88 protein-coding genes, 2 pseudogenes and 1 riboswitch are annotated in these 105,653 nt (G+C 73.2%); of the genes and pseudogenes, 53 read left to right on the top strand and 37 right to left on the bottom strand.

The genetic code is table 11. The features are described from left to right. Positions 1-345 precede the first annotated feature (345 nt). Positions 346-1,278 (top strand): methionyl-tRNA formyltransferase, encoded by a 933-nt coding sequence (fmt, locus tag AC07AZ_RS13570; protein WP_478847081.1) that lies wholly within the window; start codon positions 346-348, stop codon positions 1,276-1,278. 81 nt (positions 1,279-1,359) lie between these two features. Next, positions 1,360-2,778 carry an RsmB/NOP family class I SAM-dependent RNA methyltransferase gene (locus tag AC07AZ_RS13565; RefSeq protein ID WP_478847079.1) on the top strand — a complete coding sequence of 473 codons (1,419 nt, stop codon included), beginning with the start codon at positions 1,360-1,362 and terminating at the stop codon, positions 2,776-2,778. Here AC07AZ_RS13565 and AC07AZ_RS13560 read toward each other — a convergent pair. Beyond that, positions 2,759-4,930, bottom strand: a complete 2,172-nt coding sequence (locus AC07AZ_RS13560) for an MMPL family transporter (protein WP_478847077.1) — start codon at positions 4,928-4,930, stop codon at positions 2,759-2,761. The genes AC07AZ_RS13565 and AC07AZ_RS13560 overlap by 20 nt on opposite strands. Positions 4,931-5,064: 134 nt before the next feature. Between AC07AZ_RS13560 and rpe the strand changes: the two genes are divergently transcribed. The 13 genes from rpe (at position 5,065) to AC07AZ_RS13495 (ending at position 19,232) form a co-directional block, all read left to right on the top strand. After that, positions 5,065-5,751, top strand: a complete 687-nt coding sequence (gene rpe / locus AC07AZ_RS13555) for a ribulose-phosphate 3-epimerase (protein WP_478847075.1) — start codon at positions 5,065-5,067, stop codon at positions 5,749-5,751. Between the two features lie 78 nt (positions 5,752-5,829). After that, positions 5,830-6,873, top strand: coding sequence for a sugar-binding transcriptional regulator (locus tag AC07AZ_RS13550; RefSeq protein WP_478847073.1), 1,044 nt, complete (start codon positions 5,830-5,832; stop codon positions 6,871-6,873). Between the two features lie 39 nt (positions 6,874-6,912). Next, on the top strand, positions 6,913-7,344 hold the full coding sequence (locus tag AC07AZ_RS13545; RefSeq protein WP_478847071.1) for a guanyl-specific ribonuclease: 432 nt from the start codon (positions 6,913-6,915) through the stop codon (positions 7,342-7,344). After that, positions 7,341-7,679: a barstar family protein gene (locus AC07AZ_RS13540; RefSeq protein WP_478847069.1), complete on the top strand. Its 339-nt coding sequence runs from the start codon at positions 7,341-7,343 to the stop codon at positions 7,677-7,679. Before AC07AZ_RS13545 ends, AC07AZ_RS13540 begins: the two co-directional genes overlap by 4 nt. A gap of 107 nt (positions 7,680-7,786) precedes the next feature. After that, entirely contained in the window at positions 7,787-9,229 is a 1,443-nt protein-coding gene (locus tag AC07AZ_RS13535) for a GuaB1 family IMP dehydrogenase-related protein (protein ID WP_478847067.1), read from the top strand. A 293-nt stretch (positions 9,230-9,522) separates the two neighbouring features. Further along, on the top strand, positions 9,523-10,989 hold the full coding sequence (locus AC07AZ_RS13530; RefSeq protein ID WP_478847065.1) for an amino acid permease: 1,467 nt from the start codon (positions 9,523-9,525) through the stop codon (positions 10,987-10,989). Between the two features lie 10 nt (positions 10,990-10,999). Continuing rightward, positions 11,000-11,452: an Lrp/AsnC family transcriptional regulator gene (locus tag AC07AZ_RS13525; protein ID WP_356039959.1), complete on the top strand. Its 453-nt coding sequence runs from the start codon at positions 11,000-11,002 to the stop codon at positions 11,450-11,452. 279 nt (positions 11,453-11,731) lie between these two features. Continuing rightward, positions 11,732-12,934 (top strand): MFS transporter, encoded by a 1,203-nt coding sequence (locus tag AC07AZ_RS13520; protein ID WP_478847063.1) that lies wholly within the window; start codon positions 11,732-11,734, stop codon positions 12,932-12,934. Positions 12,935-13,053: 119 nt separating this feature from the next. After that, positions 13,054-15,675, top strand: a complete 2,622-nt coding sequence (locus AC07AZ_RS13515; protein ID WP_478847061.1) for a sensor histidine kinase — start codon at positions 13,054-13,056, stop codon at positions 15,673-15,675. Beyond that, positions 15,665-16,135 carry a roadblock/LC7 domain-containing protein gene (locus AC07AZ_RS13510; protein ID WP_478847059.1) on the top strand — a complete coding sequence of 157 codons (471 nt, stop codon included), beginning with the start codon at positions 15,665-15,667 and terminating at the stop codon, positions 16,133-16,135. Before AC07AZ_RS13515 ends, AC07AZ_RS13510 begins: the two co-directional genes overlap by 11 nt. Before the next feature lie 7 nt (positions 16,136-16,142). After that, complete coding sequence (locus tag AC07AZ_RS13505) at positions 16,143-16,523, top strand: DUF742 domain-containing protein (protein WP_478847057.1); 381 nt, start codon at positions 16,143-16,145, stop codon at positions 16,521-16,523. Positions 16,524-16,684: 161 nt separating this feature from the next. Continuing rightward, positions 16,685-17,473 (top strand): carbon-nitrogen hydrolase family protein, encoded by a 789-nt coding sequence (locus AC07AZ_RS13500; RefSeq protein ID WP_478847055.1) that lies wholly within the window; start codon positions 16,685-16,687, stop codon positions 17,471-17,473. A gap of 61 nt (positions 17,474-17,534) precedes the next feature. Further along, positions 17,535-19,232 carry a flavin monoamine oxidase family protein gene (locus AC07AZ_RS13495; RefSeq protein WP_478847053.1) on the top strand — a complete coding sequence of 566 codons (1,698 nt, stop codon included), beginning with the start codon at positions 17,535-17,537 and terminating at the stop codon, positions 19,230-19,232. A 107-nt stretch (positions 19,233-19,339) separates the two neighbouring features. Here the strand turns inward: AC07AZ_RS13495 and AC07AZ_RS13490 are convergent, their stop codons facing one another. Then, a complete protein-coding gene (locus AC07AZ_RS13490) occupies positions 19,340-20,026 on the bottom strand; it encodes a DUF5995 family protein (RefSeq protein WP_478847051.1) in 687 nt (228 codons plus the stop codon). 231 nt (positions 20,027-20,257) lie between these two features. Then, positions 20,258-20,438, bottom strand: a pseudogene (locus AC07AZ_RS13485) (nitrate reductase); the annotation flags it as partial. A 184-nt stretch (positions 20,439-20,622) separates the two neighbouring features. Here AC07AZ_RS13485 and AC07AZ_RS13480 point away from each other — a divergent pair. After that, a complete protein-coding gene (locus tag AC07AZ_RS13480) occupies positions 20,623-21,081 on the top strand; it encodes an acyl-CoA thioesterase (protein ID WP_478847049.1) in 459 nt (152 codons plus the stop codon). Here AC07AZ_RS13480 and AC07AZ_RS13475 read toward each other — a convergent pair. Then, a complete protein-coding gene (locus AC07AZ_RS13475) occupies positions 21,041-22,252 on the bottom strand; it encodes an MFS transporter (RefSeq protein WP_478847047.1) in 1,212 nt (403 codons plus the stop codon). The two genes, AC07AZ_RS13480 and AC07AZ_RS13475, sit on opposite strands and share 41 nt — an antisense overlap. A gap of 119 nt (positions 22,253-22,371) precedes the next feature. Here AC07AZ_RS13475 and AC07AZ_RS13470 point away from each other — a divergent pair, with 119 nt between their 5' ends. From AC07AZ_RS13470 to AC07AZ_RS13425, 10 genes are all read left to right on the top strand, one after another. Next, entirely contained in the window at positions 22,372-23,670 is a 1,299-nt protein-coding gene (locus AC07AZ_RS13470) for an ROK family transcriptional regulator (RefSeq protein ID WP_478847045.1), read from the top strand. Positions 23,671-23,964: 294 nt separating this feature from the next. Beyond that, a riboswitch (FMN riboswitch) is annotated at positions 23,965-24,095 on the top strand. 144 nt (positions 24,096-24,239) lie between these two features. After that, positions 24,240-24,845, top strand: a complete 606-nt coding sequence (locus AC07AZ_RS13465; RefSeq protein WP_478847043.1) for a riboflavin synthase — start codon at positions 24,240-24,242, stop codon at positions 24,843-24,845. After that, complete coding sequence (locus AC07AZ_RS13460) at positions 24,842-25,483, top strand: nicotinamide mononucleotide transporter family protein (RefSeq protein ID WP_478847041.1); 642 nt, start codon at positions 24,842-24,844, stop codon at positions 25,481-25,483. The genes AC07AZ_RS13465 and AC07AZ_RS13460 overlap by 4 nt, the downstream gene beginning before the upstream one ends. Beyond that, positions 25,480-26,769, top strand: coding sequence for a bifunctional 3,4-dihydroxy-2-butanone-4-phosphate synthase/GTP cyclohydrolase II (locus AC07AZ_RS13455; RefSeq protein WP_478847039.1), 1,290 nt, complete (start codon positions 25,480-25,482; stop codon positions 26,767-26,769). Before AC07AZ_RS13460 ends, AC07AZ_RS13455 begins: the two co-directional genes overlap by 4 nt. Before the next feature lie 20 nt (positions 26,770-26,789). Continuing rightward, the gene (gene ribH, locus AC07AZ_RS13450; RefSeq protein ID WP_478847037.1) at positions 26,790-27,275 is read left to right on the top strand and encodes a 6,7-dimethyl-8-ribityllumazine synthase; all 486 of its coding nucleotides are present in this window, start codon (positions 26,790-26,792) and stop codon (positions 27,273-27,275) included. 32 nt (positions 27,276-27,307) lie between these two features. Further along, positions 27,308-27,580, top strand: a complete 273-nt coding sequence (locus AC07AZ_RS13445) for a phosphoribosyl-ATP diphosphatase (protein WP_478847035.1) — start codon at positions 27,308-27,310, stop codon at positions 27,578-27,580. A gap of 50 nt (positions 27,581-27,630) precedes the next feature. Beyond that, a complete protein-coding gene (gene hisG, locus AC07AZ_RS13440) occupies positions 27,631-28,479 on the top strand; it encodes an ATP phosphoribosyltransferase (RefSeq protein WP_478847033.1) in 849 nt (282 codons plus the stop codon). 23 nt (positions 28,480-28,502) lie between these two features. After that, positions 28,503-28,958, top strand: coding sequence for a PH domain-containing protein (locus tag AC07AZ_RS13435; RefSeq protein ID WP_478847031.1), 456 nt, complete (start codon positions 28,503-28,505; stop codon positions 28,956-28,958). Between the two features lie 246 nt (positions 28,959-29,204). Further along, positions 29,205-30,530 (top strand): hemolysin family protein, encoded by a 1,326-nt coding sequence (locus AC07AZ_RS13430; protein WP_478847027.1) that lies wholly within the window; start codon positions 29,205-29,207, stop codon positions 30,528-30,530. Continuing rightward, complete coding sequence (locus tag AC07AZ_RS13425; protein ID WP_478847025.1) at positions 30,527-31,615, top strand: hemolysin family protein; 1,089 nt, start codon at positions 30,527-30,529, stop codon at positions 31,613-31,615. Before AC07AZ_RS13430 ends, AC07AZ_RS13425 begins: the two co-directional genes overlap by 4 nt. A gap of 28 nt (positions 31,616-31,643) precedes the next feature. Here the strand turns inward: AC07AZ_RS13425 and AC07AZ_RS13420 are convergent, their stop codons facing one another. Both AC07AZ_RS13420 and AC07AZ_RS13415 read right to left on the bottom strand, forming a co-directional pair. Next, positions 31,644-33,509 (bottom strand): AAA family ATPase, encoded by a 1,866-nt coding sequence (locus tag AC07AZ_RS13420; RefSeq protein WP_478847023.1) that lies wholly within the window; start codon positions 33,507-33,509, stop codon positions 31,644-31,646. Positions 33,510-33,940: 431 nt separating this feature from the next. Continuing rightward, the gene (locus AC07AZ_RS13415) at positions 33,941-34,561 is read right to left on the bottom strand and encodes a uridine kinase family protein (protein WP_478847373.1); all 621 of its coding nucleotides are present in this window, start codon (positions 34,559-34,561) and stop codon (positions 33,941-33,943) included. 408 nt (positions 34,562-34,969) lie between these two features. Here AC07AZ_RS13415 and AC07AZ_RS13410 point away from each other — a divergent pair, with 408 nt between their 5' ends. From AC07AZ_RS13410 to AC07AZ_RS13395, 4 genes are all read left to right on the top strand, one after another. After that, complete coding sequence (locus AC07AZ_RS13410; RefSeq protein WP_478847021.1) at positions 34,970-36,337, top strand: peptidase C39 family protein; 1,368 nt, start codon at positions 34,970-34,972, stop codon at positions 36,335-36,337. A 146-nt stretch (positions 36,338-36,483) separates the two neighbouring features. Beyond that, a complete protein-coding gene (locus AC07AZ_RS13405; RefSeq protein WP_478847019.1) occupies positions 36,484-36,624 on the top strand; it encodes an SCO1431 family membrane protein in 141 nt (46 codons plus the stop codon). Between the two features lie 65 nt (positions 36,625-36,689). After that, positions 36,690-37,349, top strand: coding sequence for a TetR/AcrR family transcriptional regulator (locus AC07AZ_RS13400; RefSeq protein WP_478847017.1), 660 nt, complete (start codon positions 36,690-36,692; stop codon positions 37,347-37,349). A gap of 384 nt (positions 37,350-37,733) precedes the next feature. After that, a complete protein-coding gene (locus AC07AZ_RS13395) occupies positions 37,734-38,906 on the top strand; it encodes an acyl-CoA dehydrogenase family protein (RefSeq protein ID WP_478847015.1) in 1,173 nt (390 codons plus the stop codon). Here the strand turns inward: AC07AZ_RS13395 and AC07AZ_RS13390 are convergent. Continuing rightward, complete coding sequence (locus AC07AZ_RS13390; protein WP_478847013.1) at positions 38,869-39,114, bottom strand: hypothetical protein; 246 nt, start codon at positions 39,112-39,114, stop codon at positions 38,869-38,871. The two genes, AC07AZ_RS13395 and AC07AZ_RS13390, sit on opposite strands and share 38 nt — an antisense overlap. Positions 39,115-39,418: 304 nt before the next feature. Then, positions 39,419-39,853, bottom strand: coding sequence for a hypothetical protein (locus tag AC07AZ_RS13385; RefSeq protein ID WP_478847011.1), 435 nt, complete (start codon positions 39,851-39,853; stop codon positions 39,419-39,421). 267 nt (positions 39,854-40,120) lie between these two features. Between AC07AZ_RS13385 and AC07AZ_RS13380 the strand changes: the two genes are divergently transcribed. The 4 genes from AC07AZ_RS13380 (at position 40,121) to fxsA (ending at position 44,295) form a co-directional block, all read left to right on the top strand. Beyond that, entirely contained in the window at positions 40,121-40,561 is a 441-nt protein-coding gene (locus tag AC07AZ_RS13380; protein WP_016434164.1) for an Lrp/AsnC family transcriptional regulator, read from the top strand. Positions 40,562-40,625: 64 nt separating this feature from the next. After that, a complete protein-coding gene (locus AC07AZ_RS13375; RefSeq protein WP_478847009.1) occupies positions 40,626-42,239 on the top strand; it encodes an amidohydrolase in 1,614 nt (537 codons plus the stop codon). Positions 42,240-42,768: 529 nt separating this feature from the next. Then, on the top strand, positions 42,769-43,569 hold the full coding sequence (locus AC07AZ_RS13370; protein WP_478847007.1) for a polyprenol monophosphomannose synthase: 801 nt from the start codon (positions 42,769-42,771) through the stop codon (positions 43,567-43,569). Positions 43,570-43,734: 165 nt separating this feature from the next. After that, positions 43,735-44,295: an FxsA family membrane protein gene (gene fxsA / locus AC07AZ_RS13365; RefSeq protein WP_478847005.1), complete on the top strand. Its 561-nt coding sequence runs from the start codon at positions 43,735-43,737 to the stop codon at positions 44,293-44,295. Positions 44,296-44,447: 152 nt separating this feature from the next. Here the strand turns inward: fxsA and AC07AZ_RS13360 are convergent, their stop codons facing one another. The 4 genes and pseudogenes from AC07AZ_RS13360 to yczE form a co-directional block, all read right to left on the bottom strand. Continuing rightward, positions 44,448-44,822, bottom strand: coding sequence for an RNA polymerase-binding protein RbpA (locus AC07AZ_RS13360; protein ID WP_371672818.1), 375 nt, complete (start codon positions 44,820-44,822; stop codon positions 44,448-44,450). Between the two features lie 313 nt (positions 44,823-45,135). Beyond that, positions 45,136-45,572 (bottom strand): annotated as a pseudogene (locus AC07AZ_RS13355) (MFS transporter); the annotation flags it as partial. 64 nt (positions 45,573-45,636) lie between these two features. Continuing rightward, positions 45,637-46,413 carry a glycerophosphodiester phosphodiesterase family protein gene (locus AC07AZ_RS13350; protein WP_478847003.1) on the bottom strand — a complete coding sequence of 259 codons (777 nt, stop codon included), beginning with the start codon at positions 46,411-46,413 and terminating at the stop codon, positions 45,637-45,639. Next, complete coding sequence (yczE, locus tag AC07AZ_RS13345) at positions 46,410-47,063, bottom strand: membrane protein YczE (RefSeq protein ID WP_478847001.1); 654 nt, start codon at positions 47,061-47,063, stop codon at positions 46,410-46,412. Before yczE ends, AC07AZ_RS13350 begins: the two co-directional genes overlap by 4 nt. A 98-nt stretch (positions 47,064-47,161) precedes the next feature. On the opposite strand from yczE, the gene AC07AZ_RS13340 reads away from it, so the two are divergent. Continuing rightward, positions 47,162-48,661, top strand: coding sequence for an SCO1417 family PLP biosynthesis transcription factor (locus tag AC07AZ_RS13340; protein WP_478846999.1), 1,500 nt, complete (start codon positions 47,162-47,164; stop codon positions 48,659-48,661). 275 nt (positions 48,662-48,936) lie between these two features. Here AC07AZ_RS13340 and AC07AZ_RS13335 read toward each other — a convergent pair whose 3' ends face one another. Then, positions 48,937-50,556 carry an ATP-binding cassette domain-containing protein gene (locus AC07AZ_RS13335; RefSeq protein WP_478846997.1) on the bottom strand — a complete coding sequence of 540 codons (1,620 nt, stop codon included), beginning with the start codon at positions 50,554-50,556 and terminating at the stop codon, positions 48,937-48,939. Positions 50,557-50,593: 37 nt separating this feature from the next. Beyond that, the gene (locus tag AC07AZ_RS13330) at positions 50,594-50,788 is read right to left on the bottom strand and encodes a hypothetical protein (protein WP_478846995.1); all 195 of its coding nucleotides are present in this window, start codon (positions 50,786-50,788) and stop codon (positions 50,594-50,596) included. A gap of 258 nt (positions 50,789-51,046) precedes the next feature. On the opposite strand from AC07AZ_RS13330, the gene AC07AZ_RS13325 reads away from it, so the two are divergent. The 5 genes from AC07AZ_RS13325 to AC07AZ_RS13305 all read left to right on the top strand — a co-directional run bounded on the left by AC07AZ_RS13325 (position 51,047) and on the right by AC07AZ_RS13305 (position 56,475). Further along, on the top strand, positions 51,047-51,439 hold the full coding sequence (locus tag AC07AZ_RS13325; protein ID WP_478846993.1) for an ankyrin repeat domain-containing protein: 393 nt from the start codon (positions 51,047-51,049) through the stop codon (positions 51,437-51,439). A 300-nt stretch (positions 51,440-51,739) separates the two neighbouring features. Beyond that, complete coding sequence (locus AC07AZ_RS13320; RefSeq protein ID WP_478846991.1) at positions 51,740-53,158, top strand: HEAT repeat domain-containing protein; 1,419 nt, start codon at positions 51,740-51,742, stop codon at positions 53,156-53,158. Positions 53,159-53,297: 139 nt separating this feature from the next. Continuing rightward, the gene (locus AC07AZ_RS13315) at positions 53,298-54,425 is read left to right on the top strand and encodes a glycosyltransferase family 4 protein (protein WP_478846989.1); all 1,128 of its coding nucleotides are present in this window, start codon (positions 53,298-53,300) and stop codon (positions 54,423-54,425) included. Next, positions 54,422-55,585: a glycosyltransferase gene (locus AC07AZ_RS13310; protein WP_478846987.1), complete on the top strand. Its 1,164-nt coding sequence runs from the start codon at positions 54,422-54,424 to the stop codon at positions 55,583-55,585. The genes AC07AZ_RS13315 and AC07AZ_RS13310 overlap by 4 nt, the downstream gene beginning before the upstream one ends. Next, positions 55,582-56,475 carry an SGNH/GDSL hydrolase family protein gene (locus tag AC07AZ_RS13305; protein WP_478846985.1) on the top strand — a complete coding sequence of 298 codons (894 nt, stop codon included), beginning with the start codon at positions 55,582-55,584 and terminating at the stop codon, positions 56,473-56,475. Before AC07AZ_RS13310 ends, AC07AZ_RS13305 begins: the two co-directional genes overlap by 4 nt. A 321-nt stretch (positions 56,476-56,796) precedes the next feature. Here the strand turns inward: AC07AZ_RS13305 and AC07AZ_RS13300 are convergent, their stop codons facing one another. The 5 genes from AC07AZ_RS13300 to AC07AZ_RS13280 are packed head-to-tail and all read right to left on the bottom strand — an operon-like array spanning position 56,797 to position 61,242. Then, a complete protein-coding gene (locus tag AC07AZ_RS13300) occupies positions 56,797-57,666 on the bottom strand; it encodes a 5-oxoprolinase subunit C family protein (RefSeq protein ID WP_478846983.1) in 870 nt (289 codons plus the stop codon). Then, a complete protein-coding gene (locus AC07AZ_RS13295; protein ID WP_478846981.1) occupies positions 57,666-58,280 on the bottom strand; it encodes a 5-oxoprolinase subunit B family protein in 615 nt (204 codons plus the stop codon). Before AC07AZ_RS13295 ends, AC07AZ_RS13300 begins: the two co-directional genes overlap by 1 nt. Beyond that, on the bottom strand, positions 58,277-59,035 hold the full coding sequence (locus AC07AZ_RS13290) for a LamB/YcsF family protein (RefSeq protein ID WP_478846979.1): 759 nt from the start codon (positions 59,033-59,035) through the stop codon (positions 58,277-58,279). Before AC07AZ_RS13290 ends, AC07AZ_RS13295 begins: the two co-directional genes overlap by 4 nt. 18 nt (positions 59,036-59,053) lie before the next feature. Continuing rightward, positions 59,054-59,899 carry a putative hydro-lyase gene (locus tag AC07AZ_RS13285; RefSeq protein WP_478847371.1) on the bottom strand — a complete coding sequence of 282 codons (846 nt, stop codon included), beginning with the start codon at positions 59,897-59,899 and terminating at the stop codon, positions 59,054-59,056. A gap of 20 nt (positions 59,900-59,919) precedes the next feature. Further along, positions 59,920-61,242, bottom strand: a complete 1,323-nt coding sequence (locus tag AC07AZ_RS13280; protein ID WP_478846977.1) for an MFS transporter — start codon at positions 61,240-61,242, stop codon at positions 59,920-59,922. 174 nt (positions 61,243-61,416) lie between these two features. Between AC07AZ_RS13280 and AC07AZ_RS13275 the strand changes: the two genes are divergently transcribed. From AC07AZ_RS13275 to AC07AZ_RS13260, 4 genes are all read left to right on the top strand, one after another. Next, positions 61,417-62,112, top strand: coding sequence for a GntR family transcriptional regulator (locus AC07AZ_RS13275; RefSeq protein ID WP_478846975.1), 696 nt, complete (start codon positions 61,417-61,419; stop codon positions 62,110-62,112). A 290-nt stretch (positions 62,113-62,402) separates the two neighbouring features. Then, positions 62,403-63,929 carry a hypothetical protein gene (locus tag AC07AZ_RS13270; RefSeq protein ID WP_478846973.1) on the top strand — a complete coding sequence of 509 codons (1,527 nt, stop codon included), beginning with the start codon at positions 62,403-62,405 and terminating at the stop codon, positions 63,927-63,929. 304 nt (positions 63,930-64,233) lie between these two features. After that, positions 64,234-65,115 carry a hypothetical protein gene (locus tag AC07AZ_RS13265; protein ID WP_478846971.1) on the top strand — a complete coding sequence of 294 codons (882 nt, stop codon included), beginning with the start codon at positions 64,234-64,236 and terminating at the stop codon, positions 65,113-65,115. Positions 65,116-65,168: 53 nt separating this feature from the next. Further along, on the top strand, positions 65,169-69,854 hold the full coding sequence (locus AC07AZ_RS13260) for a hypothetical protein (RefSeq protein WP_478846969.1): 4,686 nt from the start codon (positions 65,169-65,171) through the stop codon (positions 69,852-69,854). Here the strand turns inward: AC07AZ_RS13260 and AC07AZ_RS13255 are convergent, their stop codons facing one another. The 9 genes from AC07AZ_RS13255 to AC07AZ_RS13215 all read right to left on the bottom strand — a co-directional run bounded on the left by AC07AZ_RS13255 (position 69,855) and on the right by AC07AZ_RS13215 (position 82,229). Beyond that, positions 69,855-71,405: a GMC family oxidoreductase gene (locus AC07AZ_RS13255; RefSeq protein WP_478846967.1), complete on the bottom strand. Its 1,551-nt coding sequence runs from the start codon at positions 71,403-71,405 to the stop codon at positions 69,855-69,857. A 16-nt stretch (positions 71,406-71,421) separates the two neighbouring features. Beyond that, on the bottom strand, positions 71,422-72,981 hold the full coding sequence (locus tag AC07AZ_RS13250) for an APC family permease (protein WP_478846965.1): 1,560 nt from the start codon (positions 72,979-72,981) through the stop codon (positions 71,422-71,424). 127 nt (positions 72,982-73,108) lie between these two features. Then, a complete protein-coding gene (locus AC07AZ_RS13245; RefSeq protein ID WP_478846963.1) occupies positions 73,109-74,575 on the bottom strand; it encodes an aldehyde dehydrogenase family protein in 1,467 nt (488 codons plus the stop codon). Then, positions 74,556-75,698 (bottom strand): aromatic ring-hydroxylating oxygenase subunit alpha, encoded by a 1,143-nt coding sequence (locus AC07AZ_RS13240; protein WP_478846961.1) that lies wholly within the window; start codon positions 75,696-75,698, stop codon positions 74,556-74,558. Before AC07AZ_RS13240 ends, AC07AZ_RS13245 begins: the two co-directional genes overlap by 20 nt. A gap of 11 nt (positions 75,699-75,709) precedes the next feature. Continuing rightward, complete coding sequence (gene solA, locus AC07AZ_RS13235; RefSeq protein ID WP_478846959.1) at positions 75,710-76,864, bottom strand: N-methyl-L-tryptophan oxidase; 1,155 nt, start codon at positions 76,862-76,864, stop codon at positions 75,710-75,712. 19 nt (positions 76,865-76,883) lie between these two features. Then, positions 76,884-79,340, bottom strand: a complete 2,457-nt coding sequence (locus tag AC07AZ_RS13230; RefSeq protein ID WP_478846957.1) for a GcvT family protein — start codon at positions 79,338-79,340, stop codon at positions 76,884-76,886. 49 nt (positions 79,341-79,389) lie between these two features. Beyond that, positions 79,390-80,016: an MBL fold metallo-hydrolase gene (locus tag AC07AZ_RS13225; protein WP_478846955.1), complete on the bottom strand. Its 627-nt coding sequence runs from the start codon at positions 80,014-80,016 to the stop codon at positions 79,390-79,392. After that, a complete protein-coding gene (locus AC07AZ_RS13220) occupies positions 80,013-81,098 on the bottom strand; it encodes an S-(hydroxymethyl)mycothiol dehydrogenase (protein ID WP_478846953.1) in 1,086 nt (361 codons plus the stop codon). Before AC07AZ_RS13220 ends, AC07AZ_RS13225 begins: the two co-directional genes overlap by 4 nt. Before the next feature lie 387 nt (positions 81,099-81,485). Next, on the bottom strand, positions 81,486-82,229 hold the full coding sequence (locus AC07AZ_RS13215; protein ID WP_478847369.1) for an IclR family transcriptional regulator: 744 nt from the start codon (positions 82,227-82,229) through the stop codon (positions 81,486-81,488). A gap of 415 nt (positions 82,230-82,644) precedes the next feature. Between AC07AZ_RS13215 and AC07AZ_RS13210 the strand changes: the two genes are divergently transcribed. Both AC07AZ_RS13210 and AC07AZ_RS13205 read left to right on the top strand, forming a co-directional pair. Further along, a complete protein-coding gene (locus AC07AZ_RS13210; RefSeq protein WP_478846951.1) occupies positions 82,645-82,968 on the top strand; it encodes a bifunctional 3-phenylpropionate/cinnamic acid dioxygenase ferredoxin subunit in 324 nt (107 codons plus the stop codon). 394 nt (positions 82,969-83,362) lie between these two features. After that, complete coding sequence (locus tag AC07AZ_RS13205) at positions 83,363-84,565, top strand: NAD(P)/FAD-dependent oxidoreductase (RefSeq protein ID WP_478846949.1); 1,203 nt, start codon at positions 83,363-83,365, stop codon at positions 84,563-84,565. Between the two features lie 232 nt (positions 84,566-84,797). On the opposite strand, the gene AC07AZ_RS13200 is transcribed toward AC07AZ_RS13205, so the two are convergent. Then, on the bottom strand, positions 84,798-85,499 hold the full coding sequence (locus AC07AZ_RS13200; RefSeq protein WP_478846947.1) for a hypothetical protein: 702 nt from the start codon (positions 85,497-85,499) through the stop codon (positions 84,798-84,800). Positions 85,500-85,917: 418 nt separating this feature from the next. Between AC07AZ_RS13200 and AC07AZ_RS13195 the strand changes: the two genes are divergently transcribed. From AC07AZ_RS13195 to AC07AZ_RS13180, 4 genes are all read left to right on the top strand, one after another. Then, the gene (locus AC07AZ_RS13195; RefSeq protein WP_478846945.1) at positions 85,918-88,881 is read left to right on the top strand and encodes a sensor histidine kinase; all 2,964 of its coding nucleotides are present in this window, start codon (positions 85,918-85,920) and stop codon (positions 88,879-88,881) included. Then, positions 88,878-89,315, top strand: coding sequence for a roadblock/LC7 domain-containing protein (locus AC07AZ_RS13190; protein ID WP_478846943.1), 438 nt, complete (start codon positions 88,878-88,880; stop codon positions 89,313-89,315). The genes AC07AZ_RS13195 and AC07AZ_RS13190 overlap by 4 nt, the downstream gene beginning before the upstream one ends. Positions 89,316-89,324: 9 nt before the next feature. Next, positions 89,325-89,720, top strand: coding sequence for a DUF742 domain-containing protein (locus AC07AZ_RS13185; RefSeq protein WP_478846941.1), 396 nt, complete (start codon positions 89,325-89,327; stop codon positions 89,718-89,720). A gap of 121 nt (positions 89,721-89,841) precedes the next feature. Beyond that, positions 89,842-90,447, top strand: a complete 606-nt coding sequence (locus AC07AZ_RS13180; protein ID WP_478846939.1) for a GTP-binding protein — start codon at positions 89,842-89,844, stop codon at positions 90,445-90,447. 134 nt (positions 90,448-90,581) lie between these two features. Here AC07AZ_RS13180 and glpK read toward each other — a convergent pair whose 3' ends face one another. From glpK to AC07AZ_RS13155, 5 genes are all read right to left on the bottom strand, one after another. Beyond that, positions 90,582-92,093, bottom strand: a complete 1,512-nt coding sequence (gene glpK / locus AC07AZ_RS13175) for a glycerol kinase GlpK (RefSeq protein ID WP_478846937.1) — start codon at positions 92,091-92,093, stop codon at positions 90,582-90,584. A 21-nt stretch (positions 92,094-92,114) separates the two neighbouring features. Beyond that, the gene (locus tag AC07AZ_RS13170; protein WP_478846935.1) at positions 92,115-92,840 is read right to left on the bottom strand and encodes an MIP/aquaporin family protein; all 726 of its coding nucleotides are present in this window, start codon (positions 92,838-92,840) and stop codon (positions 92,115-92,117) included. 343 nt (positions 92,841-93,183) lie between these two features. After that, complete coding sequence (locus AC07AZ_RS13165) at positions 93,184-94,830, bottom strand: EAL domain-containing protein (RefSeq protein ID WP_478846933.1); 1,647 nt, start codon at positions 94,828-94,830, stop codon at positions 93,184-93,186. Positions 94,831-95,006: 176 nt separating this feature from the next. After that, positions 95,007-96,197: a lipid-transfer protein gene (locus AC07AZ_RS13160; RefSeq protein ID WP_478846931.1), complete on the bottom strand. Its 1,191-nt coding sequence runs from the start codon at positions 96,195-96,197 to the stop codon at positions 95,007-95,009. After that, the gene (locus tag AC07AZ_RS13155; protein ID WP_478846929.1) at positions 96,194-96,631 is read right to left on the bottom strand and encodes a Zn-ribbon domain-containing OB-fold protein; all 438 of its coding nucleotides are present in this window, start codon (positions 96,629-96,631) and stop codon (positions 96,194-96,196) included. Before AC07AZ_RS13155 ends, AC07AZ_RS13160 begins: the two co-directional genes overlap by 4 nt. A 271-nt stretch (positions 96,632-96,902) precedes the next feature. On the opposite strand from AC07AZ_RS13155, the gene AC07AZ_RS13150 reads away from it, so the two are divergent. Further along, positions 96,903-97,439: an NUDIX domain-containing protein gene (locus AC07AZ_RS13150; RefSeq protein ID WP_478846927.1), complete on the top strand. Its 537-nt coding sequence runs from the start codon at positions 96,903-96,905 to the stop codon at positions 97,437-97,439. 2 nt (positions 97,440-97,441) lie between these two features. On the opposite strand, the gene AC07AZ_RS13145 is transcribed toward AC07AZ_RS13150, so the two are convergent. Next, positions 97,442-99,808 (bottom strand): TIM-barrel domain-containing protein, encoded by a 2,367-nt coding sequence (locus AC07AZ_RS13145; RefSeq protein WP_478846925.1) that lies wholly within the window; start codon positions 99,806-99,808, stop codon positions 97,442-97,444. Between the two features lie 212 nt (positions 99,809-100,020). On the opposite strand from AC07AZ_RS13145, the gene AC07AZ_RS13140 reads away from it, so the two are divergent. Together AC07AZ_RS13140 and AC07AZ_RS13135 are read left to right on the top strand one after the other, a co-directional pair. Then, positions 100,021-101,988 (top strand): acetoacetate--CoA ligase, encoded by a 1,968-nt coding sequence (locus tag AC07AZ_RS13140; RefSeq protein WP_478846923.1) that lies wholly within the window; start codon positions 100,021-100,023, stop codon positions 101,986-101,988. A gap of 75 nt (positions 101,989-102,063) precedes the next feature. Next, positions 102,064-102,951: a hypothetical protein gene (locus AC07AZ_RS13135; protein ID WP_478846921.1), complete on the top strand. Its 888-nt coding sequence runs from the start codon at positions 102,064-102,066 to the stop codon at positions 102,949-102,951. A gap of 88 nt (positions 102,952-103,039) precedes the next feature. Here AC07AZ_RS13135 and ptsP read toward each other — a convergent pair whose 3' ends face one another. Both ptsP and AC07AZ_RS13125 read right to left on the bottom strand, forming a co-directional pair. Beyond that, a complete protein-coding gene (gene ptsP / locus AC07AZ_RS13130) occupies positions 103,040-104,710 on the bottom strand; it encodes a phosphoenolpyruvate--protein phosphotransferase (RefSeq protein WP_478846919.1) in 1,671 nt (556 codons plus the stop codon). 80 nt (positions 104,711-104,790) lie between these two features. Next, the gene (locus AC07AZ_RS13125; RefSeq protein WP_478846917.1) at positions 104,791-105,240 is read right to left on the bottom strand and encodes a PTS sugar transporter subunit IIA; all 450 of its coding nucleotides are present in this window, start codon (positions 105,238-105,240) and stop codon (positions 104,791-104,793) included. Positions 105,241-105,653 lie beyond the last annotated feature (413 nt).

Below are 105,653 nucleotides of genomic sequence, written 5' to 3'. Positions count from 1 at the left end.
GCCGCGCCCGCCGTCCGCACCCACGGTCCGCACCGGCCGCCCGCACCCACCGTCCGCACCCGCCGCCCGCAGCCGCGCCCGCCGTCCGCACCCACGGTCCGCACCGGCCGCCCGCACCCACCGTCCGCACCCGCCGCCCGCAGCCGCGCCCGCCGTCCGCACCCACCGCCCGCACCCACCGTCCGCCGCCCGCACTCCACCGTCCGCTGCTTGCTGTCCCTCGTCCCTCGTCCCTCATCCCGTCTCCGGGGGCCGTCCTTCCGTCGCCGCCCGTCTCCGAGGTCGCCGCCATAGACTTGTGCGTCGCCCGACGCCGAACTCCGTCCGAGAGGCCCTGACCCACCCATGAAGCTCGTCTTCGCCGGTACCCCCGAGGTCGCCGTTCCCGCACTGGACGCTCTGATCGCCTCCGGGCGGCACGAGGTGGCCGCCGTCGTCACGCGGCCCGACGCGCCGGCCGGGCGGGGCCGCAGGCTGGTCGCGTCCCCCGTCGCCGAGCGGGCCGCGGAGGCCGGTATCGAGGTGCTGAAGCCGGCCAGGCCGCGGGAGCCGGAGTTCCTGGAGCGGCTCGCGGAGATCGCCCCCGACTGCTGCCCCGTCGTCGCCTACGGGGCTCTGCTGCCGCGCGTCGCGCTGGACATCCCCGCTCACGGCTGGGTCAACCTGCACTTCTCGCTGCTGCCCGCCTGGCGCGGTGCCGCGCCCGTGCAGCACGCCGTCATGGCCGGGGACGAGATCACGGGCGCCTCCACCTTCCTGATCGAGGAAGGGCTCGACTCCGGGCCGGTGTACGGCACGGTGACCGAGGTGATCCGCCCCACCGACACCAGCGGCGACCTGCTGACCCGGCTGGCCTTCGCGGGGTCGGGACTGCTCGCCGCGACGATGGACGGGATCGAGGACGGCACGCTGAAGGCAGTACCGCAGCCGGCCGACGGCGTCACACTCGCCCCGAAGATCAGCGTGGAGGACGCCCGGGTCGACTGGGCCACCCCCGCGCTGCGCGTGGACCGGGTGGTGCGCGGCTGCACGCCCGCCCCCGGCGCCTGGACCACCTTCCGCGGGGAGCGGCTCAAGCTCATCCAGGTCGTGCCGGTGACCGGGCGCACGGATCTCGCCCCGGGGCAGCTGTCGGTCGGCAAGAACACCGTCCACGTGGGCACGGGTTCCTACGCCGTCGAGCTGCTCTGGGTGCAGGCGCAGGGCAAGAAGCCGATGAAGGCCGCCGACTGGGCCCGCGGGGCGCGGATCACCGACGAGGAGACCCTCGGCGGCTGACGGCCCCGGCGGGGACCGGCCGGTGACGGGGGCGTCGTACGCTTGGGGGGTATCCCTTCCTGACATCCGGAGCACCTTTCTGTGAGCGACCAGCACCGTCGTCCCCGCAAGCCCGGCAAGCCCTACCGCCGGCCCCAGAAGGACCCCGTCCGCATGCTCGCCTTCGAGGCCCTGCGGGCCGTGGACGAGCGGGACGCGTACGCCAACCTCGTCCTGCCGCCCCTGCTGCGCAAGGCACGCGAGAGCGGCGACTTCGACGGGCGGGACGCCGCGCTGGCCACCGAGCTGGTGTACGGCACACTGCGGCGGCAGGGGACCTACGACGCGGTCATCGCGGCCTGCGTCGACCGCCCGCTGCGGGAGGTCGACCCGCCCGTGCTCGACGTGCTGAGCCTCGGCGCGCACCAGTTGCTCGGCACCCGCATCCCCACGCACGCCGCGGTCTCCGCGTCCGTGGAGCTCGCGAGGGTGGTGCTCGGGGACGGACGCGCCAAGTTCGTCAACGCCGTCCTGCGCAAGGTCGCGCGGGACGATCTCGACGGCTGGCTGGAGAAGGTCGCCCCGCCCTACGAGGACGACCCCGAGGACCACCTCGCCGTCGTGCACTCGCACCCCCGCTGGATCGTCTCCGCGCTGTGGGACTCGCTCGGCGGCGGCCGGGCCGGCATCGAGGACCTGCTGGAGGCCGACAACGAGCGGCCCGAGGTCACCCTGGTGGCCCGGCCGGGCCGTTCCACCGCGGAGGAACTGCTCGGCGAGGAGGCCGCGGTGCCGGGGCGCTGGTCCCCGTACGCCGTGCGGCTCACCGAGGGCGGCGAACCGGGGGCGATCGAGGCCGTACGGGAAGGCCGTGCGGGCGTGCAGGACGAGGGCAGTCAGCTGGTGGCCCTCGCACTCGCCGCCGCGCCCCTCGAAGGACCCGACGCGAAGTGGCTCGACGGATGCGCCGGGCCGGGCGGCAAGGCCGCGCTGCTCGCCGCCCTCGCGGCCGAGCGGGGGGCGGTGCTGCTTGCCTCCGAGAAGCAGCCGCACCGCGCGGGACTGGTGGCCAGGGCCCTGGCCGGCAACCCCGGGCCGTACCAGGTGATCGCCGCCGACGGCACCCGGCCGCCGTGGCGCCCGGGGTCCTTCGACCGGGTGCTGGTGGACGTGCCGTGCACGGGTCTCGGCGCTCTGCGCAGGCGGCCCGAGGCACGTTGGCGGCGCCGCCCCGGCGACCTGGAGGGGTTCGCCCCGTTGCAGCGCGGTCTGCTGGCCACGGCCCTGGACTCGGTGCGGGTCGGCGGGATCGTCGGGTACGCGACCTGCTCGCCGCACCTCGCGGAGACCCGGGCGGTCGTCGACGACGTGCTCAAGCAGCACCCGGCGGCCGAACTCGTCGACGCCCGCCCCCTCATGCCGGACGTACCGGCCCTCGGCGACGGCCCCGACGTGCAGCTGTGGCCGCATCTGCACGGGACCGACGCCATGTACCTGGCGCTCATCCGGAGGACTGGCTGACGGGTTTCTCGGCCCGGGCCGCCGCGTCCGGGCCGCCGTCCTCGCGGGCCAGGCGGCCGGGCCACCACACCCGGCGGCCCACGTCCAGGAACAGTGACGTGACGAGCACCGACCGTACGACGAAGGTGTCCAGGAGGACGCCGAGAGCGACCGCGAAGCCGATCTCGGCGAAGGCGACCATCGGCAGGGTGGCCAGGGCGGCGAAGGTGCCGGCCAGGACCACGCCGGCCGAGGTGATGACCGCGCCGGTCGCCGCCAGGCCCGTCACCACGCCCCGGCGGGTGCCCTCGCGGGCCGCCTCCTCGCGGATCCGGGTGGTCAGGAAGATGTTGTAGTCGATCCCCAGGGCCACCAGGAACACGAAGACGAACAGCGGGAAGTCCGTCTGCTCACCCGCGTAGTCGAAGAGGTGCCGGAAGGCCAGCGCGCTCGCGCCCAGCGCGGCCGCGAAGGACAGCACGACCGTGCCGATCAGCAGCAGCGGTGCCACCACGGCGCGCAGCAGCGCGCCCAGGATCAGCAGGACGACGGCGAGGACCGCCGGGATGATCACGAGGTTGTCGTGCGTCGTCGCCGCGTCCATGTCGAGCAGGGCCGCGGTGCCGCCGCCCACCTGGGCGTCGGCCCCCGGCACGTCGTGCACCGCGTCACGGACGTGCTCCACCGTGTGCTTGGCGGCCTCGCTGTCGGAGCGCGCGGTCATCGTCGCCTCGAAGAGCACCTGGCCGTCGTGCGAGGGTTTCGTGCCCGGCGGGACCGTGAGGCTGCCGGGGACCACGCCCGGCGTCGACGCGACGACCCGGCGGACCTGGTCGCCCTGCGCCTGGTCGGACACGATCACCAGTGGATCGCCGCTACCCGCCGGGAAGTAGCGCGCGGAGACCTCCTGACCGGTGATGGAGTCGGGTTTGCCGGTGAACGCGTCCGCGTTGCCGATGCCCTCGGCGCGCAGTTGCAGCAGGCCCAGGGAGAGGACGGCCAGGGCCAGCGCGGTTCCGACCCAGACGACCCGCGGCCGGCCGGACATCCGGTGCCCCGCACGGGCCCACAGGCCGCGCTCGGTCGGGTCGGCCGACCCGGCGTGCGGGATCGCCGGCCAGAAGATCCAGCGGCCGCAGATCAGCAGCAGCGCCGGGAACAGCGTGAGCATGGCGAGCAGGGCGACGGCCACGCCGATCGCGGCGACCGGGCCGAGGCCACGCGTCGAGTTCATCTCGGCGGCCAGCAGTACCAGCATGCTCAGGACGACCGTCGCCCCGGAGGCCAGCACGGCCGGGCCGGCGCGGTGCAGCGCGAGGGCCATCGCCTCGTGCCGGTCCTCGTGCCGGCGCAGCTCCTCGCGGTAGCGGGCGACCAGGAGGAGGGCGTAGTCGGTGCCCGCGCCGAAGACCAGGACGGTGAGGATGCCGGCGCTCTGCCCGTTGACCGTCAGGCCCGCGTGCCGGGCGAGCAGGTAGATCAGTGCCTGCGCCGTGAACAGCGACGCGATCACCCCGAGCAGCGGCACGATGATCAGTGTCGGACTCCGGAAGGTGAGGAGCAGCATCACGATCACGACGCCCATGGCCGAAAGCAGCAGGGTCGAGTCGATGCCCTCGAACGCCTTGGAGAAGTCGGCGGAGGTGCCGCCGGGCCCGGTGACGTGGACGGCGAGCCCGTTCTCGCTCCCGCCGGTCCGGCCCCGGATGGAGTCGACGGCGGGCGCGATCTCCTGCCAGCCCTTCTTGTCCATGGTGATCGGCACGTAGATCTGGGCGGCCCGCGGCGCCGGCCGCCGGTCGTAGACGGGTCCGCGCGTCTCGGTGCCGCGGACGCCGTGCGCGGTCAGCTGCCTGATCTCCGCCGCGTCCCCGGCGATCCGCTGCCGGTCCTGGACGGTGAGCCCGCCCGCGCGGGCGTAGACGACGACTGCCGGGATCTGTTCCGGCCTGAACTCGTTCGCCGTCCGCAGGACCTGGGTGGACTCCGCGGAGCCCGGCAGCCAGGAGGCCGCGTCGTTGTCCTGGGCGTCGCTGAGTTTCTGCGCGAGAGGTGCCGCGACCACGAGCACGACCAGCCACAGGGCGACGATCAGCCACTTGCTGCGGTGCCCGGTCACGATTCCGATGAGTCCCTGGCGCACCTGGCGCCCGTGGTCCTTCCCGTCCGTCATGGCCACCCCCGTAGCCTCAGCCGCTCGTGATGGGCCGCCCAGCATGGCACGCACGACCCCTGCCGACCATCCGATGAACGGCCCGGGTACGGACCGGGGCGAACAAACGTGCTCGGACATGGGAGGCTTGGGTCATGGCCGCGCAGATCAACCCCAGCATTCTGTCCGCCGACTTCGCCCGCCTCGCGGACGAGGCGCAGGCGGTCGGTGGAGCCGACTGGCTCCACGTCGACGTCATGGACAATCATTTCGTCCCGAACCTCACGCTCGGGGTGCCGGTCGTAGAGTCACTGGCCCGTGCGACGGACACTCCGCTGGACTGCCATCTGATGATCGAGGCCCCTGATCGGTGGGCGCCCCAGTACGTCGAGGCGGGGGCCGGTTCCGTCACGTTCCACGTCGAGGCGGCCGCCGCTCCGGTCAGGCTCGCCAGGGAGATCCGGGCCAAGGGCGCCCGCGCCTCCATGGCGCTGAAGCCGGCCACGCCCATCGAGCCCTACGAGGATCTGCTCCCCGAACTCGACATGTTGCTGATCATGACGGTCGAGCCCGGCTTCGGCGGACAGGCGTTCCTCGACATCATGCTCCCGAAGATTCGCCGGACCCGCGAGTTGATCAGCAAGCACGGTCTGGAGTTGTGGCTCCAGGTCGACGGCGGGGTCTCGGCCTCCACCATCGAGCGATGCGCCGAGGCGGGAGCCGACGTCTTCGTCGCGGGCTCGGCGGTCTACGGGGCTTCCGACCCGGCCGAGGCGGTACGTGCACTGCGCACGCAGGCGGAGGCGGCCACGGTCAAGGCGTCCTGGGCGTGCGACCACTGACTGACAGGAATGTGAACGGCTCTCGTTGGGGCCGATCAAGTGCGCCGGATCTGCGAGGATGAACGGCGTATCCAGAGTGTGAACAGCAGTGAGGAGATGGCCGTGTCGGGTATGTCGGCGGGCCGGTCAGCCATGCGGATGGGACCCGCTGAGCTGGTCCAGGCGGCGGCCATGGCCCGCCGCTTCTATCTCGAGGGCAAGTCCAAGATCCAGATCGCCGAGGAGTTCGGCGTCAGCCGCTTCAAGGTGGCCAGGGTCCTGGAGACCGCCCTCGAACGCGATCTCGTGCGCATCGAGATCCGCGTGCCGGCCGAGCTGGACGCGGACCGCTCGGACGCGCTCCGGGCCCGCTACGGCCTGCGGCACGCCGTCGTGGTCGAGTCCCCGGCCGAGGCCGAGGAGACACCCGACCCCGAGAACCTGGGGGAGGTGGCCGCCGACCTGCTCGGCGAGCTGGTCAACGAGGGCGACATCCTGGGCCTTGCCTGGGGCCGTTCCACCATCCACATGGCGGCCGCCCTCGACCGGCTGCCGCCGTGCACGGTGGTGCAGCTGACCGGGGTCTACGACGCCGGGACCGCCGAGCGCGGCTCGGTCGAGGCCGTCCGCCGCGCGGCACAGGTGTCGGGCGGCGACGCGCACCCCATCTACGCGCCGATGCTGCTGCCGGACGCGGCCACCGCGGCGGCGCTGCGCAACCAGACCGGTATCGCCCGGGCTTTCGAGTACTTCGACAAGGTCACCGTCGCCTGCGTCTCCATCGGTTCCTGGGAGGCGGGCATCTCGACGGTGCACGACATGCTCAGCGACGAGGAGCGCGCGCACTACGCCTCGCTCGGGGTCGCCGCCGAGATGTCCGCGCACCTCTTCGACGTGGAGGGCCGCCGGGTCGGCCGGGACCTGGGCGAGCGGTGCATCACCGTGAAGACCGACCAGCTCCGCCGGGTCCCCGAGGTCGTGGCCATCGCGGGCGGTCAGCGCAAGGCGCCGGCGATCGACGCGGTGCTGCGCTCCGGGCTCGTCACCAGCCTGGTGACGGACACCTCGGCCGCGGACTACCTGCTGACCGCGGGGCCCACGCCCCGGCCGTCGCTCAACCGGGCGGACCCCGACGGGCCCTGACAGTGCGTCAGAAGGGGGCGGCCGTGACAGCATCGGCGCATGGTGCCGCGGTCCGTCCCCCGAGTGTTCGCCGGTCTGCTCGTCTGTCTCGCCGTCCTGCTGGCGGCCTGTTCGCCGGCCGGGAGCGGCGGCCCGGCCACGGGGAGCGGCACCCCGGCCGGCGCGAGTGCCGCCGCCCCCTCGTGGGCCGGCGGCCTGGCCGTCGTCGAGGCGTCCCAACTCCCCGCCGAGGCCCGGCGGACGCTCCGACTCATCGATGAGGGCGGCCCCTTCCCCTACGCCCGGGACGGCGTGGTCTTCGGCAACTTCGAGCGCCTGCTGCCCGCGCGGGAGCGGGGCTACTACCACGAGTACACCGTGCCGACCCCCGGGTCGAGGGACCGCGGGGCCCGCCGCCTGGTCACCGGCCGCGGCGGCGAGATCTACTACACCGACGATCACTACGACTCGTTCAGGGCGGTCCTGAGATGACGCCACGCGTGCTGCCGCTCGACCTCGACGGGGTCACCGACAAGGCGGGTCTGATGGACCGCTGCGCCCGCGCCCTGGGCCTGCCCGGCTGGTTCGGCCGCAACTGGGACGCGCTGGCCGACAGCCTCGGCGACCCCGCTCTCTGGCCCGAGGGCGCCGCCGAGGACGGGCTGCTGATCGTCGTACACAACTGGCCGCCCTACGCGCGGGTGCGCCCCGACGAATGGGAGACCGCACGGGAGGTGTTCGCCGAGGCGGCGGGCCGGACGCCGGCGCTGACGGTGGCCCTCGCCCTTGGAGGTTCCTCCCAGAGCCCCTCTGACCTGCCTGGATGAAGCTACCGGACAGCGCATTCAGGCCGCCGTGGGACAATGAAGCACGTGCTCTTCCCCCTGGCTGACCTGTCCGGGGGTCACCTCTGATCGACTGGGATGTGCGGCACGTGCGTTTCCTCAATGACATCCAGCCCCCGTACGACCTGACGTACGACGACGTGTTCATGGTCCCCAACCGCAGCGCCGTCGGCTCGCGCCAGGGTGTGGACCTCGGCTCCCCGGACGGCACCGGCACCACGATCCCGCTGGTCGTCGCCAACATGACCGCCATCGCCGGCCGCCGGATGGCCGAGACCGTGGCCCGGCGCGGCGGCCTCGTGGTCATCCCGCAGGACATCCCGATCGAGGTCGTCACCGACGTCGTCACCTGGGTGAAGAGCCGCCACCACGTCCTCGACACCCCGATCGTGCTGGCCCCGCACCGGACCGTCGCCGACGCACTGGCCCTGCTGCCCAAGCGCGCGCACAACGCGGGGGTCGTCGTCGACGAGGAGCACCGGCCCGTCGGTGTCGTCACCGACCGGGACCTCACCGGCGTCGACCGCTTCACCCAGCTCGCCGAGGTCATGTCCCGCGACCTGCTGCTGCTCGACGCGGACATCGACCCGCGCGAGGCCTTCAACCGGCTCGACGCGGCCAACCGCCGCTACGCCCCCGCCGTGGACGCCGACGGCCGCCTGGCCGGCATCCTCACGCGCAAGGGCGCCCTGCGCGCCACGCTGTACACGCCGGCCGTCGACGCGCAGGGCAGGCTGCGGGTCGCCGCCGCCGTCGGCATCAACGGCGACGTCGCCGGCAAGGCCAAGCAGCTGCTCGACGCGGGCGTGGACACGCTCGTCATCGACACCGCGCACGGGCACCAGGAGTCGATGATCAGCGCGATCCGGCTGGTGCGCGCGCTCGACCCGCAGGTGCCGATCGCGGCCGGCAACATCGTCGCCGCCGAGGGCGTACGCGACCTCGTCGAGGCCGGCGCGGACATCGTCAAGGTCGGTGTCGGCCCCGGCGCCATGTGCACCACGCGCATGATGACCGGCGTGGGCCGGCCGCAGTTCTCCGCCGTCCTGGAGTGCGCCGCCGAGGCGAAGAAGTACGGCAAGCACGTGTGGGCCGACGGCGGGGTCCGCCACCCGCGCGACGTCGCGATGGCGCTCGCGGCCGGCGCCTCCAACGTGATGGTCGGTTCCTGGTTCGCCGGCACCTTCGAGTCGCCCGGCGACCTCCAGCAGGACGCCGACGGACGGCTCTACAAGGAGTCGTTCGGCATGGCGTCCTCGCGTGCCGTGCGCAACCGCACCTCGGACGAGTCGGCGTACGACCGGGCCCGCAAGGCGCTGTTCGAGGAGGGCATCTCCACCTCCCGGATGTTCCTCGACCCGGCCCGCCCGGGCGTCGAGGACCTGATCGACTCGATCATCGCGGGCGTCCGCTCCTCCTGCACCTACGCCGGAGCGGGCTCCCTGGAGGAGTTCGCGGACAAGGCCGTCGTCGGCGTCCAGAGCGCGGCCGGTTACGCGGAGGGCAAGCCGCTGCACGCCAGCTGGACCTGACCCGCACGCCGTCGGACGGCCCCGGCGCCCTCGGGCACCGGGGCCGTCCGCAGGTCCCCGGCAGCCCCCGCGCAACGGTCGAAGACCCGTGCGCAACGAATTCCCCGCCCGCCGGGCAGGAACGCAAGGATCTTGCGGATACGCGCAAGGTTGCTGCATTACGACCGCGACGCCCCTGCTCATAGGGTCAGGCGCTGTACTGGTGTGGCGGGGACCCCGCTCGGTGGGTCCCCGTTCCCGGGGGTGCCGCCGGTCCCCGCCGCCCCGCGAGGCAGCGACGAAGGAGTCAACGCGTGCTCGACCAAGGCGCACCCCCGCACAACAGCAGCCGGACGGCCCCCGCGTCCCCGGGGCTCGGCGCGCGCCTCATGCGCCGCAAGCCCGTGGAACGCCTGGTCGCCGAGGGCGGCCAGGGCGAGGGCGGAAGCCTGCGCCGCTCCCTCGGACTGTGGCAGCTCACCATGATCAGCATCGGTGCCACCCTCGGCACCGGCATCTTCGTGGTCCTCGGCGAGGCCGTCCCCAAGGCCGGTCCGGCCGTGACCCTCTCGTTCGTGATCGCCGGTCTGACGGCCCTGTTCTCCGCCCTCTCCTACGCCGAGCTGGCCGGCACCATCCCGGTCGCCGGCTCCTCCTACTCGTACGCGTACGCAACGATGGGCGAACTGATCGCCTGGATCTGCGGCTGGTGTCTGGTCCTGGAGTACGGCGTCTCGGTCGCCGCCGTCGCGGTCGGCTGGGGCGAGTACCTGAACGAACTGCTCGACGGGACCCTCGGCGTCACCATCCCCGACGCGCTGTCGGCCCCGCCCGGCGACGGCGGCATATTCAACCTGCCCGCGCTGATCGTCGTCCTGCTCGCGATGGCCTTCCTGATCGGCGGCGCCCGTGAGTCCGCCCGCGCCAACACGATCATGGTCGGCGTGAAGATCGCCGCGCTCGTGCTGTTCTGCGCGATCGGCGTCCAGGGCTTCCGCTCCGGCAACTACGAGCACTTCATGCCGCTCGGCATGGCCGGCGTCAGCGCGGCCGGGGCGACCCTCTTCTTCTCCTACATCGGCTTCGACGCCGCCTCCACGGCCGGCGAGGAGGCCAAGAACGCGCAGCGCGACCTGCCCCGCGCCATCATGCTCTCGCTGGTCATCGTCACCGCCCTGTACGTCCTGGTCGCGGCCGTCGCCGTCGGCGCCAAGCCCTGGCAGCGGTTCAACGACTCCGAGGCGGCGCTCGCCCAGATCATGCGCGACGTCACCGGGCAGACCTTCTGGGGCACCCTGCTGGCCGCCTGCGCCGTCATCGCCATCGCCAGCGTCGTGCTGACCGTGCTGTACGGCCAGACCCGCATCCTGTTCGCCATGTCCCGGGACGGCCTGGTGCCCAAGGTCTTCGCGAAGGTCCACCCGAAGACCGGCACGCCCCGCGCCAACACCGTGATCGTCTCGCTGTTCTGCGGGGTCCTGGCCGCCGCGATCCCGCTCGGCCAGCTGGCCGACGCCACCAGCATCGGCACCCTGTTCGCCTTCGGGCTGGTCAACATCGCCGTCGTGGTGCTGCGCCGCACCCGCCCCGACATGCCCCGCACCTTCCGGGTGCCGCTCTCCCCGGTTCTGCCCGCGCTGGGCCTCGCGTTCTGCGTGTGGATGATGGGCAGCCTGTCCGCCGTCACCTGGGTGGTCTTCGGAATCTGGATGGCCGTCGGGCTCGTGTTCTACTTCGGTTACGGCCACCGCCGCTCCCGACTCGCCACTCCAGAGAAGTGAACCGCCCGCAGTGCTGAACCAACTCGACGAACGCATCGTGCACGCCCTCGCCGAGGACGCCCGCCGCTCCTACGCGGACATCGGGCAGATCGTCGGCCTGTCCGCGCCGGCCGTGAAGCGGCGCGTGGACCGGCTGCGCGCCACGGGGGCCATCACCGGCTTCACCGTACGGGTGGACCCCTCCGCCCTCGGCTGGGAGACCGAGGGGTTCGTCGAGATCTACTGCCGGCACAACACCTCGCCGGAGACCATCCGGCGGGGCCTGGAGCGCTACCAGGAGGTCGTGGCCGCGTCCACCGTCACCGGTGACGCGGACGCGGTCGTCCAGGTCTTCGCCTCCGACATGCGGCACTTCGAGCGGGTGCTGGAGCGGATCGCGGGCGAACCGTTCGTCGAACGCACCAAGTCCGTACTGGTCCTGTCCCCGCTGCTGCGCCGCTTCTCGTCGGGGTCGCCCACCTGAGAGCGGCGGGGGCGGGGGCCGACGGGTGTGCGGGGCCGGGGGCCGACGGGCCGGGGCCGCCCGGATCCGCGTCCGCCGGTCTGACGGTCCGCCGGTCCGCTTCCCTGCCGGCTCGCGGCGCCCCCGCCCCGGCCGCCCCCGTATTCGCTGGCCTGGAACCCCCGCCCGCGCCTAGCATCGTCGTATGACCTGGCGACATTGATTCACCAGCCGTGCCTCCCGAGGGCCGCCTCGGACGCCGTACCCCCGGCATCCGATCCGTCCCTGCGGGAAGGCCCCATGACACTCTCACCCACACGTGTGCCCACCACCGGTGTGCGGCGGCTCACGGCCACGCTGTACGGCTACGCGTTCCTCGACGACTTCGTGCTGCTCTACCCGGTGTACGCGCTGCTGTTCAGCGACACCGGACTGTCCCTGTGGCAGATCTCCTCCCTCTTCGCCCTGTGGTCCGTCACCGGCGTGCTGCTGGAGGTCCCCTCCGGCGTCTGGGCCGACGCGGTGTCCCGCCGGCTGCTGCTGTGGCTGGGCCCGCTGCTCACCGCCGTCGGCTTCACGCTGTGGGTGCTCGTCCCGTCCTACTGGGCCTTCGCGCTCGGCTTCGTGCTGTGGGGGGCGCGGGGAGCGCTCGGCTCCGGGGCCCTGGAGGCGCTGGTCTACGACGAACTGGAGCGGCTCGGCGCGGCCGGACGCTACGCGGGCGTCATGGGCCGTGCCCGGGCGGCGGGACTGGTCGCCGTGATGGCGGCGACCGGACTGGCCGGGCCGGTGTTCGGCTGGGGCGGCTATCCGGCCGTGGGCGCCGCGAGCGTGCTGGCCTGTCTGCTGACCGCCGCCGCCGCGACCCGGTTCACCGAGCAGCGGTCGAAGGCCGCCGCGAGCGACCGCTGGACGGCGACTCTGCGGGCCGGCGTCGCGGTGGCCCGCCGTGACCGCTCCGTGCGCGGGGCCCTCCTGCTCGTGCCGGCCGTCGCCGCGGTGTGGGGCGCGCTCGACGAGTACACCCCGCTGCTGGTGCGGGAGACCGGGGTGGCGGACGGAACGGTCCCGTATCTGCTCCTGTTGATCTGGGCCTGCGCCACGGCCGGGAGCCTGCTGGCCGCGCCGGCCGAGCGGCTGGGCCGGCGCGGGCTCGCCTGGCTGCTCGCGGCCGCCGCGTTCGCCCTGGCCGCCGGCGGCCTCGCGGACACGCCCGCCGGCATCGGCCTCGTGGCCGTCGCGTTCGGTGGCTTCCAGCTGGCGGAGGTGCTCGCCGACGTGCGCCTCCAGCGGCGGATCGAGGCCACCGGCCGGGCGACGCTCACCTCGGTGGCGGGCTTGGGCACCGAGGTGACCACGGTGCTGGTGTTCGGCGTCTACGCGGCGATCGGCAGCCGGGCGGGGCACGGCACCACCTTCGCGGTGCTCGCCGTCCCGTACCTGGCGACCGCGCTGCTGCTGGCGGTACGGCGGCCATTGCGGTCCCGGGGCGAGGTCCCGTAGGTTGTCCGGCATTCGCTACCAGCGGGTAACACCGGTGAGTAACCGGAGTTCCGTGCTGCCGCCCGAACGTCCTGTCGCGATCGTCCGCCACCCGATCGCCCTGTAGCCCTGGGGAGAGCATGCGCCGGCCCATCGGCCGTCCCACCACGGTCCGCGCTCGGATCGTGGCCCTGGCGCTCGCTCCGGCGATCGCCCTGATGGGCCTGTGGAGCTTCGCCATGGTGTCCGTCACGGGCGAACTGCGCGCCCTCATCAGGCTGCAGAGCGTCTACGACGACTTCGGCACCCCCGTCGACACGGCGGTCGGGCAGATCCAGATCGAACGGCGGCTCGCGGCCGCGTACCTGGGCGCCGGCGCCGGCAGCGACACGGCACCGGCCGCCGCGCTGCTCGCACAGCAGCGCCGTACCGACAAGGCCACCGGCGCCCTGCGCACCGCGGTCCGGGACGGGGACCGCGAGCGGCTCTCCGGCCGGCAGCGGCAGGCCCTCGACGCCATGCTCGATGGCGTCGACGCGCTGGCGGCGCTGCGCGGGCGGGTGTTGGCCCGGAGCATCTCGTGGGACCGGGCGGTGCAGGAGTACAGCGCCCTCGTGGAGCCGGGCTTCGACGTCCCGTCGGCGCTCACCGCACTGCAGGCCGGCCGGTTGGCCCGGGAGGCCCAGGTCGTCGTGGAGCTGGTCCGGGTAAGGGAGTTCGTCTCACGCGAGGACGCGCTGGTCACCGGCGCCCGGGCCGCCGGCACCCTGACCGACCGTCAGTACGACACGCTCACCGCCACGGTCGAGGACCGCCGGGTCTTCGAGCGGACGTACGTCCCCGACCTCCCCGCGGACTCCCGGGCGCTGTTCACCGAATTCCAACGGGGCTCGCTCCACCGGCAGTTGCAGAGCGGCGAGGACGCCCTGCTGCGGGCCGGCGCCGGCCGGGCGGGCGAGGCGGTCGCGGCCGACTCCTGGCGGACCACCACCGACCGGGCGGTCAGGCGCTACATGCTGCTGTGCACCCAGGCGGCGAAGAACTCCGCCGAGCGCGGCCGGGAGTTCGCCTACCGGGAGCTGACCGTGGCCGTCGTGGCGGGGGCGCTCGGGCTGGCTGCGGTGGCCGTGTCGCTCTGGTTCGCGGTAAGGGGCGCCCGCCGTGTCTCCCGCCGGCTGGAGAGTCTGCGGGACGCGGCCGACCTGCTGGCCACCCGGCAACTCCCCGATGTGATGAGGCGGTTGAGCGCGGGGGAGGAGGTGGACGCGGTGGCGGAGGCGCCGCCGCTGGCCGACGGCGAGGCGGGCTCCGACGAGATCGGGGACGTCGGCCGCTCCTTCAACACCGCCCGGCTCGCGGCCGTGGAGGCCGCGGTCAGACAGGCCACGCTGCGACGCGGACTGTTCGCGGTGCTCTTGAACATCGCCCGCCGCAACCAGGCGCTCGTGCACCGCCAGTTGAAGCTCGTGGACCGGCTGGAGCGGCGCACGGACGACCCCGACCTGCTGCGGCAGCTGTTCCACGTCGACCACCTCACCACCCGGATGCGGCGGCACGCGGAGAGCCTGATCATCCTGTCCGGCGCGGCGCCCGGCCGCAGATGGCGGCGCCCGGTGCCGGTCGGGGACGTCGTCTCCTCGGCGGTGGGCGAGATCGAGGACTACACACGCGTCGAAATCCCGCCGATGGAGCGGGTGGGCGTCGCCGCGGACGCGGTGGCGGACGTCGTCCACCTGGTCGCCGAACTCCTGGAGAACGCGACCACGTTCTCCCCGCCCCACACCCGGGTCACCCTGCGCACGGGCCGGGCCGGCGGCGGCTTCGTCCTGGAGATCGACGACCGGGGCCTCGGCCTGGACGCCGACCGTGCCGAGGAGGCCCGGCGCACCCTCACCGCCCCCGACGAGTTCGACCCCACCCGGCACGACCGGCTCGGGCTGTACGTGGTCGGCCGGCTCGCCGCCCGCCACGGCATCACTGTCACCCTGTGCCGATCGCCGTACGGCGGGACCACGGCGGTGGTGCTGTTGCCGGACCGGGTACTGGCGGAGGTGGACGGCGACCGCGGGCCGGCGCGGGGCGGGGTGCCGGCCTCGACCGCGGGTGACGCGGGGCACGCCAGGCCGCTGATGGACCTACCGGCGGAGGAGACGCCCCCGAGGGCCGAGCCACCGCGCACGCTGCCGACACGGGACGCGGCGAGGGGCGAGGCGGGGTGGGGCGCGGCGGGGCGCGAGACGTCCGACGGCCGCGTGTCCGGGGTCCCGGACGGGCCTGACCCGCACACTCCGGCCCCTTCGCGGCGCGAGACGTCCGGCGACCGCGTGTCCGGGGTCCCGGACGGGCCTGACCCGCACACTCCGGCCCCTTCGCGGCGCGAGACGTCCGGCGACCGCGTGTCCGGGGCCCTGGACGGGCCTGACCCGCACACTCCGGCCCCTTCGCGGCGCGAGACGTCCGGCGGCCGCGGGCCCGGTGCCGGCCCCGTCCCTCGCGTCCCGGTCCCCGCCCTACCCACCCGCGTACGTCGGTCCACGCTCTCCGCCGTCCGGCAGGACGAGGAACCGTCCGCGGGTGCGCCGCCCGCGCGCGACCTCACCCCCGAGGAGGTGCGTGCCGTGTTCGGCGCCTTCCAGCGGGGCATGGACCGCGGCCGCAGGGGCCTGCCCGCGGACCCCGGCACCCCAGCCGTGCAGCACGGCGCCCCAGCCGTACAGCAGACCGACACCGAGCGAAGGACGGACGCCGACGATGCCCAGTGACGACCGCGATCCGAAGGCGCCGGTACCGGCCTTTGCCGCCGACCCGGCGCATGCGCAGCCCGGAACGGGCCTCGGCTGGCTGCTCGACGACCTCGTGGCCAGGACCGGGCAGGTCCGTCAGGCCGTACTGCTGACCGGCGACGGTCTCCCGCTGAGCGCCTCGGACGGCATGCGGGCCCGGGACATCGAGCACCTCGCCGCCGTCTCCTCCGGCTTCCACGGGCTCGCCCGCTCCGCCGGGGAACGGTTCGGTGCCGGGCAGGTGCGCCAGACGATGGTCATGCTCGACGACGCCTACCTGTTCATCACCCCGGCGGGCGCCGGCAGCCGGCTGGCCGTGCTGAGCGAGGCCGGCACCGACGTGGGTCAGCTCGCCCACGAGATGGCCCTGCTGGTCCGCAGGCTCGGCCGGCACCTGGACGCCACCGCGCGGTCGGCCGCCGGCCCGTACGGTCCATGAACCGGCCGTGAGCGACGACCACTGGTACGAGGACGAGACCGGCCCGATGGTGCGCCCGTACACGGTGACGCGGGGCCGGACCCGGCCCGCCGCCGGGCACACCGTCGACCTGATGTCGCAGGTCACCGCCGTGGGTACCGAGGCGGAGCCGCCCGGTGTGGACCACGCCGGGGCGGCTCTGCTCGACCTGGTGCGTCGCGGCCCCCGCCCGGTCGTCGAACTCGCCGCGGACGCCGACCTGCCGCTGACCGCCGTACGGGTGCTGCTCGGCGACCTGGCCGAGGCCGGTCTGGTGCGGATCGGGGAGCCGCGGCGCACCCCGCCGGGCGGACCGGCGGCCGACCCGGAGCTGCTGCGGGAGATCGTCGAGCGCCTGCGCCGGATCTGAGTCCCGGCCTCGCGCGAGCCGCGCAACGAATCGCCGCCGGGGCCCCGGCGCACGCAACGTTCCGCGCACGGGCGCGCAACGGCTCCCGCTTGTCCGGCCGAGCACGCCGACCGTACCGTCTAGAGGGCCCCCCAACCCTTCCGTACCGGTGAGGAACACCCATGCGCACCGCCCTGCTCCAGAGCTCCGGCCGCCCCGGCTCCGTCGCCGCGAACCTCAAGGTTCTCGACGAGGCCGCGGGCCGGGCCGCCGCCGCGGGCGCCGGGCTGATCGCCGCGCCGGAGATGTTCCTGACCGGGTACGCGATCGGCGACGACATCGCCCGCCTGGCCGAGCCCGCCGACGGCGAGGCGGCGGACGCGATCGCCGAGCTCGCCGCCCGGCACCGGATCGCCGTCGCCTACGGCTACCCCGAGCGGGCCGGCGGACGCGTCCACAACTCCGCCCAGCTGATCTCCGCGGACGGTACCCGCCTCGCGAACTACCGCAAGACCCACCTCTTCGGCGGCTTCGAGCGCGACCACTTCACCCCGGGCGCGACGCCGGTCGTGCAGGCCGAGGTAGACGGCCTCCGCGTCGGCCTGATGATCTGCTACGACGTGGAGTTCCCGGAGAACGTCCGCGCCCACGCCCTCGCCGGCACCGACCTCCTGGTGGTACCGACCGCGCAGATGCACCCGTTCCAGTTCGTCGCCGAGTCGCTCGTACCGGTGCGGGCCTTCGAGAACCAGATGTACGTCGCCTACGTCAACCGCACCGGCCAGGAAGGGGAGTTCGAGTTCGTCGGCCTTTCCACGCTGGCCGGCCCCGACGGTGTCGCCCGCACCCGCGCCGGACGCGCCGAGGAACTCCTCCTCGCCGACGCCGACCCGGTCCTGCTCGCCGCCTCGCGCGAGGCGAACCCGTATCTGAAGGACCGCCGCCCCGGCCTCTACGGGTCCCTCGTCTGACCTCCGCGCCCCACATTCCCCGCTTCCCCCAGTCCTCGCCCGCGCAAGGAGTCCGTACCCCATGACGTCCACGGTGCCCACCGCCGTCCAGCACGCCGACGAGCAGCAGCCGCCGATCACCATGTTCGGACCGGACTTCCCGTACGCGTACGACGACTTCCTCGCCCACCCGGCGGGCCTCGGCCAGATACCGGCGACCGAGCACGGCGCCGAGGTCGCGGTCATCGGCGGCGGCCTGTCCGGCATCGTGGCCGCCTACGAGCTGATGAAGATGGGCCTCAAGCCCGTCGTCTACGAGGCCGACCGGATCGGCGGCCGGCTGCGGACCGTCGGCTTCGACGGCTGCGACCCCTCCCTCACCGCGGAGATGGGCGCGATGCGCTTCCCGCCGTCCTCCACGGCGCTCCAGCACTACATCGACCTCGTGGACCTGGAGACCAGGCCGTTCCCCAACCCCCTGGCGGAGACCACGCCGTCCACGGTCGTCGACCTCAAGGGCGAGTCCCACTACGCAGAGACGGTCGAGGACCTGCCGCAGGTGTACCGGGACGTGGCGGCCGCGTGGAACCGCTGCCTGGAGGAGGGCGCCGACTTCACCGACATGAACCGCGCGCTGCGCGAACGGGACGTGCCGCGCATCCGGGAGATCTGGACGAAGCTCGTCGAGAAGCTCGACAACCAGACCTTCTACGGCTTCCTCTGCGACTCCGAGGCGTTCCGGTCCTTCCGGCACCGGGAGATCTTCGGCCAGGTCGGCTTCGGCACCGGCGGCTGGGACACCGACTTCCCCAACTCCATCCTGGAGATCCTCCGCGTCGTCTACACCGAGGCCGACGACCACCACCGCGGGATCGTCGGCGGCTCCCAGCAACTCCCGCTGAGGCTGTGGGAGCGCGCGCCGGAGAAGATCGTCCACTGGGCGTACGGCACCTCGCTGGCGAGCCTGCACGAGGGCGGAGAGCCCCGGCCGGCCGTGACCCGGCTGCACCGCACCGCCGGCAACCGGATCACGGTGACGGACGCGAACGGCGACATCCGCACCTTCCGGGCGGCCGTCTTCACCGCCCAGTCCTGGATGCTGCTGTCGAAGATCGCCTGCGACGACTCGCTCTTCCCGATCGACCACTGGACGGCGATCGAGCGGACCCACTACATGGAGAGCTCCAAGCTCTTCGTGCCGGTCGACCGGCCGTTCTGGCTGGACAAGGACGAGCGGACGGGCCGGGACGTGATGTCGATGACGCTGACCGACCGTATGACGCGCGGGACCTACCTGCTGGACGACGGCCCGGACAAGCCGGCCGTCATCTGCCTCTCGTACACCTGGTGCGACGACAGCCTGAAGTGGCTGCCGCTGTCGGCGAACGAGCGGATGGAGGTCATGCTCAAGTCCCTCGGCGAGATCTACCCGAACGTCGACATCAGGAAGCACGTCATCGGCAACCCGGTGACGGTCTCGTGGGAGAACGAGCCCTACTTCATGGGCGCGTTCAAGGCCAACCTGCCCGGCCACTACCGCTATCAGCGCCGCCTGTTCACGCACTTCATGCAGGACCGGCTGCCCGCCGACAAGCGGGGCATCTTCCTCGCGGGCGACGACATCTCGTGGACGGCCGGCTGGGCCGAGGGCGCGATCCAGACCGCGCTGAACGCCGTCTGGGGCGTCATGCACCACTTCGGCGGGTCGACCGACCGCACCAACCCCGGCCCCGGTGACGTCTACGACGAGATCGCTCCCGTCGAGCTCCCCGAGGACTGAGCCGAGGACTGAGCCTGCCCGGCCCGCCGGCCCCTGCCCGGCCCGCCGGCCCCTGCCCGGCCCGCCGGCCCCGTCCCGCCCCTGTCCGTCCGCCGGGCCGGGGTGCGTCAGTCCGGCAGGGGCGTCAGCAGCATGCGTCCCGCGAAACCGACCGCCGCGTCCAGTCGGTCGGTGAACTCCCTGGCGAGATCGGGGATTTGGCGCAGCGCCCACAGTGCGCGGGCCGCCGCCCAGGTCGCGTCCCGGGCCCGCTCCAGGCTCCAGGCCCCGAGCAGATGGGTCAGCGGGTCGGCGACCTGCAGGACGTCGGGGCCCGGCATCAGATCCTCGCGGATGCGCTCCTCCAGCGAGACGAGGAGTTCGCCCACGCGGTCGAACTCGTCCTCCAGCTCGGCCGGTTCGCAGCCGAGCGTACGACAGGCGTCCACGACGGCGAGCGCGAGGTCGTGGCCGATGTGCGCGTTGATGCCCGCGAGCGCGAACTGCAGCGGCCGTACGCCCGGATGGCGGCGGAACTGCAGCACGGGCCGCCAACAGGCGGGCGGGCGCCGCTCGTCGGCGACCGCCTCGACCGCGGCCAGGTAGCGCTCGGCGAACCGTACGTCCAGTGTGGTCGCGGCGCGCGCGTCGCCGAGGAGACCGGCGTCGATGTGCCGGTCCACCGCCTCGGTGACCGCGAGGTAGACGCGGTTGAAGACCGCCACCCCGTCCCGCGCCGGCAGGCTCGCGTCGAGCGCGCGCATCCGGGAGACCACCGTGTCGACGGGGGTGGCGACTTGTTCGCATTGCACCATGGGGGCAGAGTCCCAGCTTTACCCCGACCCGGGTACCGGCGGGCCGGAGGCTTCCCCACAACGGGGGAACGCGCCCGCCACGCGGCAGGGGGGACCGGACGGCTGCAAGGGCACACCGGGCACGTTCACGCCGTCGTACGCCCACGAGTCGGCGCGCTGCCCCGCGCCGGCCGGCCCGCCCGCGTCCGGCGCTCCCCGGTCGCACGAGCCGTCCGCGCCTCAGGGCCCCTCGGGGCCGTACGACGACGTGTGGGCGGGCGCGAAACGCGCGCAGAGCGTGGTAGCCGATGATCACGACCAGCGTGCCCAGGGCGATGCCGCTCAGCGAGAAGGTGTCGGTGAACCTCATGGTCACGTTGCCGACGACGATGATGACGCCCGCCGCGGCCGGCACCAGGTTGAGCGGGTTTCGTCGGGACGGCACCGCCCCGGGCGCCGGGGTGCGGCCGTCGCCGTGCAGGGTCCGGCGGACGCCGGGATCCATGGTGCGCTTCGCTTTCGCCGTACGTGCCGTTCCGGACCATGGTGAGGCGGAGGTGAGGGTGAGCGACCGCTTAGGATAGTGATCGTTGCCCCATACATTCAGGAGTTGCGCCGTGACCGCCGAAGCCCCGACCGCCCCCGCCCCGACCCACGGCCGGCTGATGCCGGTCACGGTCCACTTCGACGACCTGGACGCGCTCGGCATGCTGCACAACGCCCGCTACCCGCTCCTGGTCGAACGGGCCTGGACCGAGTTCTGGCAGGGCCACGGCATCCGCTTCGACGGCGACTGGGCGAGCGCCGGGGACGCCTGCAACGTCGTCAGGGAACTGCTGATCTCCTACGACGTCCCGGTCACCCGGAGCGGCACGTACGCCGTCCACATCTGGCTGGAGCGCCTCGGCACCACCGGCCTGACCTACGGTTTCCGGTTCTGCTCCGCGGACGGCACCACCACCTACGCGCGCGGCACCCGGGTGCTGGTGCGGCTGGACGCGGCGACCCTGCGCCCCGCGCCCTGGAGCGACGGCTTCAGGGCCGCGGGCCGGGAACTGCTTCGGCCGGCGGGCTGAGCCGGGGCCGGTCACGGTCCGCCGCGCGCAGTACGCCCGCGAAGGCCACCAGCCCGCACGCCAGTAGGGTCACCAGGCCGAACGACACCATCAGGCTGGTCGCCTGGGCGAGGCCGCCGATCGCGCTCGGCGCGACCAGGCCGGAGGTGTAGGTGATGGTCGCGACGCCCGCGATGGCCTGGCTCGGGTTGGGGCCGCTGCGGCCCGCCGCTGCGAAGCAGAGCGGGACGACCACCGCGATGCCGAGGCCCATCAGCGCGAACCCGCTCATCGCCACCGCCGGATGCCCGGCCACGACCACGAGCAGTCCGCCGAGCACGGCGAGGATGCCGCCGGCCCGGACCGTGGCCACCGAGCCGAACCGGTCCACCACCCGGTCGCCGGCGATCCGCGCGATCGCCATGGTGAGCGTGAAGCCCGTCGTGCAGGCCGCCGCGAGCCCGGCCGAGGACTCCAGCCGGTCGCGCAGATAGACCGCCGACCAGTCGAGGCTGGCGCCCTCCGCGAACACCGCGCAGAACCCGACGGCGCCGATGAGCAGCGCCGACCTGGGCGGCAGCGCGAACCGGGGCGGCGGCTCCTCGTCCTCGGCGGGCTGGATGTCGAGGACCCACGTGCACGCGCCCACGCCGAGCACGGTCAGGATCCCGGCCGCGAGCAGGTGGTGCGCCCGGGCGTCGGCGCCCAGGTGGGCGGCGAGGGTGCCGGCCGCCGAGCCGATCAGGGCGCCCGCGCTCCACATGCCGTGCAGGCCGGACATGATCGAGCGGCCGAGACGGTTCTCCACCTCGACGCCGAGGGCGTTCATCGCCACGTCCGCCATGCCCGCCGTGGCCCCGTACACGAACAGGGCCACGCACAGGGTCAGCAGGTTCGGGGCGAGGGAGGGCAGCGCCAGCGCCAGCGTCCACAGGGCGATCAGTCCGCGCAGCGCGTTGCGGGCTCCGAAACGGTGGGTGACGCTGCCCGCCAGCGGCATCGCGAGCGAGGCGCCCAGCGCCGGGAAGGCGAGGGCGAGGCCGAGCTGGCCGGCGCTGACCGAGGCGTGGTCCTGGATCCACGGCACGCGTGTGGCGAACGAGCCGGTGACGGCACCGTGCACGGCGAAGACGGCGGCCACGGCGTACCGGGCTCGCCTGACCTCGCGCTGCTCGTGGACCACTGCACTCATTCTCCGACCCTCCCAGGTCTGTTCCCCGCTCGGCCGACGTAAACTATCAGGGACCCTGCCTGATAGACAGCGAGGAGTCGGTCGTCCGCCCGCGACCCCGGATCTGGAAGGATCCCGGCATGCCCGCATCCCCGAGCACCGCCCGGGCCATCAACGACCGGCTCGCCCTGCGTCTGCTCCAGCAGGAGGGCCCGTTGACGGCGGGGCGGCTCAAGCAGCTGACCGGACTGTCCCGGCCGAGCGTCGCCGACCTCGTCGAACGCCTCACGCTGGCCGGCCTGATCACCGTCGTGGGGGAGTCGGGGGAGCAGCGCCGCGGCCCCAACGCGAAGCTCTACGGGATCGTCGCCGACCAGGCCCACCTCGCGGCCCTCGACGTACGCCTGGAGGGGGTCTCCGTGGTCGTCTCCGACCTCCTCGGCCAGGTGCTCGCCGAGGCGTCGGTGCCGATCGGGCCGGACACGGGCACCGGCCACGCGGTGGAGCGGGCGGTCACGCTGGTCGAGCGGGCGGCCAAGGAGGCGGGCGCCGACCGGCTGCACACCGTCGGCGTCGGTGCCCCCGGCCTGATCGACCCGGCGAGCGGCGAACTCCGCGACTCCACGGGGCTGCCCGCCTGGCACCGCCGGCTCGCGGCGGCCCTCCAGGAACGGTTCCCGGACGCCCGGTTCAGCGTCGAGAACGAGACCAACCTCGCGGCGCTGGCCGAGCAGCGCGACGGAGCCGCCCGGGACCGGGACACCTTCGTCCTGCTGTGGCTCGGCATGGGGATCGGCGCGGCCGTCGTCCTGGACGGCGCACTGCGCCGGGGCGCCTCCGGAGGCGCCGGCGAGATCGGCTTCCTGCCGGTGCCCGGGACGGCGGGGCTGCCGTCGGCCACCGACTGCGGCGGCGGGTTCCACTCGCTCGCCGGGGCGGCGGCCGTCGCGGACCTCGCGGCGCGCCACGGCGTGTCCGAACGGACCGCGGGACCGGGATCGGGGCAGGGGTCGGGGCAGGGATCGGGACAGGGATCGGGACCGGGGTCGGGGCAGGGAGAGCGAGAAGGGCCGGGGCAGGGCGTGGCCGCGCTGGTGCGCGCCGCGGTCGAGCGGGCCGGCGCGGACCCGTCCGCGGGGCGCTTCCTCGACGCCCTCGCCGACCGGGTGGCTCTCGGCGCCGCCGCCGTCATCTCCGTCCTCGACCCCGGCTGCCTGGTGCTGGCCGGCGAGATCGGCCGCGCGGGCGGCGACACGCTCGCGGCCCGGGTCCAGCGCCGGCTCGCCCGTCTCTCGCCGCTGCCCACCGAGGTGCGCTCCAGCGCTCTGGGCGGCGGGGCGGTTCTGCGGGGCGCGCTGCTGACGGCGCGGGACCGGGCCCAGGAGGAGCTGTTCGCGCCGCCGGGGAGCCGGCCGGCGTTCGTCACGGGCTCGTACTGAACGGGCGTGCCGCCATGCGGCGGTGGGGGACCCGGCGGCGGGCAAGGGCCGTCGTCACCGCCGCCGGGCCGGTCCGGGAGGGGCGGGTGGAACCCGCTCACCTGCGCCGACCCTAAAAGGACTAGACCATGCCGGTCAATAGGTATGGACCAATAGTAAGTGGCCCGGGGTGGCCGGGCGTTGGCGTCTCCACGGGCCGCCGGAGAAGTCCAGTCCCGGGTACTGTGAGCCACCCCACATCGTTCGCCCGTATGGGCGCGGAGGCGGCGTGGCACACTGGCCCTGTACCAGAAGCAGCGCACTCCGGGGTCGGTGAAAGTCCGAACCGGCGGTTACAGTCCGCGACCCGGTCGCTTCCAGCGGCCGGTTGACCAGGTGAAATTCCTGGACCGACGGTTAAAGTCCGGATGGGAGGCAGTGCGCGGCGGGCGGGCATTCGTGCGCGCCGCCGTACCGGTTCGTCCACGTGGCGAGCCCTGTCCGGCGTCGTATCCGGTGTGCCGCTCGTTCATTCTGTCGTCATCGACAGCCCCGGAGTCCGTGCCCCAAGAGGCAGGAGGACCCGGGAAGTGTTCACCGGAATCGTCGAAGAGCTGGGCGAGGTCACCGCCGTCGAGAACCTCGGCGACGCATCCCGCTTCCGGCTGCGCGGGCCCGTCGTCACCGAGGGCGCGAGGCACGGCGACTCCATCGCCGTGAACGGCGTCTGTCTGACCGTCGTCGACCACGAGGGCGACGAGTTCACCGCGGACGTCATGGCCGAGACCCTGGACCGCTCCAGCCTGGGCGCCCTCACGGTCGGCTCCCGCGTCAACCTCGAACGCCCCACCGCCGTCGGGGCGCGCCTCGGCGGCCACATCGTGCAGGGCCACGTCGACGGCACCGGCCGGGTGCTGGAGCGCAGGCCCTCCGAGAACTGGGAGATCGTCAAGGTCTCGCTCCCCGCGGATCTCGCCCGCTACGTGGTCGAGAAGGGCTCCATCACCGTCGACGGCATCAGCCTCACCGTCGTCGACGCCGGCTCCGACCACTTCACGGTCAGCCTCATCCCCACCACCCTCGACCTGACCACACTCGGCCGCAAGCAGCCCGGCGACCCGGTCAACCTCGAGGTCGACATCATCGCCAAGTACGTCGAGCGCCTGCTGACCACCGGAGCGGGGGCGGCCCGGTGAACCGGCTGAACTCCGAGGCCTTCGTCCTGCTCGACCAGCACATCCTGTGGTCGGACATGATCGGCAACGTCCTGGGCCTGATCGCCCTCGCCCTCGGCTGGCGCCGCTCCATCTGGAGCTGGCCCGTGCAGTTCCTGTCCGGTCTGGTCCTCTTCGGCGCCTTCTACGGCCACCTGACCGGCAGCGCCGGCAAGCAGGTCGTCGTGATGACCGTCGCCGGCTGGGGCTGGTGGCAGTGGAACCGCCACCGGCACCAGGGCGAGGACGGCCAGATCTCCGTGCGCTTCGCCACCTGGCGCGAGCGGGCCGCGATGCTCGCCGCCGCGGCCGCCGGCACCGTCGCCGTGGCCCTTCTCTTCAAGGCGTACCCGAGCCTGTCGTGGGACCCGTGGCCGGACGCCTACATCTTCGTCGGAACCGTCGTCGCCATGTACGCCCAGGCACGCGGCATGGTCGAGTTCTGGTTCGCCTGGCTCCTGGTCGACCTGGTCGGTGTCCCCCTCAACTTCGCCAACGGCTACGCCTTCTCGGGCTTCGTCTACGTCATCTACGGCGCACTCGTCCTGTGGGGCATGCGCGACTGGTGGCTGCGCTCCCGCCGGGACCCGCGGCCCGTCCTGGAAGGAGCCCCCGCATGACGTCCGCCCCGATCCTCTACAGCACCGACAACATCGAGGACTGGTCGCTCGACCCGATCGAGCAGGCCGTCGCCGACATCGCGGCCGGCCGCCCGGTCGTGGTCGTCGATGACGAGGACCGCGAGAACGAGGGCGACCTCGTCATCGCCGCCGAGAAGGCCACCCCGGAGATCGTCGCCTTCATGATGAGCGAGTGCCGCGGACTGATCTGCGCGCCGATGGAAGCCGACGAACTCGACCGGCTGAAGCTCCCGCAGATGGTCGACGACAACACCGAGTCGATGAAGACCGCGTTCACCGTGACCGTGGACGCGTCCGGCGCCCACGGCGTGACCACCGGGATCTCCGCCGCCGACCGGGCCACCACGCTCCAGCTGCTCGCGAGCGGCACGGCCGGCGCCGACGACTTCGTCCGCCCGGGCCACATCTTCCCGCTGCGCGCCCGCTCCGGCGGTGTGCTGGTCCGCAACGGCCACACCGAGGCAGCCGTCGACCTGGCCCGGCTCGCGGGCCTGCGCCCGGCCGGCGCGATCGTCGAGATCGCCGGCGAGGACGGCCGCATGCTGCGCCTGCCCGAACTGATCCCGTTCGCCCGCAAGCACGGCCTGACGATCATCTCCATCGAGGACCTGATCGCCTACCGGCGCGGCGCCGAACCCACCGTCCGGCGCGAGGCGGAGGTGCGCCTGCCCACCGTGCACGGCGCGTTCACGGCGTACGGCTACCGCTCCACCGTCGACGGCGTCGAGCACGTCGCCCTCGTGCACGGTGACATCGGCGAGGGTGAGGACGTGCTCGTCCGCATCCACTCCGAGTGCCTCACCGGCGACGTCTTCGGCTCGCAGCGCTGCGACTGCGGCCCCCAGCTCGACGCCTCCCTGGACCGCATCCAGGAGGAGGGCCGGGGCGTCGTGGTCTACCTCCGCGGCCACGAGGGGCGCGGCATCGGCCTGATGTCCAAGCTGCGCGCCTACGAACTCCAGGAGCGCGGCCGCGACACCCTCGACGCCAACCTGGAGCTCGGGCTGCCCGCCGACGCCCGCGACTACGGGGCCGGCGCGCAGATCCTGGAGGACCTCGGCGTCCGCAGCCTGCGCCTGCTGACCAACAACCCCGAGAAGACCGACGCGCTGCTGCGCCACGGCCTCAAGGTCGTCGGCCGGGAGCCGATGCCCGTACAGGCGGGCGAGCACAACCTCACCTACCTGCGCACCAAGCGGGACCGGATGGGGCACGACCTGCCCTGGCTGGACGCGGCCCCCGTGTCCGCCTGCGGCAACCAGTAAGAACCGAACCGAGGAGAGACGTGAGCGGCAAGGGTGCACCGGAACTGTCCGTACGCGACGTCGGAGACCTGAGGGTCGCCGTCATCGCGGCGCAGTGGCACGAAAAGGTGATGGACGGCCTGGTGGACGGCGCCCTGCGCGCCCTGCACGACCTGGGGATCGACGAGCCGACCCTGCTGCGGGTCCCCGGCAGCTGGGAGCTCCCGGTCGTGGCCAAGGTGCTGGCGGGCCGGGGGTACGACGCGATCGTGGCGCTCGGCGTCGTCATCCGGGGCGGCACCCCCCACTTCGAGTACGTGTGCCAAGGCGTCACGGGCGGCCTCACCCAGGTCTCCGTCGAGACCGGCGTCCCCGTCGGCTTCGGCGTCCTCACCTGCGACACCGAGGAACAGGCCCTGGACCGGGCCGGGATCGAGGGCTCCAGCGAGGACAAGGGGCACGAGGCGGTGACGGCGGCGGTGGCGACCGCGGCCACCCTCCGCTCAGTATCCGAACCCTGGCGCTAGGGCGTCCGGCACACGCGTAAAGTGGGGCCACCATGTCCAATAAGACGTTCGAGGAGCTGTTCACCGAGCTCCGGCACAAGGCAGCCCACGGCGATCCCGCCACTTCCCGCACCGCGGAGCTGGTCGGCAAGGGCGTCCATGCCATCGGCAAGAAGGTCGTCGAAGAGGCCGCGGAGGTCTGGATGGCCGCGGAGTACGAGGGCAAGGAGGCGGCCGCCGAGGAGATCTCGCAGCTGCTCTACCACGTGCAGCTGATGATGGTCGCCCGCGGCATCTCCCTGGACGACGTGTACGCCCACCTCTGAGCCGTCCCCCGCACCCACACCGTACGAAACGAACGAAGGAAGCCGACCTCATGCTGCGCATCGCCGTCCCCAACAAGGGTTCCCTGTCAGGCCCCGCGGGGGAGATGCTGCATGAGGCCGGCTACCAGCAGCGCCGAGAGTCCAAGGAACTGCGGATCGTCGACCCGGTCAACGACGTCGAGTTCTTCTATCTCCGCCCCCGCGACATCGCGATCTACGTCTCCTCCGGCCGCCTCGACATCGGCATCACCGGCCGCGACCTGCTGATCGACTCCGGCGCCCAGGCCGAGGAGATCCTCCCGCTGGGCTTCGCCCGCTCCACCTTCCGCTTCGCGGCCAAGCCGGGCACCGCGAACGGCGTCGAGGACCTCAAGGGCAGGACGGTCGCCACCTCCTACGAGGGGATCGTGGCCGGGCACCTCGCCGAGCACGGCGTCGACGCCTCCGTCGTCCACCTCGACGGCGCCGTCGAGACCGCCATCGAGCTGGGTGTCGCCGAGGTCATCGCCGACGTCGTCGAGACCGGCACCAGCCTGCGCAACGCGGGCCTTGAGGTGTTCGGCGAGCCGATCATGAAGTCCGAGGCCGTCGTCATCCGGCGCACCGAGGCCGACGCCGAGGAGCCCAAGGTGCAGCAGTTCCTGCGCCGCCTCCAGGGCGTCCTGGTGGCCCGGACGTACGTGATGATGGACTACGACTGCCGTGTCGAGCAGTTGGAGAAGGCCGTGGCCCTCACCCCGGGCCTGGAGTCGCCGACGGTCTCACCGCTGCACAACGAGGGCTGGGTGGCCGTCCGCGCGATGGTTCCCTCCAAGGAAGCCCAGCAGATCATGGACGACCTGTACGACATCGGCGCCCGGGCCATCCTGACCACGGCCATCCACGCCTGCCGTCTCTGAGAGCCGTACGAGAGCCGTTGACCATGTCGGACCTGCCCCCTCTCCCCGTCACGTTCCGGCCGGGCCGCACCCGGGCCGTCCTGCTCACCGCCGGCCTCGCGATCTTCGCGGTGATCACGACGGTCGCGATGCTGCTGGAGCAGCTCACCGCGGGCGAGCGCCTCAGCTTCGTCCTCACCGGCGCCCTGCTGTTCGCCGTGCTGCTCCTGCTCTCCCGGCCCAAGGTGGTCGCCGACGAGTCCGGGGTCACCGTGGTCAACATCACAAGCCGGCGCCGGCTGGAATGGCCCGAGATCATCCAGGTGAACCTGCGGCCCGGCGACCCCTGGGTCTTCCTCAACCTCAGCGACGGCACGAGCCTGCCCGCGCTCGGCATCCAGCCGGGCATCGCCAAGCAGCGCGCCATCGCCGACGCGCGCACCCTGCGGGCGCTCGCCGAGGCCCGGGCCGTCCGGGACCCGGGACAGCACCGGGACTGATCCGGGGCAACCTCAGGGCCGGCCGGAGGCCGTCCACCTGCCGAAGACACCCATGTCTTGATTAATCTGTTGGCGGAGGCTTTTTTCGCTGCGCCTCCACCCCTGCGCGCCGCCCGGCGCCCAGGGGGTCCTGCTACCCGAGGAGTGACCCTCTCCGGCGATGGACGGATCGTCCTGTAGTACCTGCGCCGCCCCCTGCCGACATACCGCGGACCCGGTCCGCGCGTACGCGGAGGCGGCGGCATCATGAGCACCCCCCTGCTGCTCCTCGGAGCGGCCCTCCTGTTGATCCTCGCCAACGGCTTCTTCGTGGCGGCCGAGTTCGGCCTGGTCACCGTGGAAGCCACGGACGCCGAGCAGGCCGCCGCCGAGGGCGACCGACGGGCCCGAACGGTCGTCGAGTCCCTCAAGGAGCTGTCCTTCCAGCTCTCCGGCACCCAGCTCGGCATCACCATCACCTCCCTGGTCGTCGGCATGCTCGCCGAGCCCGCGCTCGCCGAACTGCTGCGCGGCCCGTTCGGCGCGGCCGGCGTCCCGCACGGGGCCGTCTCCGGGGTCGCGGTGGTCGTCGGCATGCTGCTCGCCTCCGCCGTGCAGATGGTGATCGGCGAACTCGTGCCCAAGAACTGGGCGGTGTCCAAGCCCATGCAGGTCGCGCGGTTCGTCGCCGGCCCACAGCACGCCTTCGCCCGCCTGTTCCGGCCGGTGATCGCCGCGCTGAACACCGTCGCCAACCGGCTCGTCCGCGCCCTCGGCGTCGAACCCACCGTGGAACTGGCCTCCGCCCGCACCCCCGGCGAACTCGTCTCCCTGGCCCGGCACTCCGCGCGGGCCGGCACCCTGGAACAGGACACCGCGGACCTGTTCGTCCGGACGCTGTCGCTCGCCGAGCTGACCGCGCAGCACGTCATGACCCCGCGGGTGAAGGTCAGCGCCCTGCAGTCCTCGGCCACCGCCGAGGACGTGGTCAACCTGACCCGGGCCACCGGCCTGTCCCGCTTCCCCGTCTACCGGGAGAAGATCGACGAGATCGTCGGCATGGTCCATCTGAAGGACGCCCTGGCGATCCCCTCGCGCGACCGGCTGCGCACGCCGGTGGGACGCATCGCGCGCCCGCCGCTGCTGGTGCCCGAGACCCTCCCGGTGCAGCCGCTGCTCGCGCGGTTGCGCAGCGAGCAGCCCATCGCCGTCGTCGTCGACGAGTACGGCGGCACGGCCGGGGTGGTCACCCTGGAGGACATCGTCGAGGAGATCGTCGGCGAGGTCCGCGACGAGCACGACGGCCAGGACGCGCCGGAACTCGCCGCCGTCCCGCCCGAGGACGGCCGGCTCGCCTGGGACGCCGACGGCAGCTGCCGCGTCGACCTCCTCCGGCGCATCGGCCTGGACGTGCCCGAGGGGCCCTACGAGACGGTCGCCGGCCTGGTCGCCGACCTGCTCGGCCGGATCCCGGCCGTCGGCGACCGGGCCGAGCTGCCCGGCTGGCGGCTGTCCGTGCGCCAGGTGGGCCACTACCGTGCCGAGCGGGTCCGCCTGGTGCGGACCTCACCCGTCGTGGAGGCGGCCCGATGAGCGTGCTCCAACTCCTCTTCGCCGCCCTGCTCGTGCTCGCCAACGGGTTCTTCGTCGGCGCCGAGTTCGCGCTCGTCTCCGTGCGCCGCAGCCAGATCGAACCGCTCGGCACCGCCCGGGCCCGGCAGGTCCTCTACGGCCTGGAGCGGCTGCCGCAGATGATGGCGGCCGCCCAGTTCGGCATCACCGTCTGCTCGCTGACCCTGGGCGCGGTCGCCGAACCGACCGTCGCGCGGCTGCTGGAGCCGGTCTTCGAGTGGCTGCGCCTGCCGCACGGGACGATCCATCCGCTCGGCTACGTCGTCGCCCTCGCCGCCGTGGTGTTCTTCCATCTCGTCATCGGTGAGATGGTGCCGAAGAACCTGGCGATGGCCGCGCCCGAGAAGGCCGCGCTGTGGCTCAGCCCCGGCCTGGTCGCCTTCGCCCGTCTGTGCCGTCCGATCACGGTGGCCCTCGGCGCCTGCGCCCAGGGCATCCTGCGCCTGTTCCGGGTGGAGCTGAGGGACGAGGTCGAGGCGGTCTTCACCAGCGAACAGCTCAACCGGCTGGTGGAGGATTCCGGCCAGGCCGGACTGCTCGACCCCGAGGAGCAGGAACGGCTGGAGGACGCCCTGGAACTGGGCTCCCGCCCGGTCACCGACGTGCTCCTGAACCGCGAGTCGCTGGTGACGGTCAGCCCCTCGGTCACCCCGGGGCAGATCGTCGGGCTCACCGCCCGCACCGGGTACTCCCGCTTCCCGGTGGCCGCGGAGAACGGCGGCGCCTTCATGGGCTACCTGCACGTGAAGGACGTACTGGATCTGGAGGACTCCGAGCGGGCGGTGCCGCAGCACCTGTGGCGGCCCATGACGACCCTGCGCTCCGAACTGCCCCTGGACGACGCCCTGACGGTCATGCGCCGGGCCGCCACCCATCTGGCGCAGGTCGCGGACGCGTCCGGGAAGGTGCTGGGGCTCGTGGCCCTGGAGGACGTACTGGAGCTGCTGGTCGGCGAGGTACGCGATCCCGCGCACCGTCAGACGCCCGGGGTGCGGGTGAGCGAGCAGCGCGCCAGCGGGGCCCCCGAGGAGGCGCTCGCCGGCTGAGGGACCGGGGCGGGAGCGGCGGGGCGCGTCAGGCGGTCGACGGGTCCTGCGGTCCCCGCCCCGACAGCACCTCGCCGTAGGCCTGCATCAGGTCGGGCAGCCGCAGCGTGGAGAGGTCGTCGCGGGACAGCATGCCCGGGTACATCGACAGCCGCAGGTCCCGGTAGGCGCAGCTCTTCTCGTACAGCGTGCGCAGGAATCGCCCGTTGCCCAGTTCGTCGATCCACCCCTGGTCGACCACGTGCCCGGCGATCGAGCGCAGCTCGTCGAGAGCCTCCTCGTCCCACACGTCGCCGTTGTCCGCGGCCAGCACCTCGCCGATGGAGGTGAGTTCGAGGGGCCGGTACGACGGGAAGTCGACCCGGGTGGTGAAACGGGAGGAGAGGCCCGGGTTGGCGGCCAGCAGGCGGTCCATGCCCTCCGGGTAGCCGGCCAGGATCACCACCAGGTGGTCGCGGTTGTCCTCCGCACGCTTCAGCAGCACCTGGAGGGCCTCGTCGCCGTACGCGTCGCCCTTGCCGTAGCCGGAGTTGGAGAGGGAGTAGGCCTCGTCCACGAACAGGACGCCGCCGAGCGCGGAGTCGATCAGCTCGTTGGCCTTCACCGCGGTCTGCCCCAGGTACTCGCCGACCAGGTCGGCGCGCTGCGCCTCCACCAGATGGTCGCCGCCGAGCAGGCCGAGCGCGTAGAAGACGCGGCCCAGGATGCGGGCGACCGTGGTCTTGCCCGTGCCGGAGGGGCCGGAGAAGACGAAGTGCCGTTTGGGCGGCTGGACCGGCAGTCCCTGCCCGGCGCGCAGCCGGGCCATGTTCAGCTGCGCGGACAGCGCTTTCACCTGCCGCTTCACCGGCTCCAGGCCCACCATCCGCTCCAGCTCGGCGAGGGCCTCCTCCAGCAGGGCGGGGTCGGTGGGCCCGGCGGGCAGCTGTTGCACGGGGACGGCGTTCTTCTCGCGGACCGTGGGGTCGGTGACCGAGGGCAGGGGCGCGGCCGGCGGCAGGTCGGGCTCGGTCAGCCGCAGGTCCCGTCCCTCGGTGCCGAAGAGCGGGTCGAGTCCGTCCGGCGACTCCAGCGCGTCCTGTCCGACACCGGAGAGGGTGATCGCCGCGAGGTCGGTGGCGTCCTCGTAGCCGTCGCCCTCGGAGATGGCGGCGAGCCGGGCCGAGGTGTCCATGAAGGCGGGGTCGACGCGGTGCACCGCCCGGTACAGGGGGAGGGCGGCCGCGCTGCGGCCCGTGCCCTCGTGCGCCCGTGCCAGCCAGTAGCGCAGTTCCTTGCGCTGCGGCTGCTCGCTGCGGCAGCGCATCAGGGCGGCCGACAGGAGGGGTTCGGCCTGCCCGTAGGTCTCCAGGCGGACCCGGGCCATGCCGCCGAACAGGCCCGCCTCGATCCCGAGCATGGGGTCGCCGAGCAGCGGGTCGGTGTGCCGGACGAGCTGATCCCAGTCCTTGACCAGGTAGGCGCGACAGGCGTGCAGGAAGCGGACCTGGTGGTCGGCGTCCACCGGGGGCAGGCCGGCCAGCGCCCGGTCCAGCTCGGGGACGTGCCGGCCGTCCAGCCAGTGCGAGGCGTGCGCGAGCAGCAGATCGCGGGGGGTCTCGAGCACCGGCTGCACCCACCAGCCCAGCCAGTACCAGGAGTTGAGGGAGCGCCGGTGCCGGGCGCGCTGTTCTCCGAAGCGTTCCCGGTGGCGGAACATCCGCAGCAGCGCGGTCGTCGTGTCCACCCGCAGCGCGTGCAGGCCGAGCCAGCCGTCGGCCATCCCTGGATCGATCCGGACCGCGGCCCGGAACTCCTCCTCCGCCTGCGGATAGGCGCCCATCGTGTAGGCGTCCACACCCCGCAGCCAGGCGAGGTCGGCCGGGGCCTCGGAGCCCTGCGTGCCGAAGTCCATCACGTCCCCCACAAACCGTGCCCCCGTGGTTCACCACCCGACTGTCGTCCGGCGGCCGGCCTGGTCCAACGACTGTGCCGCGGACCGGAGTTGCAACGGTGCGCAGAGCAGTCGTCCGTAGGTCGCACCGAGGGCATCGTACCTGCGGTGGTGTCGCCCGCCGAAGGGTGCCGCACAGGCCGTTTGACGAGGTGGGAGCACATGGGGCGCACAAGGCGTGGTGACCGAGGGTGAGCGGATCGCGCCGCAGGGCGCCCGAAAAGGGGACCGGAGGCAGAACGAAGCCCCCGATCACGGGGGAACAACCGGGGGCTTCGCGTCTGGGGGCGGCGCCGAGCGGCCGCACATTCAGAACGTAAGACCTGTACGGCCCCACGGTCAAGCGGAGTTGAAGCACTCCGGGAAGTTGTTCCGCAAGGCCCTTCACAGGTTCAGCACATTGCCGATGGCCCGTCACCGTGGGTGATCGGCTCGTTCGGTCCAGCGCTCCCGGCCGGTCCTTCGAGCACCTCGTGTCCCTCGCCGAACCGCCGTACCAGAAGGTCGGCGAAGGGCCGGGAGGGGTCGGCGGCGAAGTGTTCGCGTTCCGCCCGGACCCAGCCGTCCCAGAAGTCCCGCTGGTCCTCCCCGTCCCGCAGCCGTCCCCGCGCCCACGCCTCCTCGGCCGGCAGCTCCAGCCACAGGAGGTGGGCCAGGTGCGGGCGCAGGGCCCGGCGGCCCGCGCCGACCCCCTCCACGAGGACCACCGGCGCGGGCGGCAGGGCGCGGGGCGGCCCGAAGCGCCGGCCGTGCCAGTCGTAGGGGGAGTAGCGAGCGGTCTCGCCGCGGCCCAGGGGTTCGAGCACCTGGGCCGACAGCCGTCCGGTCCAGTCGAACAGCTCGTCGTGGCAGGCGATGTCGTCGAGGTGCAGCACCGGGGCACCGTCCAGCGCCTCGGCCAGCCGCCCGGCGAACGTGGACTTTCCGGAGCCCGCGTGTCCGTCGATCCCGATCAGACGGACGGGGCCGCAGGACGGGGGCAGCCGGCGCAGCCGTGCGGCGAGATCGTGGATCACTGGTCCCGGAGGGGTGAGGAGGGGTGAGGAGGGGTGGCGCGGGTCGCTGGAACATTCTAGTGAGGGGTGAGGGGTGAGGGGTGAGGGGTGAGGGGTGAGGGGTGAGGGGTGAGGGGTGAGGGGTGAGGGGTGAGGGGTGAGGGGTGAGGGGTGAGGCCATGGGTGGCGATCCGGCCGCCGGGTGCCCCGCCCGGCGGTGGCCGGTCCCGGGGGAGGCCGCCGTGACGGAGGTCCCGCAGCAGGTCATGCCAGTGGTCGAGACCAATATTGCTTGGCGTGGCATGGGTCGAAGTGCTGGCAGGAGCATGCCGCTGCGGCCATAGTTGGCCCACCACCGCGCATCCGCCGGTGCGGCACCACCCGTTGGACCTGCCCCGACTCGGACACCTGGGAGTCATTCCGCCCATGAGCAGAGCCGAACAGCCGTCCCGCAGAACCGTTCTGGCCGTCGCGGTCGCCGCCGCGGTGGCCGGCGGCACCGCCCCGGCGATCGCCGCCGGCCGGACCGGTGACGCCACCGGCGCGCCGGACCCCGTGCCGGCCCGCCCCGTCGACAACCGCGCCTGGGTCACGCACGCCGACTGGCGCCGCGGCGCCGCCCAGGGCACCCGGGCCGTCGCGGGCGCCCGCCCGGGCCTGGAGCTCGGCAAGCCCGCCGGCACCGCCGACTACACCGACCCGCACACCGGCACGACCGCCACCTGGGCGTACGGCACCTGGACGTCCCCCGTCCACCGGCTCGCCGTCCCCGCCACCGAGGTCGTCGCTTCCTGGAACGCCCACACCCCCGCCGGCACCTGGATCATGGTCGAGCTGCGGGGCACGTACTCCGACGGCACGGACACGCCGTGGTACGTGATGGGCCGCTGGGCATCCGGTGACCAGGACATCAGGCGCACCTCCGTGGACGACCAGACGGACGGCAGGAGCACCGTCTGGACGGACACCTTCGCCATCGACGACGCCGGCACCGGCCTGCGCCTGGCCTCGTACCGGCTGCGGCTCACCCTGTACCGCAGGCCCGACACGAAGCTCACGCCCACCGTCTGGCGGCTCGGCGCGATGGGCTCCGACGTCCCCGACCGCTTCACCGTGCCGGCCTCCACCCCCGGGCTCGCCCGGGAACTGGCCGTGCCGCGCTACTCGCAGGAGATCCACAAGGGCCAGTACCCCGAGTACGACAACGGCGGCGAGGCGTGGTGCAGCCCGACCTCCTCGCAGATGATCATCGAGTACTGGGGCGGACGGCTCACCCCGGAACAACTGTCCTGGGTCGACCCCTCGTACGCCGATCCGCAGGTGTGCCACGCCGCCCGGTACACCTACGACTTCCAGTACGAGGGCTGCGGCAACTGGCCGTTCAACGCCGCCTACGCGGCCACCTTCGAGGGTCTGCAGGGCGTGGTCACGCGGCTCGGCTCGCTCACCGACCTGGAGACGCTGATCGCGGCCGGCATCCCGGCCATAACGTCCCAGTCGTTCCTCAAGGAGGAGCTCACGGGCGCGGGTTACGGCACCTCCGGGCACCTGATGACGGTGATCGGCTTCACCGCGGACGGCGACGTCATCGCCAACGACCCGGCCTCGGAGAGCGACGCGGCGGTCCGCCGGGTCTACAAGCGCTCGGAGTGGGAGAACATCTGGCTCAGGACCAAGCGGTACAACGCCTCGGGGAAGGTGGTCTCCGGCACCGGCGGTGTCTGCTACCTCTACTTCCCGGCGCGTCCGACCCCCCGCCAGCGCAGGGCGCTCGCGGCGGTCGGCGTCCGCTGAGCCGACGCGCGTGACGGAACACGGCCCCCGGCCCAGCCGGGGGCCGTTTTCGTGTGACCAAGCTCTCCGCCGCAAAAGCCGCCACCGGTGGCAAGGTGGACATCGCGGGGGGAGTCCGCCAGTACCGCCGAGACCAGTGAGACGCCATGACCGCACACGCAGCCACCGCCGCCCGCGCCCGCACCGGAGGCCCCCGGGACGACGGTCCCAGGACCCTCGAACACGTCCTGGGTTGGACCCTCGTCGTGGTGATCGCGATGCTCGTGGCCCAGCTCGGCCTGCTGTGACCTGACCAGAACCCGACCTGCCATACTGCGGATGTCCCGCCGCCCGTTGGAGACCAGGGTCTGAATTGAAGATCAGCCAAGAGCGCGACGCCGTCCGCCCGCGGGCCCGCGGTACCGAGCGTTCGGTCGCGCGACGCGCCGAACTCATCTCCATCGGGCGGAAGTTGTTCGCCGACATCTCCTACGACGCCCTGTCGATGGACGACATCGCGCGGCAGGCCCGGGTCGCCAAGGGCCTGATCTACTACTACTTCCAGTCCAAGCGCGGCTACTACCTGGCGATCATCCAGGACTCCGTCGCCGACCTGGTCACCTACGCGGCGAGCGGCGTCGAACTGGAGCAGGTGGACCGGGTCCACCGCACCATCGACAGCTATCTGCGCTACGCCGAGCACAACCATGCCGCGTACCGCACGATCGTCAGCGGGGGAGTCGGCTTCGACACCGAGGTGCACGCCATCCGGGACGGCGTGCGCGAGGCGATCGTCACCACCATCGCCGAAGGGGCGTACGGCCGCAGCGACATCAGTACGACGGCCCGGGTGGGCCTGCTCGCCTGGGTGTGCAGCGTGGAGGGCGCGACCCTCGACTGGATCGACCGCGCCGACCTGCCCCGCGAGACGCTGGGCGACCTGCTGGTCAAGATGCTCGGCGGCGCGATGCGGGCGATCGAGGAGATGGACCCCGCCTTCCCCGCGCCCGCGCCGGCCCGCCGCGACGGCTGACGCCGGGCGCGCCGACGGCAGGGGGCGGAGGCTCGTGGTCCCCCGCCCCGAGTCCCCCGTCGGCCCGACTGGTGCCGCGACAGGCACTGGTTGACGGCCTTGACCGGCATGAACGCGGTCACGCGGTTGGCTCGAACTCTAAGAGGACTAGACCAGTACGTCAATGGTTCGGACCAATACAGGGGTCGTGCCCCTTACCCGAAGTAAGCGGTCGTTAACTGGTGACGGGATGCGTCCGATCGGGCATACTCACAGCGCACAGCCGCTGGTCAGCAGCTTCCGAGACCCGGGAGTGCGAGCATCGGCCGGCACAGGAGACCCAGCGGCGCCGCCCCCACCCGAAGGGCCCGTCCGCCCGTGCCCGACAGGGAGGAGAGCGTCGCCATGCCCGACCACGCCCCGCAGCCGGTGGACCGGCAACTGCACACGGACGAGGCCCGGGATCTGATCTCGCTGGTCCGTGACATCGCGCAGCGCGAGATCGCGCCGAAGGCGGCCGAGGAGGAGGACGCCGGGCGCTTCCCGCGCGAGGTCTTCACCCTGCTCTCCGAGTCCGGACTGCTCGGCCTGCCGTACGACGCGGAGTACGGCGGCGGCGACCAGCCGTACGAGGTCTACCTCCAGGTCCTGGAGGAACTCGCCGCTGCCCGGCTCACCGTCGGCCTCGGCGTCAGCGTGCACACCCTCGCCTCGTACGCGCTCGCCGCCCGCGGCACCAAGCAGCAGCAGGTCGAGCACCTGCCGGCGATGCTCGGCGGCGGCCTGCTCGGTGCCTACTGCCTCTCCGAACCGTCCTCCGGCTCGGACGCCGCCTCGCTGCGGACCAAGGCCGTCCGGGACGGCGACGGCTGGGTGATCACCGGCACCAAGGCGTGGATCACCCACGGCGGGATCGCCGACTTCTACACGGTCATGGCGCGCACCGGCGAGGAGGGCCCGCGCGGTATCACCGCCTTCCTGGTCCCCGGCGACGCCGAGGGCCTGAGCGCCGCGGCGCCGGAGCGGAAGATGGGGATGAAGGGGTCCCCGACGGCACAGGTCCACCTCGACGGGGTCCGCGTCGCCGACGAGCGGCGGATCGGCGAGGAGGGACAGGGCTTCGCGATCGCCCTGGCCGCCCTCGACTCGGGCCGCCTCGGCATCGCGGCCTGCGCGATCGGCCTGGCCCAGGCCGCGCTCGACGAGGCCGTCGCCTACGCCACCGGACGGCGGCAGTTCGGGCGCCCCATCGCCGACTTCCAGGGGCTGCGCTTCATGCTCGCCGACATGGCGACACAGGTCGAGGCCGGCCGGGCGCTGTACCTGGCGGCGGCGCGGCTGCGGGACGCGGGCCGGCCGTTCGCCAAGCAGGCGGCCATGGCCAAGCTGCACTGCACCGACACGGCGATGAAGGTGGCCGTCGACGCCGTGCAGATCCTCGGCGGGTACGGCTACACCGCGGACTTCCCCGCCGAGCGCTATATGCGCGAGGCCAAGGTCCTGCAGATCGTCGAGGGCACCAACCAGATCCAGCGGATGGTCATCGCCCGTCACCTAGCGGGTCCCGAAAGCCGCTGAACTGGCCGCGGGTGACCTGGGGTGCCGCCAGCCGGACCCACTCCGGGTCGTGGCGCCCCGGCAGGGTGCGCCCCCGGTCGGCCCAGGTGCGCATGAGCTCCCGGTAGATGGGCGGGTCCGGCTGCTGCGGCGCGGGCGGAACCGGACCTCCGGGCGCCGGCACGAACAGCCGGCGCTGTCGCCCGGTGGCGGAAGATGTGGGGGTCATGGCCTGGGCAACGCGGGAGCGGGCCGGCAGGTCACCGGTCCGCGGAATCGACCGTGAGTTCACGGACGTCGTACGGTCCTGCCGCCGGGTCGCTGCAACCGCCTGACACCCTGCCAGGAGACGCTGATACGCCGTCAAGAGCGCTGCCGTACATGCCGCGAGCCGGTCGTCCCCGTGCCGCGCGACGGGCACCCCGCGCACCCGGCGGAACCGGGGTGCACCGGTCCCGCGCCACGGCGGGTTGCCCGGCCGGGGCGCGGAGCGGTGAGGGGACAGCGGGCGGCTCGGAGCCGAGCGGTGTCGCTCAGGCGGCCTGGCGCCGCAGGACGGAGACCCTGATGGGGCGCGAGCCGGGGCCGCCGACGTGCGAGAAGGGCTGCATCCGCCAGTCGAGCCCCTGGGGGAGCGTCAACAGCAGGGCGGTGTCCTGCTCCTGGAGTTCCGCCGACTCGTCCGCGGGCCGTGCCTCCGCCGCGCCCCGGCCGGTGCCGGCACAGACCGTGAGCCCGAACGGGTTCCACGGGGAGGCGCACAGGGCGTGCTCCGGGAGCACGTCCTCGTCCGCCAGCAGGGCGATCGGCTGGGAGCAGTCCGGGCAGATCACCCGGACCATCTCGAAGGTGTCGTACGCGTCGAACTCGTCCTCGAAGCCGTCGGGTTCGACGCCCTCCGGCTCGGGTTCGGCGACCGCCTGAAGCCGCTTGGGCGCGGTACGACCAGGACGCTTGAGACTCTGCATGGGTACTCCCCCTAAGGCTGGGCCGTATCGGCGCTGCGGCCTCGACCACAGCAAGCACTTCCCGTCCGCTCTCGGCGGTAATCACGAGAACATCTCGCAGACGCCCCAGGCGGTGTGGCCTTCGTCACATGCCTCCCGCAGGTGCCCGGCACGGCCGTTCTGTCTCCCCGGCGGCTCACGGACCCCTCCCGCGCACATCACGAACCGGGCATGACCTGGGCTGCTCAGGTATCGGAGGAGATCAACCGCCCTGTAGGTTCTTGCGCCATGGAGGAGCTCGACCGACAGATCGTGCAGCTGCTCGTCAAGGACGGGCGGATGAGCTACACCGACCTGGGCAAGGCCACGGGACTGTCCACGTCCGCGGTGCACCAGCGGGTGCGCCGGCTGGAACAGCGGGGCGTCATCCGCGGGTACGCCGCGGTCGTCGACCCGGAGGCCGTGGGACTGCCCATGACCGCCTTCATCTCGGTGAAGCCGTTCGATCCCAGCGCCCCCGACGACATCGCGGACCGGCTCGCCGGCGTCCCCGAGATCGAGGCCTGCCACAGCGTCGCCGGCGACGAGAACTACATCCTCAAGGTCCGCGTGGCGACCCCGCACGAGCTGGAGGAGCTGCTGGCGCGGCTGCGCTCGCTGGCGGGGGTGTCGACCCGGACGACGGTGGTGCTGTCCACGCCGTACGAGGCCAGGCCGCCCCGGGTCTGAGAGCGCCCGGGCCGAGCCGGGGCCGGTGTGCCGGGCGGTGCGTTCGAGGCGCGAAACTGTCCCCATGAGTGAACGCACCGCCCAGACCAAGACCGTCCTCCTGCGCCGCGGCGAGGTCCACAGCCCCGCCGACCCCTTCGCCACGGCGATGGTCGTGGAGCGCGGACACATCGCCTGGGTCGGCTCGGAGGGCGCCGCGGACGCCTTCGCGGACGGCGTCGACGAGGTGGTCGACCTCGACGGCGCCCTCGTCACCCCGGCGTTCACCGACGCACATGTGCACACCACCGCCACCGGGCTCGCCCTGACCGGCCTCGACCTGTCCGGCGTCCCGTCCCTGGAGGCCGCCCTCGCCCTCGTGCGGGACTTCGCCGCCGCCCGCCCCGCCGACCGCGTCCTGCTCGGCCACGGCTGGGACGCCTCCCGCTGGCCCGGCGGCCGCCCGCCGACACGGGCCGAACTCGACCGCGCGACGGGCGGCCGTCCGCTGTACCTGAGCCGGATCGACGTCCACTCGGCCGTTGTCTCCACCGCCCTGCTCGACCTGGTTCCCGCCGGCCTCGGCCGCGAGGACGCGCCCCTCGTCCGCGACGCCCACCACGCCGTACGGGCCGCCGCCTTTGCCGCTGTGACGCCGCGACAGCGCGCCGAGGCACAGCGCGTCGCGCTGGCCCGCGCCGCCTCCCTCGGCATCGGCACCGTCCACGAGTGCGGCGGCCCGGAGATCTCCTCCGAGGACGACTTCACCGGTCTGTTCCGGCTCGCGGCCGAGGAGCAGGGGCCGCGCGTCGTCGGCTACTGGGCCGAGGCCGGCCCGGAGGGCGTCGCCCGGGCGCGGGAACTGGGCGCGGCGGGCGCGGCGGGCGACCTGTTCGCCGACGGCGCGCTGGGCTCGCACACCGCCTGTCTGCACGAGCCGTACGCCGACGCCGACCACACCGGCACCGCCTACCTGGACGCCGACGCCGTCGCCGCCCACGTCCTCGCCTGCACCGACGCGGGCCTCCAGGCCGGCTTCCACGCGATCGGCGACGCGGCCGTGGCCACCGTCGTCGAGGGCGTGCGCGCCGCCGCCGAGAAGATCGGCCTGCCGCGGGTCCGGGCCGCCCGGCATCGCGTCGAGCACGCCGAGATGCTCACCCCCGAGACCGTCGCGGGCTTCGCCGAACTCGGCCTGACCGCCTCCGTCCAGCCCGCCTTCGACGCGCTGTGGGGCGGCGAGGACGGCATGTACGCCCAGCGCCTCGGCGCCGGACGGGCGCGTGCCCTGAACCCCTTCGCGGCCCTCCTGCGGGCCGGCGTGCCCCTCGCCTTCGGCTCGGACAGCCCGGTCACGCCCCTGGACCCCTGGGGCACGGTCCGGGCGGCCGCCTTCCACCGCACCCCCGAGCACCGCGTCTCCGTGCGCGCCGCGTTCACCGCCCACACGCGCGGCGGCTGGCGGGCGGTCGGCCGGGACGACGCGGGCGTCCTCGTACCGGGGGCCCCCGCCGACTACGCGGTGTGGCGCACCGGCGAACTCGTCGTCCAGGCCCCCGACGACCGGGTCGCCCGCTGGTCCACCGACCCCCGCTCCGGCACCCCCGGCCTGCCCGACCTCACCCCCGGTCGTGACCTGCCGGTCTGCCTGCGCACCGCGGTGGGAGGACGGACGGTTTTCGTACGGCCGGGCGAGTGATCTCCCGGTGCCGCGCGGTGAAGATCCACCTCCGACACGCCGTCGCCCGAGCTGTGACGCCTCCCCGCTGACCAGGGCTTTCACGAAGAACCCGCAGGTCGAACCGCTGTTGACAGGCGACGGCAGGGGGCCGGTAGGTTCAACGGAGTCCACCACCGGACGCCCGACCGGGGAACGTTCGCCACTCGCCGCGGCGCCGCTGGGTCAGGGACGGTGTGCCGCACCGGCGCACCGCCACTGAGCCAGGCTCAGCGCCCGCGCCACAGCGGGAGAGCGTTCCGGCCGGGGAGGTGTGACCCGGGTGGGGCCCGGGCGTCCAGTAGACAACGGCTTTCGGTCGACCCGCAGCCAGCGGGCCCCAGGTCGGCCCGAAGGGCGCCGGGCCCCCATCCGCAGAACGCAATCGGCCAAAAACCGGATTCTTACCCCGCCTTTGGGGAATCGACACCACCCCACGATCGTCCTGTCACGTCGGCGCAGGCTGTGACCACTATGGTGGACCTCTGCGTACGGACACGGAGGGGCAGCGGTGAACGACGGCGACGGGACCCTGGCGGCACAGGCCGGGGAGCGGCGGTTCGGCCCGCTCGGCACGACGTTGGTGATCATTCCGACCTACAACGAGGCGGAGAACATCAAGGCGATCGTCGGCCGGGTGCGCGAGGCGGTCCCCGAGGCACACGTGCTGGTGGCCGACGACAACAGCCCCGACGGCACGGGCAAGCTCGCCGACGAACTGTCCGTCGGCGACGACCACGTGCACGTCCTGCACCGCAAGGGCAAGGAGGGCCTCGGCGCCGCCTACCTCGCGGGCTTCCAGTGGGGCATGGACAACGGCTACGGCGTCCTGGTGGAGATGGACGCCGACGGCTCCCACCAGCCCGAGGAACTGCCCCGCCTGCTGACCGCCCTCAAGGGCGCCGACCTCGTGCTCGGCTCCCGCTGGGTGCCCGGCGGCCGCGTGGTGAACTGGCCGAAGTCCCGGGAGGCCATCTCCCGCGGCGGCAGCCTCTACTCCCGGATCGCCCTCGACCTGCCGCTGCGCGACATCACGGGCGGCTACCGCGCCTTCCGCCGCGAGACCCTCGAAGGGCTCGGCCTCGACGAGGTCGCCTCCCAGGGCTACTGCTTCCAGGTCGACCTGGCCCGCCGCGCGGTCAAGGCCGGGTACCACGTGGTCGAGGTGCCCATCACCTTCGTCGAGCGCGAACTCGGCGACTCCAAGATGAGCCGCGACATCCTCGTGGAGGCGCTGTGGCGGGTCACCACGTGGGGCGTGGAGGAGCGGGTCGGCAAGATCATCGGCCGCGGCAAGCCTTCCCGGCCCTGACCTGCCCGGGGGGCGGCCCCCGGTGGTGGTGGCGGGCGGGGTTGCTCCGGCCCGGTGGTGACGGCCGCGGGTATCCGACCCCGACGACCGAGGGCGTACGGCCGCACAGCCGGAGCTGATCGTCCGCTTACGCGGTGCTGAGCCCGGGCCAGGCACACTGGACGCATGACGACAGGCGCTTCGACCCCCACCTATCCGGCCCGGCCCCGGCGCTCCCGGCTGCGGACGTTCCTGCCGCTGGGCCTCGTCGCCTGGCTGGTGCTGGAGATCTGGCTGCTGACCGTGGTCGCGGGCGCGACGAGCGGGTTCGTGGTGCTCCTGCTCCTGCTCGCCGGCTTCGTCCTCGGCGCGGTGGTGATCAAGCGGGCGGGCCGGCGCGCTTTCCAGAACCTCAACGAGGCGCTCCAGCGCGGCGAGGCGCCCTCCGGCTCACGCGGTGGCGGCAACGGCCTGATGATGCTCGGCGGCCTGCTCCTGATGATCCCGGGTCTGCTCTCGGACGCCCTGGGCCTGCTCCTGCTGCTTCCGCCGGTGCAGAAGGCGGTCAGCCGCTACGCCGAGCGCACCTTCGACCGCAAGCTTCGCGCGGCCGTCCCGGGGACCCTGGGTGACGCCTTCCAGCAGGCTCGCTTCCGCCGTCCCGACGGCAGGGTCGTGCAGGGCGAGGTCGTCAGGGACGAACCCGGTGGGACCCCGCGGGACCCCAGGCCGCCGCTGACGCCCTGAGATCGCGCCCGGCCCGGCCGGGGTCGGGCACACGTCCGGCCGGCCCGGTGTGCGCCGGGCCGGCCGTGAGTGGGCATGACACCGCGGGCGCCGTACGTGACGTACGGCGCCCGCGGTCTTGTGTGTCGTGTTCCGCCCGACCCGCGCGGGGACTACGCCGACTTACGGCTGTCCCGCGGATGTACCGCGATGTTCATCGCTCCGGATCGGAGTACGGCCAGGCGCTCCGCGAGGACCTCTTCGAGTTCCTCGCGGGTGCGCCGTTCCATCAGCATGTCCCAATGCGTACGCGCGGGCTTGGCCTTCTTCTCTTCAGGGCCGTCGCCGTCCACGAGGAGTGCTGTGGCCCCGCAGACCTTGCACTCCCACTCCGGCGGAATCTCCGCCTCGACCGAGAAGGGCATCTCGAAGCGGTGCCCCTTCTCGCATGCGTACTCCACGGCCTGGCGCGGGGCCAGGTCGATGCCGCGGTCCGTCTCGTAGCTGGTCACCACGAGGCGCGTGCCGCGAAGAGCTCGCTCACTCATGAATCGTGCCTCCCGGGCTTGTCGCCCACAGGACAGGTGTCGCTGTCGTCGTCATCCGGTCAACGTCCGGTCGGCGGTAAAGATTCCCGTTCCGGGTTCCGTTCCGGGTCAAGCGTCGCCCGTCGTAGCCGCCCTTGTTGTACCCACCAGCGCCCGGTTTGTCACATCTACCCACACATGTAACACAGCGTTTCGGCATCTTTGACGCGCAGTAACGGTACGCCTGGCAGGCCAAACGCGTACACTACATCGCTTTCGTGTTGAACGCTAAATCCTTTCGGGCACCGGGTTGCCCGCGTCGCCGATCGCCCGCCGAGAACAGGGAACGGGACAGGTCTGGCTGCCGCCGAGCACCAGCCCGATGCCCGAGGCCAGGACGAAGAACCAGACCGGCGCGCCGCGGGCAGGAAGTACCCGGCCGCCGGCGTCACCGTCCAGGCGACCAGTGAGCCCAGGATGGTGCGCTTCGCGCCGTGCACCCGGGCCGGCCGGCCCATGCCGAGCGCCCCCGCCACCGCCAGCACCAGCAGCACGGCTCCGATCAGCGTCGACTGCCCCAGCGCGAGTTCCTCGGAGCCGTACACCGACGCCTGGGAGGTCACCGTCTGGACGCCGTCGTCGTAGACCAGGTGGGCCGGCAGGAAGCCGAGGGTCAGCGGGTGCCGGCGCATGTCGCGTACGGTCGCGGCGAGCTGCCGGAAGCCGGGCGCGGACGGCCGGCGCGCGGCGGTCGCGCAGCCGCCGTGTCGGTGCCCACCCGTGCCCTCGCTTCCCCGTGAGTCGCCGCGCACGGTTCAGGGGCCGTCGGGCTAGGTCAGGAGTGTCGGACCCAGACGCCGCGGTCCTCCATGACCTTGCGCAACGTGTCGATGTGATCGGTCATGATGCCGTCGACCCCCAGGTCCAGCAGACGGTGCATGCGCTCGGGTTCGTTGACGGTCCAGACGTGGACCTGCAGCCCGCGCGCGTGCGCGGCCCGGACGAAGCGGTGGTCGACCACCGGGATGCCCGACTGGGACTCGGGCACCTGGGCCGCGACCGCCGAGCGGCGCAACATGGCCGGCACGCCCCAGGAGCGCAGCCGCAGGTTCAGCACCCCCCGGGTGCCGTACGAGGTCGCCAGGCGCGGCCCGGCCAGCCGCTGCGCGCGGGCCACGCGTGCCTCAGCGAAGGAGCCGACACAGATCCGGTCCCAGGCGCCGGCCCGCTCCACGAGGTCGAGGAAGGGGCGCAGCGCCCGCTCCGCCTTGATGTCGATGTTCCAGCGCGCCGTGGGGAAGGTCTCCAGGAGTTCCTCGAAGAGGGGCACCGGCTCCCGGCCGGCCACGCGCGCGTCCCGGACGTCCTTCCAGGGCAGGTCCGCGATCAGGCCCGCGCCGTCCGTCATCCGGTCCAGCGTCTCGTCGTGGAAGGCGACGAGCCTGCCGTCCGCCGTCGCGTGCACGTCGGTTTCGAGATAGCGGTAGCCCGCCTCGACCGCGCGCCGGAACTGCAGCACGGTGTTCTCCAGGCCGTCGGCCGCCCCACCCCGGTGGGCGAAGGGGATGGGGCCGGGATGGTCGAGGTAGGGGTGGCGTATCCGCGTGGTCACGGTCGCAGTATGGCTCGCCGCGATGGCCCGGCGGCAACCACCGTGCTGCTGTCGGATGCCGTGGGCACGGCGAACAAGCGCAGGAACTGCTGGGCGAGCGGGCCGATGGACACCGCGTACAGGACGGTGCCGACTCCGATGGTGCCGCCCAGGGCGAAGCCGGTCGCCACGACCGCCACCTCGACGGCTGTGCGCATCAGCCGGATCGAACGTCCGGTGCGCCGGTGCAGCCCCGTCATCAGGCCGTCCCTGGGCCCCGGTCCGAAGCGGGCGGCGATGTAGAGGCCGGTGGCCGCGCCGTTGAGCACGATGCCGGCGAGCATCAGGGGCACGCGTACGGCCAGGGCGTGCGCGTCGGGAAGTGCGGCGAGCGTGCCGTCCATGGCGATGCCGACCACGAACACGTTGGAGAGCGTGCCGAGGCCCGGACGCTGGCGCAGCGGAATCCACAGCAGCAGCACGGCCGCGCCCACGATGATCGACACGATGCCGATCGTCAGGCCGGTGAGTTCGGCCAGCCCCTGGTGCAGCACGTTCCAGGGCTCCAGTCCCAGGCCCGCCTCCACCAGCAGCGCGGAGCTGGCTCCGTAGAGGGCGAGCCCCAGATAGAGCTGGATGAGTCGCCGTCCGGTGCGGCTCTGTGCGGACACGTCGTCCCCCTGTGGTGGCAGTGGCCTGGTGCATGACACCCTGTGGCTTGGCAGTAGACGGTATCCATGGCCAATTCGGGGAAGGTGGACTGATTTCCATGGCGCAGTGGACCTCGGCGGTGGGGGCGGCCCAGCTGGCCCGGCTCCTCAACTCCCAGCAGGACCGGCCGGCCGGCCCCGGCACGCGCCGTCCGCCCGCCTATCGCGCGCTGGCCGACGGCATCCGACTGCTGGTGCTCGAAGGGCGCGTCCCGGTGGGTGCCCGGCTGCCCGCCGAACGTGAACTGGCGCTCGCGCTGTCCGTCAGCCGCACCACGGTCGCCGCCGCCTACGAGGCGCTGCGCACCGAGGGCTTCCTGGAGTCCCGGCGGGGCGCGGGCAGCTGGACCGCCGTACCGGCCGGCAATCCGCTGCCCGCCCGCGGTCTCGAACCGCTGCCCCCCGAGGCGCTCGGCTCGATGATCGACCTCGGCTGCGCGGCGCTCCCCGCGCCCGAACCGTGGCTGACCCGCGCCGTCCAGGGCGCGCTGGAGGAACTGCCGCCGTACGCCCACACCCACGGCGACTACCCGGCCGGGCTGCCGGCCCTGCGCTCGATGATCGCCGAGCGCTACACCGCGCGCGGGATCCCCACCATGCCCGAGCAGATCATGGTGACGACCGGGGCGATGGGCGCGATCGACGCGATCTGTCATCTGTTCGCGGGCCGGGGCGAGCGCATCGCCGTCGAGTCGCCCTCGTACGCCAACATCCTCCAGCTGATGCGGGAGGCCGGCGCCCGCCTGGTGCCCGTCGCGATGGCCGAGGGGCTGACCGGCTGGGACCTGGACCGCTGGCGGCAGGTGCTCCGCGACTCCGCGCCGCGCCTCGCGTACGTCGTCGCCGACTTCCACAACCCCACCGGCGCGCTCGCCGGCGACGACCAGCGGCGCGGGCTGGTGGAGGCGGCCCGGTCGGCCGGGACCGTGCTGGTCGCCGACGAGACGATGAGCGAGCTGTGGCTGGACGCCGGCGTCGAGATGCCGCGGCCCGTCTGCGCCTACGACGCGGCCGGGTCCACGGTCGTCACCGTCGGGTCGGCCAGCAAGGCGTTCTGGGCGGGTATGCGCATCGGATGGGTGCGCGCCGCGCCGGACGTGATCCGCAGCCTGGTCGCCGCGCGCGCGTACGCCGACCTGGGCACGCCGGTGGTGGAGCAGCTCGCGGTGAACTGGCTCTTCAGCACCGGAGGATGGGAGCGCGCCGTGGACGTACGGCGGTCCCAGGCGCGGGAGAACCGGGAGGCCCTCGTGACCGCGGTGCGGCGGGAGCTGCCCGAGTGGGAGTTCGAGGTCCCCCGGGGCGGCCTCACGCTGTGGGTGCGGACCGGGGGCCTGTCCGGGTCCCGGCTCGCCGCGGTGGGGGAGCGGGTGGGGGTGCGGGTGCCGTCCGGGCCCCGGTTCGGGGTCGACGGGGCGTTCGAGGGGTACGTGCGGCTGCCGTTCACCGTCGGCGGCGCGGTCGCTGAGGAGGCGGCGGTACGACTGGCGGCCGCGGCCCGCCTGGTGGAGAGCGGAAGCGCCGGCGGTGGCGAGGCACCCAGGACGTTCGTGGCCTGACCCGGCGGGAGGGCCGGCCGCGGGGATCGCGCGCCGCGCAGCGAAACGCCCCGCCGGCAGGGGTCGGCGGGGCGTTCCTGGCTGCCCGTGGGGGCGGGCGCGATTCGGGTGTGGCGCGGTGGTCGGCCGCGCTGGTTGTGCGGGGGGCGGGGTGCGAGCGCTGGACGGGCAGGGCGGCCCGGGGGTGAGCGCTGGGCGGTGGCGGCGGCCCGCGGTTGTCGTGTGCGCGGGGTGGGCCGCCGCGGGCGCGCGGGGGCGGGGCGGCCCGCAGGGCTCTACGCGGGTTCCGTGACCGCCGCGTCCGTCGCCACGGCCTCCGCCGGGACCGGTTCCGGCCGGGGCTCGGGCTGTGGCACCTGCTCGACCAGCTGTTCCCCGTCCGCCGGGGTCGTGCGGGGCGGCAGGAGCGCGAGGACCGCCTGCCGGTCGGTGTCGCTCGTCGCCTCGTCGTACGGGTCGGGGGTCGCCGGCACCTGGAGACGGTGGACCGGGCCGGTGCCCAGGCGGGCGTAGCCGCGGCCCGGCGGGACGTGCGGGACCGGAGTCGTGGGCGGGGACACGCCCAGGACCGCCTCCAGCTGCTCGGCCGAGGCGGGGCCGAGGACCACACGCGCGCGCGTGTGCTGCCGCACGGCGTCGCTCAGGACGTCGGCGCTGTCGAACTGTTCGGCCACGACCACGGTCACGTTCGTGGCGCGACCGTGCCGCAGGGGGATCTGGAGCAGGGACTGCGGGTCCGCGCGGCCGTCGGTCGCGGCCAGGTGGGTGAAGGCGCTCGGCCGGTCGAGGAGGATCCACAGGGGCCGCTTGGTGTCCTCCGGCGGCGGGTGGCCCGCCTGCCGGGCACGGTTGGTGGCGATGAGCCGGCGCTCCGTCTCGTGGGCGGCCCACTCCAGGCTCGCCAGCGCCCCGGACAGCCCGCACTCGACGGCCAGCACGGCGTCCCGGCCGGTCAGGCAGGCGTACTCGCCGCTGCCGCCGCCCTCGACGATGACCACGTCGCCGTACTGCAGAACCTGCAGGGCGACGGAGCGCAGCAGGGTCGAGGTGCCGCTGCCGGGCTGGCCCATGACCAGCAGGTGGGGTTCGGTGGAGCGGATGCCCGTGCGCCACACGACGGGCGGGACGTCGCGCTGCTCCTCGCCGTGGGTGAGCGGGAGCGTGCGCCGGACCTCGGTGGGGTCCGTGAAGCCGAGGACCGTCTCGCCGGGCGCCGTGACGAAGCGCTGGGCGGCGATGTCGGTGGGCAGCGGGGGCAGGACGGTGACGGTGAGCCGGTTGCCCTCCTCGTCCCACGTGAAGTGGTATTCGCGGCCGCGGCCCGACTTGGCGTGCAGCACCTGCTCGATCCGGGCGCGGGACTCCGCCTCGCCGTCGGTGAAGTACGCCGGGTAGCGGATCTCCAGGTGGGTGACGCGCCCCGAGTCGTCGAACTCGTGGACGGGGAAGGCGTCCTCCCAGCCGCCGCCGTGGGCGTACAGGGGGGCCGGGTCCTCGGCGGCCGAGAAGTAGGGGACGAGGGCGTCGTACAGCGACTGGAGGCGCTGGCTCTGCGTCTCGTCCGGCCCCTCGGGCTTCGACGGCCTGCGGTCGCGGCCGTGCCAGGCTGCCGCCGCCATCAGGGTGATGACGGCGAGCAGCGGACCGTACGGCGCGAGGGCCACGACCAGGACCACGGAGGCCACCAGGAAAAGCAGCGGCCCCCTTCTGTCCTTGGGGGTGTCGGCCCATCTGCGCCCCCCGGCGGATGCCAGTCGGCGCAGACCCCGGGTGACCGTGATCAGCGGGTGCAGGACGTCGGTGGCGCTGTCCGCCGCCGTCCGGGCCAGCTCCCGGCTCCGGGCGATCTGCGCGCTGCCTGTGCTCAGGATGCGGGGAAGGGGGCGCCGGGCCACAGCTGTCTCCTGACGGTGCGTGCGGACGGTGGGGGCGTCAGAACCTGATTCCGCCGAGGAGGCTCGCCAGGCTCTCGCCGCCGGCCTTGATGCTCGGCGCGATGGCGGTGCTCGCCAGGTAGAACCCGAACAGGGCCGAGACCATGGCGTGCGAGGCCTTCAGGCCGTCCTTGCGGAAGAAGAGGAAGACGACGATGCCGAGCAGGACGACACCTGAGATGGACAGGATCATTTGCGTTCTCCTGGTTCGCGGGGACAGTCACCATGAGTACTTCCAGGATCACAGGATGTATCCATACGATAAAAGGTGCAAGTGGGTGAATTACGGCTGATTTCACTCGGGTGGCAGAGCCCCGGCACCCCGGTGACCAGGGCCGTTACGGCTCACGGGGCCCCGTGCTCCCTGCCGGGGACATGTCCGGCCATGTGCGCCGGAAGCCAGTACGCTGGCGATTCACCTGAACGGTTGTAACGAGAGGCGGTCCGGCTGATGACCGAAGCCCCCGACCCCGAGGTCGTGGAGCTCGCGACCAAGATCTTCGACCTGGCCCGCCAGGGACGGGCGGAGGCACTCGTGGCGTACGTCGACGCGGGCGTGCCGGCCGACCTCACCAACGACCGCGGCGACAGCCTGGTGATGCTCGCCGCCTACCACGGCCACGCCGACGCGGTGCGTGCCCTGCTCGCCCGGGGTGCCGACGCCGACCGGATCAACGACCGCGGCCAGACCCCGCTCGCGGGGGCCGTCTTCAAGGGCGAGGCCGAGGTCGTCAAGGCCCTGATCGAGGCCGGTGCCGACCCGGCCGCGGGCACCCCGTCGGCCGTCGACACGGCCCGCATGTTCGCGAAGGCGGACCTGCTCGAACTGTTCGGCGTGAGCTGACCCGGCCGTCCTGACCAGGGAAAACTCAAGAAACGGGGGAGGCGGTGACCAGCCGTCGAAATATCGGTCGCGGCGGGACGAACTGCCGAGTCATCATGACCTCGTGATTCACGGACGCGATGGCCGGGCAGGTGACGCCGCACCGCGTGGACCGTGACGCGGCCCGCATGGGCCACCGACGAGAGGCAGAGGAAAATGGTCTACAGCAAGCAGGAAGCGGCGGGCGCCCCGACGTGTTGTCACGCGGCCAGGTAATGCACGTCCCCGGTTGCGTCGACGCTTGATGTGAGGCTGTCTCCCATGTTCGATCCGGTCATAGCGCCCAGCGGAACGCTGCTCGGCCTGCTTCAGCGGGGCCGCGGCGACGGCACCCTGCACGCGCTCACCGCACCGCGAGCCGAGGCGCTCGCGGCTCTGAACCACTGCGTGCTGCTCGACCCGCGCCACGACTGGCAGGTGGAGAACCGCTCCCTGTACTACGCCCGTCTCTACCTCGACCTGAACGGCGAGCTGGACGAGATCGAGGCGCACCTCTTCGACGTCGAGGACGCCTTCGACACCGAGGAGTCACGCACCGGGCTCGCCCTCGCGGTCCTGGGCCACCTCGCCTCCTACGGCAGGCTCGACGCCCTCGCCCTGCTGCGCAGGTACGCAGCCTCCGGCTCCAACTGGGCCTGGGCCCTGGACGAGCTCGCGCTGCGCGACGACGACGCCGGCCTGCGCGCCCTGGCGGCCCCCGTCCTGGCGCGCTTCGCGACCGACGCCGAGGGCGAGGCGGAACTCGCCGCCGCCGTACGCGACGCCTTCGAACCCCGGCCCTGGCGGCTGTGGGCCGAGGATCCGCGCGAATCCGTCGCCGGCCGGGTGCGAGCCGCCCACGAGTCCGGCTGCTTCGACCGCTGGCAACGCCAGATGCGCCCCACCGGCCCACGCCCCGGATGGAGCGTGCAGGCCGTCTTCGAGTGGGCCCAGCAGGGCATCGAACGCGGCGCCGCGCTCCACGTCCCGGCCGCCCGCTGCCTCTCGGCCGTCGCCGGCCCCGAGGACCGCCCCGCGATCGTCGGAGCCGCCGAGGACGGTACCGACGGCGCCCGCTGCACCGCCCTGCGCTACCTCGCCGACAGCAACGACCCCGACGCCCTCCGCCTGATCGAGCGCGCCACGGCCACCGGCTCCGCCCTCGTCGTGGAGGCCGCCGTCGACGCCTTCGAACGGATGCGCAGCGTCGCCGCCGTCGACCGCGCGCGAGGCTGGGCCCGACGGCCCGATCCGCTCGGCGCCGCCGCCGGCCGGATGCTCGCCTGCCGGGGCGGGGCGCAGGACAGCGACCTGGTCCTCGCCGCACTCCGGGAGGCCGTACGGGGCGAGGGACCCGACGCGCCGACGCTGTGGACCCTCGTCGACGGCGCCGGACGGCTCGGCATCGCCTGCGCCGCCCCCGTCCTGCGGCACGTCTACCGGGAGACCGCGTCCTCCCATCTGCGCGGCCGCGCCGCCCGCGCGCTCGCCGCCACCGACCCGTCCTACGCCACCGGATTCGCCGTCGAGTGCCTCTGGGACTGCGAGGAGACGACCCGCGAGATCGCCGCCCGGCACGCCGAGACCGGCGACGCCCGGGTCGTGGAGCGCCTGCGCAGGCTCGCCGCCGACCCCGCCGAGGAGGCCGAGGTCCAGACGGCCGTACGCAGCCGGATCGGCCCCGACGCGCCCGCCGTGTGAACGGGGGATGACCCGCAGGGCGGGCGGGCATGGACGCGGCCCGACCTGCCCGGGTGCGCAGCGCAACGCTCATGGACCGTTCCTCGCCCGGACAGATCCACGTTGACGCGGGCACGTCCGGTACGGCGACAACACGGGTATGCGTGTCGTCATCGTGACCGAGTCCTTTCCCCCCGACGTGAACGGCGTGGCCCACTGCGCGCTCCAGACCGCCCGGCACCTCGTGGACCGCGGTCACCTTCCCCTCGTCGTCGCGCCGGCCACCGCCGCCGGCAGCGGGCCCGACGCCTCGGCGCCGTGCCCGGTCGTCCGTGTCCCCTCCCTACCGCTCCCGGGCTACCCCCAGGTCCGCGTCGCCCTCCCCAGCCGACGCGTCGCCGCGGCCATCACGGAACACCGTGCCGACCTCGTCCACCTGGCCGGCCCCTTCGTCCTCGGCGTCCGCGGCATGGCGGCCGCCGCCCGGCTCGGCATCCCCGCCGTGGCCGTCTACCAGACCGACCTCGCCGGCTACGCCCGCACCTACGTGGGCGCCGGTGAGGCGGCCGCCTGGCGGCGCATACGCTCCGTCCACTCGGCCGCCGACCTCACGCTCGCCCCGTCCGGCCCGGCCCTGCTCGACCTGGAGGCACACGGCGTGCCCCGGGTCCGGCTGTGGGCGCGGGGCGTGGACACCGCCCGCTTCCGCCCCGAACTGCGCGACACCGCGCTGCGCCGCGAACTCGCCCCCGGCGGCGAACTGATCGTCGGCTATGTCGGGCGCCTGGCACCCGAGAAGCAGATCGAACTGCTGGCCGGCGCGTGCGGCCTGCCCGGCGTACGGGTCGTCGTCGTGGGCGACGGGCCGAGCCGGGCGAGCCTGGACCAGGCACTGCCGGGCGCGGTCTTCCTGGGCCGGCGCACCGGCGACGAACTCGCCCGGATCTTCGCCTCCCTGGACGTCTTCGTGCACACCGGCCCCTTCGAGACCTTCTGCCAGACCGTGCAGGAGGCCATGGCGAGCGGCGTGCCCGTCGTCGCGCCCGCCGCGGGCGGGCCGCTGGACCTGGTCGCCCACGGACGCACCGGGGTGCTGGTTCCGCCGCGCGACCCCGACGCCGTACGGGACGCCGTCGCCTCCCTGGGCGCCGACCCCGCGCTGCGGGCCGCCTTCGGCGCCGCGGCGCGCGCCCGTGTCGAGGGTCGCACCTGGGCCGCCGTCGGTGACCAGCTCATCGGCCACTACGGCGACGTGCTCGCCTCGCGCAGGACGGTGGTGGCGGCATGACCGGGCTGCGGATCGTACGGCTGGCGAACTTCGTCGCGCCCTCCTCCGGCGGTCTGCGCACCGCGCTGCGCGAGCTGGGCAAGGGCTTCAGGGCGGCGGGACACGAGCCGGTGCTCGTGGTGCCCGGCGAGCGGGCCGGTGACCGGGAGACCGAACAGGGGCGCGTCATCACCCTGCCGGGTCCGCTGCTGCCCGGTACCGGCGGCTACCGCGTCCTCACCGACAGACGCCGGGTCGCCGCGCTCCTGGAGGAACTCGCCCCCGACCGCCTGGAGGTCTCCGACCGGACGACCCTGCGGTGGACCGGAAAGTGGGCGCGGCGGGCCCGCGTCCCGGCCGTGATGGTCTCCCACGAGACGGCCGACGGCGTCCTGCGCACCTGGGGCCTGTCGGAGAACCTCTCCCGGCGCGCGGCCGACGCCCTCAACGTCCGTACGGCCCACACCTACGCGCGCGTGGTGTGCACCACCGAGTTCGCCGAGCGGGAGTTCGTGCGCGTCGGGGCCCGCAACGTCGTCCGGGCCCCCCTGGGCGTCGACCTCGTCCAACGGCACCCGGACCTGCGCGACCCGGGGCTGCGGGCCCGGCACGCCCGCGGGCAGGAGGCACTGCTCGTGATGTGCTCCCGGCTGTCGGTCGAGAAGCGGCCCGGCACCGCGCTGGACACCCTGGAGGCGCTGCTGCGGCGCGGCCGGCGCGCGGTCCTGGTGATCGCCGGGGACGGGCCGCTGCGCGCGCGGCTCGAACAGCGGGCGCGCGAGCGCGGACTGCCGGTCACCTTCCTCGGCCATGTCGGCGACCCCGCGCTGCTGGGCGCGCTCCAGGCGTCGGCCGACGTGTGTCTGGCGCCGGGACCCGCCGAGACGTTCGGGCTCGCCGCGCTGGAGGCGATGGCCTGCGCCACCCCGGTGGTGGCCAGCGCCTCGTCCGCGCTGTCGGAGGTCATCGGTTGCGCCGGAGCCACGGCCGCCGACCACGGGGCCGCCTTCGCGGACGCGGTGGAGACGCTGCTGGCGCTTCCGGAGCCGGCCCGGCGCGAGGCCGCACGCGCGCGTGCGGAGTGTTTCGGATGGCGTACGTCGGTCGAGGCGTTCCTCGCCGCGCACGACGCGGTGGTGCCGGGCGCCACCCGTACGTTCCTGCCGGAGGGCGTCGGATGAGACCGCTGCGTTTCGTCGCCCTCGGTGACTCGCTCACCGAGGGCGTGGGCGACCCCGCGGGGGACGGGTGGCGCGGCTGGGCCGCACTGCTCGCGGACGGGCTCGCCGGGACGACGGACGAGGGCGCGGCGCCCGGCCCTGACGGTGAGATCGAGCAGACCGTCGCGTTCACCAACCTCGCGGTGAGCGGCTCCCAGACGCGTGACGTGCTGGAACGGCAGCTGCCGGCCGCGCTCGCCCTGCGCCCGGACGTCGTGTCGGTGGTCATCGGCGTCAACGACACCCTCCGCTGCACCTTCGACATCCGTGCCGTCGCGGCCCGGCTCGACACCGTGTACGCGGCCTGCACGGACCTCGGCGCGGTCCTGCTCACGGCGTGTCTGCCCGACCCGGGCGGGGCGCTCGGCCTGCCGGGCGCACTGGCCCGCCCGCTCGCTCGGCGGCAGCAGGCGGTCAACGCGGTCGTCCACGCCCTGTCCGACCGCTACGGCGCCGTGCACCTGCACGCCTCCGAGGGTGCGTGGATCACCGACCGCGCGATGTGGAGCGCGGACCGGCTGCATCCGGGGGAGCGGGGGCACCGGCAACTCGCGGCGCGCTTCCACGCGTTGCTGGCCCGGGAGGGCGTCGCGACCGGGCCGGCGCCCTCGCCGGAGCCGGAGTTCGCGGTGCCCACCAGGTCCGCGAGCCTGTGGTGGCTGGCCACCGCGGGCACCGGCTGGGTGGCCCGGCGGTGCACCGACCTGCTGCCCCAGCTCCTGACGCTCGCCGCGGACGAGCTGCGCCACCGCGCGCGCGGAACGAGCGGCCGGCTCGACCTCCGCGCATCCGCGGGGGTCTCCGCGGCACTCAGCGCACTGACGGCGACGGAACGGGCCGACGTGGCGTGAGGGGCGTTTCGGGCGGCGGGCGTGGGGGCGGGGTGGGGCGCCCGCCCGGTGCGGCCCCTACAGCCCGATGAGGGCGATCATCAGGTGGCCGTCGTGGCCGTCGTGGCCGTCGTGGCCGTCGTGGCCGTCGTGGCCGTCGTGGCCGTCGTGGCCGTTGCGGCCGTCGTGGCCGTTGCGGCCGTCGTGGGCGTCGTGGCCGTCGTGGGGGCGGCGTGGGCGCCGTGGCCGTCGTGGGGGCGGCGTGGGCGTCGTGGCAGTCGCCGGCCGACGGGTCGGCTGTCGGCTGCCTTGGCGCCCCGCCCTGGCGCCCCGACTGCCGTGTCAGCGGCGGCGGACGGTCACGAAACGCACCGGGATGCCGGGCACGGCCTGCGCGGCGGCCGGGAGGTCGGTGGTGCGGACGACGGCGATGACCGGGTAGCCGCCGGTGGTCGGGTGGTCGGCCAGGAAGACGACCGGCCGGCCGTCCGGCGGTACCTGGACGGCGCCCAGCACCATGCCCTCGCTGGGCAGTTCACCGGACCGGGCCCGCTCCAGGGCGGGCCCCTCCGTGCGCAGTCCGATGCGGTTGCTCGCGGAGGACACGCGGTACGCGCGGGTGGTGAAGGTCCGTACGGCCTCCGGTGTGAACCAGTCCTCGCGCGGGCCCGGTGTGACGCGCAGGACGAGTTCGGCCGGGGGACGCGGCTGCGGGGCCACGTCCACGCGCGCGTGGAGGTCGGCCGCGGGTCCCAGCGGCAGGACCGCGCCGTCCGCCAGCGGTGGCGGGCCCAGGCCCGAGAGGAGGTCCGTGGAGCGGCTGCCGAGCACCGGTTCGACGGCGATGCCGCCGGACACCGCGACATAGCCGCGTACTCCGGCGAGGGCCGGCCCGACCTCCAGAAGCGCCCCGGCGGGTACGAGGACCGGTGCGCCCCAGGGGGCCGGGCGGCCGTCCACGGTCACCCGGCAGGGCGCCCCGCCGACCGCCGCGGTGACCGTGCAACGGGGGCGCAGGGCGCACCCGTCGAGCGTGGTCTCCAGGACGGCCGCCTCGGGCGGATTGCCGGCCAGCCGGTTCACCAGCGCGGCCGTGGGCGGGTCCAGCGCCCCGGAGCGGGGCACCCCCAGGTGGGCGTGCCCGGGACGCCCCCGGTCCTGCACGGTGGTCAGCGCCCCGGCCCGTACGACGGCGAGCGCGCGGTCGGTCATCAGGACGCCACCGGGACGAAGCGGACGCGCGTGCCCGGCGACAGCAGCGCGGCCGGCACGCGCGCGGTGTCCCACAGCACCACGTCGGTGGTGCCGATCAGCTGCCAGCCGCCCGGCGACGCGCGCGGGTACACGCCGGTGTACGGGCCCGCCAGGGCCACCGACCCGGCCGGTACGGCCGTGCGCGGGGTGGAACGGCGCGGCACGTCGTAGCGCGACGGCAGTCCGGTGAGGTACCCGAAGCCGGGGGCGAACCCGCAGAAGGCGACCCGGAACTCGGTGTCCGCGTGGATGCGGGCCGCCTCCCGCCCGGACACACCCCAGTGCGCGGCGACGTCGGCCAGGTCGGGGCCGTCGTAGCGCACCGGGACCTCCACGACCCCCCGCGCGCGCGGGGGAGCGGGGGGCACCCTGGAGGCCGTCAGCTCGGACGCCACGCGGTGCGGGTCGCTGACGCCGTCCAGGAGGACCGTGCGGGCCGCCGGGACGATCTCCCGGGCGGTCAGCAGGCCCTCCGCGCGGCGGCGCAGCAGTTCGGCGTGCAGTGCCTGGGCCTCGTCGCCCGAGGCTACCTCGACGAGCAGGGCGCCCTCGCCCACCGGCAGCACCCTCATGCGAAGGCCTCCACCCGCACGCCCGACTCCTCCAGCCGCTTCCGGACCCGGCGGGCCAGTTCCACCGCACCGGGTGTGTCCCCGTGCAGACACAGGGAACGCGCGCGGACCGGAACGCGCGCCCCGGAGCGGGCGGTGACCACCCCGTCGCGGGCCAGTCCCAGCGAGCGCGACACGACGGTCTGCGGGTCGCTGACCACGGCGCCGTCCTCGCCGCGCGGGACGAGGGTGCCCTCCGCGGTGTACGCGCGGTCCGCGAACGCCTCCGGGACGGCCGGCAGACCCGCCTTCCCGGCCAGCTCCAGCAGCCGCGAGCCGGGCAACCCCAGCACCGGCAGCGTGGCGTCGGCGAGGAGCACACCGTCGACGACCGCGCCGGCCTGCTGCGCGTCGTGCACGGCGCGGTTGTAGAGCGCGCCGTGCGGTTTGACGTAGGACACGCGGGTGCCCGCCGCCCGCGCGAAGACCTGGAGCGCGCCGATCTGGTAGGCCACCTCGGCCGCCAGCTCGGCGGACGGCACGTCCATCGCGCGCCGCCCGAAACCCGCGAGGTCCCGGTAGGAGACCTGGGCGCCGATCCGGACCCCCCGCTCGGCCGCCTGGTCGCACACCCGGCGCATGGTGACCGGGTCCCCGGCGTGGAAACCGCAGGCCACGTTGGCGCTGGTGACGACGGACAGCAGGCCCTCGTCGTCGGTCAGCCGCCAGCGGCCGAAGCCCTCGCCGAGGTCCGCGTTGAGATCGATCGGGGTCATGGATCCAGTGTCTCCTGCTCATGCCACGCGGTACTGCTCGTCGCGGGCGTCGGTGAGGAACATCTGCCCGGGGGCATGGGTGATGGCGAACGGCGGACGCGAGGCCATCACCGCGGCCTGCGGGGTCACCCCGCAGGCCCAGAACACCGCGATGTCGTCCGGCTCGGACTCCACCGGGTCGCCGAAGTCGGGGCGGCCGAGGTCGTGGATCCCCAGGGCCGAGGGATCGCCGCAGTGCACGGGGCTGCCGTGCACCGCCGGGAGCAGACTGCTCTCCCGGATGGCGGCCGCCAGGTGCTGCGGCGGCACCGGCCGCATGGAGACCACCATCGGCCCGTGCAGCCGCCCGGCCGGGCGGCACTGGCGGCCGGTGACGTACATCGGCACGTTGCGCCCCTGCTCGATGTGGCGGATCGGGACGCCCGCCCCGGTCAGCGCCCATTCGAAGGTGAAGCTGCAGCCGATCAGGAACGACACCAGGTCGTCACGCCAGTGCGCGCGCACGTCGGTCGGCTCCTCCACCAGCTCGCCGTTCTCCCACACCCGGTAGCGCGGCAGATCGGTGCGCAGGTCGGCGCCGTCGGCCAGGACGGTCGTCGGGGAACCGGCGTCGGTGACGTCGAGCACCGGACACGGCTTGGGGTTGCGCTGGCAGAACAGCAGCATGTCGTACGCCCAGTCGGCGGCCACCGAGATCAGGTTGACCTGGGTGTGGCTCGCCGCGACCCCGGCGGTGGGCCCCGCCAGACCAGCGCGGAAGCGCATCCGGGCGTCCTGGGGGCTCCACGCGTGCGCGTGCGGGTCGACGACGGTCAGGGGGCGGTCCCCCGCGGGGGTCGACGGCCGGGCTCGCGGCGCGGTCACCGGACGGTCCTGGGTCGTGTTCACGTGAGTTCCTTCCCGGCGGTCTCCGGCAGGCCCAGCAGGGCCAGCGCGGCGATGGCGTATCCGATCGCGCCGAACACCAGCGCGCCGCCCACACCCCAGCTGTCGGCGAGGAACCCCACCGTCGTGGGGAAGACGGCGCCCACCGCGCGACCGGTGTTGTAGGTGAAGCCCTGGCCGGTGCCGCGCACCGCGGTCGGGTACAGCTCGCTCAGATACGACCCGAAGCCGCTGAAGATCGCCGACATGCAGAACCCGAGCGGGAAGCCGAGCACGAGCAGCACGGTGTTGGCGCCGCTCGGGATGTTCGCGTACGCCAGGATGCACACGGCCGACAGCAGCGCGAAGAGCCAGATGTTGCGCCTGCGGCCCAGCCGGTCGGTGAGGTATCCGCCCGTCAGGTAGCCGAGGAAGGCGCCGGAGATCAGGAACGTGAGGTAGCCGCCGGTGCCGACGACCGACAGGTCACGCTCGGTCTTCAGATACGTGGGCACCCACGTGGCGAGGGTGTAGTAGCCGCCCTGGACGCCGGTGGAGAGCAGCCCGGCGAAGACCGTCGTGCGCAGCAGGCCCGGCGCCTCGGGCGTGCCCGGCCTGAAGATCGCCGTGAACGAGCCCTTCTCGGCGCTCTTCTCGCGGGCCGCGGCCGCCTGGGGCGCGTCGTGCACCCGGCGCCGCATCCAGATGACGAGCAGCGCGGGCAGCGCGCCCGTCCAGAACATCACCCGCCAGGCGAGGTCGGCGCCGAGGAAGGAGAAGACCAGCGTGTAGACCACCGCGGCCAGTGCCCAGCCCACGGCCCACGAACTCTGGACCGCGCCGAGCGTACGGCCGCGGTGCCGGGCGCTCGCGTACTCGGCGACCAGGATCGCCCCGACCGCCCACTCACCGCCGAAGCCAAGCCCCTGAAGGGCCCGGAACACCAGCAGCGTCTCGTAGTCGGGCGCGAAACCGCAGGCGACGGTGAACACCGCGTAGGTGACGACGGTGATCATCAGAGCCCTGACCCGGCCGACGCGGTCCGCGAACACCCCCGCGAGGGCACCGCCGACCGCGGATACCACCAGCGTCACGGTGGTGAAGAGCCCGGTCTGTCCGCTGTCCAGGCCGAAGTACGAGGCCAGCGCCACCATGCTGAGCGGCAGCGTGAAGTAGTCGTACGAGTCGAGGGCGTAGCCGCCGAACGCGCCGGCGAAGGCGCGGCGGCCGCGCGGACCGAGGGCGCGCAGCCAGCCCAGCGCGCCGTCGTCGGCGTGGGCGCCCGTCGCGACAGCGGCGTCGGGGCCGGTGGTCAGGGACTGTGGCGGTGGGGTCGTGCTCATGGGGCACCTCGCAGAGGGAGGACGGAGAGTGCGTGAGGACTGAGCCGTGCCGCGCGGGGAGGACCGGACGCCGTGGGTGCGGGAACTCCACCGTCGTCACAAGGTAGAGGATCGTTGAACGATCCTTCAATACCCGTGTTGTTTCGTTCCTGTGTCTGCGCTTGAATTCCGGGCATGGCAGAGCAGCTGACAGGACTGGCCGACGACCGCGCCCTCCTGGGCCGTACCAGCACCGCGGAACGGGTCGCGGACATCCTCAGAAGCCGTATCGCCGAGGGCTACTTCCCGCCCGGCACCCGCCTGTCGGAGGACAGCATCGGCGGCGCGCTCGGCGTCTCCCGCAACACCCTGCGCGAGGCGTTCCGGCTGCTCACGCACGAGAGGCTGCTGGTCCACGAGCTGAACCGGGGCGTCTTCGTCCGGGTCCTGACCGTCGAGGACGTCGAGGACATCTACCGCACCCGCGGCCTCGTCGAGTGCGCCGTGGTGCGCGGGCTCGGCGAGCCGCCGTACGGCCTCGACGGTCTCGCCGACGCCGTCGCGGAGGGACAGCGGGCGGCGCGCGAAGGAGACTGGAAAGCGCTGGGCACGGCCAACATCCACTTCCACCGGGAGCTCGTCGCCCTCGCGGCGAGCGACCGCACCGACGAGCTGATGCGCAGTGTCTTCGCCGAACTGCGCCTCGCCTTCCACGTGGTGGACGACCCGCGCCGGCTGCACGAGCCCTACCTCGCGCGCAACCAGCAGATCCTCCAGGCACTCCAGGCGCGGGACAAGGACGAGGCCGAGCGCCTGCTCGCCGTCTACCTCGCCGACTCGCTGAGGCGCGTGGTCGAGGTGTACCGCCGCCGGGTCGGCGAGGAGAGCTGAGGAGTGCTGACGGGGCCACGCACGTCACTCCGGTTGGGCAGCGCCGGGAAGGGGCGCGGGGAACCGCGCGACCGGTCCCACGGACGCGCCGCGGACGCCCGACGGCACACCGCGGCACGGGCGGCGCCACGGGCGGCTCCACGGGCGGCAGAGCGCTCGGCTGGGGCGCCGCCCTCATGCGACCACCACCGCACCCGTAGGACCACCACCGCACCCGTGTGACCGGCGCTGCGCCGGGGGCATCTGCGTCGTTTGGGTCGTTGTCAGACCGAGGACCTAGTCTGTGCACCGTGACTTCGCCTGCATCGACGGACAGCGTTCCGCCCCAGCTCAGCGCGGGGCCGCGCCCCGCACCGGGCCCGGCCGCCGACGAGGGACTGGCGCGGCGGCTGCGCGCGCTCGCCTGCACCGCGCCGCTGCACGACCTCGATGCCCGCAAGGCCAACCTCGCCGGCGAGTACTCGGTGTACGGCATGGCGGAGGTCGCCCTGTCCGCCATCGACCTGGTCACCCTGAACATGGACTTCGACACCGGCGCCGACCACGACCATGTCGTCGCCCGGCTCATCCCGCGCATCGCCGCCCAGGCCCCCACCCGGCCCGTGGCCGAGCACGAGCGCGTGGCCCGCTGGGTGCTGGAGAACCTGATCAACGTCGGCAGCGTGGACCGCGGATTCCGCGCCGTCTACGGCACGTTCGCGACGGACGGCACCTATGTGCGCCGCGACTACGACTTCAAGCTGATCGAGGAGGTGCCGGGCCCCGGCGGCACCGTCTACCTCCGTACCACCGACGAGGCGGTCAACGTCCTCGTGGGCGCTCTGGACACCGACGTCACCAGCGCCCAGATCGCCGCCGAGGTCAAGCTGGAGGTGCTGATCAGCCGCGGCCGCCTCGCCGACGCCCAGCTCGCCGCGGAACAGGCCCGCTACCGGACCGTGCAGTACTCCGAGACGCTGCGCCGGGCCCTGGACGCGACCCGGCGCAACGTGCGCGCGGTCGACTGGCTCAACTCGGTGCCCGACATGATCGCCGAGGCCCTCGACCACGTGGCCGACCGCTACCGCCACGAGAACGCCATCCTCACCAACATCCGCCGGGCCCGCGACGAGTCCGAGGACTCCGGGCAGAAGCGGCGCGCGGCCGAGCTCGTCGACATCGTCAAGGACTGCATCCGGCGCCACACGCAGCTCCAGTCCCGGCTGCTGGAGGCGGGCCCGCTGTTCCGCGCCGAGCAGGACCGGCAGGCGTTCGCCACCCCCCTGACCACCTCGGGGACCGACCTGTACGGCCACCTCCTCGCGCCCGTCCTGCCGCTGCCCCTGCGGGAGGCGGTCCGGGTCACCGACGCGTTCTTCGCGCACGGGACCGGGCTGCGGACCCCGGTGTCCGTACGGGTCGGCGACCTCGTCGACATCCTCCTGACGCCCCCGGTCGAGCGGGAACACCTCGGCGCGGAGATGCCCGAGCCGGACCTCGTCGCCACCCCGGACGACAGCCGGTTCAGCGAGGAGCAGTTGGCGGCGGCCACGGCACTGCTCGACCTGCCGGCCGACGCCCCCCGCCGGCTGTCCGGGCTGCTGGCCGAGGCCCGCCGGCAGGACCCCGAACTGCCCTACCTCGTCGCCCTGCTGGCCGTGCACGCGGCCAGTCCGCCGGTGGGCACCGCCTACCGGCAGGGCGAGCGCAAACTGCTGTTCGCCGTGGACGACGGCACCGAGCTGGACGACCCGGAGTTCGGCGGCGCCGACCTCATCGTCGGCATGGCCCTGCTGGACGCGGCGGGAATGACGGCGGACCGGACGGAGGCCGCCTGATGCCCCTGCCCCCGCACGGACCCGGTCCGACGTCCCGGCCGCGGCACGGAACGCTCGTGGCGGTTCCCCCCGGAACGCTCGTGGCGGTTCCCCCCGGAACGCTCGTGGCGGCTCCCCACAGAGCGGTCGGAGCGGCTCCCCACAGGGCGGGCCCAGCCGCTCCCGCCCGCGTGGCCCCTTCCGCCCGTGCGTCGGTCGCCGCCCACGCGAGCCCGCCGAGCACCCCACGCCCCCGTGCTTGTCGAGAGGTCGTCCCGCCCTCCGTCCCGCCCGTCGTCCCCCACCACCCCGAGGAGTCCCCGTCGTGAGCGAGCACGTCGACCGGAGCGAGCCGGAGGCCGTCGCCGCGCAGGCGAGTGCCGCCGTCACCCCCGCCGACGCCGCCGACGCGGCGCGGCTCGTCGCCTTCGGTCTCCAGCCCAAGCTCCAGCCCGCGCGCGACCAGGAGTACCAGGACCTGCTGCGGCGCTACCGCGAGGAGGCGCCGTTCGCGCGGCTCGCCGACGCGGTGGCCGCCGGACTCGGCCTGGTCGTCCTGGAGGTGTCCCCGCGCGCGGGGATGGCGGTGACCGCGGCCGAGGACTCGGTGTTCGCCGTCCGCATGGGCGACTACGCGCGGCGCACGTCCGCCGACTCGGCCGACCGCTTCCTGCACGGGCTGGCGCACCTCGCCGTCGCGGCCATGGCGTTCCCGCGGCCGGAGGACCTCGCCGACGACGGCTACATCGGGCGGGTCACCGTCAACGGCGTCGACGCGTTCGTACGTCAGGCCTGCCGCCGGCTGGAGGAGCGCGCCGAGGAGTTGGGCGAGGTCACCGACCCGGCCACCGACGCCCCCGGCCTGGAGAGCGCCTGGCGGATCTGGGCGAGACGCAGCGCCACCGGCGCCACCAAGGACGCGCGCCGCCTCGCCGGTTCGACGACCGGCATCGTCGGCAAGGCCGCCGCGTTCCTCACCGACTCCGGCTTCCTCCAGCGCACCGGCGACGAGAACGGCGGCACCTACCGCACCACGGCCCGCTACCAGCTCCAGGTGCGGGACATGGCCGGCACCGCCGCCATGGCCGAGCTCCTCGAACTGGGCGTCGTCCCGGTGACCGACGGCACGCCGAGCCTGCTGCCGGCCGAGGAGAGCGACGACCTGGACCTGGTGGCCGACGCCGGGCTCCCGTTCCACTCCTCCTGAGCCCCCAGCCCCTGCCACGTCCCCGACCTGCCGAAGACTTACGAGAGTCCGCCATGTACGAGTTGTCCCGGGTCCGCCTCTACTCCATCGGTCCCGCCGGTGCGCGCTACGCCGACACCGTGCTTGACCTGCGGGGCGTGGGCGAGCCCGTGCCCGACCCCGCGCCCATCCAGGCGGAGTTCTTCGCGGAGGAGCCCGTCGGCCCGCCCCTGCGGCCGGCCCCCGCCGGCGTGCTCTTCCTGGAGAACGGCGGCGGCAAGTCCGTCCTGCTCAAGCTGATCTTCTCCGTGATGCTGCCCGGCCACCGCAACACGCTCGGCGGCGCCAGTTCCGGAGTGCTGCGCAAGTTCCTGCTCGCCGACGACTGCGGGCACGTGGCGCTGGAGTGGCAGCACGTGCAGACCGGCGAGTGCGTCGTGGTCGGCAAGGCCAGCGAGTGGCGCGGGCGCCAGGTCTCCAGCGACCCGCGGAAGTTCGCCGAGGCCTGGTACTCCTTCCGCCCCGGCCCCGGACTGAGCCTCGACAACCTGCCGGTCGCCGAGTCCACCGCCGTACGGCCGCCCGTCGAGGGCCAGTCCGGCGCGCAGGGCCGCCGGCGCACCATGAAGGGCTTCCGGGACGCCATCACCGAGGCGGGCAAGGCGTACCCGCACCTGGAGGTCCACTGGGAGGACATCCACGACCGGTGGATCGAGCACCTCGGCGATCTGGGCCTCGACCCCGAACTCTTCCGCTACCAGCGGGAGATGAACGCCGACGAGGGCGAGGCCGCCGGACTCTTCGCGGTCAAGAAGGACTCCGACTTCACCGACCTGCTGCTGCGCGCCGTCACCGACACCCGCGACACCGACGGACTGGCCGACCTGGTCAGCGGGTTCGGCAACAAGCTGGGCCGGCGCGCCGAGCTGATCGCCGAACGGGACTTCACCGCCGGGTCGGTGGACCTGCTCGGCCGGATCGTCGAGGCCGCCGAGGCCCGCTCCCGCGCCCGCGAGATCCACACGGGGGCCGAGCGCCGCACACGGACCCTGGCCCGCCGGCTCTCCGCTCGGGGCGCGCGGGAGCGCCTCCGGTCCGGCGACCTCGCCCAGCGGGTGACCGCCGCCGCGTACGCCGTGACGCACGCCGAGACAGGCCGCGCGCGCAGTGCCCTGATCGCCGCCGAACTCGCCTACCGGCACGCCTCGCTGGCGCTGGCCGGGGCCGAGAGGTCGGCAGCCGCGCTGAAGCGTGAGCTCGCCGACGCGCGCACCCTGCACTCCGCCTGGCAGGCCGCCGAGGTGGTGCTGCGTCACCGCGCCGCCGCCGACCGCGTCGCCCGCGTGGCCACCGCCATCCAGGAGGCCGAGCGGGACGCGGCCCCCGCGCTCGCCGCCCGGTCCAGGGCTGCCGTGGACCTCGTACGCGCGCTGCACGCGGCCGCGGACGGCGCAGAGACCCTCGCCAACGAGGGCGAGGAGCGGTCCGCGGCGCTCCAGGAGGTCAGCGAGACCGCGCACCGGGACGCCACCTCCGCCGCCACGGAGGCGCAGCGCGCCCGCAGCGAGGCCGGACACCTGCGCCAGCGCCTCACGGAGGTCGAGCAGGAGACCGCCGAGGCCGTGCGTGCCGGCTGGCTCGACGACAGCGCGCCCGACGCCGACCCCGCGCGGGCCGCGCTCGCCGCCAGCGACGCCGAGAAGACCGCCGTGGCCGCCTGGGACGCGGCACGGGAGGCGTCGCGCCGGACCTCCGAGCACGCCCGGGAGGCCGCCGCGGCCGAGTCCCGCGCGGAGCTGACGGCGGCCCGCGCGGCGGACGCGGCGGCCGCCGCCGAAAGGTCCTACGACGCCGAGCGCCGCCTCGCCGAGGGCCTCGCGTCGGAGGAGCGCCTCGCGGAACTGCTGAGCCTGCCCGGCGTCTTTGCCGGTGCCGGGCGCGGCACCGTGCCCGCGCCGCGTGCGGGGGCCGACGGGCCCGCCGCCTCCCCGGGTGCCGGCACGACCCCGCCCGGCCGGTCCGAAAGCGGCTCCCTCACCCCCGAGGACCTGGACCGCTTCGCCGGTGAACTGCGCGAACTGCTCGACGACGCCGTCTCCCGGGCCGAACGCCAGCTCTTCGACCTGCGCACCGCCGCCGCGGACGACGCCCGGATCCTCGGCGCGCTCGGCGACGGCGGGCTGCTGCCGCCCGGCCCCGACGTGCTGGCCACCGTGGAGTTCCTCGGCGAACGCGGCATCCCCGCGCTGCCCGGCTGGCGTTATCTCGCCCAGGCCGTCGACCCCGTCGACCACGCCCGCGTCCTGGCCGCCCGGCCCGAACTGGTCGACGGTGTGATCATCACCGACCCCGACACGCACGCGCGGGCGCGGGAGGCGCTGACCGACGCCGCGCTGCTGCCGCGCTCCGCGGTGGCGGTCGGCACCGCGGCCGCCCTGCTCGCCCCCACGCCCGCTGCCGACACCCACGACGGCCGCCACGCCGACGTGTTCCTCGTACCGCCCAACCCGGCCATGCACGACGAGCACGCCGCCGACGAGGAGCGGCAGGCACTGCGCGCGCGGGCCGGCGCCCGGGACGAGGAGATCCGGGCGCTCGCCGCCCGGCTCGGCAAGGACCGGGAGCTGGCGGCACGCCTGTCGTCCTGGCGCACCGGCTGCCCCGCGGGGCGGCTCGTGGAACTCGCGCAGGCCGCCCGGGAGACCCGCGCGTTCGCCGAGGAGGCCGAGGCCGAGCTGGTCGAGGCGCGGACCGTGCGGACCGAGGCCGACGAGGCGGCCGCCGAGGCGGCCCAGGTGCGCGACGAACGTCAGGAGGCCGCGCAGAAGGCCCGGCGTGCCGCCGACGCCCTCGCCGGACTCGCCTTCCGGCTGCGCGAACGGGCCGGCTGGCAGGTCAAGCTGCGTGAACTGGCCGACGAAGCCGCCGAGTCGGAGGCCCGCGCCCAGGCCTGCCTGGAGCGGGCCCGGGCCGCCGACGAGGACCGGCGGGCCGCCCAGCGCGCCGGTGACGACGCCCGCCGGACCGCCCGCGCCCTGCGTGCCGAGCGCTCGGAGATCGCCGGCGCCCCCGACGACGTACCCGAGGCCGACGCGACGGCCCCGAAGTCGTCGCTGCCCGCCCTCCGCGAGGCCTACCGGGCCGCCTCCCAGGTGTACGAGAAGGTCGGCGTCGGCGCCGACCTGCGGGCCGAGCAGGCCCGGGCCGAGAGTGACGAGAGCGCGGCGCGCGCCGAACTGGACCGCCTCAGCAACAAGGTCCGCACCCGCGCCGGTCAGCTCCTGGAGTCGACCGACGGCTCGGACGGACCGTCCCGGCAGGCCGCCGCGGCCCGCGCCGACGAACTGGTCCAGCTCCTGGAGACCCGGATGTCCGCCGCCAGCGAGCAGCTCGGCCGGCTGCGCGCCGAGGCCGAACGGCACGCACCCGAGGAGGGTGAGGCGCACACCGAGCTGTCCGAGGACATGCTGCCGCGCGACGCCGAACACGCCCAGGGGCTGCTGCGCACCGCGAGTGCCGAACTCGCCTCCCGCACCGAGGCGTTGAACGGCGCCAGAGAGACACACGCGGAACTCCTCGACGCCCACCGCGCCGCTGAGGACGCCGCCGGCGGCTTCGACGAGATCGCCGCGACGCTCCGCGACCTGCTGCGCGAGCACACCGCCGAGGAGGAGCGGGAGGAGCCCGAGCCCTACCCCGGCAGCCCCGAGGGGGCCCGGCAGGCCGCCGCCGACGCCCGCCGCTCCCTGCGCGGCTGCGCCGCCGACCTGTCCGCCGCCGAGTCCGCCGTGCGCGAGGCGAGCGACATCCTCGTCCGGCACGCCAACTCCACGCGCTACGAGCAGGTCCGCACCCCCGCGCGGCAGCAGATCCGCGAGCTGCCGGCGTCCGCGCTGCCCGAGCACGCCCGGAAGTGGGCCGACGCCTTCGCGCCCCGCCTCCGCGTCCTCACCGACGAGCTGGCCCAGCTGGAACGCAACCGGGACTCGATCGTGGACCGGCTGCGGGGGCTGGTCGAGTCGGCCCTCGCCACCCTGCGCTCCGCCCAGCGGCTGTCCCGCCTGCCCGAGGGCCTGGGCGAGTGGTCCGGGCAGGAGTTCCTGCGCATCCGTTTCGAGGAGCCCGACCAGGCCGTCCTCACCGAGCGCCTCGGCGAGGTCATCGACGAGGCCACCCGGGCCGCCGTCAGGAAGAACTCCGACCTGCGGCGCGACGGTATGTCGCTGCTGCTGCGCGGGGTCGGCGCCGCCCTCATGCCCAAGGGCATCGCCGTGGAGATCCTCAAGCCGGACGCGGTGCTGCGCGCGGAGCGGGTCCCCGTCGGGCAGATGGGTGACGTGTTCTCGGGCGGACAACTGCTCACCGCGGCCATCGCCCTGTACTGCACGATGGCCGCCCTCCGCAGCAACGACCGGGGCCGCGACAAGCACCGGCACGCCGGCACGCTGTTCCTCGACAACCCCATCGGGCGCGCCAACGCCACCTACCTGCTGGAGCTCCAGCGGGCCGTGTCCAACGCGCTCGGCGTGCAACTCCTGTACACCACCGGTCTGTTCGACACGACGGCGCTCGCCGAGTTCCCGCTCGTCATCCGGCTGCGCAACGACGCCGACCTGCGGGCCGGCCTGAAGTACATCAGGGTGGAGGAACACCTCCGGCCGGGACTGCCCCAACAGGTCCCGGCCGGAGAGGGCGAAGCGGTGCACAGCGAGATCACGGCGACACGGATGTACCGGCGGCCCACACCGGCCACCGGTTGATCAGGCGTCCTCCTTCAGCAGGTCGGCGCACTTCTCGCCGATCATCATCGTCGTGATGCACGGGTTGACGGCGACGAGGTCGGGCATCACCGAGCCGTCCGCGACCCGCAGCCCCTCGACCCCCTTGACCCGCAGCCGCGCGTCGAGCGGGGCCGAGGCGTCGTCGTCCGCGCCCATCTTCACGGTGCAGGACGGGTGGTAGACGGTGTTGTGGGTCTGGTGGATGTAGTCGAGGAGTTCGTCGTCGGTGCGCACGTCCGGTCCCGGGGCCAGTTCGGCGCCCGCCCAGCCGCTCAGCGCGGGCTGCGAGACGATCTCGCGGGCCAGTCTCAGCCCGAAGGTCATCACCCGTACGTCGTGTTCGTGCGTGAAGTACCGCGGGTCGACCATCGGCTTGTCCCGGTAGTCCCGGGTGCGCAGCCGCACCGTCCCGCGGGACCTGGCGCCCGTCACGTTGGGCGTGAGGCAGAACGCGTTCTCGGAGGTGGGGTATCCGTGCCGGGCGGTGTTCATGTCGAAGGGCACCGAGCCGTAGTGGAACATCAGGTCGGGCCGGTCCAGGCCCGGTTCGGTGTCGTAGAAGACGCCCGCCTCCCACCACTGGCTGGAACTGGTCGTCATGGGCTGCTTGGCGTCCCACATGATGACGCCCTCGGGGTGGTCCTGGAGGTTCTCGCCGACGCCCGCCGCATCGACGACGACCTCGACGCCGGTCTCGCGCAGGTGCGCGGCCGGCCCGATGCCCGAGAGCATCAGCAGCTTGGGTGAGTCGATCGCGCCGCAGGACACGATCACCTCGCGCCGGGCCCGTACGGTACGGGTGTGGATCAGGTCCGGGTCCAGGTACTCGGCGCCCACGCAGCGCCGCCCGTCGAGCACGAGCTTCTTGGCCCGCATCCCCGTCCGTACCTCCAGGTTCGGCCGCTTGCCGAGGACCGGGTGCAGGTACGCCACCGAGGACGACTGGCGGATGTTGTCCTCGTCGGAGTTGATCTGGAACCAGTTGGCCCCGCGCACCACCGTCCGGCCCGTGTTGAACGGCGTGGTCGGGATGCCGGCCTGCGCGCACGCCTCCAGCAGGGCCGTGCCGCACGGGTCGTCGCTCTTGAGCGTGCGCAGCTTCACCGGCCCGGTGCGGCCGTGGTGGTCGCCGGGAGCGTCGTTGTTCTCCAGCCGCCGGTACAGCGGGAAGAGGTCGGCGGCGCTCCAGCCCGTACAGCCCGCCGCGGCCCAGCCGTCGAGGTCCTCGGCCGGCGCCCAGAAGGCGATACAGGAGTTGTGCGAGGAACAGCCGCCGAGCACGCGGGCGCGGGCGTGACGCATGAAGCTGTTGCCGCTGGCCTGCGGCTCGACCGGGTAGTCCCAGTCGTAGCCGGACTCCAGCAGGCCCATCCAGCGCTCCAGTCTGAGGACGTCGTCGTCACCGACGTCGCTGGGGCCCGCCTCCAGCACGCACACCGTGACGGACGGGTCCTCCGAGAGCCGGGCCGCCACCACGTTGCCGGCGGTGCCCCCGCCGACCACGACATAGTCGAACTCATCGTTGTCCATGAGCTGTTGACCTCCTTCAGTCGGTCGCCGGGGCGCCCAGCGGCGCGGCCGGGTCGTCCAGCCGGTGCTCGGCGAGTACGCCGGTCCTGTGCCGCTGCACGAACCAGTAGTAGGCGAAGCCGCCGCCGGCGATCACCGCGACGAACAGGACCGCGCCCCACCGCAGGTACCAGTGGAACGGGGCGGCCGCGTTGTAGACCTCGGCGCGCGGCCAGATCAGGTTGACCGTCATGGCCGTGCCCCACACCACGGCGACGATGTTGACGAGCAGACCCCAGCGGCCCAGCGAGAACTTGCCGTCGCCCGCGGGCTGCCACGTCCCGCGCAGCCTGGCCACCAGCATCGGGCCGGTGACGCCGAGGTAGGCGAGGTAGATCATGATGATGCCGATGCTGGTGACGACGGTGAAGATCTGCGGCTGGCGGATGTTGACGACGAGGATCGCCACGGCGAGGACACCGATGATCACCGCCGGCAGCACCGGGGTCTGGAAGCGCGGGCTGACCTTCGCCATCAGTGAGGACGCCGGCAGGTTGTTGTCGCGGGACATCGCGAAGGCGAGCCGGATCGCCGCCGTGTGCACGGCCAGCGCGCAGACGGTCACCGCGATCAGGACGCACCACAGCATCGCCTTGCCGGCCGTCGGACCGAGCACGTCGAGCACGATGAACTGCAGGCCGTCGGTGGAGAGTTTGTCGCCCTTCAGGCTGGAGACGCTCATCAGCGCGAGCAGCAGCACCAGTCCGCCGAGGATGAACGAGGCGACGATGGCGCGGATGATCGCGCGCGGTGCGTTCCGGGACGGGTCCAGGGACTCCTCGCCCAGCGAGGCAGCCGTGTCGAAGCCGTACATGACGTACGCGGAGGCCAGTGAGGCGACCATGAACGCGCCCAGGTAGCCGGCGGAGTGCCCGGCTCCGGTGCCCTGGGTGTCGGTGACGACCTGCGGCCCCCGCGTGATGTGGACCGCGAACAGCACGATGAGGACGACGGTGGCGACCAGCTCTATGAGCACGCCCGCGCTGTTGATGGTGGCCATCAGTTTGACGCCGAAGGCGTTCACCAGGGTCGTGAACAGGATCAGCACCGTGGCGAGGACGACCGCGTTGGTCGCCACGTCGTACGTGCCGGTGCCGTCCCCGACGAACTGGAACACCGACGAGATCTGCGGAAGCGTCAGCTGGTAGGCGAGGGCGACGGCCGAGATCGACACGATCGAGGCGATCAGCATCATCCAGCCGGCGAGCCAGCCCAGGTGCGGATTGCCCACCTTCTTCGACCAGTTGTAGACCGACCCCGCCACGGGATAGCGGGCGGCCAGCTCGGCGAAGCACAGGGCGACCGTGAACTGGCCGACGAAGACCATCGGCCACGACCACCAGTAGGCGGGGCCGCCGCTGCCGTAGCCGAAGTAGAAGAGCTGGAAGGTGCCGGTCAGGATGGAGATGTAGCTGATCCCGGCGGCGAAGGTGTGGAAGTTGCCGAGGGTGCGCTTGAGTTCGGGTCTGTAGCCGAACTCGGCGAGTTCGGCGTCGTCGTGGCCGTGCTCGGACGGTGGTTGTTCGGTGGTCGTCATGAGCGGACTCCTGGTGGGCCTGGAGGAGGGGATGGAGCGGCTCGGTGCGGGTGCCTGGATCGGTGGGGGAGACGGTACGTGGGGGGTGTGGGGTCGGGGGGCGGATACGCGGTGCCCGGGGGAGCCGTCAGGCGAACCAGCCCTGGGGCGCGGGGGCCGTGTTGCGCCAGATGTGCTTCGCCTCGCGGTACTCGGCGAGCCCGGAGGGACCCAGTTCGCGTCCGGTGCCGGACTGCTTGAAACCGCCCCACTCCGCCTGTGGCACATAGGGGTGGTAGTCGTTGATCCAGACGGTGCCGAGCCGCAGCCGTGCCACGACCCGGGCCGCCCTGGCCTCGTCGCTCGTCCACACGGCGCCGGCGAGCCCGTAGATCGTGTCGTTGGCCAGGCGCAGCGCCTCGTCCTCCGTGGTGAAACGTTCGACGGTCAGCACCGGCCCGAAGGACTCCTCCCGGACCACCGTCATGCCGGCGGCGCACTCGTCCAGCACGGTGGGCGGGTAGTAGAAGCCGTCCTCCAGGCCCGGCCCGGACGGACGCGCGCCGCCGCAGCGCAGCACCGCACCCTCCGCCAGCCCCCTGGCCACATAGGCCTCGACCTTGTCCCGGTGCGCCGCCGAGATCAGCGGCCCGGTCTGCGCCCGCTCGTCGAACGGACCCCCGAGCCGGATCCGCGACGCACGCCGTACGACCTCGTCCACGAACCGGTCGTGCAGCGAGTCCTCCACCAGCAGCCGCGCGCCCGCGGAACAGACCTGACCCGAGTGCAGGAACACGGCCGTCAGCGCCATGTCGACGGCCGTGTCGAAGTCGGCGTCGGCGAACACGATGTTGGGGTTCTTGCCGCCGAGTTCGAGCGCGACCTTCTTCACCGTCCCGGACGCGGCGGCCATCAGCCGGCGGCCGGTCTGCAGGCCCCCGGTGAAGGAGATCAGGTCGACGTCCGGGTGGTCGCCGAGGGGGGCGCCCGCCTCGGGGCCGGCGCCGAGGACCAGGTTGCCGCCCCCCGGCGGCAGTCCGGCCTCCGCCAGCAGCCGCAGCAGGTGGATCGCGGTGTGCGGGGTCAGCTCGCTGGGCTTGAGCACGAAGGTGTTGCCGGCGGCGAGGGCCGGGGCGACCTTCCACGCGGTCTGCAGCAGCGGGTAGTTCCAGGGGGTGATGAGCGCGCAGACGCCGACCGGTTCGTACACGACCCGGCTGTCCACGCCCTCCGTCCCCGTGTCGACGACCCGCCCGGTCTCGCTCGCGACCAGGCGCCCGAAGTAGCGGAAGCAGTTCGCGATGTCGTCGATGTCGTACTCGCTCTCGACCAGCCGCTTGCCGGTGTCCAGGGACTCGGCCCGGGCCAGCACGTCCTTGTCGCGCACGAGCAGGTCGGCGACGCGCAGCAGCAGGTCACCGCGTTCGCCGGGGGAGGTCCGTGGCCAGGGCCCGTCGTCGAAGGCGCGGCGCGCGGCCGCGACGGCCTCCACGGTGTCCTTGCCGCCCGCCTCGTCCACCACACCCACCAGGGAGCCGTCGGCGGGACAGCGGATCTCCCGGGTGCGTTCGTCGACCGCCCCCCGCCACTCACCGTCAATGAACAGATCCGGCACGGCCGCCTCCCAGCTTCTCCAGGACCCACTCGTGGAAGATCCCGATGTGGTGCTCGTTGGGGACCAGCACACCACCGTTGCGGTACGCCCGCGACGCCATGGCGGGCTGCGTCCGTTCGCAGGCCTCGAAGTCCTGCTCGTTGACCCGGTGGAACAGTTCGACCGACTTGGACAGGTCCGCCCCCGACGCGACGACCTCCGGCGCGTACAGCCAGTCGCACTCCACCACCGTGCGGTCCTCGGCCAGCGGGAACATGCGGTGCAGGATCACATGGTCCGGTACGAGGTTGACGAACACCGTCGGCTTCACGGTGATGGCGTAGTAGCGGCGGTCCTGGTCGGCGGAGAGCGCGGGCAGCGTGGCGAAGCCCTCGCTGCCGTCGACGGTGAACCCCCTGATCTCCTCGCCGAACTCGGCGCCGTGGCCCACGTAGTACTGGGCCGCGTAGCCGTCCGCGAACTCGGGCAGCACGTCGGTGAGTTCGGGGTGGATGGTCGCGCAGTGGTAGCACTCCATGAAGTTCTCGACGATCAGCTTCCAGTTCGCCCTCACGTCGTAGACGATCCGCCTGCCGAGGGTGAGGTTCTCGGTGCCGTAGTGCTCGATCGCGGCCGCGTCGCCGAGCCGTTCGACGGCGGCGCCGATCACCGTCGCCTCGAAGGAGGGGGGTTCGTCGGCCAGGCACACCCAGGCGTAGCCGAGCCACTCGCGCAGGGCCACCCTGACCAGGCCGTACGCGACCCGGTCCACGTCCGGCATGTTGATCAGGTTGGGCGCGGCGACGAGCTTGCCCTCCAGGTCGTACGTCCACGCGTGGTACGGGCACTGGAGGGTGCGCCGGACCGCGCCGGACTCCTCCGTGCACAGCCGGGCCCCGCGATGGCGGCAGATGTTGAGGAAGGCGCGCAGCTCACCGGTGCGGGTCCGGGTGACGATCACGCTCTCGCGGCCGACCTGGACCGTGCGGAAGGCGCCCGGTCCGGCGAGGTCTGCGCCGCGGACGGCGCAGAACCACATGGACTCGAAGATGTGTTCCTGCTCCTGGCGGAAGAGTTCCGGGTCGGTGTAGTGGTGCCCGGGGAGGGTGGCGATCAGGCTGGGGGAGACGGGGGTCGTCGTCACGGGCGTGCTCCTCAGGCGGGCGCGGCGGCGAGGCGGGCGGGGTCGAACAGCCCGACGGGATGGTCGGTGGTGCCGGTCAGGGCCAGGTCGGCGAGGATCTCGCCGACGACGGGCACGAACTTGAAGCCGTGCCCGGAGAACCCGCAGGCAACGGTGACCGACTCGGGGTGGGCCGGGTGCTGGGCGATCACGAAGTGTTCGTCGGGGGTGTTGGAGTACATGCAGGTCGCGGCCTTGAGGAAGGTGCCGGGGAGGTCGGGGACGCAGCCGGACATGTGGTCCGCCATCGCCGCGATCTCCTCAGGGTGGACCGTCCGGTCGATGGTCTCGGGGGTGGTCACGTCGCCCTTGCGGAAGAACGCGACCTTGGCACCGAGGTCCGGTCCGTCGATGGCGGGGAAGCCGTAGACCTGGACGCCGGCCGTGTTCTCCCAGATGTAGACCGGGTGCCGCTCGGGCAGGAAGCGCGCGGTTGCGCCGGCCGGCTGGAACCAGTACATGACCTGCCGCTCGATGGTGAAGGAAACACCGAGATCCGTCAGCAGCTGCGGCGCCCACGCTCCCGGGCAGATCACCAGCCGGCCCGCCGTGTACGTGTTCTCCGCCGTGTGCACCCGCACCCCGTCCCGGTACGGCTCCCAGCGGGTCATCGGCTCCTCGAAGTGCAGGTCGGCGCCCTGCCGGGTGGCGAGCTGGAGGTGCGCGGCGACGGTGTTCTCGGGGCGCAGGAGACCCGCCTTCCTCTCGTACAGCGCCACCTCGTCGTCCTTCGGCGCGAGCGTCGGGAACCGGCGGCGGATCTCCTTCGCGTCCAGCATCTCGTGGGGCAGGTCCCACCGGCGCGCGGAGAGCAGGGAGCCGGACACGGTCCGCGAGTCGGGCGGACCGACCATCACGCCGCCGGTCAGGATCGCGATCTCCCGGCCGGTGGCCCGCTCCAGTTCCTCGTACAGCTCGTAGGCGCGCAGCAGCAGGGGGACGTACGCCGGGTCCTCGAAGTAGGACTGCCGGGTGATGCGTGAACCGCCGTGGCTGGAGCCCCGGTTGTGCACGGGGCCGAACTTCTCCAGGCCCAGCACACGGGCGCCGCGGGCGGACAGGTGATGGGCGGCGGCGCTGCCCATGCCGCCGAGACCGATGACGATCACGTCGTAGGTGGGTGACACGTGGGCCTCCTGGGAGTGCCTAGCGGCGGATGCGGGTCATCTTCGGGTCGAAGAGCGGCTCCTCGGCGACGGTCGCGGGGAGTCTCCGGCCGAAGTACTCGATGTGCACGCCGCTGCCGGTCGTCAGGCCGGCCGGCAGCCAGGCGTACGCGACGCAGCGGCCGAGCGTGTAGCCGTACGAGGCGCTGGTCACGTAACCGGCGGGGGCGCCGTCCACGAACACCGGCTCCTTGCCGAGGACCACGGCGGCGGAATCGTCGAGGAGCAGCGGGGTGAGCCTGCGGGTCACCGGGGCGTCGTCGAGCGCGGCGCGGCCCACGAACTCCTTGTCCGTGCGGACGGCGAAACCGACGCCCGCCTCGTAGGGGTTGTGCTCGTCGGTCATGTCGACGCCCCAGGCGCGGTAACCCTTCTCCAGGCGCAGGGAGTTGAAGGCGGAGCGGCCGGCCGCGACCACACCGAGGTGCCGGCCGGCCTCCCACAGCGTGTCCCAGAGGCGCAGGCCCAGGTCGGCCGTGGTGTACAGCTCCCAGCCCAGCTCTCCGACGTACGACAGGCGCATGGCTGTGACCGGGACGTGCCCGAGGTGGGTCTCCTTCGCCCGGAAGTAACCGAACCCCTCGTGCGAGAAGTCGTCCCGGGTGAGCGGCTGGACGAGGTCGCGGGCCAGCGGACCCCAGACGCCGACGCAGCAGGTGCCGGAGGTGACGTCCCTGACCTGCACGCCCTCCGGCGCGTGCCGGGTGAGCCAGTCGAGGTCGGCGGGGGAGTTCGCACCGATCTGGAAACGGTCGGGGGCCAGGCGCGCCACGGTCAGGTCGGAACGGATGCCGCCCGTCTCGTCCAGCAGCAGGGTGTAGGTGACGGCTCCGGGCTTCTTGCGGAGGTTGTTGGTCGTCATGCGGGAGAGGAAGTCGAGGGCGCCGGGGCCGGTGACCTCCAGCCGCCGCAGGGGGGTCATGTCGTACAGGGCGACCCTCTCGCGGGTGGCCTTCGCCTCCGCGGCCGCGACGGGCGACCAGTAGCGGGCGGACCAGGCGTCGCGCTCGGGGAGCGGGTCCAGGGCGTCGACGAGGGGGGCGTTGGCCTCGTACCAGTGCGGCCGTTCCCAGCCGCCGCCCTCCAGGAACCGCGCGCCCAACTGCTGCTGCCGGACGTGGAAGGGGCTGACGCGCAGGGGCCGCGGCTGCTCCATCGGCTGGAGGGGGTGCAGCACGTCGTACACCTCGACGAACTGCTGTGAACCGCGTTCACGGACGTACGACGGTGAACGCTGCGCCTCCTCGAAGCGCGTGAGGTCGCACTCGTGCAGGTCGAGGGACGGGCGCCCGTCGACCATCCACTCGGCGACGGCCCTGGCCACGCCGGCGGAGTGGGTGACCCAGACGGCCTCGGCCAGCCAGAAGCCGCGCAGCTGCCGGGTCTCGCCGAGGAGGGGCATGCCGTCGGGGGTGAAGGAGAAGACGCCGTTGAATCCCTCCTCGATCTCCGACTCGCGCAGGGCCGGGATCAGCCGGCGGCAGTCGTCCCAGCTCGGGGCCCAGTCCTCCGTCGTGAACGGGAACGAGGACGGCATGTCCATGTTGCGGGCGCGGGCCTCGTCGTAGGGCGGGACCGCGAACGGGTCGACGGGCAGCGGCCGGTGGGCGTAGGAGCCGATGCCGATGCGGTCGGTGTGCTCGCGGAAGTACAGGTCGCGGTCCTGGTGACGGAGGATCGGCCGGGTGGCCTCCGCCTCGTGGTCCCGCAGGGCGGCGAGCGGCCGCGTCCGCGCGTACTGGTGCGCGAGCGGTTGCAGGGGCACGTCGACCCCGGCCATACGGCCGACGACCGGGCCCCAGAAGCCGGCCGCGGAGACGACGTGGTCGGCCGGGAACACGCCCCGGTCGGTGACGACGCCGGTGACGCGGCCGTTCTCCTTCTCGATGCCGGTGACCGTGTGGCGGTCCAGGAAGCGGGCGCCCCGCCCGGTGGCCCGTTCCAGCTGGGCGCGGGCCGCGGGCAGGGCACGGGCCAGGCCGTCGTCGGGGGTGTGGAAGCCGCCGAGGACCACCGACGCGTCGATGAGCGGCCACAGTTCCTTGCAGCGGGCGGGGCCGACGACCTCGCCGCGGACGCCCCAGGCGGCGGCGTATCCGGCCTTGCGGTGCAGGTCGGTGAGGCGTTCCGGGGTGGTGGCCAGCTCCAGGCCGCCGACCTGGTGGAAGCACGGGGCGCCGTCGGCCCGCAGCGAGCCGAACTTCTCGACCGTGTACCGGGCCAGTGCCGTGAGTGTCCTGGAGGGGCTGGTCTGGAAGACGAGACCGGGCGCGTGCGAGGTGGAACCGCCGGGCGCGGGCAGGGGGCCCTGTTCGAGGACGGTGACGTCGGTCCAGCCGCGGGCGGTCAGCTCGTCGGCGAGCGAGCAGCCGACGATGCCGGCGCCGATGATGACGACCTGCGGACCGTTCGGGCGGGTTTCGGGCGTGCTGGACATGCCCCTCCTTGCCGGGGTGGGGAGCGGACGCGCTTCTGGGGGGCCGTGCTCAGGGGGTGGGGACGTGGGGTCGTTCGCCGGCGATCGTCGTGTCCTGGCCGTGCCCGGTCCGCACGACCGTGTCGCCGGGCAGGATGAGCAGCCGGTTGCGGAGGGACGCCTCGATGGTGGGTCGGTCGGAGTAGGAGCGGCCGGTCGCGCCCGGGCCGCCGTGGAAGAGGGTGTCGCCGGTGAAGACCGTGTTCAGGAACGGGGCGTGCAGCGAGCAACTGCCCCAGGTGTGACCCGGGTTGTGGATCACCTGGAGTTCGATCCCGGCGACCGTGAGGATACGGCCGTCGGTCAGCTCCCCGTCCGGCTCGCGGGTGGGGTGGGTGTGGGACCACAACTCGTTGTCGCCGGGATGCAGGAGTACGGGGGCGCCGGTCAGGCGGGAGAGTTCGGCCGCCGCGCCGACGTGGTCGTCGTGTCCGTGGGTGCAGGCGATCGCGGTGACGTGCCGTCCGGCGACCGCCGCGTGGATCGCGCCGGCGTCGTGGGCGGCGTCGACGACCAGCACCTCCGCGTCGTCGCCGACCAGCCAGACGTTGTTGTCCACGTCGAACGTCTCGCCGTCGAGGCTGAAGGTGCCGGAGGTGACGACGCGCTCCACCCGTACGGCTCCGCGGGCACTCACAGGACCACCACCGAGCGCAGCACCTCACCCCGGCGCATCTTGGCGAACGCCTCCTCGACCTGGTCGAGGGCGATCGTCTCGCTCACGAACGCGTTGAGGTCCAGCAGCCCGTAGAGGTACTGGTCGATGAGGTACGGGAAGTCGCGGCTCGGCAGGCAGTCGCCGTACCAGCTCGCCTTGATGGCGCCGCCCCGCGAGAACACGTCGATCAGCGGGAGTTCGACCTTCATCTCGGGGGAGGGCACGCCGACCTGGACGAGCGTGCCCGCGTGGTCGCGCATCGCGAACGCCTGGAGGAAGGTCTCCGGACTGCCCACCGCGTCGATCGCGAGGTCCACGCCGAAACCGTCGGTGAGGGCGCGGACCGCCTCGACCGGATCGGTGCCCCTGGCGTTGACGGTGTGCGTGGCGCCGAACTTCTCGGCCTGGTCGAGTTTCTTGTCGTCGATGTCGATCGCGATGACCTTCATGGCGCCGTTGAGGCACGCACCGGCGATGGCCGCGTCGCCGACGCCGCCGCAGCCGATCACCGCGACCGAGTCGCCGCGGCCCACGTTGCCCGTGTTCACGGCCGCGCCGTAGCCGGCCATCACCCCGCAGCCGATGAGCCCGGCGGCCTCGGGGCGGGCGGCCGGGTCGATCCTCACCGCCTGTCCCGCCGCGACCAGCGTCTTCTCGGCGAACGCGCCGATGCCGAGGGCGTTGGTGAGCGGGGTGCCGTCGAGGAGGGTCATCGGCTGGGTGGCGTTGCGGGAGTCGAAGCAGTACCAGGGGCGGCCGCGGCGACAGGAGCGGCAGGTGCCGCAGGGGGCGCGCCACGCGAGGACCACGTAGTCGCCGGGTTCGAGGTCGGTGACGCCCTCGCCGACCGCCTCGATCGTGCCGGCCGCCTCGTGGCCGAGGAGGAAGGGGAAGTCGTCCGTGATCGCACCCTCCCGGTAGTGCAGGTCCGTGTGGCAGACCCCGCAGGCCTGGACGGTGACGAGCACCTCGCCGGGACCGGCATCGGGGACGACGATCGTCCGCACCTCGACGGGTGCGCCCTTCCTGACAGCGACTACGGCACGGACCTCGTGTGGCACGACAGGCTCCTCTGCTGTTGCGCAATGCACGATGGGTTGCGCGATGAGGAACATACTGAGAACGCCACCGAGTGGCCGTCAAGAGGTGCGAGTTAACCCTTGGCAAAAGGAACGGGACGGGCGAAACGTGCCGGACACACAACGGCGCGGGACCAGGGAAGTACCGGTCCCGCGCCGTGTCCGCCGTGCGGTGTGGATGCGTCGGGGTGCTTTCTGTGGCTGTCGGTGCGTTCGGTGCGTTCGGTGCGTTCGGTGGTCGTGGTGTCTCGGGTGCCCTGGGTGCGCCGGAGCCTTGTGGGGCCTGAGGGTTTGGGGGCCTGAGGGCTTTGGGGCCTGAGGGTCTGGGGTGGCCTGGGAGCCTGGCGGTCCGGGGCCACCCGGGGTGCGTCAGAAGCCGTAGCCCATCCGTCGGGACAGCTCCGCCCCGGCCGCCACCGTGCGCTTCGCCACCTCGGGCAGCCGGTCGCCGTTGAGGCGGTACACCGGCCCCGAGACGCTGATCGCGGCGATGACCTTGCCGTCGTGCGCCCTGATCGGGACCGCCACCGCCGCAAGCCCCAACTCCAGCTCCTCGACCGTGAGGCCGTACCCCTGCTCGACCACCGCCTCCAGCTCGCCGCGCAGCACCGACGAACCTGTGATGGTGCGTTCCGTGAAACGTGGCAGGGTGCGGGCCAGCAGGCCTTCGCGCAGGGTCGGCGGCATGTGCGCGAGCAGCACCTTGCCACTGGAGGTGGCGTGCAGCGGGGTGCGTCTGCCCAGCCAGTTCTGCGCCGTCACCGAGGCGGTGCCCCGGGCCTGCATGATGTTGACCGCCGCGTCGTCGTCCAGGACCGCGATGTTGACCGTCTCGCCCAGCTCGTCGGCGAGTTCCCGGCAGACCGGCACGCCCTCCTGCGAGATGTCCAGCCGTACGGCCGCCGCTCCGGCCAGGCGCAGCACGCCGGCCCCCAGGTAGTACTTGCCGCGGTCCTTGGCCTGCGCCACCAGGCCGCGGTTCTCCAACACGCCGAGCAGGCGGAACGCGGTGGACTTGTGCACGTCCAGCTCCTCGGCGATCTCCGTGACACCCGCCTCGCCGTGCCAGGCCAGGATCTCCAGCACGCTCACGGCGCGGTCCACCGACTGCACGGCGCTCGCCGCGCCGCGGCCGCCCTGCTGCGCCGTGGTCCCGGGTGACGACCGCTTCCCGGAACTCCTCGGTTCCGCCGGCTCCTCGGCATGCTCGTCGCCGGGGTCGGACTGCTTCTGCGTGCGGGTCATGGCTCGACTCTCACCACCTGTCGGCCCGGTTTGGGCCGCATCTGCGGGAAACCCTTGACGTGACGGTCGTCCCGCCCGGATTCTGTTGCGCACAGCGCTTGCTCATGCGCCATGCGAAACATCATGTTACCGAAGGGTCCTGATCCCGGAAGGGCTGCGCAGCCCGGAACGGGACCGGACGGTCCGGACCAACGGCGGTCCGGTGCTCCTGAACTGCCCGACTGCCCGACTGCCTGGACCGAGTCGGTTCCGGACCGCGTGTCCCGGACCGAGAGGGGGGCCCATGATTCCTGTCTGCCGCCTCGAAGACCTCCCCGAGGGTGAGTCCGTCCGTCTGGAGACGACGCCACCCGTCGCCGTGTTCCGCACCGATGACGGCGAGTTGTACGCCATCGACGACACCTGCACCCACCAGGACGCCTCCCTCTCCGAGGGCTGGCTGGAGGGCTGTCTGGTCGAATGCCCGCTGCACGCGGCATCGTTCGATCTCCGCACCGGCCGGCCGACCTGCCTCCCGGCCCGCCGCCCCGTCCGCACCCATCGCGTCACCGTCGAGGACGGCGTCATCCACGTCCACCCGGACGCGCAGGAGGGGACCGCCGCATGAACACCCCCGACGCGCGGGGCACGACGGCTCGCGGCAACGGCCACCCGACACGGGTGGGCCCCCGCATCGCCCGCCCGACACGGGTGGGCCCCCGCATCGCCCGTCCGACGCCGACGGTCCGCCACGTCGGACTCGCGACGCCTGGTCTCGCGGTGCCGCGCCGCACGCTCCCTGGTCTCGCGGCGCCCGGCCGCACGGAACACCCCGGCCTCACGGAACACCCCGGCCTCACGGAACGGGCCCGAGAGGCGGGCCGGTCCCGCGCCGCGTCCTCGGCGTCCGCACCGAGCCGGGACGCCTCCGCACCGAGCCGGGACGCCTCCGCACCGAGCCGGGACGCCTCCGCACCGAGCCGGGAGGCGCCCGCACCCAGCCGCGAGAGGAGCCGCACCGCATGAGGACCGTGACCGTCGTCGGAGCCTCCCTCTCCGGTGTCTACGCGGCCCGGGAACTGCGGGCCCAGGGCTTCGACGGACGTCTGGTGATCGTCGGCGACGAGCCGCACCGTCCCTATGACCGGCCTCCCCTCTCCAAGGACTTCCTCACCGGCCGTGCGGACGAGGACCACCTCGCCCTCACCGACGCCGACGACCTCGCCGGACTGGACGCCGAATGGCGCCTGGGCGTCCGGGCCCGCGGCCTCGACTCCCGGGGCCGCACCGTGCTGCTGGACGACGGCCGTACCGTGTCGACCGACGGCGTCGTCATCGCCACCGGCGCCTCGGCGCGCCGCCTGCCGGGCGCCGCCCTGCCCGGAGTGCACACGCTGCGCACCCTGGACGACGCCCGTGCCCTGCGCGACGAACTCACCCGGGGACCACGCGAAGTCGTGGTCATCGGCGGTGGGTTCATCGGCGCCGAGACCGCCTCCTCCTGTACCGCTCTCGGTCACGCGGTCACCGTCGTCGAAGCCGCCCCGCTGCCGCTCGTGCCCCAACTCGGCGCGGAGATGGCCGCCGTGTGCGCCGCCCTGCACCGCCGGGGCGGCGCGGAGCTGGTCACGGGTACCGGAGTCGCGGGGCTGCGCGGCACGGAAGCTGTCACCGGCGTGGAACTCGCCGACGGCCGCCTCCTGCCCGCCGAGATCGTGATCGTCGGTATCGGCGCCACCCCCAACACCACCTGGCTGGCGGGTTCGACGCTCGCCCTGCGGGACGGCGTCCTGTGCGACGACGGCTGTATGACGGCCCTGCCCCAGGTGGTCGCCGTGGGTGACGTCGCCCGCGTCGGCGGTCACCGGGCCGAGCACTGGACCTCCGCCACGGAGCAGCCCAGGGTCGCCGTGGCCAACCTGCTCGCCGGGCGTGCGCGGGAGACCGCGCGGTCGCTGCCGTACTTCTGGTCGGACCAGTACGGGGCACGCATCCAGTTCGCCGGCCGACGCGGACCCGGTGACACCGTGCGCGTCACCGAGGGCGCCCTGTCGGGCGGCGCGCCCGCGGAGGACGGCTTCCTCGCGCTCTACGAACGGGACGGACGTACGACCGCCGTGCTCGCCGTGAACCGCCCCCGCCCGTTCATGCGCACGCGCCGCGAACTGGCACGGGAGGAAGACCGGCCGGGGGAGAAGGGCCGGGTGCGGTCCGACGCACTCTGACCCGCCGGCCGGGACCCCGGACCACCCCGCCGGCCGAGGCCACCCGCGACTACCCGTCCGGGCGTACTCCGACCGCCACCTCGCCGCCCGAGGCCGCCCCTGACCGCCACCCCGCCGGCCAGGGGCGCCGGCAAACCGGTCCCGGCGGACGGCCAACGGCAGGGGGCAACCACCCCGCCGGTCGCACCCCGTCCGAGTGAGTGTCGCCGTCCCCGGGCGGCCCGCCAACCTCTCAGGGGTGCGACAGCTGCCCCGTGCCGCCCTGCCGCCGTATCCGCTCCTGGGCCCGCTCCGTCGACCGGGCGTGCCGCCTGGTCCTGCGTCGCTCGCGCCGCAGGGCTCGCGCGGTGCTGCTGGGCGTGGACACCACGCCGTTGCGCTGGTTCCAGACCTGGCGCGTCACCCAGACGTCGAGCGCGGCCCAGGTCGCCACGACCGTGCTGGCCACGCTGCTGAGCACCATCGGGAACGCCAGCCAGGAACCGGCCATGGTGCACAGGAAGGCCACCATCGCCTGGATCAGCGTCACCGAGATCACGAGCACCGCCCGCACCGCCGCCGTACGCACCGGGTCCGGCATGCGCCGCCGCCGCGCAGGTTCCTCCACCCACAGCTGCCGGGACGGGCGCTCCTGCCCGGCGTCGTCGTACGCGCCGGCCCCTATCGCGCTCCCGCGCGCCGCCGTGCCGCGTGCCCTGGTTTCCCGGAGCCCTTCACGCCGTGCCGTCCCGGCACCCGTCTCCGCCGGAACACCCGTGTCCGTCCGGGCACTTCTGTCTCTCCCGGCACCCGTGTCCGCCCCGGCGCCAGGTCCGTCCACCGCCGGACGCCCGGACACCGCACTGCCGAGACCCGGTGCCTCAGGACTCCGCTCCGCCGTCAACTGTGCCGTCATGCCGCCTTCGGGCGCATCGCGCCGCTCCGCCGTGCCCATCAACGTGTCACTCCCCACCGCCAGCAGACCGTCGCCCCGGTGTCCGAAGACCCGGCTTCTCAGTGGCTGCCCGGCTTGCGCTGTTTTACGCTGCCCCGGTTGCGAGACGCGGCTCCTGTGACCGATTCCGCCCCCAACTCCCGTAGAAAAGACGAACGAAGCGCCTCCAAGATTCCCGCCGGGCGAAGATTTCCGGCCAACTGCTCAGACAGGGCGTTCGACCCGCTCCGGGCACCGTCGCCGTGTCGTGGGAGGCCATCTCCCGCCATGAGCGGACAACTCCGCATGTCTCGTCCCGGATGCGGAAGTTCGGCTTCCGGACGGGTCTTCGAGTTACCTGTGCGGCAGTAGTAGGCTCGCGCCGTTTGTTGACGTACATGTGTGCCCCCTGACCCTGGGGGTCGAGCTGGGGGAGGCCATGCGCTTTCGCGGGAAGTCGATCCGCCGGAAGATCGTGGCGCTGCTTCTCGTGCCGCTGGTGTCCCTCGCCGCGATCTGGGGCTTCGCCACGGTACTGACAGGCCGGGAAGTCACCCAGCTGTTCCAGGTGTCCTCCGTCGTGGAGAAGATCGGCTACCCCGCCGAGGACGCCGTCCGGAGCCTGCAGCAGGAACGCCGTCAGACTCTTGTCTACCTCGCCGATCCCCGGGCCGCGGACGCGCTCTCGGCGCTGCGCACCACCCGGGGCCTCACCGACTCGGCCGTCGGCAAGTTCCGCGACAACACGAAAAACTCCGACGTCCGCGACGCGCTGGACGCCGACGACTCCGAACGCCTCACCGCCGTCCTCGACGCCTTCGACGGCCTCGGCGCGCTGCGCCGCAGTGTCGGGGAGGGCACGGTGTCCCGGGAGCGGGCCCTCGGCCTCTACAACCGGCTCGTGGACCCCTGCTACGCCCTGCTGGCGTCGCTCGACGGCGTCGACAGCGTGGAGCTCGACAAGCAGGCCCGCGCCCTCGTCAACGTGACCCGCGCGCGCGAGCTGCTCTCCCGCGAGGACGCCCTGCTCGGGTCCGCCCTGGTCGTGGGGAAACTCTCCCGGAGCGAGATCCGCCAGGTGTCCGACCTGGTGGCCCAGCGCACCCTGATGTACGACATCAGCCTGCCGGTCCTGCCGCCGGCCGAGCGTGAACGCTACGAGCACTTCTGGGAGAACGCCTCCACCGCGCCCCTGCGCTCCGCCGAGCTGGACGTCGTCTCCGCGGAGCCCGGCCCCGCCGACGCCGCCGTGAGCGCCAGGAACTGGGACGCCGCCGCCGGGAACGTGCTCGACGAACTGGCCACCCTCGACGACCAGGCCGGCGACCGCTACCAGGACCGTGTCCGGCCGTCGGCCGTCAGCGTCATCGTCAAGGCGTCCGTCGTCGGCGTGCTCGGACTGGTGGCGGTGCTCTTCTCGCTCGTCCTGTCCGTGCGCGTCGGCCGTGGCCTCATCCGTGACCTCAGGCAACTGCGCCAGGACGCGCACGAGGCGTCCGGGGTGCGGCTGCCCAGCGTGATGCGCCGCCTGTCCGCGGGCGAACAGGTCGACGTGGAGACCGAGGTCCCGCGCCTGGAGTACGACAGGAACGAGATGGGCGAGGTCGGCCAGGCGCTCAACACGCTCCAGCGGGCCGCCGTCGAAGCCGCCGTCAAGCAGGCCGAACTCCGCGCCGGCGTCTCCGAGGTCTTCGTCAACCTCGCCCGCCGCAGCCAGGTCCTGCTGCACAAGCAGCTCACCCTGCTCGACACCATGGAGCGCAGGACCGAGGACACCGACGAACTCGCCGACCTGTTCCGCCTCGACCACCTCACCACCCGTATGCGCCGGCACGCCGAGGGCCTGGTGATCCTCTCCGGAGCCGCCCCGTCCCGGCAGTGGCGCAAACCCGTCCAGCTCATGGACGTCGTGCGGGCCGCCGTGGCGGAGGTGGAGGACTACGAGCGCATCGAGGTCCGCAGGCTGCCCCGGGTCGCCGTGACCGGCCCCGCGGTCGCCGACCTCACCCACCTCGTGGCCGAACTCCTGGAGAACGCCACCGTGTTCTCCCCGCCGCACACCGCCGTCCAGGTGATCGGCGAACGCGTCGCCAACGGCTTCACCCTGGAGATCAACGACCGAGGCCTCGGCATGGCGGCCGACGCCCTGCTCGACGCCAACCTCCGGCTCGCCGAGACACCGGAGTTCGAGCTGTCGGACACCGACCGGCTCGGCCTGTTCGTCGTCAGCCGGCTCGCCCAGCGGCAGAACGTCCGCGTCTCGCTCCAGCCCTCCCCCTACGGCGGCACCACCGCCGTCGTCTTCATCCCGGACGCGCTCCTCACCGACGACGTCCCGGACACCAACGGCATCGGCTTCCGCCTCGACCGGCCGCAGCCCTCGAAGGAAGCCCGGCTGGAGGAGGCGCACCGGGCCTCGCTCAGCAAGGCGTCCACGCAGTCGGGGCCGCCCGTCCCGGTCCTCAACGGGCCGGTCGAACTGGAGGCGCCCGTCGACCTGGACGCCGTCGGGGGGTTCCCGGGCGCGCTCGGCGACGAGGACGGCGAACACGGTGGGCTCTTCCGCCCGCGGCACGCGCTCCTCGGCGCGCCCGACGAGACGCGCGGCCGGCTCGGCGAGCCGCTGCGCGAGGTACCCGACACCGACGGCGGCCCGAACCCGGACGACCGCGCGGACGCCACCTTGTCGCTGCCGCGCCGCAGGACGCCCAAGCTGGTCAGCTCCCACGGACGCCCCGTCACCGGACGCGCCCGACGTGAGGAGCTGGAGGAGGCCGGGGCGGACCCGGCCCGACCGCGGCCGCCCGCCGCACTGCCCTCCCGCCGCCGGGGCGCCGCGCCGCTGCGCCGCGGCACCGGAGTGGCCGACCGCGCCGACGAGTTCACGAACACTCCGGCCACCACACAGCCGGACCCCGCCGGCGATCACGACGCCCCCGCGCTCCCCAGGCGCACCCGGCGCGCCGAGATCGCGTCGCCCGGCGCCCCGGAACCCGCGAGGAGCGTCGACCCGGCCGGCCGCCTCGGCCCCGCCCGCGACCCGCGCACCCCCAGCACCGGCGCCGACGCGCAGGGCACGGACTCCGGCACGGCCGCCCTGCCCCGCCGTGTACGGCAGGCCAGCCTCGCTCCGCAGTTGAAACAGAGCACCGCGCGCCGCCCCCAGGACAGACCGGAGGCCGCCGAGCGGGACGCCGACGAGGTACGCAGCCGGATGGCCTCGCTCCAGCGCGGCTGGCAGCGCGGCCGCCAGGAGAACGCCGCGGGCGACGACATCCACAGCGGCGCGGCACCGCAAGGAACGACAGACGACGCCCACAGCGGCGCGGCACCGCAAGGAACGACAGACGACGCCCACAGCGGCGCGGCACCGCAAGGAACGACAAAGGGGGACGGTCGATGACCGCACCGAAGCCGACCGACCGCACGCCGACCAGCGGGTCCGGTGAACTCAACTGGCTGCTGGACGACCTGGTCGACCGTGTCGCGAGCATCCGCAAGGCCGTCGTGCTCTCCGGCGACGGTCTGGCCACCGGCGTGTCGAAGGACCTGTCCCGCGAGGACGCCGAGCACCTCGCGGCCGTCGCCTCGGGGTTCCACAGCCTCGCCAAGGGCGTCGGCCGCCACTTCGAGGCCGGCAGCGTGCGCCAGACGGTCGTCGAACTGGACGACGCCTTCCTGTTCGTGACCGCGGCGGGCGACGGCAGCTGCCTCGCCGTCCTCTCCGACGCCGACTCGGACGTCGGGCAGGTCGCCTACGAGATGACGCTCCTCGTCAAGCGCGTCGGTGTGCATCTGAGCGCCGTTCCACGCACCGATCTGCCCTCGGGCGGGTAGTGGGATGACATGAGCCCAGACGGTCAGGGAAGAAGCCACTGGTTCGACGACGAAGCCGGACCCGTCGTACGTCCGTACGCCATGACGCGCGGCCGCACCACCAGTGCGGGCCAGCACCGCCTCGACCTCATCGCGCTGGTCGTCACCGAGACCGAGGCGGACGATCCGGAGGCGGACCACTCGCTGTCCCCGGAACACGTGGACATCGTCGAACTGTGCCGTGAGGCCCCGCAGTCGGTCGCGGAGCTGGCTGCCGGACTCGACCTGCCCGTGGGAGTGGTCCGGGTGCTCGTCGGAGACCTCGTGCACGGCGAGTTCGTGCACGTGAACCGGCCCGTCCCCCCGGCCGAGCTGCCGGACGAGGACATTCTGCGCGACGTGATCAACGGACTCCGGGCGCTGTGAGCGGCGCGGAGGCGGGGGACTGACATGACGTTCCGGCCGTCGCGCCCCCCATCGAGACCCCCGGCGGCGCAGGGCCACGGGCCGGCGTCGCCCGCACCCCATAAAGCAGGAGAAGAGATCGATGATCTTCGGGCGCTCTGAGCGCGGCAAGCCTCCGGTCGAGCCCGTCACGCTCAAGATCCTGGTGGCCGGCGGCTTCGGTGTGGGCAAGACCACGCTCGTCGGCGCGGTCAGCGAGATCAGGCCGCTGCGCACCGAGGAGTACCTCACTGAGGCCGGCCGCCCCGTCGATGACACGCGGGGTGTGGAGGGCAAGCACACCACCACCGTCGCCATGGACTTCGGCCGCATCACGCTCCGCGAGGACCTGGTGCTGTATCTGTTCGGCACGCCCGGCCAGGAACGGTTCTGGTTCATGTGGGACGAGCTCTCCGAGGGCGCCCTCGGAGCCGTCGTCCTTGCCGACACGCGCCGTCTGGAGGACTGCTTCGCCGCCGTCGACTACTTCGAGCGGCGCGCCATCCCCTTCGTCGTCGGCGTCAACTGCTTCGAGGGCGCCGCCCGTCACCCGGTGGACGCCGTCCGCCAGGCCCTGGACCTGGACGACAACGTCCCCCTTCTGCTGTGCGACGCCCGCGACCGCGAGTCCGTCAAGGAGACCCTCGTGGGCGTGGTCCAGCACGCGATGAGATACGCGGCCGACCAGCGCCGGACCCTCACCACCTGACGCGACACCGCCTGACACCCGCACGGCCCGTACCCCCGCCGACAGGGGTACGAGCCGCGTCCGTCGACGCACGCGCGCGCGTGCGCCTCGTCCAGCGGGCCGCGCGCCCCGCGGCCCGACCCGAAGGACAGCCGCTAGTCGTCGCCCTCCTCCAGCCAGCCGAAGCTCTTCTCCACGGCCCTGCGCCAGCGGCGGTACTCGCGGTCACGCACCGACGCCTCCATCGACGGCGTCCACTCGGCGTCCTTCTGCCAGTGCGCCTTGAGTTCGTCGAGGTCGTTCCACACCCCGGTGGCGAGTCCGGCCGCGTAGGCGGCGCCGAGGCAGGTCGTCTCGGAGACCCGGGGCCGGATGACGGGCACGCCGAGCACGTCCGCCTGGTGCTGCATGAGGAGGTTGTTGCCGGTCATGCCGCCGTCCACCTTCAGGGTCGTGATCCGCACCCCGGAGTCCTGGAACATGGCGTCCACGACCTCGCGCGTCTGCCAGCTGGTCGCCTCGAGCACCGCGCGCGCGAGATGTGCCTTCGTGACGTAGCGGGTGAGGCCGGTGACGACTCCGCGCGCGTCGGAGCGCCAGTACGGCGCGTACAGGCCCGAGAACGCGGGCACGATGTACGCCCCGCCGTTGTCGTCCACACTCGCCGCCAGTGCCTCGATCTCGTCGGCACTGCGGATGATGCCCAGCTGGTCGCGGAACCACTGCACCAGCGCGCCCGTGACGGCGATCGAGCCTTCCAGGCAGTAGACCGGAGCCTCGTCGCCGATCTTGTAGCCCATCGTCGTCAGCAGGCCGTTCTTCGACGGCACCGGCCGGTTGCCGGTGTTGAGCAGCAGGAAACTGCCGGTGCCGTACGTGTTCTTCGCGGTCCCCACGTCGTAGCAGGCCTGCCCGAACACGGCCGCCTGCTGATCGCCCAGCGCGGAGGCGACGGGCACCCCGGCGAGCTGGCCGACGGCGGTGCCGTACACCTCGGCGGACGACCTGATCTCTGGCAGCACCGCCTCGGGCACGTTCATCGCGGACAGGATGGAGGGGTCCCACTGGAGCGTCTCCAGGTTCATCAGCATGGTGCGCCCGGCGTTGGTGACGTCGGTGACGTGCCGTCCGCCCTCGGTGCCGCCGGTGAGGTTCCAGATCAGCCAGGAGTCGATGGTGCCGAAGGCGATCTCGCCGCGCTCGGCCCGCGCGCGCAGCCCCGGCACGTTGTCCAGCAGCCAGGCCGCCTTGGGGCCGGAGAAGTAGCTGGCCAGTGGCAGACCGGTCTGGTCGCGAAAGCGGTCCTGCCCGTCCGGGCCGCCCAGTTGGTGGCAGAGTGCGGCGGTGCGCGTGTCCTGCCACACGACCGCGTTGTGCACGGGCTTGCCGGTGGCGCGGTCCCACAGGACGGTGGTCTCACGCTGGTTGGTGATGCCGAGCGCGCTGAGCTGGTCGGCGCGCAGTCCGGCCTTGGCGAGTGCCCCGGCGACCACGGCCTGCACCTTGGACCAGATCTCGGTGGCGTCGTGCTCCACCCAGCCCGGCTTGGGGAAGATCTGCCGGTGCTCGCGCTGGTCGACGGCGACGATCGCACCGCCCTGGTCGAAGACGATGCAGCGGCTGGAGGTGGTGCCCTGGTCGATGGCGGCGACGAACCTGTCCGTCATGACGTCCCTTCGTCGGTTCCTTCAGAAGGCTGCGTTGAAGATGAGTCCGGAAAGCGCCCCGCCGATCAGCGGTCCCACCACCGGAATCCACGCGTAACTCCATTCGGATGTGCCCTTGTTGGGGATGGGAAGCAGTGCGTGGACGATACGGGGGCCCAGGTCGCGGGCCGGGTTGATGGCGTATCCGGTGGGCCCGCCGAGCGACAGACCGATGCCGACCACCAGGAAGGACACGATGAGGATCGAGGTCCCCGACTCGCCGAGTCCCCTGGTGAGGCCGAAGGCCAGGACCGGCAGCACCAGCGCCATGGTGGCGATGATCTCGGTGACGAGGTTCGCCACGGGATGGCGGATCGCGGGCGTGGTGGCGAAGATCCCGAGGGTGGGCTGGGCGATGTCGTCGTCGGCGTTGGCCTGGAACTGCGCGAAGTAGACCAGCCAGCACAGGACCGCGCCGAGTATCGCGCCGACGATCTGGCCCCCGAGGTAGAACGGGACTTTGCCCCACTCCCCGGTGTCGACGGCGATGCCGATGGTCACCGCCGGGTTGAGGTGGCCGCCGGACAGCGGAGCCGCGGTGTAGGCCCCGGCCAGCACGCCGAAGCCCCAGCCGAAGGTGATGACGATCCAGCCGGCGTCCTTCGCCTTGGAGTAGTTCAGTACGACGGCGGCGACCACGCCGGCGCCGAAGAGGATCAGGATCGCGGTACCGATGACTTCGCCGAGGAATATGTCCCCGTTGCTCATGGCGGCTCCTAGGCCCTGGCCCGGGACGGTCGGCCCCGGTCCTCCGTGCAGGGTGCGGTTCCCTTGGCGAACAGCCGGGGGCAGGGAGGGTCCCGCGCCCCGCCCGGCGTCCGTGACGAGCGTGCCGTGGCAGCCGAATCGCCCGTGGGGGAAGGGCCCGTGGCTCAGGCGGGGCCCGCGCGGCGTAGTGCCTGGATACGCCGAGAATGTACGGCGATGTCGACCGACACCCGGAAGTGTTCACCGGCACCCACGGAGCGTCAAGGTCGCCGACCGCACCGGTTCCGACGGGCCGGCCGAAGGGTTCCGGCCGCACCGCCGACGCCCCGCCCGCCCCTCGGAGTCAGCCGGGTTCCGCCACCGCGTACCCCGCCGGCGTGCCGGACGCCCCCGAGCCGCGTCGCACCTCGTGACCGGGAAGTCCGGGCCGGCCCAGGACCCAACTCGCGCCGTGCAGCGCCTTGGCGGCCTTCTTCAGCGGCGCCAGACAGGAGGCGGCCTCCCGGTGGTCCGTCACGCTGCCCGGCGCGCACAGCACGGTGGCCAGGGACAGCGTCACGGGGCGCCCGCCGGCCGACCAGGGCGCGTCGAGCAGGGCGGCGGCGAGGGGTTCCAGCCACTCGAACTCCGCGAGCACCAGGAAGTCGTCCCCGCCGATGTGCCCCACGCGCGTAGCGCCGGACGACGCCTGCTGCAACGCCCGCCCCACCGATCGGATCAGCTCGTCGCCCGCCGCGAACCCGGCCCCGTCGTTGACCAGTTTGAAGTGGTCGACGTCCAGCCAGCTCAGCGCGAAGGGCCTCCCGCCGGCGATCCGCCGGTCCACCTCTGCGGTGACGGCGTCCGAACCGGGCAGCCGGGTCAGCGGATTGAGCCCGGCCGCCTCCTCGACCCGGCTCTCCGCCAGAGCCCGCACCAGGTCCGCGAGCCGTACGACACCCACGCACCGCCCGTACCGGTCGACGACGGCCACATCGTCGGACGTACGGTCCCGGCCGCCGACCGCGACCACGTCCAGGACCTCCCACGCGGTCGCGTCGACGCCGACCGTCCGTGGCGGGTCCCCGAGTCTGGAGGCCGGCCGGTCGGCGTACAGGGCGTGTCCGTAGCGCCCCGACATCGACAGCAGGAAGCGGGACCGGTGCACCGACCGGACCGGCACGCCGTCCCGGTCCACGAGCACCACCCCGGACACCTCCGGCGACCCCGTGAGCAGCGCCCGCACCTGGCCGGCCGACGCGGAGGCGGCCAACAGTGCGGCCGGCCGGACGAACTCCCGCACCGAGGGCCCCGGCCGTGGCGCCGCCAGGACACCGAAGGAGTGGGGCGGAACGTACACATCGGCCGTCGGCACCCGTGCGGGCGGCGCGAACAGCACGCCCTGAGCCAGTTGCGCGCCCGTGGCCCGCGCCGCCGCGCACTGCAGTTCGCTCTCCACGCCCTCGACGGACAGCAGCGCTCCCAGCTGGTCGCACAACGTCCGCATGGCGCGTACCGCCGCGGGCCGGGACAGCAGGGAGGCGTCGAGTTTCACCAGGTCCGGGGCCAGGTCGGTGAGCAGCCGCAGGGGCGCGTCGCCGTCGCCCACGCCGTCCGCGGCGATCCGGAAGCCCTGCGCCCGCAGCCCGTTCACCGCCTCCAGCAGCGCCTTCTGCGGCACGTGCGTGTACGGCGGGCCGACGTCGACCGTCACCTCCCACGGCAGTCGCCCCACGGCCCGCACGGCGTCGTGCAGGGGGGTGAGCCCGCCGAGGTCGGCCAGGGTGCCGGCGAACACGTTGACGTGCAGCGGCAGCAGGGTCTCCCGGCGCGCGGCGGCGCGGACCGCCAACACCGCCAGCCGGCCGTCCAGTTCGGGATCGCGGCGGGCCTCGGCCAGGATGTCGCCGGTCTCCGGCCGGGCGAGTATCTCCAGCCCCGCGACCCCGCCGGTCATCAGGTTGACCACCGGTTGGAAGGCGAAGCGGAGAGTATCCGTCCAGGAGGGCACGGCAGCATGATTGCGCTGCCGGAGCCCACCCAGGCCCAGTTCACGAGACGTTCACGCAGCATTCCGGGGTGATGACACAGCGTGCGAGAAAGCGCTTGCGGGCGCCAGGGCGTAGTCGCCTGCCCTGCCCCGCCCCGCGAGCCGTACGCCACCGACCGTCCCTCCGCGCCCCCGCCTCACCGCACCGCGACCACCGCCGACCCGTGTCCGAACAGCCCCTGGTTCGCGGTGATCCCCGCCCGCGCCCCCGCCACCTGTCTGTCGCCCGCGGTTCCCCTCAACTGCCAGGTCAGCTCACAGACCTGGGCGATCGCCTGCGCCGGAACGGCCTCCCCGAAGGAGGCGAGGCCCCCGCTCACGTTGACGGGTATGCGTCCGCCCAGAGCGGTCGCGCCCTCCCGCAGGAGCTTCGCGCCCTCGCCCGCTCCGCACAGCCCGAGATCCTCGTACCACTGCAACTCCAGGGCGGTGGACAGGTCGTAGACCTCGGCGAGGGACAGGTCCCCGGGCCCGATGCCGCCCTCCTCGTAGGCGGCTGACGCGATGGAGGCGCGGAAGGTCTCGGCTGCGGGTTCGACGGCCACCGCGGAGTCCGTCGCGATGTCCGGCAGGTCCAGCACGGTGCTGGGGTAACGCGGCGTCACCGTGGACACCGCCCGGATCCGCACGGGCCGCGCCACCCCGTGCCGGCGCGCGAACTCCATGCTGGACAGCACCAGTGCGGCGCCGCCGTCGGAGGTCGCGCAGATGTCGAGCAGCCGCAGCGGATCGGCGACCACGGCGGAGGCGGCGACCTCCTCGGCGGTGACCCGGCTGCGGTAGCGGGCGTTCGGGTTCAGCGCCCCCTGGGCGGAGTTCTTCACCTTCACCTGCGCGAAGTCCTCCCTCGTGTCCCCGTGCACGGCCATCCGCCGGCGCGCGTACAGGCCGAAGTACGTCGGATTGGTCGCCCCGAGGACCCGGAACCGCAGCCAGTCCGGATCGTCGGGCCGGTCGCCGCCCGCGGGCCGGAAGAACCCCTTCGGCGCCGCGTCGGCGCCCACCACCAGCACCACGTCCGCCAGGCCCGCGAGGATCTGCGTACGCGCGGTGTTGACGGCCTGGGCCCCCGACGCGCAGGCCGCGTAGACGCTCGCGACCCTGGCGCCCTGCCAGCCGAGCGCCCGGGCGAAGGTGGCGCCCGCGACGTACCCCGGGTAGCCGCCGCGCACGGTGTCGGCGCCGACGACCGAGCCGACGTCCCGCCAGTCCAGCCCGGCGTCGGCGAGCGCCGCCCGGGCCGCCGCCACGCCGTACTCGACGAAGCTTCGGCCCCACTTGCCCCACGGGTGCAGGCCCGCGCCGAGCACCGCGACCTCCGTCGTCACGCCCGCACCCCCGTCGGCCGCCAGTTCCAGGTCGTTTCCCCGCCCGGCGGAAGGACGCCCCGGACGATCTCCATCTCCATGCCGACCGTCAGATCGGCGACGCTCACCCCGGGAGCGCCCTGTCCCAGTACCACCATCCGTTCCGGCTCCAGTTCCACAGCGATCAACGCGTACGGCTCCCAGGGAAGTTCCGGGTCCGTCACATACGGTGACGGCGGCCGGTAGCGGCTGTCCGTGTACGACCAGACGCGCCCGCGGCGGGAGAGCGGGACCTCGACCAGGCCGCCCCCGGAGCACCCGGGGTTGCGGCAGTGGACGTCCTCCCGGGGGAAGAAGACCGAGGCGCAGGCGGTGCAGCGGGTGCCGAGGAGCCTGAACTCGTCCCCTTCACCGGCGAACCACCCGGCCACGACGGGTGTGCGTGTGTGCGGCAAGGTCCCTCCCGACACCGAATCTGACGGAACGTCAGAAGTGTGGCACGGCGGGGCGGAAACAGGCAGGGCGTCGCGCAGAACCGGACGGGCCGCCCCGGCGTCGTCGTACCGGGAGGGGCGGCCGGGGCCCACGGGGGTGGTTCCGGCCGTCCCTCCCGCCGGTGCCGGCCCGACCGCGCGCCGACCGCACCGAGGTGCGGCACCGCCTCCCCGGCACCGGGCGCGGAGCCTGCGGCGAACACGCCTCCGATGATCGGATACAGTCCGCCGCGTGTCCGAAACCCAACACTCAGCCCCCAACTCCGGCCCCGGAACGCACTGTTCCAGCTGCGGAGCGCCCTACGGAGAGGGTGCCTCCGGCTGGCCGCGCACCTGTCCGGCCTGTCACACCGTCGCCTACCGCAACCCGCTTCCGGTCGCGGTCGCCCTCCAGCCCGTGTACGACGAGAAGGGCACCGCCCTGGTCGTCATCACCCGCACCGTCGCGCCCGCGCGCGGGGGGGTCGCCCTGCCCGGCGGGTTCCTGGACGACCGGGAGGACTGGCGGCACGCCCTCGTCCGCGAACTCAGGGAGGAGACGGGCATCGAGGTGGCCACCCGCGACGTACGACTCATCGACGCGATGAGCTCGAACGACGGGCACCTCCTGCTGTTCGGCCTCCTGCCCGAACGGCCCGCCGACAGCCTCCCCCGGTCCGCCGCCACGGACGAGACGGAAGGCTGGCACCTCCTGCGCAGGCCGCAGGAGCTCGCCTTCCCCCTGCACACCGCGGTCGCGCGCGCGTGGTTCGAGGGCCGGTACGTCTGAGGTCAGTCCTCCCCGAGCCCCCGGACCCGCACCGGGTGGGGAGGCACGCCCATCCCGTCCTCACCCTCCCGCTCGACGACCACCCGGTCGCCCTCCCAGCGGGAGACATAGCGCTCGATCTCCGGCTGGTGGTGCCCGTCGCCCGTGTCGGGCACCACCAGCCCCTCCCCGGTCCGGCCCCGGGAGGGCGCCCACACCTCCAGCTCCAGACCGCCGTCGTCCCCGCGCACGGGGACGACGGCGCCCGCGCGCACGAGCACCGGTATCCGCGACAGCGGGGCGTCCACCAGCACCTGGGCCGGCCCCTCGTACGACCGTCCCGTCGCCGTGTCGTACCAGTGCCCCCGCGGCAACTGCACGGCCCGCCGGTCCGCGCCCGGACCGAGCACCGGCGCCACCAGCAGACAGTCACCGAGCAGGAACGCGTCCTCACAGTCACGCAGCGCACGGTCCTCCGGCGCCGACCACCACACCGGGCGCACACAGGGCGCGCCCGTGCGCCGGGCCAGATGCGCCAGCGTCATCAGGTACGGCGACAGCCGCCGCCGTTCGACGAGCGCCACGCGCGCGTGCTCCAGGACCTCGGCACCGAACTCCCACGGCTCCCGGCGCCCCGCGCGCGTACCCGCGTGCGTGCGGAACAGCGGCAGGTAGGCCCCCAACTGGAACCACCGCAGGTACAGCTCAGGAGACGGGACCCCGTCGAAACCGCCCACGTCGGGCCCGGAGTAGGGCACCCCGCACAGCCCGAGCCCCATGACCAGCGACAGCGAGGCCCGCAGGCCGGGCCAGCCGGTGGCCACGTCACCGGACCAGGTTCCGCCGTAGCGCTGGAGCCCGGCCCACCCGGAACGTGAGAAGACGAACGGCCGCTGTCCTGGCGCCAGTTCCCGCATCCCCTCGTGAGCCGCCCTGGCCATGCACAGCGCGTAGACGTTGTGGGCCTCGCGGTGGTCGCCGCCGCGTCCCTCCAGCGCGTGCCGGGCCGACCGGGGGAGGGTCGGCTCGCCGAACGGGGCGACCCACGTGGGCTCGTTCCCGTCGTGCCGGAAACCCGAGAACCCCTGGACGAGCCGCTCCTCGTACAGACCGCCCCACCAGCGCCGTACGCGCGCGCTCGTGAAGTCCGGGAAGACCACCTCACCCGCCCGCCCGACGCCCCGCACGACCCGCCCCGAGGCGTCCCGCACGAACGCGTCCTCGGCCGTGCCGCTGTCGTACACGTCGTCGCCCGGCGTGGCGCCGACTCCCGCGTCGACGGCCGACACCAGACGGACTCCGTCCCGGCGCAGGTCCGCGGCGAGCTGCGGCAGCTTCGGAAACCGTTCGGTGTCCACGCCGAACGCGCGATGGCCGTCGTGGCGGTCGAGACCCACATGAACGGCGTCGAGCGGCAGCCCCCGCTCCTGATAACCCGCCACGAGCCGCCGCACCTCCTGCTCACCGCCGGAGCCCCACGGCGCGTGATGGTGGCCGAGCGCCCACGCGGGCGGCAGCGCGGGCGCCCCCGCCAGCGAGGCCCAGACGTGCAGCACGCGCGCGGGAGTACCCACCACCACCCAGCACCGCAGTGGACCGCCATCCATCCGCAACTCGCACGTCCCCGCCCGGTCGTGCCCCGAGCCGGCGCCCTCCTCGCCCTCCCGCAGCGTCACCCTGCCGTCCCACGAGGTGTCGTGGAACACCAGGTGCGTGGCCGCGTCGGCGACCACCACCTGCACCGGCATCGTCAGGTACAGCGGATCGTCACCGGGGCCGAAGGGCCGGCCCGGGTCGGAGTTCCACAGCCGGTACGCGCCGTCCCTGAGCCGCGGACCCCCGGCACGTCCCCCGAGCCCGAAGAACCGGGCGTCCGCGGCCACCTCCGACCGCTGCATCCAGCGCGCCGCGCCACCACCGACCGGCTCCCACCACCGGGGCGGCAGATCCCGGCGCAGGACCACACCACCGGGCGTGAGCACCTCGACGGCACCGTGCCGCGAGACGACCACCGTCACCCGCTCGGCGACGACCCGCCAGCCACCCTCCTTGTCCGGCTCCAGCACCGCCCGCGGGTCCGGCTCGGGACAGCGGCCCGCGAGCGCGTACGACGGTTCCGGACCGGCCCCGTCCCAGCCCCAGAAGACCGCCCCGTTCACCGCCACCAGGACACGCAGTTCGGACCGGGCGAACCGCACGACGCCGCCCCCCGGCCCCGGCTCGACCTCCCTCACCGAACCCGGCACCCGGGCCCGCTCCGCCCCCCGCGCCGGGAGCCCGGAGGCGTCGGCACGCCTCCGGCGCCACGCGGCCCGTACGGTACGCAACCCCTGACTCACCCCCGCGGTACCGACCGCCTTCACCGAACGCACCAGGTCACGACCGTCCATGCTGCTCACCCTGCCATCGACGGCCCTGCGCGTGCGTGTCGTTCAACTTCCGTTCACCCGTGCTGGGACCACATCTTCACGACACGGACTATGTGGGGCGCGCCCTGGTGCAGAAGTCGATCACATGGCATCGTCCGTGTCAGCCGCGTCACGCGCACACCCCTGCCGTGCGCGCCCGACGCACACAACGCGCACAGCCCGGGAGCCGCCCCATGTCGACCGTGAACCCCCAGCCGCTCTGGCAGCCGGACGCCGAACGCGTCGAGCGGGCACAGGTCACCCGATTCCAGGCCTGGGCCGCCGAGCACCACGACGCCCCCTCCCACGGCGGCTACCCGGCCCTGCACCGCTGGTCCGTCGACCACCTCGACGCGTTCTGGCAAGCCGTCACCGAGTGGTTCGACGTACGGTTCTCCACCCCCTACGCGCGCGTACTGGGCGACCGCTCGATGCCGGGCGCCCGGTGGTTCCCCGGAGCGACCCTCAACTACGCCGAACACGCGCTGCGCGCCGCCGCCACCCGGACGGACCAGCCCGCACTGCTGCACGTCGACGAGACGCACGAACCCCGCCCGGTGAGCTGGTCCGAACTGCGCCGCCAGGTCGGATCCCTCGCCGACGCACTCCGCGAGCTCGGCGTACGCCCCGGCGACCGCGTCAGCGGCTACCTGCCCAACATCCCCGAAGCCGTCGTCGCCCTCCTCGCCACGGCAGCGGTCGGCGGCGTCTGGACCTCCTGCGCCCCCGACTTCGGCGCCCGCAGCGTCCTCGACCGCTTCCAGCAGGTCGAACCCGTCGTCCTGTTCACCGTCGACGGCTACCGCTACGGCGGCAGGGAACACGACCGCCGCGACACCGTCGCCGAACTCCGCCGCGAACTGCCCACCCTGCGCGCCGTCGTCCACATCCCGCTCCTGGGCACCGAGGCCCCGGAAGGCGCCGTGGGCTGGTCGGCCCTGACCGCCGCCGACGTGGAGCCCGTCTTCGAGCAGGTGCCCTTCGACCACCCCCTGTGGGTGCTCTACTCCTCGGGCACCACCGGCCTGCCCAAGGCCATCGTCCAGTCCCAGGGCGGCATCCTGGTCGAACACCTCAAGCAGCTCGGCCTGCACTGCGACCTCGGCCCTGAGGACCGCTTCTTCTGGTACACCTCGACCGGCTGGATGATGTGGAACTTCCTCGTCTCAGGCCTCCTCACCGGCACGACGATCGTGCTCTACGACGGCAGCCCCGGCTACCCGGACACCGGCGCCCAGTGGCGCATCGCCGAACGCACCCGGGCCACCCTCTACGGCACCTCGGCCGCCTACGTCATGGCCTGCCGCAAGGCGGGCGTGCACCCGGCCCGCGACTTCGACCTCTCCGCGGTGCGCTGCGTCGCCACCACCGGATCCCCCCTGCCGCCCGACGGCTTCCGCTGGCTGCACGACGAGGTCCGCGACGACCTGTGGATCGCCTCCGTCAGCGGCGGCACCGACGTCTGCTCCTGCTTCGCCGGAGCCGTACCCACGCTTCCCGTCCACATCGGCGAACTCCAGGCACCCGGCCTCGGCACCGACCTCCAGTCCTGGGACCCGGACGGCCGGCCCCTGGTGGACGAGGTCGGCGAACTCGTGGTCACCAACCCCATGCCGTCCATGCCGATCCGCTTCTGGAACGACCCCGACGGCAGCCGCTACCACGACAGCTACTTCGACACCTACCCCGGCGTGTGGCGCCACGGCGACTGGATCACGGTCACCTCCCGAGGCTCCGTGATCATCCACGGCCGCTCCGACTCCACGCTCAACCGGCAGGGCGTGCGCATGGGATCGGCCGACATCTACGAAGCCGTGGAACGCCTCCCCGAGATCAGGGAAAGCCTCGTGATCGGCATCGAGCAGGCCGACGGCGGCTACTGGATGCCCCTCTTCGTGCACCTCGCCCCCGGCGCATCGCTCGACGAGGCCCTCCTGAACCGCATCAAGCAGACGATCCGCGAACAGCTCTCACCGCGTCACATCCCCGACGAGGTCATCGAGGTCCCCGGCATCCCGCACACCCTCACCGGCAAGCGCATCGAGGTACCGGTGAAACGCCTCCTCCAGGGCACACCCCTGGAGAAGGCCGTCAACGCCGGCTCCATCGACAACCTCGACCTGCTCCACTTCTACGAGGAACTGGCCCGCAAGCGCGCCTGACGCACCCCCGGACGCCGTTGTCAGTGCCGCCGATTACTGTGAGTGAGCATTGATCGACTGTGTTCAGGGGGACTCATGGCGCACACCGACCACCAGACCATGCGACGCGTCCTGCGCCGCGAAATCGCCGGCACCATCGGGCTGCTCACCGACGAGCACGACTTCCGCGCCATGCGGCGCTACCGCAGCTTCACCTTCGACGACCACACGACCTACCTGGAACAGGTGGAGGCGCTCCTCAAAACCCGTGCCTCCCAGGGCAGTCACACCACGGTGACCCTGTTCGACCCGGAGGACTACGCCGAGTTCTGCGCGGAAACCGGGCTCGACCCGGACGCCCCGTCCAGCCGGACCCGCTTCACCGCCGAACTGGCCACCACCGGGCCCACCCTCCCGTACGACGGCCGGCCGCTCTCCGATCTCGTCCCGGCCCTCGTCGACGAGGCCGTCCGCCAGGCCACCTGGGAGTACGCCTCCACGCTCCTGGCCCGGCTCGGCTCCTGCGCCTCCGGCGGCGAGGACCTCGGCCGCGCGGCCTTCGTCCGCGCCTCCGACCTCCTGGTCCGCATCCTGGAGACGGCCCGGCCCGGCAACCGGCACCTCGTCTGCAGCGTCTCCGGCACCCCGGAGACCGTGGTGGCCGTCCTCCACGCCGACGACGACACCGACGGGGTCACGCAACTCGACGAGGCCGAGGCACTGGAGTTCACCACCGTGCTGGCCCTCGGCCTCGGAATCGGCGGCCCGGGAGGACTCGTCATGCGAACCAGCGCCCCCGGCACAGCCGACCGCGTCTACGGCTGGCGCATCCGGGACGGCCTGGAACCCCTCACCGCGGGAGAGGTGTTCGACGCCTACTGCACGGACGTCGAATCCGGAGACCTCATCTCCCCGGAGTCGGACGTCGACTACTGCGCACCACCGGACCTGGGAGCCCAGGGACCGACGTCCCACCAGCACTGAGACCACCGCAGTCCCGACATACCGAAGGGGCGCCCCACCCGCGCGGTGGAGCGCCCCGAAGGACCGGCGACCGATCGCCGGCGAACCGCTACTCGCCCGACAGCACGGCCTGCGCCGCGGTGCGGGCCTCCTCCGCGCTGTCCGCCGCCCGCGCGGCGGCCGCCGCCCGCTCGCACTGCGTCAGCGTGTACTTCGCCAGCGCCGCCCGGACATACGGGATGGACGCCGCACCCATGGACAGAGAGGTGACACCCAGCCCGGTCAGCACACACGCGAGCAGCGGGTCCGACGCGGCCTCGCCGCAGACACCACAGCTCTTGCCCTCGGCCTTCGCGGCGTCGGCGGACAGCGCGACCAGGTCGAGCAGCGCGGGCTGCCACGGGTCCTGGAGCCGGGACACCGCGCCCACCTGACGGTCGGCGGCGAACGTGTACTGCGCGAGGTCGTTCGTGCCCAGCGACAGGAACTCGACCTCCTGCAGGATCGAGCGCGCTCGCAGCGCGGCCGACGGGATCTCCACCATCGCGCCGAACTTCGCGTGCAGACCCGCCGCCCGGCAGGCGTCGGCGAACGCCTTGGCGTCGGCCCGGTCGGCCACCATCGGGGCCATGACCTCCAGATGGACCGGCAGCCCCTCCGACGCCCTGGCGAGCGCCGTCAGCTGGGTGCGCAGCACGTCCGGGTGGTCGAGCAGCGTTCGCAGACCCCGCACGCCCAGCGCCGGGTTCGGCTCGTCGGCCGGCGTCAGGAACTCCAACGGTTTGTCCGCCCCTGCGTCCAGCACCCGCACCACGACGCGCCCCTCGGGGAACGCCTCCAGCACCTTGCGGTACGCCTCGACCTGCTTCTCCTCCGACGGCGCGTTCTTGCTGTCGTCGAGGAAGAGGAACTCGGTACGGAACAGACCGACACCCTCGGCGCCGGCCTCGACCGCGGCCGGTACGTCCGCCGGACCACCGACGTTGGCCAGCAGCGGCACCTTGTGACCGTCCGAGGTGCCACCCGGCCCGGTCGAGGCGGCCAGCGCCGCCTTCCGCTCGGCGGCGGCGCCTTCCAGCTGCGCCCTCTTCTCCGCACTGGGATTGACGAAGATCTCACCGGTGCTGCCGTCCACGGCGATCATCGTGCCCTCGGCGAGCTCACCCGCGCCGGGCAGCGCCACCACGGCGGGCACCCCGAGGGCCCGCGCCAGGATCGCGCTGTGGCTGGTGGGTCCGCCCTCCTCGGTCACGAAACCGAGTACCAGGGTCGGGTCCAGCAGCGCCGTGTCGGCGGGAGCCAGGTCACGGGCGATCAGCACGTACGGCTCGTCGCTGTCCGGAACCCCCGGCATCGGCACCCCGAGCAACCGGGCGACGATACGATTCCGCACGTCGTCCAGGTCGGCCACGCGACCGGCGAGGTACTCACCGGCGCCGGCCAGCAGCGCACGATAGGCCGCCAGGGCGTCGTACACCGCCCGCTCGGCCGTGCTTCCCACGGCGATACGACGGTCCACGTCCGCGATCAGCTCGGGGTCCTGGGCCATCATGGCCTGCGCCTCGAGGACCGCCTGGGCCTCGCCGCCCGCCAGGTTGCCGCGCGCGACCAGGTCGGCCGCGACCGCTTCCACCGCCTGGCGTGCGCGCCCCTGTTCACGCTCCGCGTCCTCGGCCGGAATCTGCTTGGCAGGCGGCTCCAGCACCGCCGTTCCCATGTGCCGAACCTCGCCGATCGCCACACCGTGGCTCACGCCGACGCCTCGCAGCGTTGTCTCCATCTCACCCGTCTCCGATAGTGCAGCGGGGTCCCGCCGCCGCGGTGGTTGTTCCTGCTCACCGTCATACGACGGCATGGACGTCACTTCCAGAGGAAGAGGCTGTCCCCGGTCTTCACCTCGCCGTCGTCGCGGAGCTCGGAGAGCGCTTCGGCCGTCGCCTCCAGCGCCACGACCGGGCACACCGGGGACTTGCCGGCGGCCTCGACCGCGGCCGGGTCCCAGCGCACCACGCCCTGGCCGCGGGTCACGGTGTCGCCCTTGTTCACGAGCAGTTCGAAACCCTCGCCGTTGAGCTGCACGGTGTCGATACCCAGGTGGGTGAGCACGCCGTGTCCCCTGTCGTCGACGACGACGAAAGCGTGCGGGTGGAGGGAGACGATCACTCCGTCCACGGGCGCGACGGCCTCGGAGGGCTCACGCACGGGGTCGATGGCGGTGCCGGGGCCGACCATGGCGCCGGAGAAGACCGGATCGGGCACGGCGGCCAGTCCGATGGCGCGTCCGGCGAGCGGGGACGTCACGGTGGTCATGGGAAGCCTCCCAGGGTGGAGATTCAGAGGGGCCGTCGCTGCCTGTGCCGGACGGCGCACTGTGCAGCAGGCTATGTCACATCGAGTGACGGTTCCGCTCGATGATCCCAGTTAGTGGTCTAGACCACAACCCCCATCGATTTGCGTGGGGTTCGCGGCCGCGTGTACAGTCGTACTCCTGCTTGAGGCCGAGCGGCGCTCCACAGCGTCCTTGCTCAGCAGCATCCAACTTGTCAGATCCTCATCTCGGGGTTGCCTTCTGCGTGCTCGCAGGACGGTGGTTCAGAGAGGCGGAAAAACACTGATAGAGTTGGGGACACCGAAGGGAAGCGCCCGGAGGAAAGCCGCGAGAGAGTCTCTCGGGTGAGTACAAAGGAAGCGTCCGTTCCTTGAGAACTCAACAGCGTGCCAAA

It is taken from the genome of Streptomyces sp. NPDC043878, from assembly GCF_056435735.1.
Note: the sequence above shows the minus strand (reverse complement) of the source record. Positions and strands in the feature narration are given on the sequence as shown.

Excerpts from the sequence above, each read along its gene's own strand:
- fmt (WP_478847081.1), top strand. The coding sequence starts at position 346 with ATGAAGCTCGTCTTCGCCGGTACCCCCGAGGTCGCCGTTCCCGCACTG.
- AC07AZ_RS13560 (WP_478847077.1), bottom strand. The coding sequence starts at position 4,930 with ATGACGGACGGGAAGGACCACGGGCGCCAGGTGCGCCAGGGACTCATC.
- rpe (WP_478847075.1), top strand. The coding sequence starts at position 5,065 with ATGGCCGCGCAGATCAACCCCAGCATTCTGTCCGCCGACTTCGCCCGC.
- AC07AZ_RS13545 (WP_478847071.1), top strand. The coding sequence starts at position 6,913 with ATGGTGCCGCGGTCCGTCCCCCGAGTGTTCGCCGGTCTGCTCGTCTGT.
- AC07AZ_RS13540 (WP_478847069.1), top strand. The coding sequence starts at position 7,341 with ATGACGCCACGCGTGCTGCCGCTCGACCTCGACGGGGTCACCGACAAG.
- AC07AZ_RS13520 (WP_478847063.1), top strand. The coding sequence starts at position 11,732 with ATGACACTCTCACCCACACGTGTGCCCACCACCGGTGTGCGGCGGCTC.
- AC07AZ_RS13515 (WP_478847061.1), top strand. The coding sequence starts at position 13,054 with ATGCGCCGGCCCATCGGCCGTCCCACCACGGTCCGCGCTCGGATCGTG.
- AC07AZ_RS13510 (WP_478847059.1), top strand. The coding sequence starts at position 15,665 with ATGCCCAGTGACGACCGCGATCCGAAGGCGCCGGTACCGGCCTTTGCC.
- AC07AZ_RS13500 (WP_478847055.1), top strand. The coding sequence starts at position 16,685 with ATGCGCACCGCCCTGCTCCAGAGCTCCGGCCGCCCCGGCTCCGTCGCC.
- AC07AZ_RS13495 (WP_478847053.1), top strand. The coding sequence starts at position 17,535 with ATGACGTCCACGGTGCCCACCGCCGTCCAGCACGCCGACGAGCAGCAG.
- AC07AZ_RS13490 (WP_478847051.1), bottom strand. The coding sequence starts at position 20,026 with ATGGTGCAATGCGAACAAGTCGCCACCCCCGTCGACACGGTGGTCTCC.
- AC07AZ_RS13475 (WP_478847047.1), bottom strand. The coding sequence starts at position 22,252 with ATGAGTGCAGTGGTCCACGAGCAGCGCGAGGTCAGGCGAGCCCGGTAC.
- AC07AZ_RS13470 (WP_478847045.1), top strand. The coding sequence starts at position 22,372 with ATGCCCGCATCCCCGAGCACCGCCCGGGCCATCAACGACCGGCTCGCC.
- AC07AZ_RS13455 (WP_478847039.1), top strand. The coding sequence starts at position 25,480 with ATGACGTCCGCCCCGATCCTCTACAGCACCGACAACATCGAGGACTGG.
- AC07AZ_RS13445 (WP_478847035.1), top strand. The coding sequence starts at position 27,308 with ATGTCCAATAAGACGTTCGAGGAGCTGTTCACCGAGCTCCGGCACAAG.
- hisG (WP_478847033.1), top strand. The coding sequence starts at position 27,631 with ATGCTGCGCATCGCCGTCCCCAACAAGGGTTCCCTGTCAGGCCCCGCG.
- AC07AZ_RS13435 (WP_478847031.1), top strand. The coding sequence starts at position 28,503 with ATGTCGGACCTGCCCCCTCTCCCCGTCACGTTCCGGCCGGGCCGCACC.
- AC07AZ_RS13430 (WP_478847027.1), top strand. The coding sequence starts at position 29,205 with ATGAGCACCCCCCTGCTGCTCCTCGGAGCGGCCCTCCTGTTGATCCTC.
- AC07AZ_RS13425 (WP_478847025.1), top strand. The coding sequence starts at position 30,527 with ATGAGCGTGCTCCAACTCCTCTTCGCCGCCCTGCTCGTGCTCGCCAAC.
- AC07AZ_RS13420 (WP_478847023.1), bottom strand. The coding sequence starts at position 33,509 with ATGGACTTCGGCACGCAGGGCTCCGAGGCCCCGGCCGACCTCGCCTGG.
- AC07AZ_RS13410 (WP_478847021.1), top strand. The coding sequence starts at position 34,970 with ATGAGCAGAGCCGAACAGCCGTCCCGCAGAACCGTTCTGGCCGTCGCG.
- AC07AZ_RS13405 (WP_478847019.1), top strand. The coding sequence starts at position 36,484 with ATGACCGCACACGCAGCCACCGCCGCCCGCGCCCGCACCGGAGGCCCC.
- AC07AZ_RS13395 (WP_478847015.1), top strand. The coding sequence starts at position 37,734 with ATGCCCGACCACGCCCCGCAGCCGGTGGACCGGCAACTGCACACGGAC.
- AC07AZ_RS13390 (WP_478847013.1), bottom strand. The coding sequence starts at position 39,114 with ATGACCCCCACATCTTCCGCCACCGGGCGACAGCGCCGGCTGTTCGTG.
- AC07AZ_RS13385 (WP_478847011.1), bottom strand. The coding sequence starts at position 39,853 with ATGCAGAGTCTCAAGCGTCCTGGTCGTACCGCGCCCAAGCGGCTTCAG.
- AC07AZ_RS13380 (WP_016434164.1), top strand. The coding sequence starts at position 40,121 with ATGGAGGAGCTCGACCGACAGATCGTGCAGCTGCTCGTCAAGGACGGG.
- AC07AZ_RS13375 (WP_478847009.1), top strand. The coding sequence starts at position 40,626 with ATGAGTGAACGCACCGCCCAGACCAAGACCGTCCTCCTGCGCCGCGGC.
- fxsA (WP_478847005.1), top strand. The coding sequence starts at position 43,735 with ATGACGACAGGCGCTTCGACCCCCACCTATCCGGCCCGGCCCCGGCGC.
- AC07AZ_RS13360 (WP_371672818.1), bottom strand. The coding sequence starts at position 44,822 with ATGAGTGAGCGAGCTCTTCGCGGCACGCGCCTCGTGGTGACCAGCTAC.
- AC07AZ_RS13340 (WP_478846999.1), top strand. The coding sequence starts at position 47,162 with ATGGCGCAGTGGACCTCGGCGGTGGGGGCGGCCCAGCTGGCCCGGCTC.
- AC07AZ_RS13330 (WP_478846995.1), bottom strand. The coding sequence starts at position 50,788 with ATGATCCTGTCCATCTCAGGTGTCGTCCTGCTCGGCATCGTCGTCTTC.
- AC07AZ_RS13325 (WP_478846993.1), top strand. The coding sequence starts at position 51,047 with ATGACCGAAGCCCCCGACCCCGAGGTCGTGGAGCTCGCGACCAAGATC.
- AC07AZ_RS13320 (WP_478846991.1), top strand. The coding sequence starts at position 51,740 with ATGTTCGATCCGGTCATAGCGCCCAGCGGAACGCTGCTCGGCCTGCTT.
- AC07AZ_RS13315 (WP_478846989.1), top strand. The coding sequence starts at position 53,298 with ATGCGTGTCGTCATCGTGACCGAGTCCTTTCCCCCCGACGTGAACGGC.
- AC07AZ_RS13310 (WP_478846987.1), top strand. The coding sequence starts at position 54,422 with ATGACCGGGCTGCGGATCGTACGGCTGGCGAACTTCGTCGCGCCCTCC.
- AC07AZ_RS13305 (WP_478846985.1), top strand. The coding sequence starts at position 55,582 with ATGAGACCGCTGCGTTTCGTCGCCCTCGGTGACTCGCTCACCGAGGGC.
- AC07AZ_RS13300 (WP_478846983.1), bottom strand. The coding sequence starts at position 57,666 with ATGACCGACCGCGCGCTCGCCGTCGTACGGGCCGGGGCGCTGACCACC.
- AC07AZ_RS13295 (WP_478846981.1), bottom strand. The coding sequence starts at position 58,280 with ATGAGGGTGCTGCCGGTGGGCGAGGGCGCCCTGCTCGTCGAGGTAGCC.
- AC07AZ_RS13290 (WP_478846979.1), bottom strand. The coding sequence starts at position 59,035 with ATGACCCCGATCGATCTCAACGCGGACCTCGGCGAGGGCTTCGGCCGC.
- AC07AZ_RS13280 (WP_478846977.1), bottom strand. The coding sequence starts at position 61,242 with ATGAGCACGACCCCACCGCCACAGTCCCTGACCACCGGCCCCGACGCC.
- AC07AZ_RS13275 (WP_478846975.1), top strand. The coding sequence starts at position 61,417 with ATGGCAGAGCAGCTGACAGGACTGGCCGACGACCGCGCCCTCCTGGGC.
- AC07AZ_RS13260 (WP_478846969.1), top strand. The coding sequence starts at position 65,169 with ATGTACGAGTTGTCCCGGGTCCGCCTCTACTCCATCGGTCCCGCCGGT.
- AC07AZ_RS13255 (WP_478846967.1), bottom strand. The coding sequence starts at position 71,405 with ATGGACAACGATGAGTTCGACTATGTCGTGGTCGGCGGGGGCACCGCC.
- AC07AZ_RS13250 (WP_478846965.1), bottom strand. The coding sequence starts at position 72,981 with ATGACGACCACCGAACAACCACCGTCCGAGCACGGCCACGACGACGCC.
- AC07AZ_RS13230 (WP_478846957.1), bottom strand. The coding sequence starts at position 79,340 with ATGTCCAGCACGCCCGAAACCCGCCCGAACGGTCCGCAGGTCGTCATC.
- AC07AZ_RS13210 (WP_478846951.1), top strand. The coding sequence starts at position 82,645 with ATGATTCCTGTCTGCCGCCTCGAAGACCTCCCCGAGGGTGAGTCCGTC.
- AC07AZ_RS13205 (WP_478846949.1), top strand. The coding sequence starts at position 83,363 with ATGAGGACCGTGACCGTCGTCGGAGCCTCCCTCTCCGGTGTCTACGCG.
- AC07AZ_RS13200 (WP_478846947.1), bottom strand. The coding sequence starts at position 85,499 with ATGGGCACGGCGGAGCGGCGCGATGCGCCCGAAGGCGGCATGACGGCA.
- AC07AZ_RS13195 (WP_478846945.1), top strand. The coding sequence starts at position 85,918 with ATGCGCTTTCGCGGGAAGTCGATCCGCCGGAAGATCGTGGCGCTGCTT.
- AC07AZ_RS13190 (WP_478846943.1), top strand. The coding sequence starts at position 88,878 with ATGACCGCACCGAAGCCGACCGACCGCACGCCGACCAGCGGGTCCGGT.
- AC07AZ_RS13185 (WP_478846941.1), top strand. The coding sequence starts at position 89,325 with ATGAGCCCAGACGGTCAGGGAAGAAGCCACTGGTTCGACGACGAAGCC.
- AC07AZ_RS13180 (WP_478846939.1), top strand. The coding sequence starts at position 89,842 with ATGATCTTCGGGCGCTCTGAGCGCGGCAAGCCTCCGGTCGAGCCCGTC.
- glpK (WP_478846937.1), bottom strand. The coding sequence starts at position 92,093 with ATGACGGACAGGTTCGTCGCCGCCATCGACCAGGGCACCACCTCCAGC.
- AC07AZ_RS13170 (WP_478846935.1), bottom strand. The coding sequence starts at position 92,840 with ATGAGCAACGGGGACATATTCCTCGGCGAAGTCATCGGTACCGCGATC.
- AC07AZ_RS13145 (WP_478846925.1), bottom strand. The coding sequence starts at position 99,808 with ATGGACGGTCGTGACCTGGTGCGTTCGGTGAAGGCGGTCGGTACCGCG.
- AC07AZ_RS13140 (WP_478846923.1), top strand. The coding sequence starts at position 100,021 with ATGTCGACCGTGAACCCCCAGCCGCTCTGGCAGCCGGACGCCGAACGC.
- AC07AZ_RS13135 (WP_478846921.1), top strand. The coding sequence starts at position 102,064 with ATGGCGCACACCGACCACCAGACCATGCGACGCGTCCTGCGCCGCGAA.
- ptsP (WP_478846919.1), bottom strand. The coding sequence starts at position 104,710 with ATGGAGACAACGCTGCGAGGCGTCGGCGTGAGCCACGGTGTGGCGATC.
- AC07AZ_RS13125 (WP_478846917.1), bottom strand. The coding sequence starts at position 105,240 with ATGACCACCGTGACGTCCCCGCTCGCCGGACGCGCCATCGGACTGGCC.